This is a genomic window from Ciceribacter sp. RN22 (assembly GCF_024054295.1).
GTDB classification, from domain to species: domain Bacteria; phylum Pseudomonadota; class Alphaproteobacteria; order Rhizobiales; family Rhizobiaceae; genus Allorhizobium; species Allorhizobium lividum.
In genome coordinates, this window is sequence record NZ_JAMXLD010000002.1 from 309,726 (window position 1) to 424,482 (window position 114,757).

Here is a 114,757-nt window from a genome sequence, read left to right on the forward strand (position 1 = left end):
ACCGCTCGCTGATGGACGCGATCGCTCGGTGGTACGACTGGCAGATCGGCCGCGGCCTGCCGCCGCGCCAGGTCAACTCGTCTTCGCCGATGCTGGCGCTCAGCGTGCTGATCGACCATGTCGACCGTCCGGACTGGGAGGCGCTGGTCCGGGACTGGGCCGACTGGCTGATGACGAAGCTCGCGCGCACCGAGGATGACGGCTTCCAGCACGTCGTGAAGGAGCGGATGAACGACGGTGAACTCTGGGACGACACGCTGTTCATGACGTGCCTCTTTCTCGCCCGCGCCGGTCAGCGTTTCGGCCGGCAGGACTGGATCGAGGAGGCCTTCTACCAGTTTCTCGTGCACGAACGCTATCTCGCCGATCCGGTGACGGGCCTCTGGTATCACGGCTGGACCTTCAACGGCCGGCACAATTTCGCCAGGGCTTTCTGGGCGCGGGGCAACTCGTGGATCACCGTTGCGATCCCGGAGCTTTTCAGTCTCGTCTCCCACGTGCCGGACCATTTGCGGCGGCATCTCACTTTCGTGCTGCGGTCGCAGGTGAGGACGCTTGCCGCCCACCAGCGCGACAACGGCATGTTCTGCACCCTGGTCTGCGATCCGGGTTCGCCGGAGGAGACGTCTGCCACGGCGGCGATCGCCTACGGTATCCTGCGCGGCATTGATCTCGGCCTGCTGGACGCAGGACTGAAGCCGGTCGCCGACAAGGCGCTTGAGGCGGTGCTGGCGCGGATCGACGACGACGGGATCGTACTCGAGGTCTCCGACGGCACGCCGATGGGGCATACGCTCGATTTCTACCGGCAGATCCCCAATGTTCCGGCGCCCTACGGCCAGGCCCTCGTCATGCTGCTCCTTGTCCGGGCGATGGCGGAGAGGAAAGGGCCGGAAGCCGCAAGTGCGGATAGCCGGCGCACCGCGAGGCGATAGGCAGGTAGCGACACCGCCGTTGCCAATCGTGTGAACAGGTGACCGTTGCCGCCGGTCGGCCATTCGTTGCCGGCGGTCGAGCCCGACGAGCGGCGAACCTCCTGATGCAATCGCTACCTCGCTCGTGCGATTTTCCTCGTTGACAAGATTTGGAACGTTCCATATAGAAATTGGAACGATCTAAATTCGATCAGGGAGGACGGAGATGCGCTGGGCGCTGATCGGGGCGAGCACCATCGCCGCGCAGTATATGATCCGGGCTTTGTGGGCCGAGGGCGGCGAGATTGTCCGCGTGGTGAGCGCATCGGCCGAGCGCGGTGCATCGTTTGCGGCGATGCACGGCATTCCTCTTTCCGGCATCACCGTCGAGGAAGCGGTCGCCGATCCCGACGTCGATGCCGTCTACATCTCCACCACCAACGAGAAACATCTGCCTCAGGCCTTGGCTGCGATTGCGGCAGGCAAGCACGTTCTCTGCGAAAAGCCGCTGGCGATGTCGCTTGCCGATGCCGTCTCGATGGTGCGTGCGGCTGAAGAGAAAAGCGTTGTCTTCGCGACCAACCATCATCTCCGCTGCTCGGGTAGTCATCGTGCCGTCCAGTCCCTGATCCGCGACGGGCGGATCGGACGGGTGCTGTCGCTGCGGGTCCATCACGCCGTCCACCTGCCGGAGAACCTGCAGGGATGGCGCATCAATTCTCCCGCGGCCGGCGGCGGGGTGATCCCCGACATCACCGTGCATGATGCGGATGTCGTCCGCTTCCTCACGGGTGAGGATCCGAAGACCGTGGTCGCGCAGATGGCTGCGTCGGGGCTCGGGCAGGGTGTCGAGGATTCAGTCATGTCCGTCTGGACGATGCCCTCCGGCGTGATGGTGATGAGCCACGAGAGCTTCACCCATCCGTTCGCCGGAACCGGCCTCGAGGTACACGGCACCGAAGGCTCCATCTTCGCCAGGGGTGTGATGACGCAGAATCCGGTCGGCGAGATCGAACTCGTGACCGCGGCCGGCCGAGAACCGGTCGCCTACGATCCCCACGATCTTTACGGCGAGGCGGTTCGGCGCTTCCATGCGGCTGTCGCCGGCCATGGCGGGCCGGCCGCGACCGGCTGGGATGGCGTCAAGTCGCTTGCTGTCGCGCTTGCCGTTCGCGAGGCCGCGCTGACGGGTGCCGCTGTCGACGTCGACTATGGGGGAGCCAAATGAGCAAGCTCGTTTCGGCGGCAGAGGCCGTTGCGCGCATTCCCGACGGGGCGGTGGTCACCGTCTCGTCCTCCTCCGCCCTCGGCTGCCCCGATCTCGTTCTGGCAGCGCTCGGAAAACGCTTCGACGACGAGGGCCATCCGCGCGGCCTGACCATGCTGCATCCGATCGCTGCCGGCGACATGTACGGCGTCAAGGGCATCGACCACATCGCCAGGGATGGCCTGATCAGTCGCGTTCTCGCCGGCTCCTACCCGTCCGGCCCTTCGAGCCTGCCGATGCCCGAGATCTGGAAGATGATCGTCGAGGATCGCATCGAGGCCTACAACGTGCCCTCCGGCATCATGTTCGACATGCACCGCGAGGCGGCCGCCCGCAGGCCGGGTGTCCTCACCCGTATCGGTCTCGACACCTTCGTCGATCCGCGGCGCGAGGGTTGCGCCATGAACGCGAAGGCCGCCGCCCGACCGATCGTCGCGCGGGTGGAGTTCGCGGGCGAAACCTGGCTGCATTTTCCGAATATCGTGCCGGACGTCTGCATCCTGCGGGCGACGACGGCCGACGAGCGCGGCAACCTCACCTACGAGCACGAGGGCGCCTATCTCGGCGGCCTGGAACAGGCGATTGCCGTGCGCAACCACGGTGGCGTCGTGATCGCGCAGGTGCAGCGCATGACGGCTGCCGGCAGCCTCCGGCCGCACGACGTGCGGGTACCGGGTCACCTCGTCGACCTCGTGGTTATCGATCCAGACCAGAAGCAGACCTGCGAGACGCCCTACGATCCGGCGATCTCCGGCCAGATCATGCGGCCGTGGTCGAGCTTCAAACTCGCCGAGCACGGTGTCGAGAAGGTGATCGCGCGCCGGGCCGCATTCGAGCTGAAGCGTGGCATGACCGCCAATCTCGGCTTCGGCATCAGCGCGCAGGTGCCGCGCATCCTGCTCGAGGAGGGCCATCCTGACGCGGTGACCTGGGCGATCGAGCAGGGTGCCGTCGGCGGCATGCCGCTCACCGACTTCGCCTTCGGTTGCGCCTCCAACGCCGACGGTTTCGTACCCTCGCCGCAGCAGTTCATCTATTTCCAGGGCGGCGGTTTCGACGTGTCGTTCCTCTCCTTCCTCGAGGTCGATGTCGAGGGCAATGTCAACGTCTCCAAGCTCGGCAAGAAACCCTATCTCACGGCGGGCTGCGGCGGCTTCGTCGACATCACCGCGCAGGCCCGCAAGATCGTCTTTTCCGGCTGGTTCGAGGCGGGTGCGGAGGTACAGCTGACCGCGGAGGGTATCCGCGTGACCAAGCCGGGCAAGTTCACCAAGATGGTGGAGAAGGTCGAGCACGTGACCTTCTCCGGCCAGCGTGCGCGACTGCAAGGTCAGGACGTGCTCTATGTCACCGAGCGTTGCGTCATGCAGCTGACCGGGGACGGCCTCGTCGCCACCGAGATCATGCCCGGCATCGAGCCGGAGCGGGACATCGTCAATGCCTCGCAAGGACGTGTCCGGGTCGCGCCGGATGCGGTGACGATCGACCGCAGGCTGCTGTCCGAGGCACCGATGGGGTGGACGCCATGAGTACGGTTCATCTCGATATCCACGGCCGGCTCGCCGAGATCCGGCTCGACAATCCCGCCAAGCTCAACGCGTTCACTGTCGCGATGCTGCAGGACTTCGCCGGGCATCTCGACACCGTCGAGCGCCGGACGGACATCGCCTGCCTGATGGTGACGGCGGAAGGGGCGCGGGCCTTCTGCGCCGGTGCGGACATCAATGCCTGGGGCGACCTTTCGCCGGCGGAGTTCGCCCGCCACTGGGTCCGCGACGGCCACCGGATCTTCGACCGGCTTGCCCGGTTCTCAAGACCCGTCATCGGCGTGATTTCCGGCCACGCCTTCGGCGGCGGGCTGGAACTTGCGGCCGCCTGCGACATCCGCGTGATGGCGCCGAAGGCGACGCTCGCCCTTCCCGAGGCCCATGTCGGCATCGTGCCGGGCTGGTCGGGCACGCAGCGGCTTGCCCGTCTGCTGCCGGAAGCTGTCATCAAGGAAATGGCGCTCTTCGGGCGGCGCATCGGTGCCGAGCGCGCCCTGCAGCTCGGTTTCGTCGCGGAGATCGCCGATGATCCTCGCCAGGCGGCCGTCGAGATCGCGGCAAAGGTCGCGGAGCTCTCGCCGCGGGCCGTCGAGGTCGCCAAGTTCATGATCCATGCCGGCTGCGGCGAGGACCAGGCGGCAATGATCGAGGCGCTCGGAAGCGCTGCGATCGCGGCCAGCGCCGACCGCAACGAAGGTGTTGCGGCCTTCCGCGACAAACGCAAACCGGTTTTTTCGGGACAGTGACCATGAGCGACATGACCATGACCGCCGCCGTCGAGGCAGCCCTGCCGAAAGCCCCCTTCGAGGGCCGGCACCTGATCGACGGCATCTGGAGAGAGAGCCACGACGGCGAGACCTTCGACCGGACCTCGCCCTCGCACGGCATTCTCGTCAGCCGCTCCGCCCGCGCCGGCCGGGTAGAGACGGAAGCCGCGATCGAGGCGGCGCGCAAGGCCTTCGACGACGGGCGGTGGAGCCGCATCTCCGGCAAGGCACGCGCGATGTTTCTGCTGAAGGTCGCCGACCTGATCGAAGCCAATGTCGAGCGCATGGCGCTGCTCGAAACGCTCGAAAGCGGAAAGCCGATCAGCCAGGCGCGCGGCGAGATTGCCGGCGCGGCCGATCTCTGGCGCTATGCGGCGTCGCTTGCCCGCACGATGCACGGCGACAGTCATAATTCGCTCGGCGAAGACATGCTCGCCATGGTGCTGAAGGAGCCGATCGGGGTCGTTTCGATCATCACGCCGTGGAATTTTCCTTTCTGGATCCTGAGCCAGAAGCTGCCCTTCGCGCTTGCCGCCGGCTGTACCTGTGTCATCAAGCCGTCGGAGATGACGCCGTCGACGACGGTCATCCTCGGCGAACTCCTGCTTCAGGCCGGGCTGCCGGCGGGTGTCGTCAACATCGTGCTCGGCTTCGGCCAGCCGGTCGGCGCGCTGATGACCGAGCATCCGGATGTCGACATGGTGAGCTTCACCGGCTCGACCACGGTCGGCAAGGCGATCGCGGCGGCCGCCTCAACGACACTGAAAAAGGTGGCGCTCGAACTCGGTGGCAAGAACCCGCAGGTCGTCTTTCCCGATGCCGACCTCGAAAGTGCCGCCGACGCGATCACCTTCGGCGTCTATTTCAACGCCGGCGAATGCTGCAATTCCGGCAGCCGCATCATCGTCCACGAGGATATTGCCGAGGCGCTCGTCGAGAAGGTCGTGGCGCTTTCGAAGAAGGTCGCCTTCGGTGATCCGCTCAACCCCGAAACGCAGGTTGGCGCGATCATCTCGCAGGCCCACCAGGAGAAGATCGCCGGCTATGTTGCGGATGCGCTGGCGGCGGGGGCAAGCCTCAAGCTCGGGGGCGCGCCCGTTTCGCATCCCGGCCTGCCGGGCCGGTTCTTCGCGCCGACCGTGGTGACCGGCGTGACCGCCGACATGGCGATTGCGCGCGAGGAGGTCTTCGGGCCGGTGCTCTCGGTGCTCACCTTCCGCACGCTCGACGAGGCGATTGCGCTGACCAACGACGCCGCCTACGGTCTTTCGGCCGGCGTGTGGAGCGAGAACGTCCACACCTGCCTTGCCTTCGCGCGCCGCGCCGAGGCAGGCACGGTCTGGACCAACACCTGGATGGACGGTTTCCCCGAAGTCACCTTCGGCGGCTACAAGCAGAGCGGTCAGGGAAGAGAAAACGGCCGCTACGGTCTCGAGGAATTCCTCGAGGTCAAGTCGGTCGTCATGCGGGTCGGGCGCACGCGGGCGAACTGGGTCCGCGGCTGACAGATCTTTGGAATCGATGAAAGCAACGCATAACACAGGAGGAAAACATGCGTAGCCTTTTCAAGACCATGCTGATTACCGGTACCATGCTGGCGGGCACCGCCGGCATCTCTCATGCCACCGATGTCGAGGTGCTTCACTGGTGGACCTCGGGTGGCGAAGCCGCAGCCCTGAACGTTCTCAAGGAGGATTTGAACACGAAGGGCATCGGCTGGGTCGACATGCCGGTGGCCGGCGGCGGCGGCGAAGCGGCAATGACCGCCCTTCGTGCCCGTGTGACGGCCGGTGATCCACCGACCGCCGTGCAGATGCTCGGCTTCGACATTCTCGACTGGGCCGAACAGGGTGCTCTCGGCAATCTCGACGAGGTGGCGACCGCCGAAGGCTGGGACAAGGTCGTCCCGGAAGCCCTGCAGAAGTTCTCGAAGTATGACGGTCACTGGATCGCGGCCCCGGTCAACGTCCATTCGACCAACTGGGTCTGGATCAACAAGGCAGCACTCGATGCGGCCGGCGGCAAGGCGCCGGAAAGCTGGGACGAGCTGGTCGCCGTGCTCGACAAGATGAAGGCGAACGGCATCACCCCGCTCGCCCATGGCGGACAGCCCTGGCAGGATGCGACCGTCTTCGACGGTGTCGTTCTCTCGAAGGGCACCGATTTCTACAAGAAGGCCTTCGTCGACCTCGACGAGGAAACGCTCGGCGGCGCCGACATGGCCGATGCCTTCGACCGGCTGATGAAGCTCAGGACCTATGCCGACGACAACTTCTCCGGCCGCGACTGGAACCTTGCCTCCGCGATGGTGATCGACGGCAAGGCCGGCATGCAGATGATGGGCGACTGGGCCAAGGGCGAATTCCTGAAGGCCGGCAAGAAGCCGGGTGCCGATTTCGTCTGCATCCGCTTCCCGGGAACGCAAGGGTCGGTCACCTTCAACTCCGACCAGTTCGCGATGTTCAACGTTTCGGGCGACGACAAGGTCAGGGCCCAGATGGCGATGGCCTCCTCGATCGAGAGCCCGAAATTCCAGTCGGCCTTCAACGTCGTCAAGGGTTCGGTGCCGGCTCGCACCGACGTACCGGATGCTGATTTCGACGATTGCGGCAAGAGGGGCATGAAGGATCTGGCGGAGGCGAGCTCCGGCGGCACGCTGTTCGGCTCGATGGCCCACGGCCATGCGGCGCCGGCAGCGGTCAAGAACGCTGTCTACGACGTTGTCACCAAGGCCTTCAACGGTGGCTACAAGGACGGTGCGGAAGCGGCAAAGGCGCTCGCCGAGGCAGTTGCGGCGACCAAGTAACCGCAGATGCCGGGCGGTGGCTGCCGCCGCCCGGTCATTCGCCGGCGACGCAGAGAGGGCTCGCCCGGCATGGATCGACAGGGACAGGGAGGAGACCCATGACAAGCTCAACGCGGGCCGATATGCGCACGCGCCTACAGGACTGGCTGCCGAAGGTGGTGCTCGCACCCTCCCTCGCGGTGACGCTCGTCTTCGTTTACGGCTTCATCCTGTTCACCATCTTCCTCTCCTTCACCGGATCGAAGATGCTGCCGCTCTATACCTTCGTGGGTCTCAGCAACTACACGCGGCTCTGGGCGCTCGAAAACTGGCACATCGCGATCGTCAACATCGCGATCTTCGCGAGCCTCTACATCGTCATCTGCACGGCGCTCGGCCTCGGTCTTGCAATCTTCCTCGACCAGAAGATCCGCGGCGAGGGGTTTCTCAGGCCGATCTATCTCTACCCGATGGCGCTCTCCTTCATCGTCACCGGCACGGCATGGAAATGGTTCCTCGATCCCGGCATCGGGCTCGAGCGGATCATGCGGCTCTGGGGTTGGGAGAGTTTCACCTTCACCTGGATCAAGGACAATGACATGGCGATCTACACGATCGTGATCGCGGCGGTCTGGCAGACCAGCGGCTTCGTCATGGCCATGTTTCTCGCCGGGCTTCGCGGGATCGACAACGAAATCCTGAAGGCCGCCCAGATCGACGGCGCCTCCAGTCTGCAGCTCTATCGCCGCATCGTCATTCCGCTCCTGAGGCCCGCTTTCCTTTCGGCCTTCGTCATCCTCAGCCATCTGGCGATCAAGTCCTACGACCTCGTGATCGCGCTGACCGGCGGCGGTCCCGGCCGGGCGACCGAAATGCCGGCGACCTTCATGTATTCCTATACGTTCACCCGCAACCAGATGGGGGTCGGCGCGGCCTCGGCGGTCATCATGCTGATGACGATCGCCGCGATCATGGTTCCCTATCTCTATGCCGAGCTGAAGGAGAAGCACTGATGTCTGCCGTCAGCCAGGACACTGCGGTCAGGACCGGCCGCGTCGCCCGTACCTTCATCTACCTCGTGCTGCTTCTCTTTGCGCTCTTCTACCTGTTGCCGCTCTATGTCATGGGCATCAACTCGCTGAAGCCGCTCCCGGAGATCACCGGCGGCAACATGATGGCGCTGCCTCGGACCTGGACGCTGGAGGCCTGGAAATCCGCCTGGTCGACTGCGCAGATCGGCGTCTCGCCGACCGGCCTCAAGCCCTATTTCCTGAATTCCATCCTGATGGTGGTCCCCGCCGTCGCAATCTCCACCATCGTCGGTGCGCTGAACGGCTACGTGCTCACCAAGTGGCGCTTCAGATACGACACGATCATCTTCGGGCTGATGCTGTTTTCCTGCTTTATCCCGTTCCAGATCGTGCTGATCCCGATGGCGCTCGTGCTCGGCAAGCTGGGGCTCGCCGGCTCGGTGCCGGGTCTCATTCTCGTCCATGTGGTCTACGGCATCGGGTTCACGACGCTCTACTATCGCAACTACTACGCCACCTTCCCGACGGAACTCGTCAAGGCGGCCCAGATCGACGGCGCGGGCTTCTTCCGTATCTTCTGGCGCATCCTGTTGCCGGTTTCCGGGCCGATCACCGTGGTTTCCGTGATCTGGCAGTTCACCAACATCTGGAACGACTTCCTGTTCGGCGTTTCCTTCGGCGGCACCAGCCAGCCGATGACGGCGGCGCTCAACAATCTGGTGCAGTCGTCGACCGGCGTGAAGGAATACAACGTCCACTTCGCCGGCGCGATCCTCGCCGCGCTTCCCACCCTCTTCGTCTACATCGTCGCCGGCCGCTATTTCGTGCGCGGGCTGATGGCGGGCTCAGTCAAAGGATAAGAACATGGGCTTTCTCGACATCAACAACGTCACCAAGTCCTACGGACAGCTCGAGGTGCTCCATCGCGTCGACATTTCGGTCGAAGAAGGCGAATTCCTCGTGCTGGTCGGACCGTCCGGCTGCGGCAAGTCCACGCTTCTCGGCATGATCGCCGGCCTCGAGAACATCTCCTCGGGCGAGATCGCCATCAGGGGCCGGGTGGTCAACGGCGTGCATCCCTCCAGGCGCAACATCGCGATGGTGTTCCAGTCCTACGCGCTCTATCCCAACATGACGGTCGGCCAGAACATCACCTTCGGGCTGGAAATGCACGGCGTGCCGAAGCCCGAGCGGGAGAAGGCGCTCACCGAGGTTGCCAGGCTCCTGCAGATCGACCATCTGGTCGACCGCAAACCGGGCCAGCTCTCCGGCGGGCAGCGGCAGCGTGTCGCCATGGGCCGCGCACTGGTGCGCGACCCGGACGTCTTCCTGTTCGACGAGCCGCTTTCCAACCTCGACGCCAAGCTGCGCGTCGACATGCGCACCGAGATCAAGAAGCTGCACGAGAAGCTGAAGACGACGATCGTCTACGTCACTCACGACCAGATCGAGGCGATGACGCTTTCGACCCGGATCGCGGTGATGAACAAGGGCTATATCCAGCAGCTCGGAACGCCGAAGGAGATCTACGACACGCCGTCCAACGTCTTCGTCGCGACCTTCATGGGAAGCCCGGCAATGAACGTGCTGCCGGCCCGCGTCGTCGTCCGTGACGGAGCGCCGCATGCCGCAGTCACGGACGGCGAGGGCGGCGAGCAACACCTGCGTTTCAGCCAGCAGAACCTCGTTGCCTGGGATGGCAGGGAAATCCTCCTCGGCATCCGGCCGGAAGCGATCACCGACCCGGAGGGTGCGGACCGCAAGTCGACGAACATCGTCGCTCTCCAGAACCGGGTCGTCGTCACAGAGCCGGCCGGCTCCGACACCTTCGTCACCATGACGCTCGGCGGCAAGGATGTGATCGGCCGCATGCGTGCCGATACCGACATTCATGCCGGTCAGGTCTTCGACTTCGCCGTCAACATGGAAAAGGCCGTCGCCTTCGATCCGAAGACGGAAGAACGCATCCGGCCATGAACGCTCCCGATACAATCCCGGATATCGTCCCAGACATCATCATTGTCGGCTCGGGCATGGGCGGCGCCACACTCGCGGCCGCCCTGGCGCCGAGCGGCCGGCGGATCCTCATCATCGAGAAGGGAGAACGGCTGACGCCGTCTGCGGCCGACCGCGACCCGGAGGAAATCTTCGGGAGAGCGCGGTTCCGGCCGAAGGAAACCTGGCTGGACGGGGAGGGGCATCCCTTCAATCCGGGCAACTACTACTATGTCGGGGGCAATTCCAAGTTCTACGGCGCCGTTCTCATCCGCTATCGCCGCGAGGATTTTTCACCGCAGCGCCATATCGGTGGAACGACGCCGGGCTGGCCGATCGGCTACGACGAGCTCGAACCCTTCTATCAGCAGGCGGAGACGCTCTTTCAGGTGCGGGGTGCGCTCGGTGATGATCCGACGGAACCCTCTCACTCCGGCCAATACGCCTATCCCCCGGTTCCCGATGAACCCGCGATTGCCGATCTTCGCCGGCGGCTCGGCCGGGTCGGCCTGCATCCGGCCTCACTGCCGCTCGGGGTCGACATCGAGCGCTGGCTCGCCGGCGGCCGGACGACCTGGGATGCCTTCCCGGACACCTGCGGTGGCAAGATGGACGCCGAGACGGCCTGCCTGTCGAAGGCTCTTGCGCACCCGAATGTCACGCTGCTGACGGGTTGCGAGGCAAGGCGTCTGCTTGCGTCCGAAGACGGCCGCATCACCGGCGTCGAGGTCGAGGCGGGCGGCGAACGCGAGGTGATCACGGCGCCGCTCGTGGTTCTTGCGGCCGGCGCGGTCCGCTCGGCAGCGCTTCTCCTGGCGTCCGCCGACAGCCGCCATCCGAACGGGCTTGCGAACTCTTCCGACCAGGTCGGGCGCAACTTCATGAACCACAATTGCTCGGCGGTTCTGGCGCTCAATCCGCTCCGCCGCAACCCGTCGGTTTACCAGAAGACCCTGCTGGTCAACGATTTCTACCTCACCGGCGGGCCGCATGGCGAGCCGCTCGGCAACATCCAGCTGCTCGGCAAGATCACCGGTCCGATCCTTGCGGCGAGCTCGCCCCTGCCGCGGCGGCTCGCGCACTGGATCGCCGCCCGCTCGATCGATCTCTACGCGATGTCCGAGGATCTGCCCAATCCCGAAAGTCGGGTGAGCCTGAAGGACGGGCAAATCGTGCTCGACTGGAAGCGCTCCAATTGGGAAGCGCATCTGGCGCTCGTCGCGCGTCTCAAGGCGCTCTTGCGCAAGGCGGGCTATCCGGCGGTGCTGTCACGCGCCTTCGACCGGCGCACACCATCCCATCAGTGCGGGACGGCACGCATGGGAGCCGATCCGCGGACGAGTGTCGTCGACAGCTATGGCCGCAGCCACGATCACGGCAACCTCTTCGTCGTCGACGCGTCGGTCCTGCCCACCTCGGCGGCCGTCAATCCGGCGCTCACCGTCGCCGCACTTGCGCTCAGGGCTGCAAGGCACATCACCGAAACGGAGTTCCAGCAGTGACACGGCTCGCACTCATTACCGGCGGACAGCAGGGCATCGGCCTCGGCATCGCCGAAGCCCTGGTCGACGCCGGCTACCGCGTAGCGCTGGTATCGCGTTCGGAGGCGGACACCCCGCAGGTCGGGACCGCGCTCGAAAGGCTCGGGGGCAGGGCGCGCTATTTCCGGCACGACCTGCAGGAGATCGACAGGGTAGGTGCGCTGCTCGATCGGATCGAGAACGAGATGGGACCGGTAACAACGCTTGTCTCGAATGCCGGCGTGCCGGCGAAGGTGCGCGGCGACATGCTCGATCTTTCCCCGGAGAGCTTCGATTTCGTCCTCGGCGTCAATCTGCGCGGCGCCTTCTTCTTCGCCCAGGAGGTGGCCCGGCGCATGGTCGCCCGACCTTCCGACGTCTACCGTTCGCTGATCTTCGTTACCTCGGTCAGCGCCGCCATGGCGTCGATCGAACGGGCCGAATACTGCATCTCGAAGGCAGGAGCGGCGATGGTGGCGGAACTCTTCGCTGTTCGCCTGGCGCCGCACGGCATCGGCGTGTTCGAGCTTCGGCCCGGCATCATCGCAACCGAGATGACCGCCGGCGTGAAGGACAAGTACACCGCCCGGATCGAAGGGGGGCTCGTGCCCGCACAGCGCTGGGGGCAGCCGGAAGACATCGGCCGGGTGGTGGTTCCGATGGCCGAGGGAAACCTCGCCTTCGCCAGCGGCGCCGTCGTTCCCGTCGACGGCGGCCTCTCGATCCCGCGCCTGTAGGAGCATCGTATGAAGACGTCCTATGATTTCATCGTCGTCGGGGGAGGCTCGGCCGGTTCTGTGCTCGCCGCGCGGCTCTCGGAGAACCCGCAAACGCGCGTTCTGCTGCTCGAAGCCGGCGGTCGCGACTGGCATCCCTTCTATCACCTGCCGGCGGGCTTTGCCAAAATGACCAAGGGCATCGGCAGCTGGGGCTGGCAGACAGTGCCGCAGCGGCACATGAAGGACATGGTGATCCGTTATACCCAAGCGAAGGTGCTCGGCGGCGGGTCGACCATCAACGCGCAGATCTATACCCGCGGCAATGCGCTCGACTACGACGGCTGGCGGCAGGCGGGTTGCGAGGGGTGGGCCTACGATGACGTGTTGCCCTATTTCCGCAAGGCCGAGGACAACGACACCTACGACAACCGCTACCACGGCAAGGGCGGGCCTCTGGGGGTGAGCAAACCGGCCGCACCCCTGCCGATCTGCGAGGCCTATTTCAAGGCAGCGCGCGAACTCGGTATTCCCTTCAACCCCGACATGACCGGCGAAAAGCAGGACGGCGTCGGCTACTATCAGCTCACCCAGCGCAACGTCCGCCGTTCGTCCGCCTCGATCGCCTACCTCAACCCGGCGCGGGGCCGCAGGAACCTGACGATCCGGACCGGGGCGCAGGTCCTGAAGGTCGTCGTCGAGAAGGGGTGCGCCGTCGGCGTCGACCTTGCGGGCGAGGGCATCGTCCGCGCCGAGCGGGAGATCATCCTCTCCTCCGGCGCGATCGGTAGCCCGCGGCTGCTGATGCTGTCCGGCATCGGACCGGCCGACCATCTGAAATCCGTCGGCGTGCCCGTCGTCTTCGACCAGCCGGGCGTCGGATCCAATCTCCAGGATCACCTCGACCTCTTCGTGATCGCCGAGTGCACCGGACCCCACACCTACGACCGCTACGCCAAGCCGCACCTCTCGGTGCTGGCCGGGCTTCAGTACATCCTCTCGCGGACCGGGCCGGTGGCCTCGAGCCTCTTCGAGACCGGCGGGTTCTGGTATGCCGACCCGGAGGCACGCTCGCCGGACATCCAGTTCCATCTCGGCCTCGGCTCCGGCATCGAGGCCGGCGTGGCGGCTATGAAAAATGGCGGAGTGACGCTCAACTCCGCCTATCTGCGGCCGCGCTCCCGCGGGACGGTGCGGCTTGCCTCGGCCGATCCGCTCGCCGCACCGCTTATCGATCCGAACTACTGGGAAGACCCTTACGACCGCGAAATGTCGATCCGCGGCCTGAAGCTCGCCCGCGAGATCATGCGGCAGGATGCGTTGAAGCCTTTCGTCAAGGCGGAGCGTCTGCCGGGCCCCGAGGTTTCGACCGACGAGGACTATTTCAACTACGCCTGCGCGCACGCCAAAACCGATCATCATCCGGCGGGCACCTGCCGTATGGGCTCCGATCCCGCCGCCGTCGTCGATCCGCGCCTCAGGTTCAACGGCATCGAGGGCCTGCGCGTGGTCGACGCCTCGATCATGCCGGCCGTCGTCTCCTCGAACACCAACGCGCCGACGATCATGATTGCCGAAAAGGCCGCCGACATGATCCGCGCAGACCATGGAGTGTGACCGATGATCCGCCATATCGTGCTCGTCCGGTTTCGCGCGGATGTCGATGAAGCGACGATCCGCGCCCTTTTCGAGGAGCTTCACGCCATCGAAGGCAGGATCGACGGCCTGCTTTCCATCGCCTCCGGTCGCAGCGAGAGCCCGGAAAAGATCGAGCGGGGCTACATGCACGGTTTCGTTGCCGATTTCGCCGACTGGCAGGCGCTTGAGGCCTATCAGGCCCATCCCGATCACCAGCGCTTCGGCGCCCGGCTGGTTGCGCATGCAGAGGGCGGCCTCGACGGGATCCTCGTGTTCGACCTGCCGGTTCAAAACTGAAGGACATCACCATGATACGTTTGCCCACCGAGGATTGCCGGATAGAGGACTACACGCTCACCGGCACGCCGCTCACGCCACGCGCGCCTTCCCGCCCGTTGACCCGCACGGCCTTCGCCGCGGCGCATGTCGTGTCGGACCCGCTGCGGGAGCGCAATCCATGGGATACGAGGCCCGCAGTCGATTGGGAGGCGACGCTCGCCTTCCGTCAGGGGCTCTGGAACCAGGGGCTCGGCCTTGCCGAAGCCATGGATACCGCCCAGCGCGGCATGGGTGTCGACTGGCAGACGGCGCGCGAACTGATCGAGCGCACCATGGCCGCGGCCCGGTCGCATCCGATGAAACCGCGGGTCGCCTGCGGTGCGGGCACCGATCACGTGGCCCCGCAGGACCTGCGCGACGCGGGCGCGATCCTCGCTGCCTACGAACATCAGGCGGAGGCGATCGAGACCGTCGACGGACAGCTGATCCTGATGGCCTCGCGCGCCTTCCCGGCGATGGGTGCCGGGCCGGAGGTCTACCACTCGGTCTATCGCAAGCTGATCGACGGGGCGGCAGCGCCCGTCATCCTGCACTGGCTCGGCGACATGTTCGATCCCGCGCTGAAGGGCTATTGGGGCAGCGAGGACGTCGCGACCGCCAGCGACTTCGTCCTCGCGCTGATTTCCGAAAACCCGGCCAAGGTCGATGGCATCAAGATCTCCCTGCTCGACCGGGCGCACGAGGAGGCCTTCCGCGCCCGCCTGCCCGACGGCGTCCGGCTCTATACCGGCGACGACTTCAACTACGCCGACCTGATCGCGGGCGACGGCAAGCACTACTCCCACGCGCTGCTCGGGATCTTCGCGGCGATCGCGCCGGCGGCCTCGCAGGCCCTCGATGCGCTGGCCGGCGGCGACCTTCAGACCTACCATCGTCTGCTGGCACCGACGGTGCCCTTGAGCCGCGAGATCTTTCGCGCGCCGACGCGCTTCTACAAGGCGGGCATCGCCTTCCTCTCCTGGCTCAACGGCTACCAGAAGCACTTCATCATGCCGGCCGGTTTCCAGTCGAGCCGCGACATTGTCCACTACAGCGCGGTCTTTCGCCTCGCAGACCAGGCAAACCTGCTTGCCGATCCGGAGCTTGCCGTGAGAAGGATGCGTCTCCTGCTGGAAATCAACGGAGTCGAATGAGCGGCAATGGAGCGTAGGCCGACAATCGTGGATGTGGCGCGCGTCGCCGGCGTGTCGAAGTCGACCGTCAGCCTCGTGCTGCAGAACAGCCCGCTGGTCAAGGAGGAAACGCGCCACGCGGTACGCGAGGCCATGGACCGGATCGGCTATGTCTACAACCGCGCCGCCGCCAACCTGCGCACCTCGAATGTCGGCCTGATCGGCCTCGTCATCAACGATCTCCGCAACCCGTTCTTCACCGAGTTCGCGACCTCGCTGCAGATGGCGCTATCGGCCCGCGGTTATGCGACCGTGCTTGCCAATACCGACGAGGACCCGCGCATCCAGGCGCAGGTGGTCGCGGCGATGATCGAGCACGGGGTGTCGGCTCTCGTCGTCTCACCGGCCTATGACGACGACGCCTCGACCTTCGATGCGATCGCGCGGGCCGGCATCCCGACCATGCAGGTGCTGCGCAAGGTCAATCCGCGCGTCGATCTCTTTCCGTTTGCGGCACCGGACTACAGGAACGGAAGCCTGCTCGCGACGCGGCACCTGCTCGGCTTCTCGCCGCGCCGGATCGCCTTCGTCGGCGGCCTGCCGGACCGGACGGTCACGCAGGAGCGCATGGCCGGCTATCTCCAGGCACTGGACGAGGCCGGGATGGAACCGTTTGTCGTCTCGGGACGCGCGAGCCGCGCCTTCGGGCGCGAGGCCGCCGGCACGCTGACGCGCAACCACCCGGACGTGGACGCTGCGATCTGCTTCAACGACCTCGTCGCGCTCGGCATGCTGTCGGGCTTCGCCCAGATCGGCAGGAGCGTCGGCAGCGCATTTCGTATCGTCGGCTTCGACGATATCGAGGAATGCAGCCAGGTCTACCCGACGCTGTCGACCGTCCGGTGCGGGATCGCCGACTTCGGCCGGCAGATCGCCGAAACGGTCCTCGCATGGCTGGAGGAGAGCCACCCGCCTCAGCCGGAGCGGTTGACCCCCGTCGAGCTCGTCATCCGGGAGACAAGCGGGAAGGGGCCAGAGGCATGATCAACGATCCGGACCGCTTCCTGCGGCAGCTCTTCGACCGGGCGGTCGAAGTCGCAGACCCGATGCGTTCGCTCAAGGCTTTCCTGCCGCCGAAACCCGAAGGGCGGGTGATCGTCGTCGGCGCCGGCAAGGCGAGCGCGCGGATGGCGGAGGCCGTCGAGGCGGAATGGGGTCCTTGCGAGGGTCTCGTCATCACGCGCTATGGCTATGCGAGGCCGTGCCGGGGGATCGAAATCGTCGAGGCCGCCCATCCGGTACCGGACGAGGCGGGGCTCGTAGCAACCCGCCGCATGCTGGATCTGCTGGCGGCGGCAAAGGAGGGCGATTTCGTGCTGGCGCTGATTTCCGGCGGTGCGTCAGCCCTGCTGGTGCAGCCCGTCGAGGGTGTCTCGCTTGCCGACAAGCAGGCGGTCAACGCGGCCCTCCTCGCCTCCGGCGCGCCGATCGATCGGATGAATACGGTGCGCAAGCACTTAAGTCGGGTAAAGGGCGGCCAGCTCGCCGCGGCCGCCTATCCGGCGCGGATGCTGGCGCTCATGATCTCCGACGTACCGGGCGACAATCCGGCTTTCATCGGCTCGGGTCCGACGGTCGGCGACGCATCGACCCGCGAGGAGGCGCTCGATGTGCTCAGCCGATGGAAGATCGAGGTGCCGGAGAGTGTGCTGGCGGCGCTTCAGCGTCCGAGTGGGGTCGTCCCGCCGGGCGATCCGAGGCTCTCCAGAGTTGAGAACATCATCTATGCCGCCCCTCGGCAATCGCTGAGCGCGGCGGCGGCGCTCGCCGAACGGGCCGGCTGCGCCGTCCACATGCTGGGCGACCGCCTCGAGGGCGAGGCGCGCGAGGTGGCCGCCGCCCAGGCGGAGCAGGCTCTTGCCATAAAGGCGGGGATGAAGCCCGGCGATCCTCCGGCACTGTTGCTTTCCGGCGGCGAACTCACCGTGACGCGGCGAGGCAAGGGCATCGGCGGACCGAACGCTGAATTCTGCCTGGCACTGGTACTGGCGCTAAACGGCGCCAAAGCCATTCATGCGATCGCCTGCGATACCGACGGCGTCGACGGAGCAGCGGAGGTGGCAGGCGCGGTCGTCGATCCCGACACGCTTGCCCGCGCACAGTCTCTCGGTCTCGATCCTGAAAAGGCGCTGGCAGAGAATGACGCGCACAGCTTCTTCGGGGCGATCGACGGGCAGGTGGTGACCGGGCCGACGCTGACCAACGTCAATGATTTCCGTGCTGTCTTGATTCAGGCCTGATCCTAGAGCATTTCCGGCAAATTCGGGGTCGGTTCTGTTTCTCGATTGGCGTGTGCGATCCGGTGGTGACGCGGTCGCAGCGCGATGCCCGCCATCGGGCAAGACCGGATCGCCATCGGGCGCCCGCCAATCGGAAACCGCGCCCGCGTCGTTTGCCAAAGGCAAACGCGCAAACGGAGATCTCGCCGGTCGTCCTTTCTGCTTCGATGAAGTCGAAGCAGGGCGACCGGAGAGATGGGCGATTTTGCGTCAATACCGGCGCGGAGCCGCTCGACCATATCGATGGATATGCTCTTTGCGTCTTCGCTTGGTCTTGCCGCAAATTCGCTCCGTCAGAACGACTCCGAATTAGCCGGAAATGCTCTAGCCGCGCACGGCCTTCGGCGGGACGCCGAATTCACGCCTGAAGGCGGTGGAGAAATTCGCCGGGCTCGAATAACCGGCAAGATGAGCGGCGCGGGCGATCTGCAGACCGTCGTTCTCGATGGCGTGCCGCGCCTGCCTGAGCTTCGTCGTGCGCACGAAGCTGGCTGTGCCGACGGTGCGCCCGCGACGTATCAGGCGGTGCAGCGTGTTGACGCTGACCGACAGATGGGCGGCGATCTCCTCGGCGGACGGCATGCGGCCCGTGCAGTTGCGAATATAGTCTTCCGCTTCTGCGAGCTTCCTTTCTTCCGATGCTCTCAGCGCCGCGACCGGCGCTCCGGCGTCCGCATTGCCGCCGGCGATGAGCTTGAAGCACTCGTGAATGACGGCGAGGGTTTGGGCTTCAAGGAAGAGATGGCGGAGGCACGCCTCTTCCTCTGGGGGCGACATGATCCGGTTCGCCAGCTTCAGGAGGGCGGGCGTCGGTTGCCATGACAGTAGCTCGAACTCGGACCGGGCAAAGCGCTCGATCGCGCCGGCGGTGCGGTCCGCGAACATGTCGCCGGCCGCCAGCCATTCCGGTTCGATCCTGATCTTCAGCTTGCGGATGTGATTGCCGGCGCTGGTGTGATTGCGGAAGCGTTCCTCCTGGCGATTGGCGAGCATGCAGGCTGCCGGGATCCAGCGCGAGGAGGGCGGGATCTGCTGCGGGGAGGGCAGGCGCCGATTGCCAATCTCGGCATCGACCTTTCCCTCGAAGAAGAACTTGATCGACATGTGGGGCCTTATCTCGGTTTCGGCGGTCAAGTCGCAGAGACTGACGACGTCCGAGACGTGCACGCTCAGCCCCCGTCGGAGTTCGATGTCGCAGAACCGGCCGCGCATCAGAGAAGAATCGGTTCCGGGGTCGTGCTCGACCACCGAGACGGTCCGGTTCTGCCGCCGCAGGCGGTCGATGAAGTCGCCGGTCCGGATGATCTCGCCCATGGCGCGCTCCAGGAAGGATGGGTTTCGAATTCGCAAAAGAAATTTCGCGGTGCGCAAAAGACCTCGGCATTGGTCGGCACAGGTCCTTGCTATATAGCAAACATGAGTAAAACAATCATGTTAAATTGACATTCGCGGAGGCATTGTGAAAGTCCGGGTTATGCATTGGGGGTTCAGGGGATCGGTGAGCACGCTGGCGGTCCTGGCCGCGTTTTCCGCGGTGGCTCAGGATTCGACCGTTCTCGAGGAAATCGTGGTCACCCAGAAAGGCGACCAGGCCGACAGAAGCGGCAACACGTTCGTCGCCAAAAGCGCGCGCACGGCGACAAAGACGGGGACGCCCCTCATCAAGACGCCCCAGGCGGTCTCCGTGGTGACGAAGACGCAGTTCGAACAGCAGGGTGCTGCGACGGCGGCACAGGCCCTGCGCTACACGCCGGGCGTCACGCCCGACATCCGCAACAACGACCGCTACGACATCGTGCCCGTGCGCGGCATGGGCATGGCCAATTATCAGAACTTCATCGGCTATCTCGACGGCCTGCGCATGCAGCGCGGCCTTTCCTTCTCCCAGCCGACCGTGGACCTTTTCGATGTCGAGCGCATCGACGTCGTGCGGGGGCCGTCCTCCGTGCTCTACGGGCAGATGGCGCCGGGCGGCTTCGTCAATCTGGTCTCGAAGCACCCGACCGAGGACCCTTACCACGAGGCCGGGATGACGATCGGGACAGACCGATATGTCAAGGGAACAATCGACCTCGGCGGCCCGGTCGCCGGCAGCGATGTCTTCTTCTACCGGCTGGCGGCCTCCGGCCGCTACAACGAGACGAACATGGACGACGTGACCTCGAAGCGGTTTTCGGTTTCTCCCTCGCTGCTGATCAAGCCGGAGGAGGGCACCAGCCTCACTTTTCTGTTCAACTATACCGACGATCCGGCGAGCGCCTATCCGGCCGGCCTGCCGGCCGCCGGCACCGCCTATGCGAACGGCAGCTATCCGGACATTCCCTACGACTTCAATGTCGGTGATCCGGACTTCGACAGCTTCGAACGTCGCACGACGCGCGTCGGCTACGAGTTCGAACATGAACTGAACGACTACCTGACCTTCCGGCAGAACCTGCGCTACATGCATGTCGAGAGCGAGCACATCGGCCTCAGCGGGCGCTCGATGAGCGGAACCACGATCACCCGGCTGGCTTCCCATCTCCAGGAAGAGGTCGACACCTTCGTCGTCGACAATCAGTTGCAGGCCGACTTCGAGACCGGACCGCTGGCCCACACGCTGCTCTTCGGCCTCGACTATCAATATGCCGATGCCGACCGGCTGATGGGGACCGGGCCGGCACCGTCGATCGACTACCTCAACCCGGTCTATGGCGCCGCGATCGCCGTCCCGGCCTTCACCTCCGACACCCGGCAGCTGACGAGCCAGACCGGCCTCTACGCGCAGGACCAGATCGAGTTCGGCAAGCTCAATGTGACGCTCGGCGGACGCTACGACAGCTACGACATCCAGACCGACACGACGACGCTTGCAACTGACGTCACCACATCGACGGAGCAGGACAGCCATGCGTTTACCGGCAGGGTCGGAGCAGCCTATCTCTTCGATTCGGGCATTGCACCCTATGTGAGTTATGCCACCTCGTTCGAGCCGCCGACCGGACTCGGCTACAGCGCGGCCGGCGGCGTCGCCCTCGATCCCGTGGAGGGCCGGCAGATCGAAGCCGGCGTCAAGTACCAGCCGGAAGGCTCGGACAGCTACCTCGCGGCCTCGGTCTACCACCTCGTCCAGTCCAACATGACGACCTCGGATGCCGCCCATCCCGGCTATTACCTGCAGGTCGCGGAGGTGACCACGACGGGCGTGGAGCTCGAAGCCAAGCTGGCATTCGATGCCGGCTGGGATGTCACGGCGGCCTATACCCACATGGACGCCGAGATGACCGAGAACGCGACCGCGGCCTATGTCGGCAACCGGCCTTATGCCGTGCCGGAGGACGCTGCTTCGCTCTGGGTCCATTACAGCGTCCAGGACGGAGCGTTCGAAGGCCTCGGGCTCGGCGCAGGCGTGCGTTATGTCGGGTCGACTTACGGCGACGAGGCCAACAGCTTCAAGGTGTCGGCCTTCACGCTCTTCGACGCGGCCCTCGACTACGATTTCGGCAGACGCAATCCCGATCTTGCCGGGCTGAGCCTGAACGTCGCGGCGAGCAACATCTTCAACAAGGAATACGTGTCGAGCTGCAGTTCGACGACCGCCTGCTTCTACGGCAGCACCCGCACCGTCTACGCCACGCTGAAATACAAGTGGTGAGCGGCGAGCAAGAACGAAAATGGAGAGCAGAATGCCGAAGATCCCGGACCAGCAGATCCGCCAGTACGTCATCGATTGCGGCACGCGCCAGACGCCGCTCCTCAGAAGGTTGCGGGAGCAGACGCTGGCACTTGCCGAGGGTCACATGATGACCACCCCCGCCGCCGGTCAGTTGCTCGCGCTTCTGGCGCGGAGCATAGGAGCCAGACGCGTGCTCGAAATCGGCACCTTCACCGGATATAGCGCCCTTTGTGTCGCAGACGTCCTGCCGGAGGACGGCATCCTCGTCGCCTGCGACGCCAGCGAGGAATGGACGGCGGTCGCCAGATCCTACTGGAGGGAGGCCGGTCTCGACGACCGGATCGAGCTGCGTCTCGGGGATGCCACCCGCACCTTGGAGGGGATCCTGGCGGAGGAAGGCGGGGCCGGTTTCGACTTCGCCTTCATCGATGCCGACAAGGAAAGCTACGACACCTATTACGAGCTGTGCCTGAAGCTCGTGCGGCCGGGTGGCCTGATCTGCTTCGACAATATGTTCTGGGGGCGCTCCGTGGCCGACCCGGAGGACATGCGGCCGGAAACGGTGGCGCTTCGCAGCCTCAATCTCAAGATCCAGTCCGACGATCGGGTGGACATGTCGCTGGTGCCGCTCGGCGATGGAATGACCTTCATTCGTCCGCGGGCGCGTGCCGTCGAACGGGTGACGGTCGCCGGCGTCGCCGCCTGAGGGCCGTCGCGATGACCGGACCGAGACATGCTGTCATACGGCCGGGGGCGGTCTGCCGTCTGGCGGGGACGCTCGCAGCGATGCTCCTGACGCTGCTGTCGGCCTTCGCCGCAGAGGCCGAGATCATCACGACCGATCTCAAGGGTCGCGAGGTCCATCTGCGGGCGCCTGCCCGCAGGCTGGCCGTCGATGATGCCCGCATCATCATCGCCCTCTCGTTCGTGGGCAAGGAGGCTCCGGCGCTTGTCGCGGCCTGGCCGCACGACGTGGCACGGATCGGCGAAGATCTCTACCAGGCCTATCGCGCGCGCTTTCCGCAGATCGACGGGCTGCCGCAGATTGCGAGCAACCAGCAGAACCTCTCCGTGGAGGAGATCGCCGCGGCGGAGCCGGATCTGGTGCTGCTCTCACTCTATTCTCATGTCGCGCCCGAACAGATCGCGCAGCTCGAGGCGCTCGGCATTCCCGTCGCCTATGTCGATTTCACGCTCGATCCGCTCGCCCATACCGGGGAGAGTATTCGACTGCTCGGCCGGCTGACGGGAAACGAGGCGGCGGCCGATGCCTTTGCCGACTTCCGCGATGGGGAGATCGCCGGGCTGGTGGCGCGCGTAGACGCGGTCGCCGCGGCCGGATCGCCGACCGTCTTCATGGAGACGCATGCCTCGACGAGCGAGGCTTGCTGCAATTCTCCGGGAACGGAAAACTTCGGCAGGATACTCGCCCTCATCAAGGTGCGGAATATCGGCGACATCCTGAAGGGACGCCCGTTCGGGCAGGTGAGCACGGAACACGTGATCTCTTCCGGCCCGGAGGTCTACATCGCGACCGGTGGCCCCTACATGGAGAAACGTAACGGCCTGCTGATCGGCCCTTCCTATGACGCCGAAACGACCGAGGCCTCGCTTGTGCGGCTGCTTTCACGCCCCGGCTTTTCGAGCCTGCCGGCGGTCGCATCCGGCCGCGTCCACGGTATGTCGTCGCAATTGCTGGCGCCCGGCTTCGACCTCCTGGCGATGCAACTGATGGCGGCGTGGTGTTACCCGCAGGCCTTCACAGATTTCGACGCGGGACAGGCTCTCGAAGAGCTGAATGCCCGCACCGCCGTGCCGCTAGCGGGCACCTACTGGACGAAGTGATCCGCCGGACGCCACTGCGTTCGTCGGCAGAAAACCCAGACATAGGAGTTCACCATGGTCCATCCGTCGACCTTGAATGACGTACTGCCCGAAGATCGGGTCTTCCCGGCGAACCGCCCGTCCTACGTGCTCCGGTCCGGCGACGAGACCCTGCTTGCCTATGGCGTCGCGCGCGAGCTGCCGGGCGGTGCCATCGCCGATCTTGCAGACCGCGTCCGGCGTCATTTCGAAGAACACCCGACCGGTCCCGACATTCTGGTCGGCGCGATCCCCTATGCCCGCGAGGCTCCGGCCTATCTTCTTCGCCCGGAAAAGGCGCTGCGGGTCATGGGCCGCCACGAACTCGCCACACCGGCCGGCCGCCTCGCGCCCCAAGGCTTCGGCACGCAGGTGACGGCGGAGCCGCCGGCAGACGTCTTCTCGGCGGCCGTCGCTCGCGGGCTCGCGCGGCTCCGTGAGGAACCGGACAGCCTGCGCAAAATCGTCCTGTCTCGCAGCCTCATGATCACCGTCGGCAGCGACATCTCCATACCGGCCCTCATAGCGAGGCTCGCGGTCGATGATGCCGTCGTGACGTTTGCCACGCCGTTGTCGCCACGGGAGGCAAGTCTGCGCTTCCTTGTGGGCGCGACGCCCGAACTTCTGGTGGAGCGACGGGGATCGCGCGTCTTTTCCCATCCGCTCGCCGGCTCGGCGCGGCGGAGCCCGGATGCCGCGCGCGACCGCGAAGCGGCCGAGGCGTTGCTGAGCTCCGAAAAGGATCGGCGCGAGCATGCGCTGGTGGTCGAGCAGATCATGGACGTGCTTTCTCCACTCTGCACGGAGCTTCAAGCTCCGGACGGCGTGACGCTCAAGGCCACCCGCAGCATGTGGCATCTCGGCACGCGGATCAAAGGAGCGCTGAAGGATATCGGAACGTCGAGTGTCGAGCTCGCGGCGCTCCTGCACCCGACGCCGGCGGTCTGCGGCATGCCGCGCAGAGAGGCCGATGCGGTCATCCGCGATCTCGAAGGTTATGACCGCGGCTTCTACGCCGGCGCGGTCGGCTGGTGTGATTCCTCCGGCGACGGCCGCTGGTATGTCTCGATCCGCTGCGCCGAGATCGAGGGCCGGCACGCCCGCCTCTATGCCGGCGCGGGGATTGTCCCCGGCTCGACACCGGAAGGCGAGCTTGCCGAGACCGCCCACAAGTTTTCCGCCATGCTGGAAGCGTTCGGCCTTTCCGCCGCGCAGATCGGAGAGGCCTGAGATGCAGCCGCTTCGACAGACCTGGCCCCAACATCTTGCCGAACGCTACCGGGAAAAAGGCTACTGGCGCGGCGAAACCATGTTCGGCGTGTTGCGCAGAACGGTCGCCGCCTATCCGGACAACCTCGCGGTTGTCGGCACCGACGGACGCTGGACCTACCGCGAACTGCATGATCGAGCCGAACGGATCGCCCGCGGGCTGCTCTCTGCGGGCCTCACGCCCGGCGACCGCGTGGTGGTGCAGCTGCCGAACTGCACGGCCTTTCTTTCCGTCGTCTTCGGCCTCTTCCGCGCCGGCCTGATCCCGGTATTTTCGCTGCCGGCACACCGGGAGATGGAGATCGTTCACTTCCTCCACCGGGCCGAAGCGGTCGGCTACATCGTCGCAGACCGTCATGGCGGCTTCGACTACCGTGCGCTCGCCCGCAAGGTGAAGCAGGAGGTGCCGGCGCTGCGCCATGTCATCGTGGTCGGGGAGGCGGAGGAATTCCCGAGCCTTGATGACCTCCCGGCCGGCGACGCGCCACTTCCGGTGGACCCCGCGCCCGAAAGCGTAGCGTTTCTGCAGATTTCGGGCGGCAGCACCGGGCTCTCCAAGCTCATTCCGCGCACGCACGACGACTATATCTACAGTTTCCGGGCGAGCGCGGAAATCTGCGGGATGACACCCGACACCGTCTACATGGCCAGCCTGCCGGTCGCCCACAATTTTCCGATGAGCTCGCCGGGGATCTTCGGCGCGATATATGCCGGCGCACGTATCGTCATGTGCCCGTCGCCGAGCCCGGAGACGGCGTTTCACTGGATCGAGCAGGAGCGGGTGACGATGACCGGACTGGTGCCGCCGCTCGCACTCCTCTGGATGCAGGCGGCGGGGCGGTCGACGTTCGACATCTCGAGTCTCGAAGTCCTGCAGGTCGGCGGCGCAAAATTCGCGCCCGAGGCGGCGCGGCGGGTGTCCTCGACGCTCGGATGCAAGCTGCAGCAGGTCTTCGGCATGGCCGAGGGTCTCGTCAACTACACGCGGCTCGACGATCCGGACGAACTGGTCACAGAAACGCAGGGGCGGCCGATCAGCCCCGACGACGAGATCCTGATTGTCGACGACATGGGGCAACCGGTGCCGGCGGGGGAGCGGGGTCTCCTCCTCACCCGCGGACCCTATACGATCCGCGCCTACCACAATGACCCTGCCGCCAATCAGCGGGCTTTCACCGCCGACGGCTACTATAGGACCGGCGACATCGTGCGCATGACGCCCGAGGGATACCTAGTCGTCGAGGGCCGCGCCGGTGACCACATCAACCGCGCCGGCGAGAAGATCTCCGCCGAGGAGATCGAGGACCATCTGCTCGCCCATCCGGGGGTGTTCGATGCGGCGGTGGTGGCGATCCCCGACCCGTATCTCGGCGAACGCAGTTGCGCCTTCGTCATTCCGGACGGGCCGAAGCCCGCTACCGCCGAACTCAAGTCGTTCATCCGGGCGCGCGGGCTCGCGGAGTTCAAGGTGCCCGACCAGATCGTCTTTGCCGAGAGCTTCGAGACCACAGCAGTCGGAAAGGTGAGCCGCAAGGTGCTGCGCCAGCGGTTGCGGGACGCGCTCTTGAGCCGCGAGAAAGAGGAGGTATAGGATGGGACTGCCGAGGATTGCCGCCTACGACCTGCCCCGCGCCGACGAGCTTCCGACCGCGCGCGCACCGTGGCGGCTCGAGCCGAAGCGTGCCGCGCTGCTGATCCACGACATGCAGAACTACTTCATCGGCGCCTTTGCGGCCGATGCTGCACCGATCGCGCCGGTGGTCGAAAACATCCGGAGCCTCGCCAGAGCCTGCCGTGCCAAAGGCATTCCGGTCTTCTACACGGCGCAGAACGGCAATCAGGACCGGCGCGACCGAGGGCTTCAGGCCGATCTCTGGGGACCCGGCATGACGAGTGCACCGGAGCACCAGCACATCGACGCGCGCCTCGCCCCCGAGGTAGGGGACGTGGTTCTGGTCAAGCACCGCTACAGCGCCTTCCAGCACAGCAATCTTGCCCATCTGATGCGCGTCCGGGGCAGGGACCAGTTGCTCGTCTGCGGTGTCTACGCCCATATCGGCTGCACGCTGACCGCTGCCGATGCTTTCCAGCAGGACATAGAGCCCTTCCTCGTCGCCGACTGCCTCGCGGATTTCTCCCGCGAGAAGCACGACATGGCGCTCGCCTATGCCGCGAGCACCTTCGCTGTACCGCTCGGGCTCACCCGCGCGCTTCAAGAGATCGGGGGAGCGTGAGCGATGGCGGATTTCACGATCGAGACGCTCCGCCGGGACATCGCCCGGATGATCCATGTCGACCCTTCCGAGATCGGCACCGGCGACAATCTGATGGATCTCGGGCTCGACTCCATGAGGGCGATGGCGCTCGTGCTCTCCTGGGAACAGCAGGGCCTCAAGCTCGACTTCTCCGAACTTGCCGCCGACGTCACACTTGCCGGCTGGTGGGCCGTCATCGCGCGGCAGCAGGACATGGAAAGGACCTGACCCATGGCATCCTTGGCTGGCACCGTGCGTTCCGACAGCTCCGACCTCCTGGAGGTCCACCCGCTCGGAGAGGCTCAGCGCGGACTGTGGTTCGCCCAGGCGCTCGACCCGGTTAACCCGGTCTTCAACACCGGCCAGGTGATGGAGATCTGCGGCGCGCTCGATGTCGAGCGGTTCGCCCGTGCCGTCGCCAAGCTCCATAAGGAAGCCGACAGCCTGTCGCTTCGCATTCTCGACGACAACCGACAGGTCCGCGATCCCGGCGAGGAGCCGCCGCTTTCGATCGTCGACCTGTCGCAAGAGGCCGATCCCGCCGCCATCGCCCGCAGCGATATCCGGCGCGACATGGAAACGCCGCTCGATCTCGCCCGGCAGAGCCCGGCTCTCTTCCGGCTCTACCGGTTCGGCGATGACCGCTTCTGGTGGTACGTGCGGCTTCACCACGTCGTCGCCGACGGTTTTGCGACCCATCTCATCCTGTCGCGGACGGCAGAGCTCTATAATCGCGGCGCGGCGGACGCAGGGCCGGCGCTGTCTCCACTCGAGATCGCGCTCGAACAGGACCGGCTTTACGGGGGTTCGCCGCAACATGCCGAGGACCGTGCCTTCTGGGTCGACGCCCTGAAGGACATGCCGGAGGTGGCCGGCATCAAGCAGGGGCCGGCCCTGACCGCCCGCAGCTATCATCATGAGGTCCAGGCTGTTCCGGTGGCGCTGACCGAACGGCTTCGCGAACTTTCGATGGTGCTCAAACTGGGCTGGAGCGACATCGTGACGGCTCTCGTCGCGGCCTACTACGCGCGTTTCGTCGGGCAGCAGGACGTGACGGTCGGCGTCGCCTTCATGGGGCGTTTCGGTTCGCCCGCGGCGCGCGTGCCGCTGATGCTGATGAACATCCTGCCGGTGCGCCTGAGGATCGACGAGGACCAGCCCTTCTGTGACTGGCTCGTCGCGGCAGCCGCGACGCTCGCGGTGGCGCGTCGCCACGGACGCTATCGCCATGAGCATATCCGCCGCGATCTCGGTCTCGGCGGTGGCCAGCGGCGGCTGTTCGGGCCGCTGGTCAACGTGCTGCCCTACGAGGGGGATCTGAGACTCGAGGGTACCACGGTCACCACGGAGCGGCTCGGAACCGGCCCGGTCGACGACATTACCTTCTCCTTCCGCGGCGACCCGATGCGGACGAACCTGACGGTCGAGATCGACGCCAATCCGGGCCTCTACGGTACGGTGGAGCTCCGTGCGCACGCGGAACGCTTCCTGCACTTCCTCGATCGGTCGGTCGCGTCCGCGCTCGCCGACGGCACGCTCGCCGATGTCCCGACGGTGACGGATACAGAGGCCGCATGGCTGATCGGAACACTGAACGAGACCGGCCATGTGGTGGAGCCTGTGACGCTCGTGGAGGTGATCGACGAAGCCTTTGCCGACCACGCCGGGCGGGTGGCCGTTAGGTTCGGCGATGAGACCCTGAGCTATGCCGAGCTGGACCGCCGCTCGGCGGCGCTCGCCCGGCAACTGATCGCGGCCGGCGCCGGTCGCGACCGGCGCATCGCTGTGGCGCTGCCGCGCTCGACGGAGCTTCTGATCGGACTTGTCGCCATCTTGCGGAGCGGTGCCGCCTACATGCCCGTCGATCTCTCCCATCCGGCCGAGCGGATCGAACGCATGCTTGCCCGCGGCACACCAGTTCTGGCACTCGCGCCCGACGGCGTGCTGATCGGGGACGTGCCGGTCCTTGCCCCCTCCACCTGGGAAACCAAACCATCCGGCGACGCGCTGCCGGCCGTCGGCCCCCACGATGCAGCCTATGTGATCTTCACCTCTGGCTCGACCGGCGAGCCGAAGGGGGTGCTCGTCGAACACCGCGCGATCGTCAACCGGCTGGAATGGATGAAGACCCATTACGGCTTTTCGGCTGACGATGTCATCCTGCAGAAGACCCCGATGACCTTCGACGTCTCGGTCTGGGAATTCTTCCTCTCCTTCTTTGCGGGAGGGACCCTGGTGATGGCGCCGCCCGAGGCGCACAAGGATCCAGAATGGCTCGCGCGCCTCATCCGGGAGAATGGCGTGACGACCGCACACTTCGTGCCGTCGATGCTTTCGGCCTTCGTGTCGGAGCCGAAGGCGCGGGGCCTTTCGTTGCGGCGCGTCTTTGCAAGCGGCGAGGAACTGACGGCCGATCTGCGGGACCGCTTCCATCGCGAGATCTCCGCCGAACTGCACAATCTCTACGGCCCGACCGAGGCCGCGGTCGACGTCAGCTATTGGGCGGCGTCTCCCGACGATGGTTCCAATCCCGTTCCGATCGGCTTGCCCGTCTGGAACACTCGTCTTTACGTCCTCGACGGACGCCTGAGGCCGGTGCCGCCGGGGGTGGCAGGACGGCTCTATATCGCCGGCGTGCAGCTTGCCCGCGAATATGTCGGGCGGCCCGATCTCACCGCCGAGCGTTTTGTGATGGACCCTTTCCACAAGGGCGAGCGGATGTACGACACGGGCGATCTTGCGCGGCTGCGGCCGGACGGCGCGATCGACTATCTCGGCAGGCTGGACAACCAGATCAAGCTGCGCGGTCTCAGGATCGAACTCGGCGAGATCGAGGCTGCCATTCTCTCGTATCCGCACGTCACCCAGTCCGTCGTGATCCTGCACCAGGCGGGACCGGAGAAACGGATCGTTGGCTATTACGTTGCCTCGCCCGCAGTTGAGGAGCCGGCGTTGCGGCGGCACCTTGAGCGCCATCTGCCTGACTACATGGTCCCGTCGCTGCTCGTCTGCCTTCCAGCCATGCCGCTGTCTTCCAACGGCAAGCTCGACCGCAATGCCCTGCCGGCACCCCGGTTTTCGGCCGGGCGGGGCGAGCCGCCCCTTCCGGGAACCGAGCAGATCGTCGCTGATCTCTTCGCCAGCCTATTGGAACCCGGCGAACCCATCAGCCGCGACGATGACTTCTTCGCCCTCGGCGGCCATTCCCTGCTGGCGGTGCTCGCCGTGCAACAGCTCGGTCGCCTCTTCGGTCGCGATATCGGACTCGGTACCTTGTTCCGCTACCCGACGGTGAAGCGGCTTGCCGCGCATCTCGACGGCGAGGCGAGGGCGGACGACAACGGATTGCAGCCGGTGATCAAGCTCAATGCCACCGACAATGATGCGCCGCCGCTCTTCATGATCCACCCGGCCGGGGGCATTGGTTGGTGCTATGGTGGTTATGCGCGCGCTCTCGCCGGCGAACGTGCGGTCTGGAGCATCCAGGCCGAGGCGCTCGACCCCGGTCGTCCCGAGCCGGAAAGCCTGCAGGCCATGGCGCTCGCCTATGCCCGACGCATAGGGGAGGTGGCCGGCGCCCGACCGGTGCATCTTTGCGGCTGGTCGGTCGGGGGTATCATCGCGCATGCGGTTGCAAACGCGCTCGTCCGGTCGGGCCGGTCCGTTGGATGCCTCGTCATGCTCGATTCCTATCCGGCCGACTGCTGGCGCAACGAGCCGGACCCCGGCCCGGACGCCGGGCTGAAGGCGCTTCTCGCCATCGCAGGCCATGATCCAGACCGGCTCCTCGACCTGCCCATGACACGGGATGCGGTCAGGGATTTCCTCCGTCGCAAGGAAAGCCCGCTCGCGGCGCTGCCCGAGACTGCCTTTGAGGGCATCATGCGCGTCGTGTGCGGCAACAACCGACTGGTGCGCGAGCATGTTCACGAGTCCTATCCGGGCACAATTCTGCATGTGGCCGCGGCGCCTTCCGGGAACAGGCGGCTCTCGCCGGCGGATTGGCGCGCCTATGCGGGGGCGGTGAGGGAGCACCGGGTGCCGTTTATCCATGCAGAGCTGACTTCGCCGCCGGCGGTGGAGGCGATCGCACCGCTTCTCGCGGCAGAAATGGCGGCGCGGGAGGATCGGGGATGCAACTGACGGGACTGGCAGGAAAGGCGGCCTTCGTGACGGGGGCGGCAGGGGGCGTCGGCCGCGCTGTGGTCGACGGCTTGGTGGCTTCGGGCGTAAGGGTCTTCGCGACGGACAGGCAGGCCGACCCCACCTGGAGCGCTGCAGAAGGCCCGGTGTGGGGTACAGCGCTCGATATCAGCGACGAGGTAGCAGTGCAGCGTGTGATTGCCGAGGCAGATGCGGAGATGGGCGGCTTCGACTTCGGGGTGAACGTCGCCGGCATCCTGGATACGACGCCCGTGGCCGAGCTTTCAGGTGACGTCTGGCGCCGCGTTTTCGACGTCAACTGCCACGGCACCTTCTTCGTCTGCCGGGCGCTCGCCGCCCGCATGGCCGAACGCGGACAGGGCGCCATCGTCGTCGTCGGCTCGAATGCGGCCGGCATTCCGCGGAAAAACATGGCGGCCTATGCAGCCTCGAAGGCGGCGGCGACGATGTTCGTGCGCTGCCTCGGTCTGGAGGTGGCCGGGCACGGCGTTCGGTGCAACATCGTTGCGCCCGGTTCGACCCTGACGCCGATGCAGACCGGCATGTGGACGACACCGGCCGCGGAAGCGCAGGTCATCGAGGGTGACCTTGCGAGTTACCGAACGGGCATTCCGCTGAAGAAACTCGCCATGCCGGAGGATGTTGCAAACGCGGTGCTGTTTCTTCTCTCCGATCAGGCGGGACACATCACCATGGCCGACATTTACGTGGACGGAGGCGCGACCCTGCGTGGCTGACAACAAGACAAGGCGTTTTCATGCGTTCGATCGTGCCCGGCCGCCCGGCAGCAGCCTGATGGTTCCGGATTGCGAGCGCTTCCCGCTGCCCGGCGCCGACGGTCGAAGGCACGAGATCTTCGTCCATGTGCCGGCGGTGGAGGTTCCGCCCGGCGGCTTTCCCGTCCTCTACCTGCTGGATGCGAATGCCGATTTCCTGCTCGTCGTGGAGACACTGCGGCGCCTCTCACGTCGACCGAAGGCGAGCGGCATCCATCCGATGGTGGTGGTCGGCATCGGCTATTCCGAGGGTGGCGACTATGATCTCGACCGTCGATACGAGGACTTCACTCGCGGCCCTCCCGAAATCGACGATGCCGGATGGCAGGCGAGTGTCTGCTACGGCGGCCAGGCGGCCTTCATCGATTTCGTCGAAAACCGGCTGAAGCCCTTCATCCGGTCGACCTTTCCCGTCCGAGAGGATCAGTCTGCACTGCTTGGCCATTCGCTCGCCGGATACCTTGTGCTCGACTGGCTCTGTCAGCGGCCGCAGGACTTCCGTGCGTTCCTGGCGGTCAGCCCCTCCATCTGGTGGGGGCGTGAGACGATGCTCGGCCGGCTCGCCGAGCAAAAAGCGGCATTCGACGCCCCCCGTCGCGCCTACCTGACGGTCGGCCAGTGGGAGGAAGAACCGGCTCCATGGCAGGTCGATCTCGCGGCAAACGTCTCCTACGCGTCACTTCGCCGCCGCCGGGCCATGATCGGCAATGTTCAGACATTTTCTGAACAGCTCGCGAAAACCTATGGTGATGGGGTGGCGGTGCGCTGCGATATCGAGGAGGGCGGCGAGCATTCAAGCTCGCTCGTCACCTGTCTGCCACGCGCCTTGCGCTTCGCCTATTTCGACAGCGACTGAACTGCCGTTCGCGGAGGGGTGCCCGCGATGTCGGCACGGGAAGGAGAGGCAGGTGGCTTGCGCCGAACGGCAAGACACATCGTCGGAGACGGTCCGGCGTCGGCGGCTCCCCTTGTCCAGGAGAGCGTGCAGCTCCGGTGGCTGCGGATGGCGGATGCGGAAGCGCGACACCTGGACCGGTGGTTTGGTCTCCTGGACGCTTCGGAGCAGGGCCGTGCGATGCGTTTTCGCAATCGCGCCGACCGGGCCGCCTACGTCGCCGCCCATGCGCTCCTCCGGCATATGTTGAGCAAGGCGCTCGGTGGCGACCCGAAGGCCTGGGCATTCGAGGCCGGCCCGCTCGGCAAGCCGGCGCTTGCGGCCGTCCATCTCCGGCCGTGGCTCCACTTCAACATTTCGCACGCCCGTGGTCTGGTCGCCTGCGTGATCGCGGGCGTCCCGGTCGGTGTCGATGTCGAGGCGAGTGACGGCAACGTCCCGTCGGCAGTGGCCGAACGCTTCGCGCCGGGCGAACGTGCGATGCTTGCGAAGGCCGCAGGCGCCGAATACCGCTCGATATTCTTCCGGCTCTGGACGCTGAAGGAAGCCTATCTCAAGGCGACCGGCGAGGGATTGTCGGGAAGGCTGGATTCGCCCGCCTTCCAACTCGACCCGCTGCGCGTGACGCTCTGGCCGTCGGAAAACGGTCCTGCCGAGCCGAACAACCCCGACGCCTGGCGGTTCTTCGAGTGCCTGCCTTGCGACGGATATCGGCTTGCCCTTGCGGCACGGCGCCCGAACCGGACGCCGCTCGACCTTGTCGCAGGCGTAATCGATCCCGCCGACCTCGGATGAAGTCGGCGGGACCTTGGCGTGCCCAAATCGTGACGCCGGTACTGCGCAGCCTCAGGCCGGGACTGTCAGCCCCTTCTGGCTTGCGGGTTTCGCCATGCAGCGCTCGAACCATGCCATGACCGCGGGGAAGCGCTCGTATTCCAGCACCTCGCGTCCGCCATAGTAGAAATCGGCGCACCAGATCCATGGGAACGTGGTGATGTCGGCGATCGTGTAATCGTCGCCCATCAGATATTGCCGATCCTTGAGGCGAGCCTCCAGAACGCCGAGCAGCCGCTTGCCCTCGTCGCGGTAGCGTTCGACCGGATAGGAGTTGTTCGCAACCTTGTCGGCGGCGAATTTGTGGAAGTGTCCGAACTGCCCGAACATCGGGCCGACGCCCCCCATCTGGAACATGATCCAGCAGAGCATTTCGTAGCGCTCGCGCGCCGTCGCCGGCATGAGCCGGCCCGTCTTCTCGGCGAGATAGATGAGGATGGCGCCCGATTCGAAGAGACCGATCGGCTTTCCGTCCGGCCCGTCGGGATCGATGATCGCCGGGATGCGCCCGTTCGGGTTCAGCGACGTAAATTCCGGGCTCTTCTGGTCGTTCGTGGCGAAGCTCACCTTGTGCGCCTCGTATGGGAGGCCGAGCTCTTCGAGGGCGATCGAGATCTTGACGCCGTTCGGGGTCGGCAGCGAGTAGAGCTGGATGACGTCCGGATTGGCCGGCGGCCATTTCCGCGTGATGGGGAAGCTGGAAAGATCTGCCATGGGATGCGCCTCTTTTCTTCGAACCCCGGGTGCCCGGCGGTTCAATATGCCGCTCCCGTCTAGCAGACAGATGCCCCCGGACGATAGGGCAACTGAGCCACAACGCAGGGAGAACTTCTCCTCCCGCGAACGGGCTATCATTCCCTGTTATGGAGCAATCGAAGCGTCCTGGCGGGCGACTGCGGGTCGTCGTTCGCCGGACTGTTGTCGCTCAGGCGTATCCGGCGCCCTCGGGCCTGACGGTCCGGCCCTGGCCATAGTCGCGGAGGAAGGCGGCACGGGCGGTCTCGCCGCGGCGGTCTTTCGGATCGAACGACTGCAGGGGCAGGGCGCCGTCGGCATAGGTGCCGGTGTCCGGGGTGCAGATCTCGGGAGCAGTGGTCCAGGCGTCGGGCGTTTCCGCCAAGTGTTCGCGGATAGCCTTCAGAATCGCAAGCATGATCGATCCTCCCGTATTTTCTCGCCGGTAACGGCGAAGCAGTGATTCCGGTTTCATCGTAGGCAGCGAAATATTGACCGATCGTTAACCATGATTGGGGGCAGAACGTGGCGACGGCGCGACGCGTTATTGGGGCGCGCCTCGCGCGGCCGGCGGGGGCTGCCTCAGCCGTATCCGGTATCGATCGTCAGCGGCTGCGGTTAACGCTTTGTTAACCATGCCGGAGGTAGGCAAGGATAACCAATCATTAACGCAGATGACCAAAGTGCTAACAGACGCCCGCTCGATCCGCATCAAGGGCCGCTCCTTTCTGGCGGTCGTGCTCTCGCCCGATCTGCCGCTCGACGACTGGCTGAAAAGGCTCGACGATCTCGCCGCGCGCTCGGCGGGCTTCTTTCTCGGGCGACCGGTCGTGCTGGACGTCACCGAGCTTGCCATCAATCGTGCCGAGCTGAAGGCGCTCATTGCCGAGCTCGCGCAACGGAATGTCAGCATCATGGGTATCGAGGGCGGGCGTCCCTCGCTCGTCGAGCCCGGAATGCCGCCGATCCTGAAGGGTGGCCGGCCCGCCTCCGATTTCGAGGTGGCGGTCAGCGAAACGGCGACGGAGAAGCGCGGGGAGACCCCGCCGCCGGAGCCTGCCGCGACCCGCCAGGCGCTGCAGTCGCTCATCATTCGCGAGCCGGTGCGCTCGGGGCAATCGGTGATCTTCGCCGAGGGCGACGTGACGGTCATCGGTTCGGTCGCTTCCGGCGCCGAGGTGATCGCCGGAGGTTCGATCCACATCTACGGCGCCTTGCGCGGACGAGCGCTCGCGGGCTCCGTCGGCAATGCCTCCGCCCGGATCTTCTGCCGCAAGCTCGAAGCGGAGCTGGTGGCGATCGACGGCGTCTACAAGATGGCGGAAGACATGCCGGCCAGCCTGCGCGGGCAGCCCGCCCAGTGGTGGCTGGAAGGCGACACGATCATGGCAGAGAAACTCAGCTGAGCCGTAACCGGCCGAAAACAGGAGAGCAAGATGGGGAAGGTAGTCGTCGTCACATCAGGCAAGGGCGGGGTCGGCAAGACCACCTCGACGGCCGCACTGGGCGCTGCGCTCGCACAGCGCAACGAAAAGGTCGTCGTCGTCGATTTCGACGTCGGCCTTCGCAATCTGGATCTCGTCATGGGCGCCGAACGCCGCGTCGTCTACGACCTGATCAACGTCATCCAGGGCGACGCCAAGCTGCCGCAGGCGCTGATCCGCGACAAGCGGCTGGAGACGCTTTACCTGTTGCCCGCCTCTCAGACCCGCGACAAGGACAACCTGACGGCTGAAGGCGTGGAACAGGTCATCGGTGAACTGAAGCGCTATTTCGACTGGGTGATCTGCGACAGCCCGGCCGGCATCGAGCGCGGTGCGACACTTGCCATGCGCCACGCCGACATGGCGGTCGTCGTCACCAATCCGGAAGTCTCCTCCGTGCGCGATTCCGACCGCATCATCGGCCTTCTCGACGCCAAGACGGCCAAGGCCGAACGCGGCGAGCGGATCGAAAAGCACCTCCTGCTCACCCGATATGACGGCGCGCGCGCCCAGCGCGGCGACATGCTGAAGGTGGATGACGTGCTGGAAATCCTCTCGATCCCGCTTCTCGGCATCATCCCCGAGAGCATGGACGTGCTGCGGGCTTCCAACATCGGCGCGCCGGTCACGTTGGCCGACACCCGCAGCGGTGCGGCGCAGGCCTATTTCGCTGCGGCCCGCCGGCTTGCCGGCGAGGTTCTGCCGGTCGAAATTCCAGGCGAAAAGCGCGGCATCCTCGGCAAGATCTTCGCACGGAGGGCTGCATGAGCATCTTCAGTCTGTTCCGCAAGCAGAAGTCGGCGCCGATGGCGCGCGAGCGGCTGCAGGTGCTGCTCGCCCATGAACGCGCCTCGATGGGATCGGATCTGGTCGCCGTGCTGCGCGAGGAAATCCTCGCCGTGATCGCCAGGCACGTGCAGGTCGATGGCGACAAGGTGCAGGTCAAGATGGACCGTGACGAGCACGTCTCCATTCTCGAAATCGAGGTGGAAATCCCGCTCGACGCGGCGCGGTTGGCGGCGTAACCAGAATGACGACGGGGGCGGGCCGGTCGGCCTGCCGGCCGGTGCCGCCCTCCGTATCAGCCACCCGCGATGATGGTCATGAACTTCTCGCCGTAGCGAGCGAATTTTGTCGCTCCGACACCCGAGATCGAGAGCATCTCTTGCTCCGTCTTCGGACGGACGGTCGCGAAGGAAATAAGCGTCGTATCCGGAAACACGACATAAGGCGCGACACCCAGGGACCTGGAGATCGCCAGCCGCTCGGCGCGCAACGCCTGGAAAAGCTTCTCGTCCTCGTCAGCCAATCTGGCTCTCGTCGCCGTCACGACGGGTTTCCCTCGTTCCCTTTTGCGGACGGTGTCAACGGCGTCCCGACGAAGGATCACCGCCACTTCCTTTTTGAAAACACGATGAGCAGCCGGCTCCAGCTTCAGTGCGCCATATTCGTCGTGCGCAACCCGGATGTAGCCGAGAGCGAGGAGTTGTCTGAAAATCGATTGCCAGGCGTGGGCAGGAAGCTCTTTGCCAACGCCGAAGACGGCCAGCTGGTCATGCCCGAACTTCCTTGTCCGTTCCGTGTCCTTTCCAAGAAGGACGTCGATCACGTGTGCGGTCCCGAAGCGTTCTCCTGTGCGATAGACGGCCGCCAACGCCTTGATTGACGATTCGCTGCCATCCCAGGTCTCGACGGGATTGTTACATGTGTCGCAGTTGCCGCACCGGTCAGGCGCCGCTTCGCCGAAATGGGAAAGGATCGCCTTCCGGCGGCACCCGGCGGTCTCGCAGATTCCGAGGAGCGCGCTCAGTTTCGCCCGTTCGATGCGCTTTATCTCGTCTGACGCATCGCCCTCGTCGATCATCCGCTGACGTTGGACGATGTCCTGCATCCCATAGATCATGAAGGCTTCCGAGGGGAGGCCATCACGACCAGCACGTCCGGTTTCCTGGTAATAGCCTTCGACGGAAGAAGGCAGGTCCAGGTGGGCGACGTACCTGACGTTCGGCTTGTTGATGCCCATCCCGAATGCGACGGTTGCGACCAGGCAAAGGTCTTCCTCCATCCGGAACGCGTCCTGGTTCTCCGCCTTGACGGCCGGGTCCATGCCCGCATGGTACGGCCTCGCCTTGATGCCATGGTCATTGAGCCAGGTGGCGGTTTCCTCGACCTTGCGCCGCGAAAGGCAATAGACGATGCCGCTGGAGCCTTCGTGGCGCTGCAGGAAACGAACGAGCTGCGACCTGGCGTTGTCCCGCTCTGCAATGTGGTAGGTAATGTTGGGTCGGTCGAAGCTGTCTCCGAAGACGGCGGCGTCGTCGAGCTGGAGCTGGCGGATGATATCGTCACGTGTGTGGGGGTCGGCCGTGGCCGTGAGGGCAATGCGCGGAACACCGGGATAAAGTTCCTTCAGTTTCCCGAGCCCGAGATAGTCCTTGCGGAAGTTATGGCCCCAGCTGCTGACGCAGTGGCATTCGTCGATCGCAATCAGCGAGATCGGTACGTCTCCGAAGAGGCCGGCGAAGCCGGGAAGGACCACACGCTCCGGGGTGACGTAGATCAGCTTGATCTGCCCGGCGCGGAGCCTCGCCCTGACGGCGCGCGATTCCTCTTCGGACTGCTGGGACCAGAGGCACTCGGCTGCGATCCCAAGTGCCTTCAGTTCTTCGACCTGATCCCTCATCAGCGCCACCAGCGGCGAGATGACGACGGTGACGCCGGGCAGGCAAACGCCGGGAAGCTGGAAACAGAGCGACTTGCCCTTGCCGGTCGGGAAGAGCACGAGTGCGTCCTTCCCTGCCATGACATGGCGGATGACATCTGCCTGCTTTCCACGAAACGCCGGATAGCCCCAGACCCGGCGAAGGACGTCGACAGGATTTTCAGCCGAAACGGCGTCGAAAAGGGTTGTCGTGGCTGAACGTTGGTTCGATGCGTGCATGGCGTGTCGCTTGTCCATCCGGCTTGTTGTCGCCCTTTGGATGCCCCAGGCTCTATCGCGAGGTTGTGGCTGGACGGAACCCGTTGCGGGACGTCTATCACGATTCGCACCGATGCCGCAGTGATCGGGCGGGTCGGCGGGGGGCGGCCTGGGTCGTGTCCGCGCTGATGGTGTAGGAGGCCGCGCGCGGAGCGGTCGGCATAGCGCAGCGCGCAGCCGACAGTGACGCTGGCGGTCATCGCCGATCTTGGAAAAGGTTCGGGTTGCAACACCTGAAACCTGAAACGGAGACGACGATGACCGATGAGAGAATGGCGCTGATCGAGCTGATTGAGAAGCAGGCTGACAGCGACTTCGTCGTGACATGCTGGCCTTTGCCGCCGATCGCATCATGGAGATGGAGGTGGAAGCGCGCACGGGCGCGGCGAAGGGCGCGCGCTCTCCGCTGCGCGAGGTGCAACGGAACGGCTATCGCGATCGGGACTGGGATACGCGCGCCGGAAGGGTCGCGCTGGAGATCCCGAAGCTGCGCAAGGGCAGCTACTTCCCGAGTTTCCTGGAGCCGCGTCGAACGGCCGAGAAGGCCTTGGTGGCGGTGATCCAGGAAGCATATGTCCACGGCGTCTCGACACGCTCGGTCGACGATTTGGTCAAGGCGATGGGTGCGGGCGGCATGTCGAAGAGCCAGGTGAGTCGGCAAGCGGATCCGTCTCATGCCCTTTGCCAAAACGCTCAATGCGTAATCCTGACATCCCCGGCCGTGCGAGCGGCCGGGGATGGTGCCGCGCCAGATGACGCTTGGATTTGATCGGGCCAGACGACTTGGATTCCTGGTCCGCGGTTCTGATCCAATCAAGGCGTTCGAGTCTTTGACAAACTTTGCCAAAATCAGTTATGGTGCCTTCAAATGGAGGTGCCGATGGCCACGATGAATGTATCTCTTCCAGACCCGATGAAGGATTGGGTGGAGGCGCAGGCTAGGACCGGACGATATTCCAATGCCAGCGACTACGTGCGCGACCTGATCCGACGCGACCAGATGCGCAACGACAAGATCGCCGCCATGCAAAGCTTCGTCGATGCCGGGCTCCGAAGTGGTGTTGGCAAACGATCAAAGGACGAGCTCTTTGCTGAGGCGATGACTCGTGCCGGCGAGTCATGAGTTTTAGCCTTTCAGTTGAAGCGGAAGAGGACATTATCGCGATTGCCGAGCAAGGTGTCCGTATGTTCGGAGCAGGCCAAGCAAAGCGCTACCACGATGAACTTTTCGCATTACTTGATCTTATAGCTGCCAATCCACGCATCGCGCGCGAACGGGATGAGATCAATCCGCCCGTTAGAATTCATCCCTTCAAAGCGCATCTCGTTGTCTACCGAATCGAAGACGATGAGACAATTTTTGTAATACGAGTTCGCCACGGGCATGAAGATTGGGCAAGTAATTGAATTTACTGCACCGCACACATGGAGCGGTGGCGATTGGTGTGCCTCAGGTTCGGATCGGTTCAAAGCGCTCACAGTTCCATCATGCCCATAGGCATCTTTGAGATCCCGAACAAGAGTCTGTCTTGAGCGAACAAAACATGACGTTTGCAAAGTCACTGACGCCGGCGTTCCTCAACTGAAATCGTCGAACGCACCACGCTTGCGGCGCAAACGCGTGGGTCCGGGAGGGCCGTGATCTCCGCAGCTCAGTCAGCATGATGAGAGAGCTGATGCCGGCCCGGAGCGTTTGCGAATGGCAAACTAGAAATTTGGCATCCCCGGCGGACGGAGATGGCGTCTGAGCGCCGCAATGCGGAAGATGGCGTTGGCGGCCCCATAGCCCTGATAGCCGCGTCGCTCGACGATCTCGAAGAAGAAGCCTTCCCCGTAGGTCGGCGAATAGAGCTGGAAATACTCGCCCTGCTCGTCACGGTCGTAGAGAATGTTGGCTGCCTTCAGCTTTTCCACCAGCGCAGGCTCCAGGCCGAACCGGGCTTCCACGTCGTCGTAGTAGTTCGGCGAGATGTGAAGCGCCACGAATCCGTTCCGCTTCAGCGCCTCCGCCGTCGCAAAAATATCCTTTGTCTCGAAGGCGAGGTGTTGGATGCCCGAGCCGAAGGTCTCGGCTATGAAATGGCCGGCCAGCGTATTGCGGTTCTCCGCGCCGTTGAGCGTGATACGCAGCGAGCCGGTCGCATTCTCGACCACCTGGCTTCGCACGACGCCGGCCGGATCGATGATATCGACCATCGGCGTTTTCCTCACCTTTAGCTGCGAGGTATAGAAGAGCAGCCAGGACAGCATCTCGTCGTACTTCACCGTCTGGGCGACATGATCGATACGCGTTAGACCCGCATCGTTTCCCGCGCCGCTGCCCGGCAGAGGTTCGAAATCGATTTCCCAGATGCGTCCGAGATCGCCCTTGCGATCGAGGAAATAGATGAGGCCTCCGCCGACCCCGCGAATGGCTGGAATGGCCACTTCGCCCGGCTCCACCGGTTGTTCGAAGGCCTCTGCGCCGAGGGCCACGGCACGGTTCAGCGCTGCCTCGGCGTCGTCCACCATCAGCGCGATCGCGTAGGCATTGGCGCCATGCACCAGATAGGACGCATTGGCGAAACCGCGTTCGTCGCGGTTGAGAATCAGGTTCACCCCGCCCTGCTGGAACAGGGTCACCGCCTTGGACTTGTGCCGTGATGTCGGCCGGAAGCCCAGCACGCTCAGAAGACCTTCCAGCTGTCGCTCGTCATCACCCTCACTGACGGCAAACTCCACGAAGGCAATGTCCTCGACTTCGGCCCTGTCGGGCAAGGCCGGAACGCTCATGGCGACATCGGGTTCGGCACGCTTCACCTGATCCATCAAGTAGATCAGCGAGCGGTGCCCGTCGGCGGAAATCGCGCTCGGCGAACCGCCGCGAAACTGGTCGTTGAAGATCTCCAGCGAAATATAGCCGTCATAGCCCGTGGCGGCGACAGCCCGCATGAAATCGGTCACAGGCAAGTCGCCTTCGCCCGGCATGTTGCGAAAGTGACGTGACCAGTAGAGCAGATCCATCTCGATCTGCGGCGCATCGGCCAATTGCACGATGAAGATGCGGTCACCCGGAATGGAGCGAATGGAGTTGACGTCGATCTTGCGGGCCAGCGTGTGGAAACTGTCGAGGATGAGGCCGATATTCGGGTGGTCGGCCCGGCGTACGATTTCCCAGGCGTCGCGGTGATCGTTGATGTGCCGTCCCCAGGCCAGAGCCTCGTACCCGACACGGAGACCGCGCCGGGCCGCCCGTTCGCCCAGTTCGTGGAAATCGGCCGCTGCCCGATCTATGCCACCCAGCGAGACAGGGGATGTGTTCGAGCAGATCAGCATGAGGTCGGTACCGACTTCCGCCATCAGATCGAATTTCCGTTCCGCCCGGTCGAAGTTGCGACTGCGGAAGGGGTCCGGCATGCCCTCGAAGTCACGAAAGGGCTGGAACAGCGTCACCTCCAGCCCGTGATCACGAACCATACGCCCGACTTCGGCCGGCGAACGGTCGAAGGCCAGGAAGTCGTTCTCGAATATCTCGATTCCGTCAAAACCGGCTCGCGCAATAGCGATCAGTTTTTCCTCGAAATCACCGCTGATCGAAACCGTGGCGATCGACGTCTTCATCGTCAGGCCTCCATCTCCTCGCACCGGCGCAGTTCGCGGCGGAGCTTCGCGGTATCGACCTCGATACCCGTGAAGAGTCGGAACGCGTCCACGCCTTGATGGAAGAACAGTTCATAGCCGCTGACGACCTCGAGACCGGCGCGGCGGCACTCGTTGAGAAACTCGGTATCAACCGGCGTGTAGACCGCGTCGAAGGCCCAGCGCTGCTTTCCGATGATCGATGCAGGGATGGCGCTCCCCGGATAGCCGACCATGCCGAGAGGCGTGCAGTTCACCAGCCCGTCCGCCTCCTCGGCCGCTTCCTCGATGGAGCTTGCCATTCGCACCTCCAGGGAGAGCCCGGCCTGCCCGAGTGCGTCGAGAAGTGGCGTTACACGCTCGGGCGACGTGTCATAGACAACCAGTTCCTGGCATCCCAGCCCGGCCAAGCCGAAGGCCACCGCCTTGCCGACGCCGCCGCCGCCCGCCATCGCGACCTTTCCGGGAGGGGCATTGCCGAACGCAGCGCGAAACGCCGCCATGAAGCCGGTATAGTCGGTGTTGTAGCCAGTCGGCCCGCCCTTGCCGAAGAGTACGGTGTTGCAGGCACCGATCGCGGCGATGGCGCGGTCGGGCACCGTCAGGTAGTTCGTCACCTTTTCCTTGTAGGGGTAGGTGATGTTGATGCCGAGGAAGCCTTCGCCTCGGCAGATCTCGAAGACGGCTTCGAACGAACGGCCCATGTCGGCCGGCACGAGCCGTTCGTAGGTTACCTCGAGGCCACAAAGCCGGCCAGCCAGCTCATGCAGGCGCGGCGATTGCGATCGGGCGATATTGTCTCCGATGAGGCCGAGGCGAACGGCACCACTTGGCATGTCACTTTTCCTTATTACTCAGCTTCGTCCCGGCCGCCGCATCGGCTCGCTTGCCGAACGGTTTCGCGATGTATTTCCAAAGCGGGCTCTGACTGAGAAGGACGAAAACGATGGTCAGCAGCAGCGCGAGCGAGAGCGGGCTCGACACGACACCGAGGAGGAATGACGGAATGCTATCCCGCTCGGAAATGATTGCGCGGCGCCAGTTATCGTCCATCAGGCGGCTCAGGATGATGCCGAGCACGACCGGTCCGACCTGGTAACCGTAGAGCTTCAGCAGGTAGCCGAAGACACCAAAGCCGAGCATCCACCAGACATCTGCGATGGCGTTGTTGATGGAGAAGGCACCGACTACGCTAAGCAGGAGAATAAGCGGGAACAGGATGGCTTTCGGGCATTCGACGATGCGGGTGAAGATCTTGATACCCGTCAGCCCGAAAATGAGCATGAAGATGTTGGCGAGCACCAGGTTGCCGACCGTGAACCAGAACATGTCCGGCTTCTCGATCATCAGCAGCGGGCCGGGGTTCAGACCATGAATGAACAGCGCGCCGATGATGATGGCGGTGACCGCGTCGCCGGGAATACCGAGTGTCAGCATCGGAATGTAGGCGCCGCCAACGGCCGCGTTGTTGGCTGATTCGGGTCCGACCAGACCTTCCTTGGCACCTTGACCGAAGGGAACTTCCGGATTCTTTGTAACGCGCTTGGCATGGTCATAGGCCATCAGCGCCGCGATATCGCCTCCGGTCCCCGGAAGTGCGCCGATGATGACGCCGATGGCGGAGGTCTGGAGGCTGAGCGGCAGGTACTTCTTCACGTCGGACCAGGACGGAACGATTTTGTCGACCTTCTGCTTGACCGCTTCGGCATGGAGATTGTGGAGCTGCAGCAACGCCTCGGACACGCCGAACAGGCCGATCATGAGTGCGATCGGAGAGATGCCGTTCATCAGCTGCACGGAGCCGAACGTGAAGCGCTGCTCGGCCGTCATCGGGTCGAGGCCGACCGTACCGAGAAGCATGCCCAGCGCGCCCGCAAAGATGCCCTTGGCCATGCTCTCGCCGGACAGCGAGCCGACCAGCAGAATACCCATGACTGCGAGCAGCATATAGTCGCGCGGCTGGAACTTGATCGCGAATTCGCTGACGACGGGGGCGGCGAAGGCAAGTACGATGATGCCGACGAAGCCGCCAAAAAAGGACATGACGGTTGAAAGGCCGATTGCCTCACCCGCTTCACCTTTCTTGGCGAGGGGATAACCGTCGAGCGCGGTGGCGATCGCCGCCGGGGCGCCTGGGATATTCAGAAGGATGGCGGTGCGCGAGCCGCCGTATACGCCGCCCATGAAGATGCCGTTCATCAGGGCGAGCGCTGGGTTGACCTCCCAGCTGAAGGTGAATGAGATCAGGATCGACACCGCCATGGTAACAGAAAGACCCGGGATGGCGCCGATGTAGATGCCGGCGAAGGTGCCGATGGCGGTTAACAGCAGGAGGTTCGGCTGAAGCCAGGAGGAAAAGAGGTAGGAGAGTGCTTCCATGATCCTCAATTGCCTCCGACGAACAGACTGCCGATGGCGGCCATGATGCTGCGTTCGGGTATGATCCCCTCAGGCAAGACGACCTGGAAGATCAGGCGGAACACGATGTATACGCTGACGATGGATATGACCGAGAGCAGCAGCGCCCGCCTGAACTGCCCCGCCTGCAGGAACCAGGAGGAGACCAGCAGGAAGGTGAAGGAGGCGAGCACGAAGCCGAGTGGCTGCAGGAGCAGCGAATAGCCCAGGATCAGCAGCGCGAACGCGACGACGGTAGGCGGCAGAACCTCTTTGACGAAGAGCTGCATTCCACCCGATGGCGACGGCAGCCGCAAGGAGCGCAGCAACGAGATCATGGTCGTTACGACCATGATGGCCGCCATCGCCATCGGAAAGGCACCTGCGGAACTCAATGACGAAAAGCCGGAAATTTCGTAGGCTTGCCAGAGCATGAAAAGGCTGAAGATCAGCAGCATGGCGCCGAAGGCGATCTCGCCGGGGCGCCGTGTATTGGCGTTCGGTTGCATGAATATTCCTCCCATCACCCCAAGGGGTGAGCACGCTGACCGGCCCGCATCACGGGCCGGTTCGTGGTTCGACGATCAGGGTCTCGGAATGCCGAACTCTTCCGGCGACTTCTTCGACATGCCGGCGTCATGCACGACCCAGGCGGTGGTCGACTGCCACTTCTTCAGGAAGTCGTCGGCCTCGCCGCCCGAAATGTTCATAGAGACATAGCCGCGGTCCGAGATCAGCTTCTGGAACTCGGGTGCATTCGCGCCGGCCTTGAAGGCTTCGACCAGCTTTGCCTTGATGTCGTCGGGGGTGTCACGCTTGACGAAGACGCCGAAGAACGGACCCCACGGCATGAACTTCTTGAATTCCGGATAATCGGCGACGATCGGTTTGGCGTCCGGCAGGACGGGGCTTGCCTCGCTGTCGAAGATACCGAGAATTTTGATGCGGCCAGCCTTCACGTGCTCGACGGCGGCGCCAAGGACGGCCGGCATGAAGTCGACGGCACCACCCTGCATGGCAGTCAAAGCCGGGCCATCGCCGTCGAACGGAACAGCGGTGACCTTGAAATCGATCTGCGAGGACAGCATGCCTCCCACGACCGAGGGCAGGCCGCCCGGACCGGTCGAACCCATCTTGACCTGCCCCGGATTGGCCTGAACGTAATCGACCAGTTCCTTGATGGTGTTGAACGGTGCGTCGTTGTTGGCGACCAGCACCGGTATGCCGCGCGCCAGAACGTTGACCGGATAGAAGTCCGCGTAGTCGAGCTGGGACAGGCCCATGACCTTGTAGAGTTGCGGATTTTCAGCACTCATAAGCAGCGTATAGCCGTCCGACGGTTGCGTCGAGACGAACTGGGTGGCGATCACACCGACGCCGCCCGTCTTGTTGGACAGGACGATGCTGCGGCCCAGCACCTTCTCCGCGTGCGGAGCAACCGAACGCATGACGAGGTCGGTACTGCCGCCTGCACCCCACTGAATAATGCCCTGGATGTCCTGTTCCGGATAATCGCCAGCGGCTGCACCGCCGGCAAGAAGTACGAGAGCGGCCATCGCTCCCTGTATGCGCCTCAACATTTTTGCTCCTCCCTCAAAGGTTTTGCTTTGTTCTCCGTAGTAACCGGCGGATCCTCTTTCCGCTCGGCCGCAGTCGTCAGTGACGTCGTAAACGCCTAATGATTGTCAAGTTTTGATCCATAACGCAAATACTCTTTATTGCAGCATCAGTACCATTTTGTTATGGACTTGCGTGACATCTGCGCCCGATGGATGAGTTCGTCCATTTCACGGCGCAGGATCGCCACGAACCGTTCTGCGTAGCTGGAAAGGTCGGCATCCGCGCGATAAGCGACGTAGGTCTGGAAGACGGTATCCTCGCTGATCGGAATAATCGCGATCCCTTGGTTTTCCATGTCGCCCACCGTGAAAGCGTCTATGACCGCGACTCCCAGGTTGCGTTTGACCAATGCGCAAACGGTGGTGCCGAACCGGGCCCGGATCGGGATGTCGTATCGCAGTCCTTCGCGCTCGAATATCCCCGCCATGATCGCGCCATAGGGGTCGCGCGGGTCAATTCCGATCAGTGGGTATTCGGCGATCTCTCGCGCCGACACCATGGAGCGGCTGGCCAGCGGATGCTCCTTGGCTGTGATGCAGACCAGATGCCCCTTCGACAGCGGCTCAAAGGTGATCGAGGGGTGAGACAGCTTGTAGCTCATGGCGACCACTTCGCCCTTGCCGAGCAACAGATAATCGATGGCCTCCTCGATCTTGAGAATATCGAAATTGACCTTGATGTCGGGGCAGAAGCGCATGAGTTTCGCAACCGCCTCGGGCGCCATGACGGTGGCGATGCTAGGCACCGAACCGATTGCGAGTTCAACGCCCAATCCACGCTCCAGCCGCCCGATCGAGTACTGGAGGTCGTCCACCTTGCGATGCACTTCCTGCAATTGCGCGAAGATATCGCGTGCTTCGTCGGTCGGGACGTGGCGTCCGGCCTTCTTGACGAAGAGCTTGATGCCGAGCGAGCCTTCGATGTGTTTCATCGTCCGGCTGACGCCGGGCTGGGCAACGTTCATCAGGCGCGCAGCACCTGCGATTGTGCCGGCGATCATGACTGCGCGTATGACTTCGATCTGACGCAAGGTGAGCCCGGCTCTGACACCGGTTCGCGCGTCCGTTTCCGCTCGTGAGCGGATGGCGCCGCCGCTGCTATCCTTCATTGTTCCCCCCGACATGCGACACACAGAGCACGGTTCATCCGTGCAAACTCAAGGCATCTGCAATGAGAACATTATTTCGCGTGTATGTGCAAAGTCAGATCCGGTCGGCCCCAACGGCAAACGCATTTTGCGGCACCCTCGGTAAACGCACTGAAATCGCTGCAAGGAAAGCCGCCTACCTTAAGGGAGCGCGGCGCTTACCGAGCAACTGCCGGGCGGCGACGGGTGCGACGAGCAGCATTCCGATTACGGTCGCCGTCAGGTCGGGTGCCACAAGCAGGATCGCCGAAAAGACGAGGGCAATCCGCTCGAACCAGTAGAGCGGGGCGAAGAGCCAGTTGGAGACCGCAGCCGCAAGCACGACGATGCCGAGGACGGTGCCGCCGAAGGCGAGGAAAAAATTCGCCCATGTGAAGCCGTCGGTCACTAGCAGCAGGGCTGGCTGGAAGGCGAAGACGAAGGGAACGAGGGCCTTGCCCATGCTGAGCCGGAAAGCGGTGTTACCCGCCTTGAACGCGTTGGCCCCCGCAATCCCGGCGCCCGCATAGGCGGCCATGGCGACGGGCGGGGTCACGTCCGCAAGCACTCCGTAGTAGAAGACGAAGAAATGTGCGACCAGTTGCTGAACGCCGAGGAGGCTGAGGATCGGGGCGGCGACAGCGACCATGATGATGTAGTTGGCTGTCGTCGGAATGCCGCAACCCATGAGGATGCAGACGACCGCCGTCAGGATGAGCGTGAAGAGCAGCGTCAGGGTAGGGACCGTCATCATTTCGAAGGGCAGGAAGCCGAGTGTCGCGTGCACCGAGCCGGCCCAGTCCTGGGCGATGCTGGTCACCATGTAAGCAATTTTGAAGCCGACGCCGGTCAGGGTCACCACGCCAATTACCACCCCGACGAGGGCTGCCGCTGCGGTAACGGAGAGCGACTGCCGCGCGCCCAGGATGAAACCCTCCCAAAGGCCGCGGGCTGTCCCATGCAGACCGTTCATCACGCCGTGCACTCGCACCTGCTGGACGATCAGCACCCCGACGCAGGCGGTGATCGACCAGAACGCAGCCGCAAACGGTGTGCGGCCGGACAACAGAACCGCAATCAGGATGACGAGCGGCACCACTGTCAGCCAACCCTCCTTCAGGACCTTCCAGGCATTCGGCAGTTCGGCGGCGGAAAGGCCCCTGAGACCGAGCCGCCGTGCTTCAAGGTGTACCTGCACCAGCACGCCGAAGAAGTGCATGAAGGCGGGAACGAGGGCTGCCGTCAGGATCGTCGTCAGCGGCAGGCCGAGATATTCGATCATCAGGAACGCGACGGCTCCCATGACCGGCGGCGTGATCTGACCACCGGTCGAGGCGGCGGCCTCGACGGCGGCCGCGAAATGACGCGGATAGCCGATCCGGATCATGGCCGGGATCGTGAGAGCACCGGTCGTGACTGTGTTGGCGATGGACGATCCGGAGATCGACCCGAGCAGCGCGGACGAAACGACCGATACCTTGGCCGGCCCGCCGGCATAGCGGCCGGCAAGCGCCGAGGCCACGTCGATGAAGAGCTGCCCGAGGCCAATTCGCGTTGCCATCACCCCGAACAGGACGAAATGGAAGACATAGGTCGCGATCACGCCGAGCGCCGTCCCGTAAATGCCCTGCGACGTGAGATAGAGATGATTGACGATGTTCGACCAGCTTGCGCCCGGATGCACCAGGATGCCGGGCATCGACTTGCCGAAGTAGGCGTAGGCGATGAAGAGTATCGCGATCACCGGCAGCGGCCAGCCCATCGATCGACGAACCGCCTCAAGCAGCACGACGATCAGGATCGTACCCATGGCGACGTCGATGGGCAGCGGATTGCCGACTCGGAACGCCAGTTCGCTGTATATCCAGGGAACATAAAGGGCCGCCAGAAGTCCCGCGACGCCAAGGATCCAGTCCGCCACCGGGAGCCCGAACGGCGCCGTGACGCTCGGCCTGACCTCCTTCTTTCCGAAAGCCGAGAAACTCAGAAAGACAACGAGCAGCGTGACGCCGAGGTGCAGGCCGCGATGAACCGTCGCCTGCGGTATGCCGAAACCCGCGGTGTAGTAATGATAGCAGGAGAGCAGAAACAGGATCGTGGCGGCGATGATCGTCAGCGGCCATGCGAGCACACGGAAGCGAAGCTCCGGATCGTAAGTCTCTTCGATCGCCTGCAACTCGTCCGGTGTCAGATGCCGCACATCGTCCGTCGCGTCTGGTCTGTCCGTGTTTGCGGTCATGGCGGCTGTCTCCTCGGAAACCGCGGGCCGCGCATGGACTGCGCGGCCCGGTCGCATTGCTGTACTGAAGATACCAGGTTCGTGCCTTACTTCAGGAGCCCGGCTTCCTTGTAGAACCTCTCCGCGCCCGGATGCAGCGGAATGCCGACGCCCTTGAGGGCATTCTCCTTGACGATGGCCTTGCCCTTGGCATGTCCGGCGTCGAGCTGCTTGCGCGTATTGTCGTTCCAGAGTGCCTTGGTGATGCCGTAGACCAGGTCTTCCGGCTGATCGGCGCTGGTGATCCATTGCGCGCCGACGGCAAGGGTCTTCACGTCGTCCGGGTTGCCTTCATAGGTTCCGCCCGGCACAGTGTCGCCTCCAAAGAAGGTGTACTTCTCACAGATGATCGGCGCCTCATCGCAGGAGATTGGCACCAGCTTCACATCATGCTGGCTCGCGAGTTCGGCGATCGCCCCCGCCGGATAGCCGCCCACGAAGAAGAAGGCGTCCATAGCGCCGTCGCGCATGCGGTCCGCTGCCTGGTCCGGCTTCAGGAACTCGGCCGAGATATCCGATTCGGACAGGCCGTAGCCTTCGAGAATGAGGCGGGCGTCGACGAGCGTGCCGGAGCCCGGCTCATCGAGCGAGACGCGCTTTCCCTTGAGATCGGCCACGCTCTTGATGCCCGAACCGGCGCTCGCGATGAGGTGAATGCTTTCCGGATAGAGATCGGCGATTGCCCGGAGCTTCTCGACCGGGGGCTTGCCTTCCCAGATGCCCGTGCCGCTGTAGGCCCAGGTGGCGACGTCCGACTGGGCGAATCCGGACTCCAGAGAGCCGCCGGCGATCGCATTGATGTTGGCGACGGAGCCGTTCGACGAGAGCGCCGACGCAACGAGGCCCGGAACGCCGCAGGCGCCACCCTCCTCGCACGAGCGCGAACCGGGCGGGCTTGAGATGGCGTTCGCCAGCAGCCCGCCGATCGGATAGTAGGTGCCGGCGGTGCCGCCCGTGCCGATACGGAAGAAGGCCATCTGCTGTGATGCGGCCGTTGCGGCGAGACCCAGCGCCAGGACGGCGCCTGCGAGAATATTGACGTGTTTCATGGTCGTTTCTTCCCTCCTTCAATCGTTGCAGTCGCTTGCGCGAGCTTAGGGGGGCTTGGACGTTGGTGCAAGGCAGAGTTGCTTCGCGATAGACACTCTCGCGCCGATCGGCTTCGGCAGGCAGGGCACCTAGTCCGCCCGATTGCCACCGGCATCGAAGACGTGCAGGCGATCTTTCGGGAAGTCGGCGCGGACCCTCGACCCGGCACCGAGAACCGAGCGGTCGGTCGTGAAGATCTTGAACGGCAGGCCATGCAGCGAGAGGTGCATGATGATGCCGAAGCCGGTCGGCTCGACCAGTTCGAGCTCGGCCTCGATGGCGCCGGTCGGGGAGATGACGACGTGCTCGGGGCGAATGCCGAGGGTCACTTCGGTGCCGGTTTCGAGGCTGCCTCTCGGCTCGACGACAACGGGAGATCCGTCGGCAAGGATGACGGTCGCGGTGTCGCCGGCGCTCATGTAGCGTCCCTTCATGAAGTTCATCCCCGGGGAACCGATGAACCCGGCAACGAAGAGATTGGCCGGACGATCGTAGAGATCGAGGGGGGAGCCCACCTGCTGGACAGTGCCGCCATGCATGGCGACGATGCGGTCGGCAAGTGTCATGGCCTCGATCTGGTCGTGGGTCACGTAGATCGAGGTGGCGCCGAGTTCGCCGTGCAGCTTCTTGATTTCGGCGCGCATCTGTTCGCGCAGACGTGCGTCGAGGTTGGAGAGCGGTTCGTCGAACAGGAAGGCCTTCGGCTGGCGAACGATCGCCCGCCCCATGGCGACGCGCTGGCGCTGTCCGCCCGAGAGCGCCTTCGGGCGGCGCGCGAGCAGGGGATCGAGACCGAGCTTGGTGGCAGCGTCCGCGACGACGCGCGTGATCTTTTCCTTTGCCGTCTTCCGCAGCCTCAGACTGTAGCTCATGTTCTCGGCGACCGACATGTGGGGATAGAGCGCATAGGACTGGAACACCATCGCGATGTCCCGGTCCTTCGGCGCCAGCTCGTTCACCCGCCTGTCCGCGATGCGGATTTCCCCCGACGTTACCTCTTCCAGCCCGGCAATCATGCGCAGAAGCGTGGACTTGCCGCAGCCGGAGGGACCGACGAGAACGATGAATTCGCCATTCCGGATCGAGAGGTCCACACCGTGCAGAACGGGGAAGTGGCCGTAACTCTTCCGGACGCCGGATATATCGATGGAAGCCATGGGTAACCCTTTCAGCCTTTGACCGCGCCGGCCGTCAGGCCCTGCACGAGATAGCGCTGGATGAGGAGGAAGAAGAGGCAGGCCGGGATGAGAGCGAGCACGCCCGCCGCCATCATCTGCCCGAAGTCGACGGAGAATTTGGATACGAAGGACAGAAGTCCGACCGGGAACGTCGCCGCGTCGTTGCCGGAGATCAGCATCAGGGCGAAGAGCAGCTCACTCCAGGCGGCGGTGAAGACGAAGCCGAGCGTCGCCGCGATGCCGGGCAGCGTCAGCGGCAGGATGATCTGCCGGAAGGCGACGAACTGGGTGGCGCCGTCGATCATCGCGGCTTCCTCCAGGTCCTTCGGGATCCCGTCGAAGAAAGACTGCATCAGGAAGGTCGCGAAGGGGACGTTGAACGCGGAGTAGACGATGACGAGACCGGTGAGGCTGTTGGTCAGCCCGAGCGGCGAGAGTATCCTGAAAATCGGCGCGACCAGCATGACCAGCGGGAACATCTGGGTGAGCAGCATCAGCGCGACGATCCAGTACTTTGCCCGGAAGGAAAAGCGCGACAGCGCATAGCCGGAGAGGGAGGCGAGCACGGTGACGACGAGCGCGGTAGCGCCGGAAACGATCAGGCTGTTCTTGAAGAAGGTCGGGAAGGCGCTGTGGGCGATGACGAAGGTGAAGTGTTCGAGAGTCATCTCGGAGGGCCACATGCGCACGCCCTCACTGTAGAGCAGCCTGTTCGGCGTGACCGATACTTTCAAAAGCCAGAACAGCGGAAAGAGCGCGACGGCGACATAACAGAGGATCGCGAGACGATGGGCGACGGTGAGGAGAATGCGGGATGGCCTCATGGTCTCAGCCCTTGTTCAGAAGCGACTGGCGAAGCAGCACGATCAGCATGGAATAGGCAAGCAGCAGCACGAGCAGCACCAGCGCGATCGCCGAGGCATAACCGAAATCGAGCCGCTTGAAGGCCTGGGTGAAGATGTAGGAGGCGACGATCTGCGTCCGGTCGGCAGGCCCGCCATTGGTCATGACGATGATGAGGTCGGCGAAGTTCGAGACCCAGACGGTGCGCAGCAGGACCGTGATTGCGATGGTCGGCGCGAGGAAGGGCAGTGTGATCGACAGAAAGCGCTGGACGGGGCCGGCGCCGTCGATGGCGGCGGCCTCGTAGAGGTCGCGCGGGATCGCCTGAAGAGCGGCAAGAAGCGTGATGGCAAAGAAGGGTATGCCCCACCAGACATTGGCGGCGATCGGTCCCCACATGGCAAGCTCGGGATCGGCGAGGATGTTGTTCGGTTCGCCGAGAACGCCGAGCGCATAAAGCCAGTGGGGCAGGGGGCCGATCACCGGATTGAACAGCCACGCCCAGTTGAGGCCAGCGAGAAAGCTCGGTACGGCCCAGGGCAGGAAGACGAGCGCCTGCGCCAGCCCTCGGCCGTAGAAGGGCTTGTCGAGGAGGAGGGCGAGGATCAGGCCGAATATGAATTGCAGGGCGACGGATGCGCCCGTCCACCAGAGCGTGTTCTTCAGCGCCCGGTAGAAATCCTGGTCCCGGCCGAGCGCGCGGAAATGATCAAGGCCGATAAAGCCGCCCGAAAACGGGTTGAGCAGCTGGATGTCGCGGAAGGCGTAGGAAATGCCGAGCGCCAGCGGCACCAGCATGACGGCGACGATCAGGACGAGCGCCGGTGCGCTATAGAGATAGGGTTCCGACGCATCGGCCAATCGCTTCATCAGCGATCTCCGGTCATCGGCGCGGGCAGGCGAGGTCATCGGCGGCGTTCCGTTCGGGGTAGCTGGTCACAGGGAACAGGCAAAGCCCTGCCTGATCGCTTCTTCTTGGTGTTTATTCATCTCGGGAGACGGAGCAGGAGAATTCCCCCTCTGCCTGCCAGGCCATGACCTCCACCCGGCCATCGGGACGCGACGGTCCCGTGACCAAAGCCCCTCCCCCTTGTGGGGAGGGGTTGGGGAGAGGAGGCTGTTCAGCCACTACTTCGACTTCGCCAGATATTTCTGCTGGGCCTTTGTCAGGTAGTCGGCCCACTGGTCCGCCAGTTCCTGCGGGGTGATGTCGCCGAGGAGCGCCTGCTGCGAGGTCTTGATCACCAGCGAGTCCTTGAAGAAGGCGAACTCTTCCAGATGCGTCGGCATGACGGTCGGGACCGCGTCCTTGTCAGAGAGTTCCTCGAACCATCCCTTGAACTGCGGGCTCGAATAGAAGGGGTCGTTTTCAGCGGACTTCAGCGCCGGCAGAGCGCCGGTCCGCTTGTTCCACTCGATGTTGCCTTCCTTGCCTTCGAGTGTGGCGATCAGTTTCCAGGCGAGGTCCTTGTTTTCGCTCGCCGACATCATCGACCAGCCGGCATAGCCGATGGTCGGGAAAGTCTTGCCGTCCGGTCCCTTCGGCATCGTCATGACGCCGTAGTCGTCGGCATTCATGTGCTGGGCGATCGCAATGAGGGCATCCGGATCCTGGTCGAGGAAGGCGCAGGTGCCGCTGTAGAAGCCGGCGACGATCTCGTTGAAGCCCCAGTTGACGCTGTCCTTCGGCGCGTAGCCGTTCTTGTAGAGGTCGATGAGCCAGGTGAGGCCCTTGACCCAGCCTTCGGAATTGAAGGTCGAGGTGCCGTCCTCGGTGAAGAAGGCGTTGTTGCCGGCCATGGAGGCGCCGAACATCACCCAGCCGTTCAAGCCGCCCGGACCGCCGCGAAGGCAGTAACCGTACTTGCCGGGAAGGCCAGAGACCTTCTTCGCAGCGTCGGCGAACTCGTCCATGGTCTTCGGCGGTTCGGAGACGCCGGCCTCGGAGAGCAGCTTCTTGTTGTAGAACATGGCGCGCAGATAGAAGCCGTAGGGCAGCATGTAGGCCGCGTCGTTGACGTCACGACCGAGTTCCAGGGCCCGGTCCGAGAGGTCTGCGGTCTGGTTCCATTCCTTCAGATAGGGCTCGAGGCTCTCGATCATGCCGTTATTGGCGTAGAGCGAGAGCCAGGTGTCCGGCATTTCCATGACGTCCGGGATTTCGCCGGCCGAGACCATGGTGGCGAACTTCTGGAAGGCCTCGCCCCAGGGCAGCGAGATGATCTCGACCTTGGTGCCGGGATTGTCGGCCTCGAACGTCGAAACGATAGATTTCAAGGTGTCGGTGCGCTCGGGGCTCGTGATGACTTCCACGAGCTTCAGCGTCGTGTCGGCGAACGCCGTTCCCGCCATCAGGGCGCTCATCAGGGCAGCAGTCAGAAGTGTCTTCATGGTCATTCCCCCTCTTGTTCTTGGGTTGATAGGCACGTCAGGTCTTGCGGGCGGCGTTGATCGCCGTCTCCAGGTCACTCCACAGGGCCTCCGTCCCTTCAAGGCCGACATGGAGACGCACGGACCGCGGGTTCATGCCGAAAGCATGCGCGGAATTCGGTTGGGCCTTTTGCTGCAGCACGACCTCGCCCGGGACGATCAGGCTTTCGTGTCCGCCCCAGCTGACGCCGAGCTTGAAGAGTTCGAGACGGTCGGCGAAGGCGCGGATGTCGACGCCGTCACGGAAGACGAAGGAGAAGAGACCCGAGGTGCCGGTGAGCCCCGGCGGCAACTGGTTTGCAAGGCCCGGATGGTTGACCTGCTCGACCTCGGGACGCGCCTTCAATCGCCGTGCAATCTCGAGGCCGGCTGCCTCGTGCGCCTTCATGCGGATCGGCAGCGTCCGAAGCCCGCGGATCAGCAGCCAGGCATCGAAGGGAGACATCTTGCCGCCGAGATAGGGGAGGCTCTCGCCGCGGATACGGTCGACGAGCGCCTTCGGACCGGTAACGACACCGGCGACGACGTCGCTGTGACCGCCCAGATATTTGGAGGCCGAGTGCAGCACGAGATCGACGCCGAGCGACAGCGGGCGCTGGAAGACGGGGCTCGCCCAGCTGTTGTCGATGACGGTCAGGACGCCGTGTTTCCGGGCGATCGCCGCGAGTGCGGCGACGTCATGGGTCTCCATGATCCAGCTGGTCGGGCTTTCCATGTAGAAGAGCTTCGCCCCCGGCATCGATTTCTCGACGGCCTCCTCGTCGGCGCCGTCGACATAGGCGACCTCGATCTTCATGCGCTTCAGGAGCGTTCCGAAGAGGCGGAAGGCATCCGGGTAGAGATGCCTAACCGCGACGATGCGGTCACCCGGCTCCACGAAGGTGAGCACTGTGGAGGAGATCGCCGCCATTCCGCTTCCGAAGCCCAGCGCGTCCTCGCCGCCTTCGAGTTTTGCCAGCATTTCTTCGAAATGCCGTACGGTCGGGTTGAGCCCGCGCGAGTAGACCGGGCGGTTCTTTTCTCCGCGATAGGTCGCGATCATCTCGTCGACGGTCTCGAAGGTGAAGAGCGAGGTTTGCACGATCGGCGGCACGACGGCCTCGAAGGCATTGGTGTCGTCGTGCGCGACGACCAGAGAAGCATCGTCGAACGGATTCGGGCCGTCGATCATTTGGACATTTCCTTGATGTCTTCCTCGACGACGTCGAGGATCTTCAGCGTTTCGCGTCGCGCGGCTTCGGTGTCCTGGGCGACGATCGCGTTGAACAGCGTGCGGTGATAGGGAAAGGATCTCCGGGCGAAGTCCGGCCGGTCGAAAGGCTTTTCCCAGAAGCGCTCGAAGGCTTCGCGCATCTGTTCGAGCAGCTGCCGGAACAGCGGATTGTGGGTGGCATCGTAGATCGCGAGATGGAAGGCGAGGTCCTCCTCGCCCGCGGTTCCCTTCAGGAGGTGGACCCGCTCCATCTCGTCGAGTTTGGCTTCCATGTTGGCGATGTCGTCTGCCGTGCGGCGCCGGGCCGCCACCATGCAGGCCTCGCATTCGATGCCGCGGCGCACTTCGAGCGTTTGCAGGAGTGCATCGCGCACGTTCGCGGTTTCGACGGAGAGCGGCATGTGGATCGTGGCAGATGTGATCGGCTTCAGGAGATAGGTGCCGCTACCCTTGCGGGTCTCCATGACGCCGAGGGCCTGGAAATGGCGGATCACCTCGCGGATCGTCGAGCGGCCGACGCCAAGCGCCGCCATGAGCTCCCGCTCCGCGGGCAACCGGTCACCGGCAGCAAGACGCGCCTGGTCGATGTAGCGGGCGAGCGATTCGGTTACCTGCCGCGCGCGGTCCATCGGCGGAAGGGGGGCTATCAGCGGCTTGGTATTCGGTGTCGTCATCGATGTCGGCTTTAAATTGGTCTGACATCATAGCATTTCTCGTTCACGTCGATGAGTCAACCGGCAAGATGAAAGATGCGTGGGGACGGTGCGTGCAGCTCTCGTCAGCGACGGCTTTGCGGTCCGGTATCACTTCCAGGAAGGGAGACGAGTCCGGCGGCGAGCCAGAACACGGTGCGAAAACTCGTGGCGACGACGGTTTGCAGTTCATAGGGCCTGTCGGCGAGGATCCAGACACCAAGGCCGGCAGGAATAAGCACGTTCGCCGCCGCTATCGCGATTGCCAGGACGCGCGCCCGCCGGCGTTTCAGGATCAGGCCGATCCCGGCCGGCCCGCCGCGCGCTTACCGTCCGAGCGAAAGCCTCGGCGACAGCACGACCATCCGCTCGTGGTCCTCCCCGGTATCACTGAGGGCGCGCAAGGCAAGGCTTGCCGCCGTTCGGCCGATCTCCCGGCGCGGTGAGTAGGAGGTCGCGATTGCCGCGGGCAGGGCATCGGTCAACTCCAGCCCGTTGAAGCCGGCCAGCAGAATCGTGCCGGGCACGGAAATGCCGTGCTCGATGCAGGCGAAGAGGCCGCCCGCCGCCATGTCGTCGTTCGAATAGTAGATGCAGTCGAGGTCCCCCGCCTCGGCGAGCAGCGCCATCGTCAGCCGCTTGCCCAGAACCGCAGAGGAGACCTGGTCGCCCACCTTTTCCAGGGAAAACCGCAAACCGGCCTCGGCCAGTGCGCGCTCGAAACCCGCCTTGCGCCGGCTGGCACGTTGGTCCCGGTCGAGCCTGCTGCCGACATAGCCGAATTTTCGCCGCCCCTCCGCGAGGAGCGCCCGTCCCATCTCCTCTCCCGCCGCAGTGTGCGAGAGCCCGACGCAATAGTCGATCGGCGTGCCGTCGATATCCATGATCTGGATGACCGGAATGTCGGCCTGCTTCAGAAGCTTGACGGTCTCCTCCGGCTGGTCGAGGCCCGTGACGATCATTGCCGCCGGCCGCCAGGAGAGCATGTTGCGGATAACGTCGCGTTCCTTGCCGGGGTCATAGTCGGTCAGACCGAAGACGGCCTGCATGCCTGTCCCCTCCAGGGCCTCGCTGATGCCCGCAAGCACTTCCGGGAAGACGATGTTCGACATGCTGGGCACGACCACGCCGATGAGATTGGTTCGCCTCGAGGAAAGCGAAAGCGCCAGCCGGTTGCCGACATAGCCGACCCGTTCGGCCGCCTGCGTGACCCTGGTAATCGTCTCTTTCGAAACGTCGGCCGCGCCCCTGAGCGCGCGCGAGGCGGTCATCTTGGAAACGCCGGCCGCCGCGGCGACTTCTTCGAGAGTGGGTCTTCGCATACTGGATCCTAACGGTCGTTCCGCCGACCCGCGCTGATGTGAATATCGCCGTGGGCAAAGCAAACCGAACCCGCGTTGACAAGAGCGACTTGGTCGACCTAGGTTGGCGGTATCGATACCGGTACCGATAACGGTGCCAGCGAACGAGTGCAAGAGAGACGCTGCTGCGTGAGCGTAGCGTTCTCGCGATACGCAGTGAGAAGAGGAGGCGGGTCGACCGGACGAAGGTCCTTCGAGCCCGAGAGGAAGAACCGCAGCACATACGGGGAGGGGAGCCGCAGATGCATGTTCTCGTGATCGGTGCCGCCGGCATGATCGGACGCAAGCTCGTCGAACGACTAGCCGCTTCGCCCTCCGTCCTCGGCAGTGAGATCGGGCGCCTGACGCTGGCTGATGCGGTTGCGCCGATGGTTCCTGCCGCACTGCAGTCGGCTACGACCGCGCTGACCGTCGACCTTGCAGCGCCCGGCACGGCGCCGAGACTGATCGAGGGCCGCCCCGACATCATCTTCCATCTGGCGGCGATCGTCTCCGGCGAGGCGGAGGCCGATTTCGACAAGGGCTACGCGGTCAATCTCGACGGAACGCGCGCCCTCTTCGAGGCAATCCGCCGTGAGGGGCAACGGGAAGCCTATCGTCCGCGGGTTCTTTTCGCATCCTCGATCGCCGTCTTCGGCGCACCGTTTCCCGAAATCATCGGGCCGGATTTCTTCACGACGCCGCTCACCAGCTACGGGACCCAAAAGGCGATCGCCGAACTGCTGCTGGCCGACTATTCCCGCCGCGGGATCTTCGACGGCGTCGGCATACGCCTGCCGACCATCTGCATTCGCCCGGGGACGCCGAACAAGGCGGCATCCGGCTTCTTCTCCAACATCCTGCGCGAGCCGCTTACGGGCAAGGAAGCGGCTCTGCCGGTCGGCGAAGATGTCCGACACTGGTTTGCGAGCCCCCGCTCGGCGGTCGGCTTCTTCATCCATGCCGCGACGATGGACACCAGCCTCATCGGCCCGCGCCGCAACCTCACCATGCCCGGGCTTTCGGCAACCGTCGGCGAGGAGATCGAGGCTCTGCGGCGCGTCGCCGGCGACAAGGCCGTTTCTCTGATCCACCGCGAGCCGGACCCGCAGATCGCCGGGATCGTCGCCGGCTGGCCGACCAATTTCGACGCGAGCCGCGCGACGGCGCTGGGCTTCCGGGCGGAGACGGTCTTCGACGAGATCATCCGCATCCATGTCGAGGACGAGCTTGGAGGCCGGCTGCCGTGATCGCCGTACACCGTCGGCATGGTGCCGGCCGCTGAAAGCATGCCGCCCGTTCCGGTGGCGCAGGAGTTGAGGAGCTCCGCGTCCGACCGGGAAGGGCGAGAAACAAGAGATCTGACCGATTGCACTCTGGGAGGAGACGCATGGCCAATGTCCAGTTCGCCGACGTACGCAAGTCCTTCGGCGCCTTTCCCGTCATCAAGGGGGTGAATATCGACATCGAGGACGGCGAGTTCGTCATCCTCGTCGGCCCCTCCGGTTGCGGAAAATCGACCCTTCTGCGGATGCTCGCCGGGCTTGAGAACATATCCGGCGGCGAGATCCGCATCGGTGGCCGCACGGTCAACAGCCTGCCGCCGAAGGAGCGCGACATCGCCATGGTGTTCCAGAACTATGCGCTCTATCCGCACATGACGGTCGCCAAGAACATGGCGTTCTCGCTGATGCTGAACGCCGCGCCGAAGGAAGAGATCGACCGGCGCGTCAATTTTGCGGCCGGCATTCTCGGCCTGACGAACCTGCTCGATCGCTATCCGCGGCAGCTCTCGGGTGGTCAGCGCCAGCGCGTCGCCATGGGGCGCGCGATCGTGCGGGACCCGCAGGTCTTCCTGTTCGACGAACCGTTGTCGAACCTCGATGCCAAGCTGCGCGTCGCCATGCGCGCCGAGATCAAGGAACTGCACCACCGCCTGAAGACGACGACGGTCTACGTCACCCACGACCAGATCGAGGCGATGACCATGGCCGACAAGATTGTGGTCATGCATGACGGCCGCGTCGAGCAGATCGGCTCGCCGCTCGAACTCTACGACTACCCCGACAATCTCTTCGTCGCCGGCTTCATCGGCTCGCCCGCCATGAACATGATCAAGGGCAAGCTGGATCCGGAGAACCCGCAGGTTTTCGTGGCGAGCGATGGTACGTGCCTGCCCCTGGCGAAGCCCTTCGCCCAGGCCGTCGGCCGCAATCTCGTCTACGGCCTGCGCCCGGAATACATCCAGCTCGGCGGGGACAGGCTGAAGGCCGAGGTCGTCGTCACCGAGCCGACCGGCTACGAAACACAGATCATCGCCAATTTCGGCGGTGGAGAGATCACCTGCATTTTCCGTGAGCGCATCGACGTGCAGCCGGGTGAACCGATCGGCATCACCATCGATCCGGCGCATGTCCATATCTTCGATGAGGAGACAGGCATGCGGCTCGTCGGGTGAACTGGAATGACTGTGCCCGCAGAAAGGAGCTGCCGGCACGACGTGAAGCACGAAACCGTGGCATTCGCCGACGGGACAGGCGGTGTCGCGTGACCAGTGTCCCGTACTTGGAGGAGGAGCATTCATGACGATCAAGAGAAGAACATTCCTTGCCGGCACTGCCGGCCTCATCGGTGCCAGCGGTCTTCCGGCGTTCGGACTCCGGCCGGCCCTTGCGGCCGAACCCACCTATACGCCGGAGGCCGGTGCCAGCCTGCGCCTCCTGCGCTGGGCACCCTTCGTGCAGGGTGACGAGGAGGCATGGCTCGCCAACACGAAGAAGTTCACCGAGGCGACCGGCGTCGAAGTGCGTGTCGACAAGGAAAGCTGGGAGGACATCCGGCCGAAGGCTGCCGTCGCCGCCAATGTCGGCTCGGGTCCCGACCTCGTGATGTGCTGGTTCGACGATGCCCATCAGTATCCGGACAAGCTCGTGGACCTGACCGAGCTTGGCACCTATCTCGACGGCAAGTACGGCGGCTTCTACGACGGCCTGAAGGGTTATGCGACGCGCGACGGCAAGTTCATCGCCATGCCGCTGACGGCGATCGGCAACGCGGTCGTTTACCGCGACAGCCACATGAAGGCGGCGGGCTTCAGCGAGTTCCCGAAGGATACGGCAGACTTCCTCGAACTCTGCAAGGCGATGAAGGCCAAGGGAACGCCGGCCGGATTCCCGCACGGAAAGGCGGTCGGTGATGGCAACAACTACGCCCACTGGCTGCTCTGGAGCCATGGCGCGAAGATGGTGGACGAAAGCGGTCAGGTGACGATCAATTCGCCGGAAACGCTGGCAGCGCTGAACTACGCCAAGGAGCTCTATGCGACCTTCATTCCCGGCACGGAGAGCTGGCTCGACATCAACAACAACCGCGCCTTCCTCGCCGGCCAGATATCGCTGACGGCCAACGGGGTCTCGGTCTATTACGCCGCCAAGAAGGACCCCAACCTTGCCGCGATCATGGAGGACATGCGCAGCACCAACTTCCCGGTCGGTCCGGTGGGCAAGAGCGTGGAACTGCACCAGACGAGCTCGTTGCTCGTCTTCAACCACACGAAATATCCGGAAGCGGCCAAGGCCTACGTCAAGTTCATGATGGAAGCCGACCAGATGAATGCCTGGATCAAGGGTTCCAGCGCCTATTGCTGCCAGCCGCTGAAGGCCTTTGCCAACAATCCGGTCTGGACGGACAATCCGATCCATGCGCCCTATGCGAAGGCTTCCGAGACCTTGCGCCCGAACGGCTATGCCGGCCCGCTCGGCTACGCATCCGCCGCCGTGATGGCCGACTATGTGCTGGTCGACATGTTTGCCTCCGTCGTCACGGGTGCGGCCACGCCGGAGGATGCCATTGCGCAGGCTGAAAAGCGGGCGAACCGTTACTATCGCGTCTGATCGAACGTCGCTCGGGAGCGCGGGAAGGTCCGCGCTCCCGCATCCCGATCCTTTTCTGGAGTGAAACACCGATGACGATGACGACAACGGATCCCGGTCCTCCGCAGCGCTCGCTTTGGTCGCGGCTCGGCAACAATCGGGATGTGCTCGGCTTTCTCTTCATGCTGCCGGCCGCGGTCTTCCTGCTCTGTTTCCTCACCTATCCGCTGGGGCTCGGCGTGTGGCTCGGCTTCACCGATACGAGGATCGGCAGGGAAGGCGTCTTCATCGGCCTCGAAAACTACGAGTTTCTCTGGGACGACAGCGTCTTCTGGCTTTCGGTCTTCAATACCGTTCTCTATACGACGGTCGCATCGGCGCTGAAGTTCGCGCTCGGCCTCTGGCTGGCCCTGCTCCTCAACGAGCATCTGCCGTTCAAGTCGTTCTTCCGCGCGATCGTGCTGCTTCCCTGGGTGGTCCCGACGGTCCTGTCGGCGCTGGCGTTCTGGTGGATCTACGATTCCCAGTTCTCGATCATTTCCTGGTCGCTCATCAAGCTCGGTCTCATCGACCAGCCGATCAACTTCCTGGGCGATCCCACCAATGCGCGGATCTCCGTCATCGCCGCCAATGTCTGGCGCGGCATCCCCTTCGTCGCGATTTCACTGCTCGCGGGCCTGCAGACGATTCCGGCCTCCCTGCAGGAAGCCGCCTCGCTCGACGGCGCCACCAGCTGGCAGCGTTTCCGCTACGTCACGCTGCCGATGCTGACGCCGATCATTGCCGTCGTCATGACGTTCTCGGTTCTTTTCACCTTCACCGACTTCCAGCTGATCTATGTGCTGACCAAGGGCGGACCGGTCAATGCCACGCATCTGATGGCGACGCTCTCCTTTCAGCGTGCAATCCCCGGCGGGCAACTGGGCGAGGGGGCGGCGATCGCCGTCGCCATGATCCCCTTCCTGCTCGCCGCCATCATGTTTTCCTTCTTCGGGCTGCAGCGCCGCAAGTGGCAGCAGGGTGGAGGTGACTGACAATGGAGCCGACCATGAACACCAAGAGCTCTGTTCCCGAGGCCGTTCTGACAGACGACAGCCAGGGCATGTCCTATCTCAGCAGCCTGCCGCGGCGAGTGATGACGATCTACCTGCCGCTCGCCGTCTTCGTCTTCGTGCTGCTCTTTCCTTTCTACTGGATGGCGATCACGGCGGTGAAGCCGAATTCCCAGCTGACGGACTACAACAATTACAGTCCCTTCTGGGTGGTCGGTGCGACGCTCGACCACATCAAGTACCTGCTCTTCGAGACGTCCTATCCGGGATGGCTGTGGAACACGATGCTGGTCGCGGTCGCATCGACGGCGCTCTCGCTCTTTGCGGCGGTGCTCGGTGCCTATGCGATCGAGCGCATCCGATTCACCGGCTCTCGCTCCGTCGGCCTGATGATCTTCCTCGCCTATCTCGTGCCGCCGTCGATCCTGTTCATCCCGCTCGCCTTCATCGTCTTCAAGATCGGCATCTACGATACGCGCATGGCGCTGATCTTCACCTATCCGACCTTCCTCATTCCCTTCTGCACCTGGCTGCTGATGGGCTATTTTCGCTCGATCCCCTTCGAGCTCGAAGAGAGCGCGCTGGTCGACGGGGCGAGCCGTCTGCAGATCCTCACCAGGATCATTCTGCCGCTCGCGGTGCCGGGACTGATCTCGGCTGGCATCTTCGCCTTCACGCTGTCGTGGAACGAGTTCATCTACGCGCTGACCTTCATCCAGTCCTCCGAAAACAAGACCGTTCCGGTCGGCGTGCTGACGGAGCTCGTGCGCGGCGACATCTTCGAATGGGGATCGCTGATGGCAGGCGCGCTCTTCGGCTCGCTGCCGGTGGTCATCCTCTATTCCTTCTTCGTCGACTATTACGTCTCGTCGATGACCGGTGCGGTGAAGGAATGACGCAGGAACGAAGGTCCGGCCTGACGAAGCGCAGGCCGGACCTCGCAAGGATGTCGGTGGCAGTGTGCCGCCTCAGTTCTTGACTGTGTCCTCGAGGAAGAAGCGGCCGAGCGGGTTCTGGTCGAAGTGCTCGATCGTCTTGCGCGAGACGTTGATGTAGGGGCTGTAGTAGAGATCGATCCAGTGGACGTCGTCCTTGGCCATCTTCTGGATGTCGACATACATCTGTTCGCGCTTGGCCGGATCCATCTCGAGCCGGGCGGCGGCGACCAGATCCTTCACCTTGTCGTTCTTGTAGCGTGTCATGTAGTTCATGTTGGTGTCGTGGCCGAGAACGAAGGTCGTCTTCTGGTCGGGATCGAGGATGTCGTTGGTCCAGTACATGACGGAAAGGTCGTAGTCGCCGGCGACCAGCATGTCCCAAGTCTGGCTCGGGTCCATCTTCTGCAGATTGACGGTGATCCCGGCCTCGAGCAGCTGCTGCTGCAGGAGAACGGCGATCTGCTCGTCGACTTCGCTGCCGGCATTGACCAGATAGTTGAGCGTCAGGCCGCTGACACCGGCCGAAGCGAGCAGTTCCTTCGCTTTTCCCGGATCATGGGGCCGCTGAAGGTTGTCCGCATAGTGATAGAGGGCGCCCTCCGGGATGTAGGAGTTGGCGACCTTGCCGTAACCAAAGGTGACGGCGTCGACGACCGCCTTCTTGTCGATCGCGTAATCGAGGGCTTCACGGACTTCCTTTTTCCCGAGGTCGCCGTGCTCGTGGTTGATGAGGAGATGATCCTCGCGCGTCGAGGTGTCGAGGTGGACGGTGAGGTTCGGATCCTTCTGCAGCTCCGCCACCCGCGAGAAGGGCACGAAGATCGCAGCATCGAGCTGCCCGGCCTGGACGTTGAGCATGCGCGTGTTGTCGTCGGGCACCGAGATCCATTCCACGCCGTCGAGCGATACCCGGTCGGCCTGCCAGAAATACGGGTTCTTCTCCAGGATCACGCGGTCGCCGCGACGCCATTCCTTGACGATGAAGGCGCCCGACGACGCGGTCGGAAGCTCGCCGAAGGCCTCTTCGCCCGCTTCGACAGCCTTTTTCGAGAGGACCGAGACATTCGGCAGTGCCAGCGAGGACAGGAAGGGTGCCGACGGCGTCTTGAGCTTCACGACCAGGGTGTGCTCGTCTGCGGCCTCCGCCGTCTCGACGACCTTGTAGGAATCGCTCCAGAGCGAGCCTTCGTTGTCGCGGATGCGCAGAAGCGAGAAGGCGGCGTCCTCCGCGGTCACCGGCGAACCGTCCGAGAACTTCGCGTCGCGGATCTTGAATGTGTAGGTCAGGCCGTCATCGGAAATCGTCCAGCTCTCGGCCAGACCCGGCTCCAGCTTCGTTCCGGTCTTGTCGACCCGGATCAGGACGTCGAAAACGTTGGAAAACACCCAGTTGTCGACGTTCTGGGCGCTCTTGATAGGGTCGAAGGTGGTCGAATCCTCGCGTCGGCCGATGGTCAGCACGCCGGCGGCCTCCGCCAGGCTCACACCTGCCGAAATCGACGTCATGACGGCGACGAGGCCGACTTTCATCCAGTGTTTCGTTCTCATTCCGTGTTCCCCTTGTTGGTTGTTCATGCGGCTGGGTTTGTGATCGAGGCGCCGGGCGAAGACGGCGCCAGAAGCGTCTTGTCCGGATTGATGTCGGGAACCGCGCCGATCAGCGCGGCGGTATAGGGTTTTGCGGGGTGGGCGAAGACGTCGGCAGAGCGGCCTTCCTCGACGATTTCGCCGTGATACATGACGACGACCCTCTCACAGAGATTGCGCACGATCGCGAGGTCGTGGGCGATGAAGAGCAGCGTCAGCTTCATCCTGTCCTTGAGTTCCGCGAAGAGATCGACGATCTGCTTCTGGATGGTGACGTCGAGGGCGGCCACGCATTCGTCGGCGATGACGAGACGCGGGTTGACGGCGAGAGCCCGCGCGATCCCCACGCGCTGGCCCTGGCCGCCGCTCATGCTGCGCGGCTTGCGGTTCGCAAACGCCGGGCCGAGGTGCACGAGGTCGAGCAACTCGTCGATGCGTCGCGGAATGTCCGCCGGAGCCGTGCCGTGCACCTTCAGGACCTCGCCCAGTGTCTGGGCGACGGTCATCCGGGGATTGAGGGAGTTGAACGGGTCCTGGAAAACCATCGCCGTTTCGCGGCGCAGTCTTGCGATCGTCGGGCGAGGCTGCAGGGCGAGGTCCATTCCGTCGAAGGTGATGTGGCCGGATGAGATCGGAGCGAGTCCGAGGATCGCCCGCGCTAGCGTACTCTTGCCGCTGCCGGACTCGCCGACGATGCCGATGCTCTCGCCCGGCATCACCTGAAGGCTGACGCCCTTCACGGCACTGACGGTCCTCGCCCCGGCACGAAGGAAGGCGCTGCCCGTCGCGAAGCGTACGTGCAGGTCATCGATTTCCAGGATCGGACGCGGCTTGACCGGCGAGGGTGCTTCGGTCTTCGCGACGGCGACGTGCTCCTCGACCGGCAGCGAGGGGTGGCTTGCGATCAGTTCCTGCGTGTAGGCGTGCACCGGCCTCGACAGGATCGTCCGCTTCGGCCCCACCTCGAGCAGGCGGCCGTTCCGCATCACGGCGATACGGTCGCACGTCTGGGCGACGATGCCGAGATCATGGGTGATCAGAATGACGGAAAGGCCGAAGCGGTCGCGCAGGTCGAGAAGCAGCTGCAGGATCTGCGCCTGGATGGTGACGTCGAGTGCGGTGGTCGGCTCGTCGGCGATCAAAATCTTCGGCCGGCAGGAAAGGGCAGCGGCGATCATCGCGCGTTGGCGCATGCCGCCGGAGAACTCGTGCGGGTAGTTTTCGTACTGGCGCACGGGATCCGGAAAGCCGACCTGTGCCAGCAACTCGATTGCCGCCGCACGCGCCTGTGCGGCGTCGAGCCGCTGATGAAAGCGAATGCCTTCGGCAATCTGGTGTCCGATCTTCATGACCGGGTCGAGGTGGCTGGTCGGGTTCTGGAAGATCATCCCGATCTCACGGCCCCGAACCTGCAGCAGTTCGGGGACAGTGAGCTTCGTCAGGTCCCGGCCTTCGTAGATCACCGATCCACCGTCGATCGAGAGTTTGGTGGAGGGCAGCAGCCCCATGACGGCACGGCAGAGCAGGCTCTTGCCGGAGCCGCTTTCTCCGACGAGGCCGAGAATTTCGCCCCTGCCGAGATCAAGGGAGACCTTGTCGATGAGGGGTGTCGTGCCGGCCTCGCCGTGAAATCCGACGGCCAGATCGCGGATGGAAAGGAGAGGCCCGGTCATTCGTGCACTCCAAGGAGGTCGCCCAGGGCATCGCCGAGCAGGCTGAAGGCGAAGGCGAGCGTTACGATGGAGAGCCCGGGGAAGAGCGTGATCCACCAGGCGGTCGTGACGAAGGGCTGGCCTTCGGCGACCATGATGCCCCATTCGGCGGTCGGCGGCTGGACGCCGAGGCCGAGATAGCTGATGGCAGCGCCGCTCAGGAGGACGAGGACCGCGTCCGACATGACGAAGACCAGCGAGCCGGCGAGCGCATTCGGCAGAAGGTGACGGAACATGATGCGGAGCCGGCCGAAACCGAGGCTTACGGCCGCCATCGCATAGTCGCTGTGCTTCAGCACGAGGATCTGCGCCCGCACCAGCCGCGCGTAGGAAACCCAGCCGACGATCGCCATGGCGATGTAGAAGCTTCCGAGACCTGGCCCGAGAACGGCGATGATCGACAGCATCAGCACCAGGAACGGGAAGGCGAGGATGATGTCGACCAGACGCATGAAGATGCCGTCGACAAGACCACCCGCGAAGCCGGCGACGGTTCCGAGAAGCGTTCCGATGACGAATGGAAAGGCGACACCCAGGAAGGCGATCTGCAGGTCGATGCGCGTTCCCCAGACGATCCGCGAGAGGATATCGCGTCCGAAATTGTCGGTGCCGAGGGGATGGGCGAGCGACGGCGGCTGCAGGCGCTCACCGGCAGCCTGAAGAATGGGATCGTAGGGCGCAATGAGCGGGGCGAGCAGCGCAACGAGCAGGAACGATCCGAGAAGCGCCAGGCCGATCGTCAGCGACGGATGGCGGCGAACCAGGACGAACGGCGCGCGGGCGAGGAGGTTGTCTGAATGCGCGCTGCTCACAGTTTCACCCTCGGATCGGCGGCGACGGTCGCGATGTCCGCCAGGAAGTTGACGAGAACCGTCGCGCAGGCGAACACCATGGCGACGCCCTGCACGACCATGTAGTCTCGCGAGAAGATCGCCCGCACGAGCAACTGCCCCATGCCGGGAAGGGCAAAGACGCTCTCGACCACGACAGTTCCCCCGATCAGCCAGCCGGTGTTGACGGCAAGAAGATTGATCGTCGGGACGAGGGCGTTCGGCAGGACGTGTCTCCAGAAGACCACGTTCTCCGGCATGCCCCGGGCGCGGGCAGCGGTCGCGACGTCGGACTTCAGCCCTTCCACCATCGCGGCCCTGAGGCTTCGCGTGACAACGGCCGAGAGCGAGAGAGCCACGGTGAGGCTCGGCAGGGCAAGGTGGGCGAGCTTTTCGCCGAAGCCTTGCCCGTAGCCCGACACCGGCAGGAGATCGAGCTTCACGCTGAAGAGGATCATGAGCATCAGTCCCAGCCAGAAGGGAGGAAAGCCGATGCCCATCGTCGAGACCAGTCGTACGGCATGGTCGGGCAGCCGGCCCCGGCGCCTGGCGGCGATCGCGGCCATGGGGACCGCGATCAGGACCGACAGGACGACGCTGGTGACGACCAGCATCAGGGTCGGCTCGATCCGCGTGACGATCAGTTTCAGCACGTCGATCTTGTAGAGGATCGACTTGCCCATTTCCCCCTGGGCCAGGTTCCGCAGGAAGTAGAAATACTGCAGCCAGATCGGCTCATCGAGGCCGTATTGGGTGCGGATCTTCGCGATCGCCGCCGGTGTGGCCTTGGTGCCGAGGATCACCCGCGCGGGATCACCCGGGATCATCCGGACCAGAACGAAGGTGATGAGACTGATCCCGAACAGGACGGGCAGGAACTGGAGGGGACGGTAGAGAACAAATCTGTAGCGATGCATGGTCGGCCGATCGTCCTCTAGGCTGCGCTGTCTGTGTGAACGGGCATCAGTTGATCCTGTGGCGCGCCAGGAAGCCCGTCAGCGCGGGGTAATAGTCTGCTGGGTTTTCGTAGAAGGGCATGTGACTGGCGTTGCGCAAGACGTGGATCTCCGCATTCCGCAGCGCACCCTTCATCCGCATTGCGCAGGCGGGTGTCAGTTCGTCGTGTTCGCCGACCGTGATGAGGACCGGCACGTCGATCTTCGGCAGATCGGGTATCCTGTTCCAGTCTTTCAGATTGCCGGTGTAGAGAAACTCGTTCGGCCCCTGCATGGTGGTGTAGGGTCCCATGTTCCAGTCGGAGAGCGAGCGGCGGACGGGTGCGGGCCACTCGGGCAGTCGGCAGACGTGTCGATAGTTGAGGAGGGTGATCGCCGCCATGTATTCCGGGTGGTCGGTCGTGCCCTGCGCCTCGTGCTTCTGCATCATCGCGACCGTCTCTGGGCCGAGCGCACTTCGAAGCCTTTCCAGTTCCAGCGCCAGATGCGGCATGTCGGCGACGGTATCCTCGAGGATCAACGTCCTGATGTTCTGCGGGTGGGTCAGCGCGTAGTCGATCGCAAGCCAGCCGCCCCAGGAATGGCCGAGCAGATGCACCGCGCCGAGCCCCATGACGCGTCGGACCGTTTCCGTTTCTTCGACATAGCGCCCGATGGTCCAGAGGGCCGGGTCGGTCGGCCGGTCGGAGGCGCCGGTGCCGAGCTGGTCGAAGGCGACGACACGGTAGCCGTGATCGACGAGGCAGGAATGCGCCTCGCGGAGGTAATCGCAGGCGAGCCCCGGTCCACCGTTCAGGCAGAAGACCGTTTCATCGCCCCGCCCGAAGCTGTAGGCAACGACCCGGAAGCCGTCGACCTCGATTTCGACACGGTCGTCCGGGGCGATCTCACGCCACATTCACACTTCCTCCATCGGGATTCGCCTTGACCAAAAAATATGCATGGCTAATTTTTAGCGTATTGTCCCGTCGGCACCAGCTATAAGAAGTGATAGGGGTGCCGACGTCTTGCCGGAGGGTGTCATGCTCGAGGAAATCAACACGATCGGCCGACGTTTCGACGCCCGGGACACTCTGGACGGACGCATAGACGAGGCGTTCGTCACGATGCAGCGTCTCGGTTTCGACGCGCTGATCTACGACTACACGCCGGGCGCCCTCGATATCGGCGGGCAGATGATGCTGCCGTCGCTGCTGAAGCTGCGCAATGTCTGCGACGAGATGCATGACTGCTGGTACGGACAGCAGTATTTCCGCATTGATCCGGTTCAGCGGCTGGCCATGCAGACCTCTGTCCCCTTCTTCTGGAACTACGATCCCGACGCCGAAACGAAGATAAGGCGCTTCCTGACGGAAGAGACGAAGCCGGTGAGCGACTTCCTGCACGACCATGGCATGACGGCGGGCGTGACCGTTCCCATTCACATGCCGCGAGGCGATTACGCGACGGTGACGGGGATACGCCACGGCGCAAGACGGGATTTCGAACGAGACGCCATGCGTGCCATCGCGGATTTCAGCCTGCTGGCGCAGGTCTTTCACGAGGCTGCCTACACACTTTTCGATCGCGACGTGCTGAATGCATCCCGCATCCGGCTCACCGAGCGGGAACGCGAATGCCTGCGTTACTCCTCGTACGGTCTTTCCGCGAAGGAGATATCGAGGATCATCGACCGCTCCGTCCCGACGGTCGTCATGCACCTGAACGCAGCGGCGAAGAAGCTCGGCGCGAAGAACCGGACCCAGGCCGTCGTGCGCGCCGCGCAGTACCGGCTGCTCGACGGCGACGTGCCCTATAAGTTGTGATAGGTGCACCGGCGCCGATCCGGCCGATATGGTTGTCTCCTTGAATCTGACCCAAGGAGATCTTCATGCCTGACATCGCATCGCGCGAGGGCTTCTCGCCTTTCCGGGAGTATCGCACCTGGTATCGCGTCACGGGAACCCTGTCGTCCGGCAGGTTGCCTTTGGTCGTTGCGCATGGCGGACCCGGCTGCACCCACGACTACGTCGATTCCTTCAAGGGGATCACCGAGATCGACGGGCGCGCCGTGATACACTACGATCAGCTCGGCAACGGCAATTCCACGCGCCTGCCGGAGAAGGGCGAGGATTTCTGGACCGTGCCTCTCTTTCTGGAGGAGCTCGACTGCCTGCTGAAGCATCTCGGCATCCAGGATCGCTATGCCTTTCTCGGCCAGTCCTGGGGCGGCATGCTCGGCGCCGAGCATGCCGTACGCCGGCCTGGGGGATTGAAGGCGCTCGTTATCGCGAACTCGCCCGCCAACATGAAGACCTGGGTGGCGGAGGCGAACCGGCTCAGGGAGGAGCTGCCGGCCGAGGTGCAGGCGACGCTGCTGCGCCATGAGCAGGCCGGAACCATCACCGATCCGGAATATGTAGCAGCCTCGCGGGTGTTCTATGACCGTCACGTCTGCCGCGTTGTTCCCTGGCCGGAGGAGGTGGCGCGCACCTTCGCGATCATGGACGAGGACAATACCGTCTATCGCAACATGAACGGCCCGACCGAGTTCCATGTGATCGGAACCATGAAGGACTGGACGATCGAGGACAGGCTGCCGTCGATTGCCGCCCCGACATTGCTGATCTCGGGCCGTTTCGACGAGGCGACACCCGAGGTCGTCCGACCGTATGTCGAGCGAGTGCCGGGATGCCGCTGGGTCGTGTTCGAACAATCGAGCCACATGCCCCATGTGGAAGAGAAGGCGCTGTGCCTTACCGTCATTTCGGACTTCCTGAAGGAGCATGACTGACGGTCGGGGAGCCGGTCAGCTTCGCCGGCACGACCGCTTATTCGTCAGGCGCGCTTAGCGCGCCGCTTCCTGCCGTCATCTTCGGCGTTGCCGGCAGCAAACTGTAAGGCCGGTGCCGGGCGGCCGATATGGTATCCTTGTATCAGGGCGATGCCGAGGTCCCGTGCCAGCGTACCCTGATCCTCCGTTTCGACGCCCTCGATCAGGATGCCGGAACCGCGGTTGCGGATGAGCGTCACCATGTCTTCGAGCATCGCCCGCCCCTCGGCGTTATCCGCCGCATGCAGGAACGAGCGGTCGATCTTGACCGTGTGGAAGTCCACGGCGCGAAGCCAGGATAGGCCCGCATGTCCCGTTCCGAAGTCGTCCAGCCACAGCCTGACGCCGAGGGCCTTGAGTTCGGAGATGCTCGTGGTGACATAGGAATGGAGTTCCATCGCCAGCCCCTCCGTGACCTCGAGGGCGAGGCGATTGCCCGAGACGCCGCTGCGGGCGAGAATCTCGGCGACCGAGGCGGCGAAGCCCGGCGCCCGCAGCTGGACGGGCGAGACGTTGACGCTCACCAGATCGACCTTGTTCGGCGCAAGCATTTCCTCGCAAGCGGTGCGGATCGCCCAAAGGCCAAGGTCGTGTATCGCACCGGTCCGTTCCGCGATCGGAATGAAGGAGCTCGGCAGGATCGGCGTGCCGTTCAGCCCGTTGAGCCGCATCAGCGCCTCGGCGGCGACCAGTTCACCGGTCTCGGAATCCCTGATCGGCTGGTAGACGAGCGAGACAAGATTGCGACCGATGGCAATGTTCAGGAGGGCGGAAATGCCTTCGCTCTCGTCGCTGATCAGCGGGTCGTTGGGATCGAAGACCTTGGCGCAGTGACGTCCTCCGGCCTTTGCCCCGTAGAGCGCGCGGTCCGCTTCCCGGACGAGCATTTCGAGCTTCGTTGCGATGGTGGCGCCGGTGAACGTCGCGCCGACGCTCGCGGTGACGACCTCGATGCCGTCCGGTCGCTGATCGTGCTCTATCGCCAGTTCCTCGACCGTGCGGCAGATCGCATTCGAAAGCTCCTCGACACGAGCGATGCTGTTGGAGCGAACGATGGCAATGAACTCCTCGCCGCCGTATCGTCCGACGGTGCCGCCGAACGGTTCGACGAGATTGCGGAGGGCGTCTGCCACGAGACGGAGACTACCGTCGCCATTTTGGTGACCGTAGCGGTCGTTGTACAGCTTGAAGAAATCGACGTCGATCAGGAGAACGGCGAAGTCGTCGCCGTAGACCCGCCACATGTTCCAGTGTTTGCGCAATTGCAGGTCGACGGCACGCCGGTTGTCGAGCCCGGTGAGCGGATCGGTGTAGGAGAGCTTCAGCAGCGCCTCGCCGCGATCCGACGCCGACTTGTGCTGGATACGCGCCTCGAGCGCGTTGACGAAGACGTTGTAGCGCTCCTCGTTGAGCTTCCAGTTCACGTAGGACGTGAAGACGAAGCAGGACACGTAGAAGAGCGCAAAGGCAAAGGCGTAGGCGCCTTCGGGCCGGAAGCTTGCGAGCGACAACAGAAAAGCGACGAGAATGGCTCCGGAGGCCGCCAGCGACAGGCTGAAGCGAAAGCTGAAGAAGAGATTCTCTCCCATCATGAAGATCGCGCCGAAGATCATGTAATAGGAGATCGCTTCGGTATGGCTCGTCATGAGCGCCGGAAGCATCCAGCCGATATATCCGAGCACCACCGCGAAGGCGCAGGTGCGGTCGAGCCATTCGGTTGCGACATTCATCAGTCGCTGCACCTCGAAGAGGGCGAGCGCGCTGATCCCGACGGCGATGCGGGCGGCGATCGTATAGTCGGCAACGTCAGGGATCAGAATGATGTCGGGGACGGCAAAGGTGAGATACACGATGACTGCCACCCAGAAACCCTGCCTCACGGCGGTTCTGCGCGCTTCTTCGCCCTCGGTGCGATAGAGTTGCCGCAGTTCGGCCTCCGACGGCAGGCTTGGGGCGTCCTGCCGATCCTCTTCGATAGCACCAGTCCAGGTGTGCCTCATGCCCCTTCTCACAGTCTCCTGCAGCTTGTGCAGATCATGAGCGCGCGGCTGCGCATAGTCTCGTGAAGTGCGGTTTAATCACATTCTAATGCAAGGTGACAGGCTGTATTCCCCAAGTCATCACTACAGAGTAAAACGTATGCGTGAACATTGAGTTAAAATGTGTTCTTGTACCAAAACGGTACATGCCTTCCCCCTGGCTTTTTATGATTTCTCGCACTGTACAAGTTGTCGCAAATCAGGCCATTCTCCCGGACATCGTTAAACTTTTGTTAAGGAGCGGAGCCTGCATGAGTCAGTTAAAAATAGTGCTCGACGGCGAAAGCCTTATCACACCCGACGCAATGGCTGGAGGAACCGCGGCGGGAGACTATGAGCACTTCGACGAACAACTCGCGATCGGTCGCGGCGAGATTGCCTTGATGCTGGAGCTTGCAAGGCAGCGTTCGGAGAGAGCCGAGGATCCGCGGAGCATCATCGATTACGTCGCCGGCGCGCTTCACGACATCCGCTCCCGATTCCATCCGAACGTCTGGAAGGCACTCGTTCCGGTGGTGCAGCGCCATCCGGTGTCGGCGTTCTTCCTTCAGGACCCGTTCACACGCTGGTCCTACGAGAAGCCGCGCGGATATTCCGGCGACGCCCATCTTCTGGATTTCATCTACGGATATCCGGACGCCGCCGACGAAATCGCCGCCGCCACACCGACCGGCAAGGCTCTCTATGATTACACGAAGGATGCCTCGTCGTCGGTCGCCGTCCGCGAGCGCCGCGACCTGCTGACCCGACACGTCGATCAGGTCGCCGATGCGCGGGGCGCCGAAACGGAGATCCTGACCATAGCGTCCGGACATCTTCGCGAAGCCGACCGCTCGGTCGCGTTGCGGGAGCAGCGGCTCAAGCGATGGATCGCGCTCGATCAGGATCCGCTGAGTGTCGGATCGGTCGCCCGCGATTTCCAGGGAACCTGTGTCCAAGCGGTGAACGGCTCGGTCCGAAGCATTCTGAACGGCAAGCAGAAGCTCGGACGGTTCGATTTCATCTATGCAGCCGGTCTCTACGACTACCTCGCGGAAAACGTGGCGGTGAAGCTGACGCAGAAGTGCCTGCAGATGCTGAAGCCCGGCGGGCTCTTCCTGTTTGCCAATTTCGCCGAGGGTATCCGCGTCGAGGGTTACATGGAGACCTTCATGAACTGGGAACTCCTCTGGCGCAACGAGGCGGACATGTGGCGCATCGTCAACGCCAGCATCGACCGTAACACCGTCGAGCCGCAGGTCTGGTTTGGCGAAAATCGCAACATCGTCTACGGCACGCTGCAGCTCCGCACGTGAGGACATCCGAAACCCCGGCGCGACGGCTGCCGGGGTTTCTCCAGCCGCTCCGACCCGGAGGGCGGTGGGACCAGTTGCCGGGCGCATGACGATGGCGCGCGCTTCAAGGTGTGCGCCCGCGCTGACCGGCCTCACAAGCCGAGGGCGTGAGTTAGAAGTCCGCGACCTTACCCCACGAGCTCTTTCCGAAGCGGTCGGGATGATATGGCCTCGGGTCGACGATCGGTTCGTCACCGGTAACGATATCGGCGATCAAGTGGCCGGCCCCGGGGCCGATGCCGAAGCCATGGCCGCTGAAACCGGCCGCAAGGACGAAGCCGGGAAGCCCCGTCACTTCGCCGATGGCGGGCACGCCGTCCGGCGTCGAGTCGATGTAGCCGGCCCAGGCCGCCGTGACAGCGCGGCCTTCAAGGGCCGGCAGCAGTTCGACCGCGCGTCTGTGGGTGAGGCGGATCGTGCCCTCGTCGAACGCGGGGTCGAGGATACGCATTTTTTCCATCGGCGTCGGCCGATCGAGGTGCCAGCGTGCGAGGCTTTCGTGGCCTGATCGTATGCCTTCCAGTCCGCCGGGGGCGAGACTCTTCCAACGTCGCAGGAACATCGGCAGGAATTGCGGTGCGAAGCGGAGCTGCTGGGCAGTGGGGTCGACCCGCCCGCGGCCGCTGATCGCAAGGGTGTGGCCACCGTCGCCGCGGCGGGTGACGGAGATCGCGGCGGTGTGCAGCGCGTCCGGTATGGCACCTTCGCCCGGACCGACGGAGAGGATCGACGAACGGATCGATGCCTGCGGAAAGCGAATGCCGAGCTGACGGCAGAAGGCGGATGCCCAGGCGCCGCCCGCAAGAACGGCAAGCTTGGTGCGGATCGTTCCGCGTTCCGTGACGACGGCGCTGAGCTGACCGCCTTCCGTCTCGATGCCGCGCGCAGCACAGGACTGGTGGACCGTGCCGCCGAGCTTCAGGATGGCGCGGGCGACCGCCGGTGCGGCGCTTGCCGGATCGGCGACACCGTCGCTCGGCGAGAAGACACCGCCCTTCCAGACCCTTCCGGTCGACCCCGCCCTGGCGGTCGCGGCGGCCTGGTCGAGCATGTGGGTGGTGACGCCGACGGTGCGGGCGAAATCGCGCCAGCGCGCCCAGCCTGAGAGTTCCTCCTCGCTGTTGCTGAGATAAAGGAGGCCGCAGCGGCGAAAGCCGGTGTCCTCGCCGGTTTCGGCCGCAAACGCTTCCCACAGGTCGAGGCTTTTCGTTGCCATGGGGAGCTCGCGGGCGTCGCGGTTCTGCTGACGGCACCAGCCCCAGTTTCGACTCGATTGCTCGGCGCCGACGCGTCCCTTTTCGAGCAATGCGACTTTCAGTCCGCGTTTGGCGAGATGATAGGCGGCAAAGACCCCGACGATCCCCGCGCCGATCACCACGGCGTCGGCGGTTTCCGGCAGTTCTGGCGTCGTTTCGACGAGCATCAGGGGGGCGGGCATGGTCATCTCTCCTTATCGCCTCAGAGAATAGCGCCGGAATTCCGGCACCGTTGCCGCATATCGGTGGCCCGCAGCAGAAGATTCCGTTCTTTGAAGGATCAGCAGATCATTGTGCCTCGAGCGGCGCTGCCAAACGGAATAGACGCGCCAAGACAAAGTGTTAATGTGATTTCGAGGATGTCGCAGCATAAAATGCTACCGTCCGACTGAACCCGGACGCCGGAGGAAGCGCCATGAAACTCGATCGCATCGACATCAAGATTCTTCACGAACTGCAGAAGAACGGCCGCATCACCAATGTCGAGCTGGCCGAGCTCGTCCACCTCTCGCCGAGCCCGTGCCTGATGCGGGTGAAGAAGCTGCAGCAGGAAGGCTATATCGAGGGCTATTCGGCGCAGATCAATCTTGCCAAGCTGGGGCAGACCCTGACCGTCTTCACCGAGATCACCCTCAAGAACCACCGGCAGATCGACTTTGCCCGCTTCCTCGCGGCTGTCGAAAAGGTCGATCAGATCATCGAGTGCCATCTGGTGTCCGGTGGCTACGACTATCTCCTGAAATTCGTGACGGCAGGCATCGGTGAATACCAGACGATCATGGAACGACTGACCGATCTGGATATCGGTATCGATAAGTATTTCAGCTTCGTCGTCCTGAAGTCCCCGATCGTCAAGGCGCACCTGCCTCTGACGAGCCTCTTTCCCGTTTGATGTCCGAGGCAGCCGCGCCGTCAGGCGTGGCTGTAGGCCCTTACCTGCTCCGGATCGAGCTTCAGGTTGTCGAGCCAGGTTGGATCGAGCTTCGGCACCGACGAGAACAGCAGGCTGGAATAGGGATGTGTGGGCGCCTTGGCCTGTGCCGGCGTCAGTTCCTCGACTTTCTTGCCGCCATACATCACGACGATCCTGTCACAGATCGCCTCGACGACGGAGAGGTCGTGGCTGATGAAGACGTAGGAGAGCGAGAGCTCCCTTTGCAGCTCTTTCAGGAGGTCGATGATTGCGGCGGCGACCACGGTGTCGAGCGCCGAGGTGATCTCGTCGCAGAGGATGAGCTTCGGCTCGGCCGCAAGCGCGCGGGCGAAGTTGATGCGCTGCTTCTGCCCGCCCGAAAGCTCGGCAGGCCGGCGATGGCGCAGTGCCTTGGGCAGATGCACCATGTCGAGAAGTTCTTCGATTCGCGCGTCCCGGACCTTACCCCTCATGCCGTGGTAGAACGTCAGGGGACGCCCGAGGATGTCCTCGATCGACTTTGCCGGATTGAGGGCGGTGTCGGCATACTGGAAGACGATTTGCAGTTCGCGCACCTGGTCGCGCGTGCGTTGGCGGCTCGACGGGTTAAGCTCACGGCCGTCGAGAGTCATGGTCCCGGCGGAGATCGGCAGGATGCCGGCAATGGCGCGCGCCAGCGTCGATTTTCCGCAGCCCGATTCCCCGATGATGCCGAGATTGCGGCCCTTTTCGACGCCGAGGCTGACACCACTGACGGCGCGCACGAGCGGCAGTCCATCGGCCTGTATCGGGCCGTAGCCCGCTATCACGTTGTTGATCTCCAGGAGTGGCGCCCGCTTTTTCTCGGCGACCGCGGCGTCATCACGGGGTTTCGGCTCGAAGGCCGCGAGAAGCTCGCGCGTATAGGGGTGCGTTGCTCGATGCAGGATGTCATCCGTCGAGCCGGTTTCCTGAATCTCGCCGCCGCGCAAGACCATAATGCGGTCGGCAATCTGCGCGACGACGGCGAGGTCGTGCGAGACGTAGACGCCTGCGATCCTGCCGGCCTTCATCACAGATTTGAACGCCTTCAACACTTCGATCTGCGTCGTCACGTCGAGCGCGGTCGTCGGTTCGTCGAAGATGATCAGCTTCGGATCGCCGATCATCGCCATCGCGGCGGCGAGCCGCTGCAACTGCCCGCCGGAAACCTGGTGCGGATAGCGTTCGCCAATGTGCTCGGGGTCAGGAAGCGACAGTGCGCGGAACAGGTCGATCGCCTTGCTCCTGGCTTCTGCCGGCGACATCAAGCCGTGGATCTTCGTCACCTCGATCACCTGATCGATGATGCGGATCGCCGGATTGAAGGCGGCCGCGGCTGACTGCGGCACATCGGCGACCTCCGTGCCGCGCACGGATGCCAGTTCGCGCTCGCCGAGCTTCGCCATGTCCTTGCCGTCGACGAGGATAGTGCCGCCGGATATGCGGCAGCCGGTGCGCGCGTGCCCGAGCAGCGTGAGCGCGATGGTCGTCTTGCCCGATCCGCTTTCGCCGATGAGCGCGAGGATCTCACCGGGGGCGATGTCGAGGCTGACGCCCTTGATGATTTCGACGCGACGGCCGGAGTCGGTCCTGGCCTCGACCTTGAGATCACGAACTTCTACGAGATTCTTCATCAGGCGCTCCTGTCGCGGATCTTCTGAGGGAGGTTGTCGATCAGAAGATTGACGCTGATCGTCAGGCTGGCGATGGCAAGGCTCGGGACGATAACCGCCGGCGCCCCGAAGGGCAGTCCACCGATATTCTCGTGAACGAGCGCTCCCCAGTCGGCATAGGGCGGCTGCACGCCAAGCCCCAGGAAGGAGAGGCCGGAAAGCAGCAGCACGATGAAGACGAAACGCAGGCCGAGATCGGCGAGCACCGGCCCGAGGATGTTCGGCAGGATTTCCGAGCGGATCAGATAGAGGGTTCCCTCGCCGCGGGTGCGGGCGACTGTCACATAGTCCATCGTGTTGATGTTGACGGCGAGCGCGCGGGCGAAGCGGTAGGCGCCGGGCGTGTAAATGACCGCGAGCGTCGTGATCAGAACCGTGAGCGAGGAGCCGACGGCCGCGACGATGACGAGGCCCGAGAGCTTGCCGGGGATGGAGTTCAGCGCATCGAGGAAGCGGCTCAGTGCCGCATCGAACCAGCCGCCCGTGACCGCTGCCGTCATGCCGAGGACGACGCCGCTGAAGCAGGCGATGCAGACCGCCGCAAGCGAAATTCCCACCGTGTAGCGGGCGCCCATCAGCGCACGCGAGAGCATGTCGCGTCCAAGGTAGTCGGAGCCGAGCCAGAGCTTCCCGCTGATCCCTCCGAAGAAGTCCTCGTCGACGATTTCTCCGACGGGGTGGGGGATGATATGCGGCGCAGCGATCGCGACGATGCCCCAGAAGAGGATGACGGACAGGCCGATCATGCCGACCCAGTTGAAGCGGTAGCCGAATTTTCTCGACAGCACGGCGGGCAGGGTCATGGTCAGCGCAGCCTCGGGTTTGCAAGAATGGCAATGATGTCGGCAAGCGTGATCAAGAGCAGGTAGCCGAAGCAGAAGATCATCGCGCAGGACTGGATGAGCGGCAGGTCGCGGGTTTCGACGCCGTCGACCATCAGCTTGGCGACACCCGGATAGTTGAAAATCGTCTCGACGATGATGACGCCGCCGACGAGGTAGGAGAGGGACAGCGCGATCGCGTTGACGATCGGGCCGACCGCGTTCGGCAAGGCATGGCGCAGCACCATGCGGGGCCGCGACGCGCCCTTCAGCAGCGCCGCCTCGACATAGGGGGTGTCGATCGTTTCGACCACCGCGGCGCGCGTCATGCGGATCATCTGTGCGGAAACCACGAAGGTCAGCGTGATGACCGGCATGGCGTAGATCTTCAGCATCTCCCCGATGGATGTGACGTCGCCGGCTATCGAGAGCGCGGGAAGCCATTTGAGATAGACGGAGAAAATGAGGACGGCCGAGGTCGCGACCATGAATTCCGGGACGGAGATCACGCCGATGGTGCAGATCGTGACGATGCGGTCGTAGAGCGAGCCTCTGAACATGGCGGCCGTGATTCCGAGCATCAGGGCAAGCGGTACTGCGATGAGCGTGGTTACGCCGGCGAGCCGCATCGTGTTGACGAAGCGACCGCCGATCAGGTCGGCCACCGCAATGTTGTTGACGTAGGAGGTGCCCAGGTCTCCGGTCGCGAGACCGGCCAGCCAGCGCATGAAGCGGATGAACGCCGGCTCGTCGAGATGCATGGCGGTTCGCAGGCCCGCCACCGCTTCGGGCGTTGCGGCCTGGCCGAGCAGGATCGTCGCGGTGTCACCGGGAAGCATCGCCGTGGCGAAGAAGACCGCAAAGGAGACGATCAGCAAGGTCAGTGCGGCGATCAGAAGCCGCGCTCCGACGAGATTGAGTACATATGGGCTCATGAGAGGGCCCCTCTTCGGTTGAGCATCGATGCGACAAGCGATGCGATGCACGGGTCCGTGAAGACTACGGGCAAAAGACTGACACGTCATCGGTGAAGATGGCGGGAAGGCGACAGGCGCCTTCCCCGTTTTCTGCGGTTATCAGGCTTCGAGCCAGACATATTCGGCGAAGGCGTAACCCATCTGGCCGCCGAGCGGATTGGCCTCGAGGCCCTTCAGCTTGCCGGAGATCGCATCCACGTTCGAGATGTAGACGGGGATGACCGTGCCGGCTTCCTCGGCGACCATGACCTGCATCTCTCCATAGATCGTCTTGCGCTTGGCCTCGTCGAGCGAACCGCGGGCCTCGACCAGCATCTTGTCGAATTTCTCCGACTTGTACTGGCTTTCGTTCCACGGCGCATCGGAGGCGTAGAGCAGCGAGAAGAGGATGTCGGCCGTCGGACGCGGGTTGATGTTGCCGAAATGGACAGGCGCCTTCAGCCAGTAGTTCGACCAGTAGCCGTCGGACGGCACGCGCTGGATGTCGAACTTCATGCCGATTTCGCTGCCGGCCTGCTGGACGATCGTGGCCATGTCGACCGAGGCGGTGGCGGCATCCGATGCGACGATCGGAATGGACTGGCCGAGGAGACCGGACTTTTCGAAGTGGAACTTGGCCTTCTCGGGATCGTAGGCTTTGGCTTTGAGCTCGGCATTGTGGTAGATGTTTGCGGCGGAGATCGGCTGATCGTTCGCCACCTCGGCGAGTCCGCGCAGGACCGACTTACGGATCTGCTCGCGGTTGATCAGGTATTTCATGCCCTGGATGAAGTCCGCCTTGCTGCCCGGCTCCATGTCGAGGCGGATGTTGAGGTCGGTGTAGTTGCCCGATGTCGTCTGCGACAGCACGAAGCCCGGCTGGCTTTCGACGAGCTTCATCGAACGCGGTGTGATCGAAGCGGCGAGATGAACGTCGCCGGAGAGAAGTGCGTTGACCCGGGCCGTGTCGTCGCTGATGGCGAAATACTCGAAGGAGTCGATGTTGGCGCCGCCGGCTTTGAAGTAGTCCGGGTTTTTCACGAAGATGGACTTCACGCCCGGCTGGAAGCTCTCCACCTTGAACGCGCCGGTTCCGATGCCCTTGGAGAAGTCGGTGGTGCCGTCCTGAACGATCATGAAGTGATGCATTGCGAGGATCGTCGGAAGGTCGGCATTCGGGTTGGCGAGCGTGATCTCGACGGTCAGCGGGTCCACGGCCTTGATGCCGGTGATCTGCTTGGCGATCGAATTGACCTTCGAACCGACGTCCGGATCAAGGTGCCGCTTCAGCGAGAAGACGACGTCCGCGGAAGAGAGCGTCTTGCCGTCGTGGAAGGTCACGCCTGAGCGGAGCTTGACCGTCCAAACCTTCGCGTCGGCCGTCTTGATGCTCTCGGCGAGCTCCATCTCGGTGATGCCGTCCTTGTTGAGGAAGGTCAGGCGGTTGTAGAGGGCGCAGCAACGGACATAGTCCGTCGACAGCGACGCCTTGGCCGGATCGAGCGTATCGGCAGTCGAGGAAGACCAGCCGGCCGCCTTCAGGTGGCCACCCTTCGTCGGGGTGGCGGCGATGGCGTTGGATGCGCGGCCAAGGACGAGGCCGCCGGCCGACAGCGCGACGCCGCCCGCCAGCATCATGTGAAGAAGTTCGCGGCGTGTGGCACCGCGGCGGATGGCATCCTCGACCATCGCGTCGTCGTTTCTGGTCCAGTTGGTGATCTTGTCGCTCATGCTATTTCCCCTTTTTGTTGTCGGTTGAGGGCTGCCCGTCTGACGCGGGCTGGCTCCCGGTGTTGAAGACAGGTCAATTTCGGGCCGTTTCCACGGCGTCGGCGAGCTCGGCCATGGACGTGAAGTGATAGTCGGGCGTGGTGAATTCGGCCGGCTCGATCGTGCCGCCATAACCGTTCTGGGCGTGGCGCCGCTCGATCCAGCAATTGGTCATGCCGAGTTTCCGGGAAATCCCGATATCATGGTACTGGCTCTGGGCGACATGCAGGATGTCCTCCCTGGCGGCACCTTCCGAAGCGACGAAGTCGAAGACCTGTTCGAAGAAGGCCGGATCAGGTTTTTCCGTACCCGTATCGTCGGCGGTAAAGGCGGTATGGAACGGATTGCCGAGCTCTGCCGCAAAATGGTCGAAGGCCCAGCGCCGCGCATTCGTCATGGCGATCAGCCGGTAGTCGCGCGCGAGGCGGGCAAGCGCCTCGGCGCTGTCCGGAAACGCCTTCCAGCTTCTGGCGGAGTCACGCAGCCGCTCGCCGTAGCGTCTCTCTGCAGGAAGCCCGAGCGTCGGCGCAATTGCGAGATAAACCCGAACGAGATCGTCGGGAAAAAGGTCGGCACCGTCGGAATAGCGGGCCTGCCTGTAGAGCGTCAGGGCCTCTTCGCCGTCGACGGCTACGCCGACTTCCGCGGCGATCCCGGCCAGGCAGTCCTTGAGACCCGCCTCGAAATCGATGAGCGTGCCGACCACGTCGAAGGTCATGTACTTGAAATCAGGCAGTTGCGTGCTCAAGTCCGTTTCCCCAGTTTCGCCGCGCGCCGTTCGCGCTTGCGGCAGATTATTTCGTTCCCGGTTCGGGCGACTGTCTCGCCTTCATATCAAGCCCGCTATTTGGTTTTGCGGGCCTTCTCATTTATCAAGTGTGGCATCTGCACTGCACCGATTCCGCCGAAAAGACGCAGCGGTGCGGCACAAAATTGCGAATCTGCCGGCCCCCGCGACATTTGGGGGCTGGCTCCTCCCCGGGGCGCTCAGTCCTTCAGGACGCGGCGCACATCCGGATCATCGAGTGTCTGGTCCAGCGTCACAGCCGTGCGCTCGAGGATCGCATCAATGTCGGCATCGGTGCAGCAGAGCGGAGGGGCATAACCGAGGGCGCCGTTCGCGAAGGCGCGGATGACGAGACCGTTTTCCCAGGCACGGTCGAAGATACGTCGCGCCGCCTGTGCCTCGGCGGGGAGGGGGGTCTTGTTCTTCTTGTCGACGACCAGCTCGATGGCGGCGAGCATGCCGCGACCTCGAACTTCGCCGACCAGCGGGTGATCCTTCAGGGCTTCGAGGCCGGCCATCAGCCGGGCGCCGGCCTTTCTGCCGTTTTCGAGAAGGCCGTTCTCATAGAGCTTCAGGACTTCCAGGCCGACGGCTGCGCTGACCGGATGGGCCGAATAGGTGTAGCCGTGACCGACCGCCGAGGCGCCGGCGCCGTCGGCGATCACCTGGTAGACATGGTCCGCCATGAACACGGCGCCCATCGGGACATAACCGGAGGTGAGGCCCTTGGCGGTGGTGATGAAGTCCGGAACGATCCCCTCCTCGCTGCAGGCGAAAAGAGGCCCCGTTCGGCCGAAGCCGGTGATCACCTCGTCGGCGATGAAGAGGATGCCGAGCTCGCGGCAGAGATCGCGCATTGCCTTCAACCAGCCACGGGGCGGCACGATCACGCCGCCGGAGCCCTGGATCGGCTCGGCATAGAAGGCGGCCACCCGCTCCGGTCCGATCTCCTCGACCTTGGCCCGCAATGCCACAAGAGAAGCGGCGATGATCACCTGCGGATCCTCGCCGACGGGGTTCCGGTAGGGATAAGGGGACGGAATTTTGTGCTGCCAGTCGAAGGGAATGCCGAAGCCGGCATGGAACGCCGGCAGGGCCGTAAGCCCGGCGCCGACGGTGGAGGAGCCGTGATAACCCATCTCGATCGAGATGAACTGGTCGCGCCGGGGCTCTCCGCGCGCGTTCCAGTAGTAGCGGACGAAGCGGACCGTGCTGTCGACGGCATCCGATCCCCCGAGGGTGAAATAGACGTGGTCGAGATCGCCCGGCGCGCGTTCGGCGAGTTCGGCGGCGAGGCGGATCGCCGGCTCCGAGCCAAGCCCGAAATAGGTGGTCGCATAGGGAAGCTCGCGCATCTGGCGGGTAGCGGCCTCGACGATGCTCTCGTGCCCGTAACCGGCGTTGACGCACCAGAGGCCGGCGAAGCCGTCCACCAGTTGCCGCCCGCTCGCATCGGTCACCGTCGCACCCTTGGCGGAGGCGAGCACGCGCACGCCCTGTTGCTCGTGGCCGCGATAGGAGGCGACCGGATGGACGAGGTGGGCCCGGTCGAGTTCGATGAGGGAATTGCTGTACATGATCTTCTCCGGATCAGCCGAGGGCCTGGTTGGCGAGGGCGAAGGTGGTGGCCGCGGGCGTTGCCCGGTGCTCGACGGGGCGGGCCATGGTGATGCCGCCGCCCACATGGGCGAGGCCGTTTTCGGCAAGCCAGTCGGCAAGTCCGGCGTCGGCGCCCGTGTCGACACGCAGGAAACGACCCGGTCGCTTCGCGATGAAATGCGAGACGAGGGCCTTTGCGTCCCCGAGCGTCGACGCGACGACGGGGCCGATCACCTCGCCACGGCCGAAAGGCCGCAATGCGGCGAACGCGTCGACGTGTCCGTTGCGGCGAAGGACCGCAAATTCGCCGATCGTGGCGAGACAGACGATCATGCGTTCCCGGTCGGCTCCACACGCGGCGCGATCGAGCGCGATGATCGCCGGCAGGTCCGCAGGGGAGGCGGGCTCGACACCTGCGGGCGAGGGTATTTCGCCGACGACACCCTGATGCTGACGGATCGTGCCGGTCTGGCGGAAGCCGAGTTTTTCGTAGAGCGGCAAGCCTTCCAACGTGGCTATGAGGCGCAGCGGGCGGCTGCCGGCAAGCCGGAATGCCGCATCCATGAGCTTGCGCCCGAGACCCTGGCCACGCATCGCCTCATCGACGATCACCATGTTGATGGTGGCGGCGTCCGTCTTGAAGGGCGTGACGAACACCGTGCCGACGACCTCTCCGTCGCCGTCAATGGCGGCAACACCGTCGCTCAGCGAAAGCGCCATCCGCCAGTCCTCGAGGCGATGTGGCCATCCGGCCTGCCTAGAGAGGCGCAAGGCGCCTTCGAGGTGCTGCTCTCCGAAGCGCTCCAGCTGTGTCTGCAATGTTCGCATGGGCAGATCCTTCATGTCCTGCCCATAGTGTTAAGGGTTCGGGGGCCGGCAGATCGTCCGAAGGCGGTGCTGGCCTCGACATCTTCCGTCTTGGTGGCCGTCGCTCGCGGCATTTTATGCCGCAGGCTCTTACGGGCAACGACGCCCGTCGAGGCGGTCCGCCGTCGTTCAGGGGCGGCCAGTATGCGCTGATGCAGCCTCGTTCCTGAGCCAGGACGCGAAAGTCTCGGCGGCGGGGCTGAGCGGCCTCTGCTCGGGCGTGACGAGCCAATAGGCCGTCTTCTCCGATCGTACGATGGTCGCGAACGGCTGCACCAGTCGCCCCGTCGCCAGATGGTCGCCAATGAGGAGCAAGCGGCCGATCGCGACGCCCTGACCGTTGAGAGCCGCCTGCAGAGCGATGTTGTAATCGGTGAGTTGCAGGACACGGGCACGGCGAAAATCGACTCCGACTTCGCCGAACCAGAGCTCCCATCCCAGCGGGTTCATGGAATCGAGGAGCGTGTGCGACAGCAGGTCCGCAGGTTCGGCGAAACCGGAGCCATCTCCGAAGAGCGACGGGCTGACGACCGGGCTCAGTTCCTCGTTCATCAGCCGCTCCGCCCTGACATCTCCCCAGGGACCCGCGCCGAAACGGATGGCGAGATCCACGTCGTCCGATGCGAAGTTCGTCAGGCGCAGTGTCGGTTCGAGTTCGACGTCTATCTCGGGATGCTGCAGCATGAAATGCGGAAGGCGCGAAACCAGCCAGTTGGCGGCGAAGGAGGGCAAGACGCTGACGCGCACCGTCTGTCTCCCAGCCTGCCGTCGCGTCTCTGCCGTCGCACTGGCGATGATGGCGAAGGCTTCGGTCGTTCTCTCCAGATAGGCAGCGCCTTCGGGCGTCAGTTCGATGCTCTTCGCCTTGCGGACAAAGAGGCGCACGCCGAGCATCTCCTCGATCTGCCTGATGTGATGGCTGACCGCGCTCTGGGTGATGAGGAGTTCCTCTCCCGCGCGCCGGAAGCTCAGCAGACGCCCGACCGCCTCGAAGGCCCGCAAGGCCTGCAGCGGCGGCATGACGGCGGATGCGCGCATGAAATTCCCTCAAAGCGTGACATTAGTTCAATCGATCGCACGATAGCGAAGTTTGAATTGGAAGCAATCGGCGCCGCCGTGCATTTTGCCGCCAATTCTCAAGGGAGCCAGCCATGTCAGAGACCATTGCATCCAGACTTTCCGCCCTCGGTCATCGTTTGCCGGCCGCGTCGGCCCCGGCGGCCAACTACGTCTCCACGGTCCGAACCGGCAATCTTCTCGTCGTGTCCGGGCAGATCAGCACCAGGAACGGTGTTGTCCTGACCGGGGTGGTCGGCGCCGGCGTTTCGGTCGAGGAAGGCCGCGTCGCCGCGGAGTGCGCCGCGATCAGTGTTCTGTCTCAGATCGGTGCAGCGACCGGCGGCGCATTGACGGCCGTCCGGCGCGTGGTGCGTCTCGGTGTCTACATCGCCTCGGCGCCGGATTTCGCAAAGCAGTCGGAAGTCGCCAACGGCGCCTCGGATCTGGTCGTCGGTGTGTTCGGAGAGGCGGGGCGACACGCCCGTGCGGCGGTCGGCGTCGCGGCGCTGCCGGCGGGTGCCACTGTCGAGATCGAGGCGCTGGTGGAGCTGGAGCCCGAAGCATGAGTGATGTGCTGGACGTGGAGCAGCTCCGCTCGGAAACGCCGGGCTGCAAGGCCGGTGCGCATTTCAATCACTCCGGCGCCTCGCTGCCTTCCCGGCAGACCCTTGAGACGATCTGGGACTATCTGCGCGAGGAAGCGTCCGACGGCCCGATGGAGACAGCAACGAGGGCGGGTGAGCGTCTCGAAGCCGTCCGCACCGATGCCTCCTCCCTGATCGGCGCCAGCCCGGGCGAAATCGCATTCATGGGGAGCGGATCGGCCGCCTGGGGCGCCGCGTTTGCGGCGTTGCCGCCGCTCGCCGCAGGGGACCGCATTCTCGCCGGGCGCCAGGAATGGGGCGGGAATCTTGCAACCATGCAGGCCGCTGCACGACGTGCCGGTGCGCGCATCGAGGTCATTCCGGTTCGCGAGGATGGCAGCGTCGACGCTGCCGCACTTGCATCGATGATGGACGAACGGGTGCGCCTTGTGTCGCTGACATGGCTTCCGGCGAACGGTGGCCTGATCAATGACGCTGCGGCCGTCGGGCGCGTGGCGAGAGCGGCGGGCGTTCCCTATTTCATTGATGCCGGTCAGGCGCTCGGCCAGGTTCCGATCGATGTTGCGGCACTCGGATGCGACGTCCTGAAGGCGGCCGGGCGAAAGTTCCTCCGCGGTCCGCGCGGCACGGCACTGCTTTATGTCCGGCGAGGGTTCCTGTCGGAGCTCACGCCATCCTATCTGGATGTGTCTTCCGGACCGATCGTCGAAGGCAAGGTCGAGATCCGAGACGATGCGCGCCGATTCGAGGCCGCCGAAAACTCGCCGGCCTTGCTGCTTGGCCTCGGTGCGGCCATTCGTGAGGCCCGATCACTCGGCATCGAGGCTGTCCGTGACCGGATCGCTTCGCTGGCAAGCACCCTCCGCGACGATCTTCGCAGCATCCCCAAGGTCACGGTGCGGGATCTCGGATCACAACTCTCGGGAATCGTTTCCTTCACGGTCGAGGGCATCGCACCGACGCAAGTGCGTGCCGCGCTCGCCGAGAGAGGTATCGCGATCGGCGCGAACGGCGTTCCCTATACGCCGCTCGACATGGCGGCGCGCGGACTGGACCAGATTGCGCGTGCCTCGGTCAGCCATCTCAACACCATCTCGGAGATCGCGCTCCTCTCGGAAGCGGTCGCAGACATAGCGCGCAGCGCATGACGGCGCCGCCTTCATCAGGCGGGCAGTCAAGACCGGGCCGGCATTGCCCGACCTTCCAGATTCTCAACACGATGATCGGAGTAAGTTATGGACTTGGGCATCAAGGGCAAACGGGCACTGGTCTGTGCCGGTTCGAAAGGGCTGGGCCGAGGCGTTGCGGAGAAGCTCGCCGAGGCCGGCGTGATCCTGACGCTGAATGCCCGCGAACCGAAACAGTTGCGCGAGACGGCGCAGGCGATCAGCGAAGCCTACGGGACGCAAGTCGAGATCGTGGCTGCTGACGTGACGACGGAAGAAGGCCGCAACGCCCTTCTTCGCGCCGAGCCGCGGCCGGACATCCTCGTTACCAATGCCGGCGGCCCGCCGCCCGGCAACTGGTCGACGGTCTCCGAAGACGATTGGCTCGCAGCAGTCGGGGCGAACATGCTTGCGCCCATTCTGCTCATGAAGGCTGTGCTTCCAGGCATGATCGAGCGGAAGTGGGGACGGATCGTCAACATCACCTCGGCCTCGGTCAAGTCTCCGATCCCGGAGCTCTGCCTTTCCAACGGCGCCCGCACCGGCCTCACCGGTTTCGTCGCGGGGACCGCCCGGCAGGTCGCCCGCCATGGCGTCACCATCAACAATCTGCTGCCCGGATCGCACCAGACGGAGCGCATGGAGAAGCTTCTGGAGAAGTCCGCGCAGGCGAGAGGCATGTCGATCGAGGAGGCACGTGCGGAGGAACACGCGCAAAACCCGACGGGACGCGTCGGCACGCCGGGTGAGTTTGGCGCGGCCGCAGCATTCCTCTGCAGCCAGTATGCCGGCTATATCGTCGGACAGAACCTGCTGGTTGACGGCGGCGCGTTCAACTCGACGCTCTGACTGCGCCGTTTCCGGCCGTTCCGACCTGTCGCAACCATCTGCCAGCCGGCGCGCCGCATACAGAATATTCTGCTTTCATCTCGGGCAATTCAGTCGAACCCGGTGCGGGAATGCGCCTTATGATCGTCGCATCAGCCGATCCGGCTTCTCCGCGCCGTTTTCCAGAGGATGCCTCGCATGACGACCTTCCGCCCGAAATACATCACCTTCGACTGCTATGGCACGCTCACCAACTTCCAGATGGCGGAAGCGGCACGCGATCTTTACGGCGCGCGGCTCGACGAGCCGAAAATGCTGGAGTTCATCAGGAATTTCGCCGCCTACCGGCTCGACGAAATCCTCGGCGACTGGAAGCCCTATGCCGAGGTCGTGCACAATGCGCTCGAGCGGAGCTGCAAGCGCAACGGCGTTTCCTTCAAGGACGAAGACGCGCAGATGGTCTACGAGCGCGTTCCGACCTGGGGACCGCATGCCGACGTTCCGGCAGGGCTTGCGAAGGTGGCGAAGGAAATTCCGCTCGTCATCCTCTCCAACGCCATGAACGCGCAGATCATGTCGAATGTCGAAAAGCTCGGCGCGCCTTTCCACAAGGTCTATACGGCCGAACAGGCGCAGGCCTACAAGCCGCGCTTCCAGGCGTTCGAATATATGTTCGACATGCTCGGCTGTGGCCCGGAAGATATTCTCCATTGCTCGTCCTCGTTCCGCTACGACCTGATGTCGGCGCATGATCTCGGCATCAAGAACAAGGTCTGGGTCAATCGCGGTCATGAGCCGGCGAACCCCTATTACGGCTATACCGAGATCGCCGACATTTCCGGGCTACCGGGCGTTGTCGGGCTCTAAAGCAACCTCCAGCAGAAGTGCGTAAGCGGTTTTGCGTCCGGAGTTGCGCCAAACAAAAGAGCAAGAGGCACTTGCGATGAAATTCGTCTCCTATTGGCATGACACGGCACCGGCCTTTGCCGGTGCTGCACAAGGCCCGGTCAGTGGGCATTACGATGTTGCCGTGATCGGCGCGGGCTTTACCGGGCTCGCGGCGGCCCGGCAGCTGGCCAAGGTGGGGGCGAAGGTCGTCGTGCTGGAGGCGGAGCGCGTCGGGTTCGGCGCGTCGGGCCGCAATGGCGGCCATCTCAACAACGGACTGGCGCACAGTTATCTCGCCGCCAAGGCCGAACTCGGCAAGGAGCGTGCCATCGCGCTCTATCATGCGCTCGATGCCTCCATCGACACGATCGAGGCACTGATTGCCGAAGAGGGGATCGACTGCAATTTCCGCCGCGCCGGCAAGCTGAAGCTCGCCTCGAAACCGCAGCATTTCGATGCACTGGCGCGCAATTTCGATGCACTGAACAAGGAATGCGATCCCGACACGGCGCTGCTTTCGCCGGAGGACCTGAAGAGCGAAGTCGGCTCGCCCTTCCATGGCGCGATGCTGTCGAAGAAGAGCGCCATGATGCATATGGGTCGTTATGTCGTCGGGCTGGCTAAGGCCGCAGCGCGTCATGGCGCGACGATCTTCGAAGGAACGACCGTCACCGAGCATTGGGAGACGAACGGTCTGCACACGCTCAAGACATCGCGCGGCACGATCACCGCCGCCAACGTGATCGTGGCGACCGGAGCCTATACGACGAAGAACTTCACCTGGTTCCGCCGCCGCATCATCGCCGTCGGCAGCTTCCTGATTGCCACACGGCCCCTGACGGAAAGCGAAGTGCAGGCGGTCATGCCCGGCAACCGCACTTGCGTCAACACGATGAATATCGGCAATTACTGGCGGCTTGCGCCCGACAACCGCCTGATCTTCGGCGGCCGCGCGCGCTTCTCGGCAACATCCGACCAGCGCTCTGATTCCAAGAGTGGCGAGATACTGCGCGAGAGCATGGAGCGTATCTTCCCGCAGTTGAAGGGCATCGATATCGACTATTGCTGGGGCGGCCTCGTCGACATGACGGCCGACCGCTATCCGCGCGCCGGCTTCCATGACGGGCTCTGGTATGCCATGGGCTATTCCGGCCACGGCGCGCAGCTTTCGACCCATCTCGGCATGATGGTCGCCGACGCCATCCTCGGCCGCGCGGACCGCAACCCGTTGAAGGGCCTCGAGTGGCCCGCAGTGCCGGGACATTTCGGCAAACCGTGGTTCCTGCCGCTGGTCGGCATGTATTACAAGATGCTCGACAGGATCCGCTGAGGGGCGGGGCCTGCGGGTGGTTGTGTGTCCGCTTTTGCGTAATTGGTGGCCATTCGCCCTAGGTCGAGGAAGCGGTCTTTCGTACATATCTCTGGCGTACGACGCCATCCTTTTCCCACAGTTCTGTCGGCTCGAATCCGCAAGCGCGGTAAAGGCCACCCGCCGCATTCGCTCCGGGACTCCCTCCCGCAAATGTGTTGATCAGGACAGCGTTCCGCGGTGTTTTAAAAATCACAGTCGCCACAAGCAGCCTTCCGAGACCCTTGCGCCTGCTTTCGGCTGAAACGGCGAGCCATCTGATCCAGAACTCCTTATCGTTCTGTTCTGCTCGTTCAACTCGCATGGCATTTCCAATACCGAACGTGCTTCCGACGGATGTCCGCGAGCGCGAGGTCAATCTCCGCGACAGGCCGCGCCGCGTCACGACTGCGCCACCTCAAGCCCGTTCGGCAGCGAAATCCAGATGACGGTTTGTGCCTCCGGGGAATGACGTGACAGATGGCCCTTGCCGTGGGTGTCCTCCACCAGCACAAAGCTGCCGGCGGGAACGTGGCGGATCTCTCCATCGCTCGTTTCATATTCCACCGAGCCGTCCAGCCTGACCGTCAGCACGGGCTCCGTTACGGTGTGCCATGAAACTTCACGCATGCCTGCGGGGATGTGGGTGATACGGACCCGGGATGCCGGATAGCTGGCGGTGACGTCGAACGGCAGGGCGTCGGGATGAACTGACCGCTTCGTGGTGGGCAGTTCGATTTCATCGAAGTGAGACTCACCGTCCGGGGTTGCATAGATGCGCAGGCACTTCATCGCTGCGGTCTCCTTCGGCTTCGCGAACGGGGGCAACGCATGCGTATCATGCGGGCGGGGCCGACACTACCGGTCCAAGGCAAAAATCCGGTTTGGATCGGAATCAGGCGGCTCGCTTTCATGGCGGGCGGTTTTCTTGAAGGCCTGCATTCAGAGCATTCTCCGAAAAACCTACAGCGATCAAAACCGCCTGCAACGTTGCACTGCAAGCGGCTCAACATGCATATCCACTTCAGTTCCACATTTCAGCCCACGGGCCACTCGCACGGCCCCTTTGCTGTATTCGTCCACCCATCTACGGTCTCAGGCAAGCCCGCCGATGTGGAAGGTCTTCATCTCCAGATACTCCTCGATGCCGACCTGGGCGCCTTCGCGGCCGAGGCCGGATTGTTTCACGCCGCCGAAGGGGGCGACTTCCATGGAGATGAGGCCGGTGTTGAGTGCCACCATGCCGGCTTCCAGCGCCTCGCCGACGCGCCAGGCGCGCTTCATGTTCTCCGTGTAGAAATAGGAGGCAAGGCCGAAGGGCGTGCCGTTGGCAATCGCGATCGCCTCCTCCTCCGTCTCGAAGCGGAAGAGCGGTGCGACGGGTCCGAAGGTCTCCTCCCCAGCGAGCAGCATGGCGGTGGTTGCGCCGGTCAGCACGATCGGGGCCGTGTATTGGCGGCCGTTCGGCATGGCGGGCGTTTCGGTGATGATCTTTGCGCCCTTCGAAAGGGCGTCGGCGACGTGGCGCTCGATCTTGTCGATGGCCGCAGCGTTGATCATCGGGCCGATGGCAACGCCGGCATCCGTGCCGGGGCCGATCTTCATGGCATCGACGCGGGCCTTCAGCTTGGCGGCGAAGGCGTCGTAGACGCCGGACTGGACGAGGATGCGGTTGGCGCAGACGCAGGTCTGGCCGCCGTTGCGGAATTTCGAGGCGAGCACGCCTTCGATGGCGAGATCGAGATCGGCGTCGTCGAAGACGATGAAGGGCGCATTGCCGCCAAGCTCCAGGCTCAGCCGTTTGACGCTGTCGGCAGCCCCCCGCATCAGCAGCGAGCCGACGCGGGTCGAGCCGGTGAAGGAAATCTTGCGCACTGTCTCATTTGCCATGAGTTCGTTGCCGATCTCCGTCGGCATGCCGGTGACGATATTGATGACGCCCGCCGGAATGCCGGCCCGTTCGGCAAGCACACCGAGTGCCAGCGCCGAATAGGGGGTGAATTCGGAGGGCTTGATGACGACCGTGCAGCCGGCTGCAAGGGCAGGGGCGACCTTGCGGGTGATCATCGCATTGGGGAAGTTCCATGGCGTGATGATGCCGCAGACGCCGACCGCCTCCTTGAGCACCAGAATGCGGCGGTCGCGCGAGGGCGCGGGGATTGTGTGGCCGTTGATACGGCGAGATTCTTCCGCAAACCACTTGACGAAGGAGGCCCCATAGCGGATTTCGCCGCGCGCCTCGTCCAGCGGCTTGCCCTGTTCGGATGTCAGGATCAGTGCCAGATCGTCAAGGTTTTCGATCATCAGATCGAACCACTTCTCGATGAGTTGCGCGCGCTCGGCATTGGTCTTCGCCTTCCACGTCTTGAAGGCGGCCTCGGCTGCAACGATCGCCGCGCGGGTCTCCTCGCCGCCCATGTCGGGAATGGTGCCGATGGCGTTCTGTGTTGCTGGATCGATCACATCGACGGACTTGCCGGAGCGCGCGGCGACCCATTCGCCGTTGATGAGGCCAGCTTGGCGCAGCAGGCTCTTGTCCTTGAGGTTCAGCATGGATTTATCCTTCTTGGGCGGTAAGCGCTTTGATGACCGCGGCGGTGATGACATCGGTCGAGTCTTTCCCCGGCACCGTGCCGATGCCGGTGGCCGTCGTTCTTTCGATCGCTGTCATCACGGCGGCGGCCGCTTCCGCTTCGCCGAGATGCTCCAGCATCATCGCGCCCGACCGGATGGCGGCCATCGGGTTGGCAATGCCCCTGCCGGCAATGTCCGGTGCGGAGCCATGAACCGGCTCGAACATGGAAGGCGCAGAGCGGTCGGGATTGATATTGGCAGAGGCGGCAAAGCCGAGGCCGCCCTGGATGGCAGCACCGAGATCCGTCAGGATGTCGCCGAAGAGGTTGGAGGCGACGATGACGTCGAGGCTTTCCGGTGCCATGACCATGCGGGCGGCAAGCGCATCGACATGGTAGCTCGTGACCTCGACATCGGGGTACTCGGCGGCGAGTGCCTTCGTGATCTCGTCCCAGAAGACCATGGAATATTTCTGGGCGTTGGACTTGGTCACTGAGGCGAGCTTGCCCCGCCGCGCGCGCGCCTGCTCGAAGCCGAAGCGAATGATGCGCTCGACGCCCTCGCGGGTGAAGATCGAGGTTTCGACGGCGACTTCATTGTCCATGCCCTGATGGACGCGTCCGCCGGCCCCCGAATATTCGCCTTCCGTGTTCTCGCGGATGCAGAGAATGTCGAAGCCTTCCGCCTTCAGCGGGCCCAGTACACCGGGCAGAAGCCGGTGCGGGCGAATGTTGGCGTACTGGACGAAGGCCTTGCGGATCGGAAGGAGAAGGCCGTGAAGCGAGACCGAATCCGGCACCTCCGCCGGCCAGCCGACGGCGCCGAGCAGGATGGCGTCGAAACCGCGCAGCGTCTCGATCCCGTCTTCCGGCATCATCATGCCGGTTTCCTTGTAGAACTTGCAGGACCAGGGAAACTCGCGGCCTTCGAGCCTGAACCCGGCAGCGCTCGCCGCTTTCGTCAGGACGGCCCAGGCTGCGGCAGTAACGTCGCGTCCGATGCCGTCGCCGGGGATCTGCGCAATTTTGTAGACCTTCATGGATTTCCTCGGGCTGTTTCCTAGAGACTGATGAGGACGCTCTTCGTCCTGCGGTTCGCGTGATAGGCCTCGCGTCCGAGATCCTTGCCGATGCCGGAGCGCTTGTAGCCACCCGTCGGCAGGATATGGTCGCGCGAGCGGCTGTAGCGGTTGACCCAGACCGTGCCGGCCTGCAGCCGCCGCGTGAGGCGGAGGGCGCGTGACAGGTCACGGGTGAAGAGGCCGCTCGCCAGCCCATAGACTGGGTGATCGGCAAGCGAGAGCGCCTCGTCTTCGTCCCGGAAGGTCTGCAGCGTCAGCACCGGGCCGAAGATTTCCTCAGTGACGGCGGGCGAATCCTCGCCGACACCGGCAATCAGTGTCGGTTCATAGAAATAGCCGGGTGCGTCCATCGGAGCGCCGCCCGTCAGGCACTCGCCGCCAGCGCGGACGGCCGCGGAGACGATCGAATGGATGCGTTCTCGCTGCCGTTCGGAGATGATCGGCGAATACTGGCTGGCCGCGCTCCAGGTCGGGCCGGCGCTCGCAGCCTTCATGCGATCGATGATCGCCGCGACGAGGGGTTCGACGATTGCCTCCTCGACGATCAGCCGCGATCCGGCCACACAGGCTTGCCCGGCATTCGAAAGGATACTGCCCGCGATCGCTGCCGCGGCCTTGTCGAGATCGGCGTCGGCAAAGACGAGTTGCGGGCTCTTGCCGCCGAGCTCGAGCGTCATCGGCTTGACGCCGGTGCGGGCGATGTTCTCCATGATCGCGGCGCCGGCGCGGGTCGATCCGGTGAAGCTCACCTTGGCGATGTCCGGATGGCCGGTAATCGCATTGCCGGTGACCGACCCGTCGCCGAGCACGACGTTGACGAGCCCCGCCGGCACGCCGGCGCGAACGGCAAGCTCCGCGAGGCGGAGGGTGGTGAAGGGCGTCATTTCCGACGGCTTGATCACCACCGCATTGCCCGCGGCAAGCGCGGGACCGAGCTTCCATGCCGCCATCGAGATCGGGAAGTTCCAGGGCGTGATCGCGCCGACGACACCGTAGGGTTCGCTCATGACCATGCCGAGGCTGGCATCATCGGTCGGAACGAGATCGCTGCCCTCCTTGTCGGCGAATTCCGCGAAGAAACGGATCTGCTCGGCCGAAACGGCAATATCGCCCTCGACCAGATGGCCGACGGGCCGCGTCGAGGAGACGGCTTCGAGCCGTGCAAGCGTCCCGGCATCCTCTTCGATGAGATCGGCCCAGCGCTGCAACACGCGCGTACGTTCACGCGGGCGAAGGCCGCCCCAGTTGCTGTTCTTCAGGGCTTTCTTGGCCACCTGCACGGCCTCGTCGACCACATTGCCGTCGGCAACGGGACAGCCGGCATACGCATGCCCGTCGGAGGGGCGATGCATCTCGATGACGCCGTCTGCGGCGACCAGCCGGCCGCCGATGAAGTGTCCGACCGGAATGGACAGGCTGTCGGGATCAAAGCTCAGTGTCATGGGTACACCTTTCATCACTGGAAGGGATGGTAGGCGACCCGGCGGAGCAGCTTGATCCGAGCAGCAAGCCGGCGATGGCCGAAAAAGCCGTTTTGCCGGCTTGCCGCAGTGCATTCTACGGTAAGCGGACATTGCTCCCGGCCGAGGGCCGGGCTTAGTCGGTCAGTTTTTCGGGGTGACCGTGAGATAGATCTTGCGAACGGTTTCGATCGTCTTCCAGACGCCGACGAAACCCGGTTTCATAACGAAGCTGTCGCCCGCCTTGTAGATTACGGGTTCCCCGCTGTCGGGCGTGATTTCGACGACACCGGCGAGGATGTGGCAGAATTCGAAGGTCTCGCCCTTGATCGAGCGGGTTTCGCCCGGGGTCGCTTCCCATACACCGGTATGCACCAGGTCTCCGTGTGCGACGTCCTGCGCCCAGGTCTTGAAGTTGGGGCTTCCCGCAATCAGGCGGTCCGGCTGTGGCAGGCTTTCGCGCGGCGCAAAGGAGGGGTTCGGGTCTATGGTCTTGAGGAGCGACATGGGTTTCCTTTCAGGGTGAGAATGTCAGTAGCCGCGGTTGCGGTTGATGAGCCCGACGGGATCGAGGCCTTCGCGCAGGCGCCGGATGTTGTCGATCACGGCGCGGGCTGCCGTTTGCGGTTGGGTGACGCTTGCCACATGGGGCGTCAGCACGATCTTCGGATGGCTCCAGAAGGCATGCCCGGGAGGCAGCGGTTCCGGTTCGGTGACGTCGATCATCGCGCCCGACAGTTGCCCGCCATCCAGAGCCGCGATCAGGTCGTCATGGTTCAGCTGCGGTCCGCGGCCGACATGAACGAGCCCGGCGCCGCGCGGCAACCTGTTGAAGAGGTCGGCGTCGAGAAATCCTCTTGTCGCGTCCGTGAGCGGCAGGAGGCAGAGAAGGATGTCGGTTTCGGCGAGCATTGCGTCGAGACCGGTCTTGCCTGCAAAGCAGGTTACGCCGTCGATATCGTGTTGCGACCGGCTCCAGCCGGAAAGCGGAAAGCCGAAGGGTTTCAGCCGTTCGATGACCGCCCGGCCGAGCATGCCGAGCCCCAGCACGCCGACACGGCGTTCACGGGCCTGTGCTTGCGGCAGGGCTTGCCAGACCTCGTCGCGCTGCTGGCGGAGATAGGCGGGCAGGCCGCGGTGAAGAGCAAGGACCGCCAGCGCCGCATATTCCTGCATCATCCGGATGATGCCGTCCTCGACCATGCGGACGACCTTCACGGAGGCCGGGACCTCGGCAAGCCGGAACTGGTCGACGCCGGCGCCGATCGAGAAGAGCACTTCGAGATTGCGGTAGCGCGCCAGATCCCGAGGGACCGTCCAGGTGATCAGGTAACGGACGGCGTCCGCATCGACCCTCGCCGGATCCATGGAGAAGGGCAGGTCGGGCAGTTCGCGAGCAAAGATCTCTCGAAACACGGCACCGCGTTCGGCGTCGGAATAAAACAGGAAGGTCATGGCGTTCTTCCGCTCAGGCCAGGCACTGCCGCCCGAGCCGCTCAAGCAATGTCTCGCAGGCGGAAAGCTCCTCCATGCAGATATATTCGTCCGGCTTGTGGGCGCGGCCGATCTCGCCGGGGCCGCAGATGATCGCGTCGATGCCGGCCCGCTGGAAGAGCCCGGCTTCCGTCCCGTAACTCACCGCCGCAAGCGGTTCCCGGCCGGTAAGTTCGCGGAGCAGAACGGCAAGCGGCGCGGTGCGCGGAAGCGACAGGGCCGGATAGCTGCTGAGTTCCTCCCAGGTCACTCCATAGCCATCCGCGGTGAGCGCCTCGGCGGCTTCCCGCACGGGCGTCAGGAGACGTCGCGGGTCGACACCCGCGATCGCGCGCGCCTCCAGCTCCGCCTCGCAGAGATCAGGTATGATGTTGACCGCCCGCCCGCCGTTCAACCGGCCGACCTGCAGCGACGAATAGGGTGGCTCGAAGGTGGCATCGAACGGTCCTGCAGTGAGCGCGGTTGCGGCAGCGACTGCCTTGGTCAGCACCGTCGCCATCCCGTGGATCGCGTTCAGCCCGAGGTCGGGACGCGAGGAGTGGCCGGCACGACCCTCGACCGTGACTTTCGCCGCCGCTTTGCCCTTGTGGGCGAGGATCGCCTGCATCCCGCTCGGCTCCCCGATCACCGCCCCGAGGGGAGGTGCGCAAAGATCGGGAAGGCGTGCGAGCATGTGTGGAACGCCCCGGCAACCCGCCTCCTCGTCATAGGAGAAGGCGAGGTGGATCGGCCGCGCGAGCGTCAGCTCGGCGAATTTCGGGACGGTTGCGAGTGCGGCGGCAAGGAAGCCCTTCATGTCGGTCGTGCCGCGCCCGTAGAGACGGTTCGCCTCCTTGCGCAAGCGGAACGGGTCGCTGGTCCAGCCGGGTTCGGTGGCCGGAACGACGTCCATGTGGCCGGAGAGGACATAACCGGCCGTGTCGCGCGGGCCGAGCGTTGCGAAGAGGTTGACGCGGTCCCCCTCGGGCCCGGGCAGGACGTGGACGATCGCACCATGCGCCTCGAGATAGCTGCGAACCCAGTCGACGATCGCATCGTTCGGGGTGCCGACAACGGAGCGGAACGAAACGAGCTTTTCCAGGATGTCGATTGCTTGCATTCGTACCGCCACATCTGCTTTGGTTGCGACCGGGCCGGTCGCCCCTCGGGGAGGGGAGATTGGAACTTCTGGAGGAAGGGGTGAGAGCAAGACTAGTCCCGAGGGCGGCGAATGGATGCCGAAGGTGCGCGCCTTTCAGTCGAATCTTGCGCGCGGAGGTGGATGAGAAGCGGATTGTGTTGCCGGAAGCAGTCTAGCGTCGGGCGTATCGCGGTTCGCGAACACGCCGGATCGAGATCTGCAAGGATTGGAGGAAGAGAGAGGGATGACGGAGGCCGAAGTCTCGGATTGCCTGCTTGTCGACACGTTCCGCATGCGTCTCGCCGACATCGCGGACGTCGACCTGTCGCAACTGCACGCGCTCTCGATCGCAGTCGGCTGGCCGCATCGCGCCGAGGACTGGCGGTCCCTGCTTGAAGTCGGGCACGGATTTGCCGCGCTGGACGAGATCGACCGGGTGCTCGGCTCGGCGATGTGGTTTCCCCACGGTGACGACTTCGCGACCATCGGCATGGTCATCACATCGCCGCGGCTGCAGACCAACGGTGCGGCACAATGGCTGATGCGGAAGTTGATCGCCGAGGAATTCGGCAAGCGCCGACTGAGGCTCAACGCGACGCGCGCGGCATATCGGCTCTATCGTTCGCTGGGTTTCGTGCCGAGGGCAACCGTCCATCAGTGTCAGGGCGATGCACGTCCACTGCCGGACGCTCCACACATTCCGGCGGGGCTGACGCTTCGGCAGCTCTCTCCTGCCGATCTCGACCAGATGACGGCGCTCGATGCGCCGGCCTTCGGCGCCGCCCGACCGCTTCATCTCGCGCGCCTCTTGGAACAATCCGTCTCCTACGGGCTTTTCCGCGGACAGAGCCTCAGGGCTTTCTCCATGTGTCGCCGCTTCGGCCGCGGCCATGTCGTCGGGCCGGTGGTCGCCCACTCCGACGAGGAGGCGATTGCCGTTGTGCATCCGCATGTGATTGCCCATGCAGGGACCTTTCTCCGTCTCGATACGCACTTCAAGACGGGGGTATTCGCCAACTTCGTCCAGCAATGCGGACTGCCGGTGTTCGATACCGTCACGACGATGACACTCGGCGAGCATGCCGACTATGGCTCGGGTGAGGACGGAGAGGCCATGGTCTTTGCACTCACTTCCCAATCGATGGGGTGAAGCACTCGCCATCTGCCGGCCATGTCCGCTCTCACATTACTGAAGAGATTGCCGCGGACGGGGCGAGGTCTCCCCGACGTCGGTTGCTTCCTAGCGGGCCAGTGCGCTCACCGCCTCACCGTTCGCGGAACGGGCCAGGAATTCGAACAGCAACGCCACGGCCTCGGCGCCCGGATCGGCGTGCCCCAGGAGCTGCCGCGAGCTGAGATAGGCGGCACGGCCGGCATGGGCCTTGGCGAGCGTCGCGGTCCGGTCGGCGCCGGCGCGCGCCGCCTCCGCCGCCGCCTTCAGTCCACCTTCGAGCGCATCGAGAGCAGGGGCAAGCGCATCGACCATCGTACGGTCACCCACCTTCGCCCCGCCGATTTCCTGCATGCGCGCAAGCCCGGCCCTAAGAGCGTCCCGGATCGGCAGACCACTCGATGCACCGTCGCCGGCCGCGGCAAAGAAGATCGCCAGCAGGACGCCGGAAGAGCCGCCCATCGTCTGGCTGAGTTCGAGCCCGGTCGCCCGGAAGAGTTGCGTATGGTCGGAAAGCGGAAGCCTGTCCATCGCCTTGACGAGCGCGCGGGCGGCGCCGGCGAGCGTCGACCCGGTGTCGCCGTCACCGGACTTGGCGTCGAGCGCGTTGAGGCTCTCCTCGGCCGCGATCAGCACGTTGCAGCAGCCGGTGACGAAATCGCGGGTCGGCCTGTGGTCGGAGGGCAGCGGCATGATCGGGGTGAGCCCGTCCGGCAAGGCGACGACCGACACCGGCCGGACGGGAGAGAGACCCGGCCAGGCGGCAGGGCCGACCGGCTCGGCAAGTGCGGCTATCTCGTCGGCCTCGGCCGGGTAAAGCGAGATGGAGAACCCGCGCATGTCGAGCGAGGTCATCATGGCCGCCGGGCCGACGACGTGGCTGATCAGCCCGCCGATCTCGGACTGGATCAGCTCATGGGCGAGGATCGACATTTCGAGAACCGACGTCCCGCCGAGATTGTTGATCAACGCGACGTGCGGCTTGTCCCCGATTTCCGACCGCAGCTTGGCCACGACGGCGGTCATCGCCGACCGGGCGCCGGAGAAGTCGACCTGCTCCACCCCGGCCTCGCCATGGATGCCGAGGCCGAGCTCGGCCATGCCCACCGGGATGCGGTTTTCCTTCGGCGACCCCGGAACGGTGCAGGTGTCGAGCGACATGCCGATGCTCTTCGTCGCCGCAATGACCCTGCGCGCGGCAGCGGTCACCGTTTCGAGGTCGGCGCCGCTTTCGGCGAGCGCTCCGGCGATCTTGTGCACAAACAGCGTTCCGGCGACGCCGCGGGCCTGCGGCACATCGGGCAGGGCGATGTCGTCGTCGACGATCACCATGCCGACATTGAGCCCGAAAGCCCGGGCCCGCTCCGCCGCCAGTCCGAAATTCAGCCGGTCGCCTGTGTAGTTCTTGACGATCAGGAGGCAGCCGGCCGGACCGGTGACCGCGAGGATACCCGCGAGCACCGCATCGACGCTCGGCGAAGCGAAGACGTCGCCGCAGACGGCCGCAGTCAGCATGCCCGCGCCGACGAAGCCCGCATGCGCCGGCTCGTGGCCGGATCCTCCACCCGAGACGAGCGCGACTTTGGACTTGTCCCAGTCCGCCCGGACGATCACGCGGATATGCGGATAGCCGTCGAGGCGCGCCAGCGGCACGGCGCCCGTTGCCAGCAGGCCCTCCACGGCCTCGATGACGACGTCTTCTTTCTTGTTGATGAACTGAGCCATGGGAACCTTCCTTAAGCGAGCCGCATGCCGTCGGCATCGAAGTAGAGTGGATCAACGGGTTCGATCTTCACGATCTCTCCGTCACGCCGGGTCGTGTGGGGGTCGGTGACGGTAACGATGGTGTGTCCGCGGAAGGACAGGTGCAAGCGCGTCTGGTCGCCGAGCCTTTCGACCCGCGTGACCAGACTGTCCTCGCCGCTGCCCTGGCGGATGTGCTCCGGCCGAAGGCCGATGCTCGCCGCACGCGGAGGTGCCACCGGGAAGAGGTTCGCCGGCAGGACGTTGATGCGCGGCTGCCCGAGCCGCTGGGCGGCATAGAGGCTCACCGGACGTTCATAGACGTCCCGCGGCGAGCCGAACTGCACAAGCCGTCCGTGATGCAGGACACCGATATGGGTCGCCATGGTCATCGCCTCGACCTGGTCGTGCGTGACATAGAGCAGGGTCGCCCCGGAATTCGCCTGGATGCTCTTCAGCTCCACGCGCAGGTCGGCCCTCAGTTTCGCGTCGAGCGAACTCAGTGGCTCGTCCATCAGGTATATCTCGGGCGAGCGGACGAGCGCGCGGCCGATCGACACTCGCTGCATCTCGCCGCCCGAAAGCGCCGTCGCCTTGTTGTCGAGCTTGTGGGCGATGCGGAGCGTCTCGGCGACGGCGCGCACCTTGCGCTCGATTTCGCCGGCCGGGGTTTTCAGAAGCGGTGACTTCAGCGGGAAGGCGAGGTTCTCGCGAACGGTCAGGTGCGGGTAGAGCGAATATTGCTGGAAGACCATCGCGACGTTGCGCTCTGCGGGCGTGAGGCCCTTCATCGACCGGCCGCCGATGAACACATCGCCGCGGTCGGGATGATCGAGTCCGGAAATCATCCTGAGCGTGGTCGTCTTGCCTGCACCCGTCGGGCCGAGCAGCACGACGAAGGAGCCGTCGGGTACGGTCATCGACACGTCGTCGAGCGCCCTGTGGCCCGCGAAGTTTTTCGTGATGGACTGGAGAACGACCTCAGCCATGGCGCAGCACTCCTTCGTTGCCTTCGGAGATCAGGGCATGTCCGCGCTCACCGGCAAAGATGCTCAACGTGCGGTTGTCGAACTCCAGGCCGACCATCTCGCCCTCCCTGACGGTGTCGGCGGAGGAGACCCGCGCCTTGATGTTGCCGTTCGGCGTCGAGAGCGTGATGATCTGGGTCGTGCCGAGATACTCGGTCGCGAGCACCTTGCCGCGATAGGCGGATGCATCCGAAAAGCGGACATGCTCCGGCCGGACGCCGAGCGTCAGCCTTCCCTCGGCGCCCTGCCGCGACACCGGAACCGCAAAGCGATGCCCGTCGAGAACGACGTGGTCGCCGCCGATGCTGATCATGCCCTCGAACTCCAGGAAATTCATCGGCGGCGAACCGATGAAGTCGGCGACGAAACGGGTCGCCGGCCAGTCGTAGATCTGTTGCGGCTGGCCGAACTGCTCGACCACGCCATGGTTCATGACGACGATCTTGTCGCCCATCTGCATCGCCTCGAGCTGGTCGTGGGTCACATAGACGGTGGTTGCACCGATCCGGTCGTGGAGGGCCCGCAATTCTTCCGCCATGTGCTCGCGGAATTCCGCGTCGAGTGCGCCGAGCGGTTCGTCCATGAAGAAGGCCTTCGGCCGGCGCACGATCGCGCGGCCGAGCGCCACGCGCTGGCGGTCGCCGCCGGACAATCCGCCCACGGGCTTGTCGAGAATGTCTTCGATCCGGAGGATTTTCGCCACTTCCTCGACCCGCGTTCTGACTTCGGCCTTGGGAACGCCCTGGCTCAGCAGCGGATAGGAAATGTTCCGGCGCACGTTCATGTGTGGATAGAGTGCGAACATCTGGAAGACGAAGGCGATATCGCGCTGGCTGGCGGGTTTCATGCCGACCTCCTCGCCGTCGATATGGATCTCGCCGCTGCTCGGCAGCTCGAGGCCCGCCATCATCCGCAAGGTGGTCGTCTTTCCGCAGCCGGAGGGTCCGAGCAGCATGAAGAACTCGCCGTCCTCGATCGTGAAGCTCGATGACTGGACGGCGGTGAAGGCGCCGAACTCCTTGCGCAGGTTCTGTATTCTGATCTGCGCCATGTCTTACTCCGGGAAGTGGCTGACGATGACGAACATCACGGTGCCCACCAATGTCACGACGAAGGAATAGGTATAGAGCGACAGCGTGAAGGGCTGCATCATCATGAAGACGCCGAGAGCGATCAGCGCCGAGGCGACGAGCTCCCATTCGTTACGCCGCAACCGGCGCAACCTGTTGAGAAATTGGTTCATTTTCGAACGGCTCCGAAGGTGATGCCGCGCAGGAGATGCTTGCGCAGGACGATCGTGAAAACGACGACCGGAACGAGGAAGAGCGTGGCCCCGGCGGCGACGGCCGGCCAGTCCTGACCGCTAACGCCGATGATCGTCGGAATGAAGGGCGGCGCCGTCTGCGCCGTGCCCGAGGTCAGGAGGACTGCGAAGGCATACTCGTTCCAGGCGAAGATCAGGCAGAAGATCGCGGTCGAGGCGATGCCCGTCACGGCCTGCGGCAGCACGACCTTGTAGAAGGCCTGGAAGCGCGTGTAGCCGTCGATCAGCGCCGCCTCCTCGTATTCGACGGGGATCTCGTCGATGAAGCCCTTGAGCAGCCAGACCGAGAGCGAGAGATTGACCGCCGTATAGAGGAGGATCAGGCCCGCATGGGTGTCGCTCAGGCCGAGCGACCGGAACATCAGGAAGATCGGGATTGCGACGGCGATCGGCGGCATCATGCGGGTCGACAGGATGAAGAAGAGAAGGTCGTCCTTCAACGGCACCTTGAAGCGCGAGAAGGCATAGGCTGCCGCCGTCCCGAGCACGATGCAGAGCAGGGTCGAGCCGAAGCCGATCACGACGGAGTTGTAGAAACGCTCGCCGAAGCGGGAGGGGCCGGCGATCACCAGTCCGTCCTTCCGGACAAGCCTTTCATACCAGGTCTTCGGTTCGCCGAGGGCCTGGAGGTCCGCATCGGAGATGCGGGTCCTGGTCGTGAAGAGGTTCACGTAGCCCTCGAGCGTCGGCTCGAACAGCACCTTCGGCGGATAGGCAATCGCGTCGGAGGGGCTCTTGAAGCCGGTGGCGATGATCCAGACGAGCGGCATGATCGTCACGACGGCATAGAAGACGACGAGGATGCCGGCGAACCATTTCTGACGAGCCGATGGCTCGGTGACGGAGTAATTGCTCATCGTTCTTTCACCTTGTTCAGCGCCTTCACATAGATCGAGGCGAGGCCGAAGACCGTGACGAAGAGGATCACCGCATAGGCCGAGGCATAGCCGGTGCGCCATTTCTCGAAGGCCTCGCGCTTGAGGTTGATCGAGGTGAGTTCGGTCACCGAACCCGGCCCGCCACCGGTCAGCTGCACGACGAGGTCGAACATCTTGAAGTTCTCGATGCCCCGGAACAGGATCGCAAGCATCAGGAAGGGCAGTACCAGCGGAATGGTAATGGTCCAGAACTGCCGCCATTTGCTCGCCCGGTCGCATTCGGCAGCCTCGTAGATGCTGTCGGGGATCGACCGCAGTCCGGCGAGGCAGATCAGCATGACGAAGGGCGTCCACATCCAGGTGTCGACGATGACGATCGCCCAGGGTGCGAGCGAGACGTCGCCGATCATCGAGAAGCTCGAAGGGTCGACGCCGCTGAAGAAGCCGACCACGTAGTTGAAGAGGCCGATCTGCGGCTGGTAGAGGAAGGTCCAGAAGTTGCCAACGACGGCCGGGCTCAGCATCATCGGCAGCACGATGATCGTCGTCCAGAGATCGTTTCCGCGGAACTTCTTGTTGATCAGGTAGGCGAGCGTGAAGCCGATCAGCACCTGAAGCGCGATCGTCCAGAACAGGAAATGCGCCGTCGCCTGCATGGTGAGCCAGATGTCGCCATCGGTCAGGATGCGGGTGTAATTGCGCAATCCGACGAACTCGGGCGCCTCGCCGGGCCTGTTGACCCGGAAATTGGTGAAGCTCAGCCTGACGGTCCAGATCAGGGGAAAGATGTTGACCGCAAGGAGCAGAAGGATCGTCGGCGTCACGAAGATCCAGGCGATCGCCCGGTCGGACAGGCCTGAAATTCTTCTGGAGACTCCGGACGGCGTTGCGCGCGCGAGGCGGTCGATGGCGCTCTCGGACATGGGCTAACCCCCAACAAGAAAGGAATGAGCGGGCGGTGCCGGAACGATGCCGGCACCGCTTGGACGGATGGCCACCGGGTCGCGAGAGCCGGGGCAGGGGATCAGATCTTGCCTTCGTCCTCGAAGACCTCGGTCCAGTCCTTGACGAGGCCGTCGAGGGCTTCCTTGGCCGTACCCTGGCCGGCGATCACATAGTCGTGGAAGCGCTTCTGCGTCGCCTGCAGGAGCGAGGCATAGGACGGTTCCGCCCAGAAGTCCTTCACGATGGCCATGGAGTCGAGGAAGGTCTGGGCATAGGGCTGGCTGGTGGCAAAGCCCGGATCCTCCACGACCGAGCGGAGCGCGGAGTAGCCGCCGAGCGACCACCACTTCTGCTGGATCTCGGGCTGGGCGAACCACTTGATGTACTGGAGTGCCGCATCCTGCTTCGCGGAGGCCGCAACCACCGAGATGCCCTGGCCGCCGAGCTGGGCGAACTGCTTGCCGTCAGGGCCTGCAGGATTGGGGAAATAGCCGGACTTGTCGCCGCCGACATTCGGGTCGGCGTTGATCCCCGGCCAGATGAAGGCGAAGTTCATCTGCAACGCGACCTGGCCCGATTTGTAGGCGTCGATGTTCTCCGACATGTAGGCATCGGACGATCCGGGAGGCGTGCAGCAGTCGTAGAGCGACTTGTAGTATTCGAGACCTGCGATCGCCTGGGGCGAGTTGACGAAGCCCTCCATGTCATAGGGCTTGTCGGGGTTCTGGTATTCGAAGCCGAAGGAATAGAGGGCGTCCATCGCCCCCATGGTGATGCCTTCAGAGCCGCGCTCAGTATAGATCGCTGCGCCGTAGACGGTCTTGCCGTCGATGTTGCGCCCCTGGAAGAATTCGGCGATATCCTTGAGTTCCGCGAAGGTCTTCGGCACGGCGAGATCGCGGCCGTACTTCTTCTTGAATTCGTCCTGCAGCTCGGGACGGGAGAACCAGTCCTTGCGATAGGTCCAGCCGACCACGTCACCGAAGGCCGGAAGCGCCCAGTAGTTCGGCGAGTTCTTCGGCCATTCGGCATAACCGACGACGGTCGCAGGGATGAAGTTCTCCATCTTGATTCCTTCCTTGTCGAAGAAATCGTTGAGCTTCACATACTGGCCGTTCTCGGCGGCGCCGCCGATCCACTGGCTGTCGCCGATCATCAGGTCGCATAGCTTGCCGCCGGAATTCAGCTCGTTGAGCATGCGGTCGGCGAAGTTCGGCCACGGCACGAATTCGAACTTCATCTTGTGGCCGGACTTGGCTTCGAAATCCTTGCTGAGTTCGACCAGCGCGTTGGCCGGGTCCCAGGCCGCCCAGCACAATGTGAGTTCGTCGGCCTTGGCTGCGGTCGCGCCCGACAGGCTCGACCAGGCGAGCGCGCCCGCGGCGACTGTGGATTTCAGGAATGCTGATTTCATGACGTTCTCCTCCCTTGACCGATCCCGATCTCCATCGGGATGCGTTCGACGCCCCCTCCAGGGCAACCAATGCGTTTCTCAGTCCTCCGGGCCGGCAACTTTCCTCCGCCGGCCGCGATAGCGAATGCGCGCCGGACACAGTCCGCGTCCGGGTATTCGACCATGGATGAGTGTATAATTGAGGTGCGCACCTCAATGCAAGGAAATTTTGAGGTGCGCACCTCAATTTCTTGCTTTTCGCTTGAAATTGTTGGAGAAGTCTATGCCGACTCCGGTGTCGATATGTAGAAAGGCCTCATGAGACCCACAGCCAAGGACCTCGCGGAAGCCGCAGGTGTCAGTCTTGCCACGGTGGACCGTGTGCTGAACGATCGGCCGAATGTCAGCGCGAAGGCGGCGCGGAAGGTGAACGAGGCGATCGAGCGGATCGGCTTCGTGCGCAATCCGGCGGCCGTCAATCTCGCGCGCAACCGCATCTATCGCTTCCGCTTCGTCCTGCCGCTCGCGGGCGATCAGTATCTCCAACGGATCCTGCGAGAGGTGAGGGAGGCGCACGAGGCACTCCGCTCCGATCTCACCGACATCGATCTCGTGCAGATGCCGATGTCCGATCCGCATGCGGTCGCGAGGTATCTCTCCGGCCTCGAGCCGGGCGAACTCGACGGTGTCGCGATCATGGCGCCGGAATCGCCGCAGGTTCGCGACGCCATGGCCCGGCTGATCGAGCGCGGCATCAAGGTCGTTCAATTTCTTTCAGGCCACGAAAAGCTGCCGGCGGCGGATTTCGTCGGCGTGAACAATTTCGCCGCCGGCGCCACGGCGGGAAAGCTGGTCGGCCGGTTTCTCGCGAGCACGCCGGGAAAAATCATGGTCGTGGCAGAAACCATGATGGCGCAGGACAGCATCGAGCGCAGGCTGGGCTTCGACAGGATCATCCACGACCAGTTCCCGCACCTCGTCCCCTTGCCTTCGGTGGAAACCTATGGTGACGAGCGTCGCGCCGGCCTCGTGATCCGCAGGATGCTGGAGCACAACCCGGATATTGAAGCCGTCTACGTGCTGAGCGCCGAGGCAAGGGTCCCGGTCTCGGCCATCGAGGCGGTCACCGACCCGCGGCCGCTGACCGTGGTCGTCCACGAGCTCACGCCTTTCAGCGAGGAAGCGCTCCGCGACGACAGGATCGATGCCGTCATCGCCCAGGACCCGGGGCATGCCGTCCGAAGCGCGACCCGCATCATGCGCGCGCGCCTGGAACAGCGCGAACCCATTGTGTCGCAGGAAAGAATACGCATCGAGATCCTGCTGAAGGAAAATCTCTGAGACGCGCCGGAAGCAAGCGGGGTCGCTTCCGGCAGAGTGCGCAATCCTGAGCGAATAGAGCCTGGCGATCGTGGGTGTATGCCCGCGGCGGCGGATGGTTCGCCGGCCTATTTCGTCTCCAGCCCGTTGAGTCTCGCGATGAAGTCGGCGAGGTGCGGCACGTAGTCTTCCGGTCCGCCGCCGCCGCCGGCGACGGCGACCGCGTAGGAGTTCTTGGTCGCGCTGGCGAGCGGCGTCGCGACGGTCGCCGCATTCGCCATGGATTCCAGGTATTTCAGATCCTTGTAGGCGTTCGACAACGTGAATCGGTGCGCTTCCCTGTTGCCTTCGAGGACATAGCCCATGAAGGTCTGGTAGAAGCCGCTATCCATACGGCCTCCGCGGATCACGCTGTCGAACCGGTCGACCGAGATCCCCACCTTGCGCGACAGCGCTATCGCTTCCGCAAAAAGCGCGCCCATGCCGAGGGCGATGAAGTTGTTCAGCAGCTTCATCCGGTGGCCGTCGGCGATGCCGCCGATGTGAACGATCTTCCCGGCCCAGGTCGCAATCACCGGCCGGATTCGTGCGAAGATATCATCGTCGGCACCGACCATCGCATCGAGCGTGCCTTCCCAGGCCTCCTTCGGCGTTCGGCTCAAGGGGGCGTCGGCGAAATGGACACCGAGCGCCTTCAGTTCCTCCGCCAGCCGGGCGGTGACGCTGGGGTCTCCCGTCGAACAGTCGACGATGACCGCGCCGCGGCCAAGCTTCGGCTTCATGGCGTTGACGACGGCCTCGACCTCTCTCGAGCTGGTGAGGCAGAGAAAGACGATGGTGGACGCGGCTGCGAGCTCTTCGAGCGACTTCGCCTCCGTCGCGCCGCGGGCAACGAGGTCTTCGATCGGCTTGCGGTTCCGGTGGGCGATGACCGTCAAGGGATAGCCCTTTTCGACGATGTTCTTGGCCATGCCGTGGCCCATGAGGCCGACCCCGACGAAGCCCACCGTTTCATTTGCCGTCGTGTTCATAGTTTTCTCCTGCGAATCTATCGAAAATCGGGTTTGCTGATCGGCTCGGCCGGTCAGGGAAGGGCGAAGCGTCGGCGCAGGTCCGCGACCTGCTCGGGTGTGAGAATGCGCTTGGCGTGGTTCTGCAGCATCAGGAAGAGTTTTGCCGTCTCTTCCAGCTCTTCCGTTGCATACTGCGCGTTGGCGAGACTGGTCCCGGCGACGACCGGTCCGTGATTGGCGAGCAGCATGGCATGGTGCCGGCTGGCGAGGCTGCGCACCGCCTCGGCGAGTGCCTGATCGCCGGGCGCGTAATAGGGAACGAGTGGCAGGCGCCCGACGCGCATGACGTAATAGGCGGTCAGGGCCGGCAGCACGTCTTCCGGGTCGACATCGGCCATGATGCTGACAGCCGTCGAATGGGTCGAATGGAGGTGCACGACGGCACCGGCATCCGCACGCTCGCCGTACATCGAAAAATGCAGGAACGCTTCCTTCGTCGGCGCGTCTCCATCGATGAAACGGCCCTCCGCGTCGAACAGGGATAGGCGGGACGGGTCGAGATTGCCGAGCGAGGCATTGGTCGGCGTCATCAGCCAGCCGCCATCGGCCGTCCGGACCGAGATATTGCCGGTCGATCCTGAGGTCAGCCCCCTTTGAAACAGCGACTGTCCGACGCGGCACACTTCGTCACGCAGACGGTTGAGATCATGCATCTTCGGTCTCCGCTTCCAGCAATTCCCAGGCCTTCAGGAAGAAGTCCGTGGCCCCGAAATTTCCCGATTTGAGCGCCAGTGCGAGATCGGGACCCGAAATGCTGCGCGTCCACGGCACGCCCGGGTCGATCTCCGGCCCGATCAGCAGGACCTTGACACCGAGCGCCTCGACGATCGCGCCGGACGTCTCCCCGCCGGCGACGAGAAAGCGGGAGAAACCGGCGCCCGCGAGGCGACGCGCGACGTCCGCCAGGGTTCTTTCCACCAGGGCGCCGGACTCGTGGCGTCCCATCCGCGTCTGGATCTCGGCCAGCTCGTCGGGACCGGCGCTGGAGTAGATCAGCGGCGGTCGATCGGCCGGCGTGTTGATCGCCCACTGGGCTAGATCGGCGGCCGTCTGTCGCCCTTCCGCGACGGCGGCGATGTCGAGCCGCAGCGCGGGCAGCCCCGCCGCTTTCGCCGCCTCGATCTGGCCGCGCGTCGCCGCCGAGCACGAGCCGGCGAGAATGGCCGCGCGGCCGGCCGGCGCCGCCATCCGCGCTTCCCGCGGCGGCGGCACGAATCCGCGCGTCTGCCTGAAATTCTCCGGCAGTCCCATGGCGACGCCGGAACCGCCCGTCACGAGCTTCATCCCGGCACAGGCCTTGCCGATCGTCCTGAGATCGGCGTCACTCAGCGTGTCGACGATCAAAATGCGCTTGCCGGCGGCGTATTGCTCGGCGAAGGCGGCCTTCACGGCGTCGGGACCCTTCGCGATGGTCTCGGCCTGCACGAGACCCACCGGCCGGCTGCATTGCCGCTGCAGCACACGGACGAGGTCCGGATCGCGCATCGGGGTGAGAGGATGATCCTTGAGCGGGCTTTCCGAGAGCAGCCTGTCGCCGACGAAGAGATGCCCCTTGTAGACCGTGCGCCCGGCGGCCGGAAACGACGGACAGGCGATCGTCACCGGCGCGCCGGTCAGATCCTGCAGCGCTTCCGCGACCGGCCCGATATTGCCGGCGTCCGTGGAGTCGAATGTCGAACAGTATTTGAAGATGAGCTGTTCGGCGCCGGCGGCCAGAAGGGCACGGGCGGAGGTGCACGACATCTCGACCGCCTCTGCGGCCGGGATCGTGCGCGATTTCAGGGCAACGACGACGGCATCCGCATCGGAAAACGCGACATCATCAGTGGGCACGCCGATCACCTGGATCGTGCGCATGCCCTCGCGAGAGAGCATGAGGCACAGGTCCGTGGCCCCGGTGATGTCGTCGGCAACAGCGCCAATCAGCAATTCTTCCTCCCAGATATGGCCGCGGCCGGTCGGCCGCGGGCCGGCCCTCCGGAAACGCATCGAAGCCGTTGATCTTCTGGCGAAAATAAGGGCTTGCAATGGAATTCGCAGATGGGCTAACCATGTAGTGGCAACGCTATCATTACTTTTCCGGGAGAGGAAAAGCAAGCGCCTGCGGAGCGGCATGATGACGACGGATCGGAAGGTGTTTTCATAGATGAGCAATCAAACGGGTTTGAAAGTCTGCGTCGTCGGGCTCGGGTCCATGGGAATGGGGGTCGCCACCTCGCTGCTGCGCGCCGGCTTCGAGACGACCGGCTGCGACGTCAGCGAGGCTGCGATGACGCGCTTTGTCGAGGCCGGTGGAAAGGCGAACGGCGACCCGGCCGAGGCGGCCGACGGCGCGGATGTCGTCATCACCGTCGTCGTCAACGCGAACCAGACGGAAACCGTCCTCTTTGGCGACCACGGTGTGGTTGCGGCGATGGCGAAGGGCGGCGTCGTGCTCTCCTTCGCCACGATGGGGCCGGACATGGCACGCGGCTTCGAAGAGCGTGTGCAGGCGCAGGGGCGCGATTATATCGACGCGCCGATCAGCGGCGGCGCCGGCAAGGCCGCCGCGGGCCAGCTGACGATCATGGCATCGGGCCGGCCGGAGGCCTTCGACAAGGTTCGCCCGGTGCTCGACGCCATCGCGCAGAAGGTCTACGAACTGGGGGATCGGGCCGGAATCGGCGCTTCGTTCAAGATTGTCAATCAGTTGCTGGCCGGCGTTCACATAGCCGCTGCCTGCGAAGCCATCACTTTCGCCAAGGCTCTGGGCCTCGACATAGACAAGGTCTACGAAGTCATCACCGCGTCTGCCGGCAACTCCTGGATGTTCGAAAATCGCGTACCGCATATCCTCGAGGGCGATTACGCGCCGCGGAGCGCGATCGATATCTTCACGAAGGATCTGGGGATCGTTTCCGATATCGGGCGAGACCTGAAATTCCCGCTGGCGATCGCCTCGACGGCCCTGCAGATGTTCATCATGACGTCGGCGGCCGGCATGGGGCGTGACGACGACGCCTCGGTTGCCCGCCTGCTGGCGCAGGTCGCCGGACTGAAACTGCCCGAAGCGCCGGGGAGGCAGTGAGCATGCCACGCTTTGCCGCAAATCTGACCATGATGTTCAACGAGGCCGGATTTCTCGACCGGTTCGCCGCTGCTTCTGCCGCCGGTTTCGAGGCGGTCGAGTTTCTGTTCCCTTACGACTTCGAGCCGGACGTCATCCGCGCGCGGCTGGACGCCGCCGGCCTGACCCAGGCGCTGTTCAATCTCCCGCCCGGCAATTGGGCGGGCGGAGAACGTGGACTGGCTGCGCTGCCAGGAAGGGAAGGGGAGTTCCGCCAATCCGTGGAGACGGCATTGCGCTATGCGCGCGCGACCGGTGTCGGGCGGCTGCATGTGATGAGCGGGCTCGCCGATCGTTCGGATGCCAAGGCCCGCGCCACGTACCGTTCCTCGCTGGCGTTCGCCTGCGACAAAGCCGGGGAGGCGGGTCTCGACGTGCTGATCGAGCCGATCAACCCGCGCGACATGCCGGGCTATTTCCTCAATGATTTCAATTTTGCCGCCGACCTCATCGCCGATATGGCCCGTCCCAATCTCAAGCTGCAGTTCGACATCTATCATCGCCAGATCATCCATGGCGATGTGATCCGTGGGCTGCGCGAGTTGATGCCGATCATCGGCCACATCCAGATCGCCTCGGTGCCTGCACGCAACGAACCGGGAAGCGGAGAACTCAATGATTTCCGGGTTCTGCGGGAGCTCGATGCGCTCGGCT

Annotated in this window: 102 protein-coding genes and 1 pseudogene (2 of these 103 only partly in view); 51 read left to right on the forward strand and 52 right to left on the reverse strand. The window is 64.1% G+C overall.

What is annotated here, in order from left to right:
* The 16 genes from NHF53_RS16545 to NHF53_RS16620 form a co-directional block, all read left to right on the forward strand.
* On the forward strand, window positions 1–935 hold the 3' portion of the coding sequence (locus tag NHF53_RS16545) for a glycoside hydrolase family 105 protein (RefSeq protein ID WP_114363343.1). The gene continues 187 nt to the left of window position 1, outside the view; 935 of the gene's 1,122 nt are visible here — the last part of the coding sequence; the start codon falls outside the window, past its left edge; the stop codon is at window positions 933–935.
* Window positions 936–1,140: 205 nt separating this feature from the next.
* Window positions 1,141–2,142, forward strand: a complete 1,002-nt coding sequence (locus NHF53_RS16550; protein WP_252835231.1) for a Gfo/Idh/MocA family protein — start codon at window positions 1,141–1,143, stop codon at window positions 2,140–2,142.
* Complete coding sequence (locus NHF53_RS16555) at window positions 2,139–3,710, forward strand: acyl CoA:acetate/3-ketoacid CoA transferase (protein ID WP_252835232.1); 1,572 nt, start codon at window positions 2,139–2,141, stop codon at window positions 3,708–3,710. Before NHF53_RS16550 ends, NHF53_RS16555 begins: the two co-directional genes overlap by 4 nt.
* Window positions 3,707–4,474: an enoyl-CoA hydratase/isomerase family protein gene (locus NHF53_RS16560; protein ID WP_252835233.1), complete on the forward strand. Its 768-nt coding sequence runs from the start codon at window positions 3,707–3,709 to the stop codon at window positions 4,472–4,474. Before NHF53_RS16555 ends, NHF53_RS16560 begins: the two co-directional genes overlap by 4 nt.
* A gap of 11 nt (window positions 4,475–4,485) precedes the next feature.
* Window positions 4,486–6,000: an aldehyde dehydrogenase family protein gene (locus NHF53_RS16565; protein WP_374591255.1), complete on the forward strand. Its 1,515-nt coding sequence runs from the start codon at window positions 4,486–4,488 to the stop codon at window positions 5,998–6,000.
* A gap of 47 nt (window positions 6,001–6,047) precedes the next feature.
* Entirely contained in the window at window positions 6,048–7,301 is a 1,254-nt protein-coding gene (locus NHF53_RS16570; protein ID WP_252835235.1) for an ABC transporter substrate-binding protein, read from the forward strand.
* Between the two features lie 98 nt (window positions 7,302–7,399).
* Window positions 7,400–8,293 carry a carbohydrate ABC transporter permease gene (locus NHF53_RS16575; RefSeq protein ID WP_252835236.1) on the forward strand — a complete coding sequence of 298 codons (894 nt, stop codon included), beginning with the start codon at window positions 7,400–7,402 and terminating at the stop codon, window positions 8,291–8,293.
* Complete coding sequence (locus NHF53_RS16580) at window positions 8,293–9,171, forward strand: carbohydrate ABC transporter permease (protein WP_114363337.1); 879 nt, start codon at window positions 8,293–8,295, stop codon at window positions 9,169–9,171. The genes NHF53_RS16575 and NHF53_RS16580 overlap by 1 nt, the downstream gene beginning before the upstream one ends.
* A gap of 4 nt (window positions 9,172–9,175) precedes the next feature.
* Window positions 9,176–10,288 (forward strand): ABC transporter ATP-binding protein, encoded by a 1,113-nt coding sequence (locus NHF53_RS16585; RefSeq protein ID WP_252835237.1) that lies wholly within the window; start codon window positions 9,176–9,178, stop codon window positions 10,286–10,288.
* Window positions 10,285–11,808, forward strand: a complete 1,524-nt coding sequence (locus NHF53_RS16590) for an FAD-dependent oxidoreductase (RefSeq protein WP_252835238.1) — start codon at window positions 10,285–10,287, stop codon at window positions 11,806–11,808. The genes NHF53_RS16585 and NHF53_RS16590 overlap by 4 nt, the downstream gene beginning before the upstream one ends.
* Window positions 11,805–12,563, forward strand: a complete 759-nt coding sequence (locus NHF53_RS16595) for a 3-ketoacyl-ACP reductase (protein WP_252835239.1) — start codon at window positions 11,805–11,807, stop codon at window positions 12,561–12,563. The genes NHF53_RS16590 and NHF53_RS16595 overlap by 4 nt, the downstream gene beginning before the upstream one ends.
* A 9-nt stretch (window positions 12,564–12,572) precedes the next feature.
* Window positions 12,573–14,159, forward strand: coding sequence for a GMC family oxidoreductase (locus NHF53_RS16600; RefSeq protein WP_252835240.1), 1,587 nt, complete (start codon window positions 12,573–12,575; stop codon window positions 14,157–14,159).
* A 3-nt stretch (window positions 14,160–14,162) separates the two neighbouring features.
* A complete protein-coding gene (locus tag NHF53_RS16605; RefSeq protein ID WP_112690357.1) occupies window positions 14,163–14,477 on the forward strand; it encodes a Dabb family protein in 315 nt (104 codons plus the stop codon).
* 5 nt (window positions 14,478–14,482) lie between these two features.
* Window positions 14,483–15,652 carry a dihydrodipicolinate synthase family protein gene (locus NHF53_RS16610; protein ID WP_252835987.1) on the forward strand — a complete coding sequence of 390 codons (1,170 nt, stop codon included), beginning with the start codon at window positions 14,483–14,485 and terminating at the stop codon, window positions 15,650–15,652.
* Between the two features lie 6 nt (window positions 15,653–15,658).
* Window positions 15,659–16,675 (forward strand): LacI family DNA-binding transcriptional regulator, encoded by a 1,017-nt coding sequence (locus NHF53_RS16615; protein WP_252835241.1) that lies wholly within the window; start codon window positions 15,659–15,661, stop codon window positions 16,673–16,675.
* A complete protein-coding gene (locus NHF53_RS16620; protein ID WP_252835242.1) occupies window positions 16,672–17,931 on the forward strand; it encodes a glycerate kinase in 1,260 nt (419 codons plus the stop codon). Before NHF53_RS16615 ends, NHF53_RS16620 begins: the two co-directional genes overlap by 4 nt.
* A 363-nt stretch (window positions 17,932–18,294) precedes the next feature.
* Here NHF53_RS16620 and NHF53_RS16625 read toward each other — a convergent pair whose 3' ends face one another.
* Window positions 18,295–19,284, reverse strand: a complete 990-nt coding sequence (locus tag NHF53_RS16625; protein WP_252835243.1) for a helix-turn-helix transcriptional regulator — start codon at window positions 19,282–19,284, stop codon at window positions 18,295–18,297.
* 184 nt (window positions 19,285–19,468) lie between these two features.
* On the opposite strand from NHF53_RS16625, the gene NHF53_RS16630 reads away from it, so the two are divergent.
* From NHF53_RS16630 to NHF53_RS16680, 11 genes are all read left to right on the forward strand, one after another.
* Entirely contained in the window at window positions 19,469–21,604 is a 2,136-nt protein-coding gene (locus NHF53_RS16630) for a TonB-dependent siderophore receptor (protein ID WP_252835244.1), read from the forward strand.
* 31 nt (window positions 21,605–21,635) lie between these two features.
* Window positions 21,636–22,331, forward strand: a complete 696-nt coding sequence (locus tag NHF53_RS16635; RefSeq protein ID WP_252835245.1) for an O-methyltransferase — start codon at window positions 21,636–21,638, stop codon at window positions 22,329–22,331.
* An 11-nt stretch (window positions 22,332–22,342) separates the two neighbouring features.
* Window positions 22,343–23,470 carry an ABC transporter substrate-binding protein gene (locus tag NHF53_RS16640; protein WP_252835246.1) on the forward strand — a complete coding sequence of 376 codons (1,128 nt, stop codon included), beginning with the start codon at window positions 22,343–22,345 and terminating at the stop codon, window positions 23,468–23,470.
* A 54-nt stretch (window positions 23,471–23,524) separates the two neighbouring features.
* The gene (locus NHF53_RS16645; protein WP_252835247.1) at window positions 23,525–24,718 is read left to right on the forward strand and encodes an isochorismate synthase MenF; all 1,194 of its coding nucleotides are present in this window, start codon (window positions 23,525–23,527) and stop codon (window positions 24,716–24,718) included.
* A gap of 1 nt (window position 24,719) precedes the next feature.
* A complete protein-coding gene (locus NHF53_RS16650; RefSeq protein WP_252835248.1) occupies window positions 24,720–26,348 on the forward strand; it encodes a (2,3-dihydroxybenzoyl)adenylate synthase in 1,629 nt (542 codons plus the stop codon).
* 1 nt (window position 26,349) lies between these two features.
* Complete coding sequence (locus tag NHF53_RS16655; RefSeq protein WP_252835249.1) at window positions 26,350–26,991, forward strand: isochorismatase family protein; 642 nt, start codon at window positions 26,350–26,352, stop codon at window positions 26,989–26,991.
* Window positions 26,992–26,994: 3 nt separating this feature from the next.
* The gene (locus NHF53_RS16660; RefSeq protein WP_252835250.1) at window positions 26,995–27,240 is read left to right on the forward strand and encodes a phosphopantetheine-binding protein; all 246 of its coding nucleotides are present in this window, start codon (window positions 26,995–26,997) and stop codon (window positions 27,238–27,240) included.
* A 3-nt stretch (window positions 27,241–27,243) separates the two neighbouring features.
* Window positions 27,244–31,155, forward strand: a complete 3,912-nt coding sequence (locus NHF53_RS16665) for an amino acid adenylation domain-containing protein (protein ID WP_252835251.1) — start codon at window positions 27,244–27,246, stop codon at window positions 31,153–31,155.
* A complete protein-coding gene (dhbA, locus tag NHF53_RS16670; RefSeq protein WP_252835252.1) occupies window positions 31,146–31,913 on the forward strand; it encodes a 2,3-dihydro-2,3-dihydroxybenzoate dehydrogenase in 768 nt (255 codons plus the stop codon). Before NHF53_RS16665 ends, dhbA begins: the two co-directional genes overlap by 10 nt.
* Window positions 31,906–32,808 carry an alpha/beta hydrolase gene (locus NHF53_RS16675; RefSeq protein WP_252835253.1) on the forward strand — a complete coding sequence of 301 codons (903 nt, stop codon included), beginning with the start codon at window positions 31,906–31,908 and terminating at the stop codon, window positions 32,806–32,808. Before dhbA ends, NHF53_RS16675 begins: the two co-directional genes overlap by 8 nt.
* A gap of 147 nt (window positions 32,809–32,955) precedes the next feature.
* The gene (locus NHF53_RS16680) at window positions 32,956–33,642 is read left to right on the forward strand and encodes a 4'-phosphopantetheinyl transferase superfamily protein (protein WP_374591258.1); all 687 of its coding nucleotides are present in this window, start codon (window positions 32,956–32,958) and stop codon (window positions 33,640–33,642) included.
* Between the two features lie 51 nt (window positions 33,643–33,693).
* Here the strand turns inward: NHF53_RS16680 and NHF53_RS16685 are convergent, their stop codons facing one another.
* The gene (locus NHF53_RS16685; RefSeq protein WP_252835255.1) at window positions 33,694–34,395 is read right to left on the reverse strand and encodes a glutathione S-transferase family protein; all 702 of its coding nucleotides are present in this window, start codon (window positions 34,393–34,395) and stop codon (window positions 33,694–33,696) included.
* A gap of 211 nt (window positions 34,396–34,606) precedes the next feature.
* On the reverse strand, window positions 34,607–34,834 hold the full coding sequence (locus NHF53_RS16690; protein ID WP_114363315.1) for a hypothetical protein: 228 nt from the start codon (window positions 34,832–34,834) through the stop codon (window positions 34,607–34,609).
* A gap of 256 nt (window positions 34,835–35,090) precedes the next feature.
* Between NHF53_RS16690 and minC the strand changes: the two genes are divergently transcribed.
* The 3 genes from minC to minE are packed head-to-tail and all read left to right on the forward strand — an operon-like array spanning window position 35,091 to window position 36,925.
* The gene (gene minC, locus NHF53_RS16695) at window positions 35,091–35,822 is read left to right on the forward strand and encodes a septum site-determining protein MinC (RefSeq protein WP_252835256.1); all 732 of its coding nucleotides are present in this window, start codon (window positions 35,091–35,093) and stop codon (window positions 35,820–35,822) included.
* 30 nt (window positions 35,823–35,852) lie between these two features.
* Window positions 35,853–36,668, forward strand: a complete 816-nt coding sequence (gene minD / locus NHF53_RS16700; protein ID WP_112690328.1) for a septum site-determining protein MinD — start codon at window positions 35,853–35,855, stop codon at window positions 36,666–36,668.
* Complete coding sequence (minE, locus tag NHF53_RS16705; RefSeq protein WP_252835257.1) at window positions 36,665–36,925, forward strand: cell division topological specificity factor MinE; 261 nt, start codon at window positions 36,665–36,667, stop codon at window positions 36,923–36,925. Before minD ends, minE begins: the two co-directional genes overlap by 4 nt.
* A gap of 56 nt (window positions 36,926–36,981) precedes the next feature.
* Here the strand turns inward: minE and recQ are convergent, their stop codons facing one another.
* A complete protein-coding gene (recQ, locus tag NHF53_RS16710; protein WP_252835258.1) occupies window positions 36,982–38,841 on the reverse strand; it encodes a DNA helicase RecQ in 1,860 nt (619 codons plus the stop codon).
* Window positions 38,842–39,137: 296 nt separating this feature from the next.
* Here recQ and NHF53_RS16715 point away from each other — a divergent pair.
* The 3 genes and pseudogenes from NHF53_RS16715 to NHF53_RS16725 all read left to right on the forward strand — a co-directional run.
* Window positions 39,138–39,538: pseudogene (locus NHF53_RS16715) on the forward strand (transposase); the annotation flags it as partial.
* Between the two features lie 222 nt (window positions 39,539–39,760).
* Window positions 39,761–40,003 (forward strand): type II toxin-antitoxin system ParD family antitoxin, encoded by a 243-nt coding sequence (locus NHF53_RS16720; RefSeq protein WP_114365256.1) that lies wholly within the window; start codon window positions 39,761–39,763, stop codon window positions 40,001–40,003.
* Window positions 40,000–40,287, forward strand: coding sequence for a type II toxin-antitoxin system RelE/ParE family toxin (locus NHF53_RS16725; protein ID WP_252835259.1), 288 nt, complete (start codon window positions 40,000–40,002; stop codon window positions 40,285–40,287). Before NHF53_RS16720 ends, NHF53_RS16725 begins: the two co-directional genes overlap by 4 nt.
* 300 nt (window positions 40,288–40,587) lie before the next feature.
* On the opposite strand, the gene NHF53_RS16730 is transcribed toward NHF53_RS16725, so the two are convergent.
* The 15 genes from NHF53_RS16730 to NHF53_RS16800 form a co-directional block, all read right to left on the reverse strand.
* Window positions 40,588–42,480, reverse strand: a complete 1,893-nt coding sequence (locus NHF53_RS16730) for a bifunctional sugar phosphate isomerase/epimerase/4-hydroxyphenylpyruvate dioxygenase family protein (protein ID WP_252835260.1) — start codon at window positions 42,478–42,480, stop codon at window positions 40,588–40,590.
* Between the two features lie 2 nt (window positions 42,481–42,482).
* Window positions 42,483–43,334, reverse strand: coding sequence for a shikimate dehydrogenase (locus tag NHF53_RS16735; protein ID WP_252835261.1), 852 nt, complete (start codon window positions 43,332–43,334; stop codon window positions 42,483–42,485).
* Window position 43,335: 1 nt separating this feature from the next.
* The gene (locus tag NHF53_RS16740; RefSeq protein ID WP_252835262.1) at window positions 43,336–44,877 is read right to left on the reverse strand and encodes a tripartite tricarboxylate transporter permease; all 1,542 of its coding nucleotides are present in this window, start codon (window positions 44,875–44,877) and stop codon (window positions 43,336–43,338) included.
* A 5-nt stretch (window positions 44,878–44,882) separates the two neighbouring features.
* Window positions 44,883–45,404, reverse strand: a complete 522-nt coding sequence (locus NHF53_RS16745; protein ID WP_114365251.1) for a tripartite tricarboxylate transporter TctB family protein — start codon at window positions 45,402–45,404, stop codon at window positions 44,883–44,885.
* A 75-nt stretch (window positions 45,405–45,479) separates the two neighbouring features.
* Window positions 45,480–46,475 carry a tripartite tricarboxylate transporter substrate binding protein gene (locus NHF53_RS16750; protein ID WP_252835263.1) on the reverse strand — a complete coding sequence of 332 codons (996 nt, stop codon included), beginning with the start codon at window positions 46,473–46,475 and terminating at the stop codon, window positions 45,480–45,482.
* Window positions 46,476–46,621: 146 nt separating this feature from the next.
* On the reverse strand, window positions 46,622–47,623 hold the full coding sequence (locus tag NHF53_RS16755) for a LysR family transcriptional regulator (RefSeq protein WP_256481282.1): 1,002 nt from the start codon (window positions 47,621–47,623) through the stop codon (window positions 46,622–46,624).
* A gap of 175 nt (window positions 47,624–47,798) precedes the next feature.
* A complete protein-coding gene (locus NHF53_RS16760; protein WP_252835264.1) occupies window positions 47,799–49,880 on the reverse strand; it encodes a TRAP transporter permease in 2,082 nt (693 codons plus the stop codon).
* Window positions 49,881–49,966: 86 nt separating this feature from the next.
* A complete protein-coding gene (locus NHF53_RS16765) occupies window positions 49,967–50,968 on the reverse strand; it encodes a TAXI family TRAP transporter solute-binding subunit (RefSeq protein WP_252835265.1) in 1,002 nt (333 codons plus the stop codon).
* A gap of 129 nt (window positions 50,969–51,097) precedes the next feature.
* A complete protein-coding gene (locus tag NHF53_RS16770; RefSeq protein ID WP_252835266.1) occupies window positions 51,098–52,165 on the reverse strand; it encodes an ABC transporter ATP-binding protein in 1,068 nt (355 codons plus the stop codon).
* 11 nt (window positions 52,166–52,176) lie between these two features.
* A complete protein-coding gene (locus NHF53_RS16775) occupies window positions 52,177–53,010 on the reverse strand; it encodes a carbohydrate ABC transporter permease (RefSeq protein WP_114365245.1) in 834 nt (277 codons plus the stop codon).
* Window positions 53,011–53,014: 4 nt separating this feature from the next.
* Window positions 53,015–53,938, reverse strand: a complete 924-nt coding sequence (locus NHF53_RS16780) for a carbohydrate ABC transporter permease (RefSeq protein ID WP_252835267.1) — start codon at window positions 53,936–53,938, stop codon at window positions 53,015–53,017.
* A gap of 219 nt (window positions 53,939–54,157) precedes the next feature.
* The gene (locus NHF53_RS16785) at window positions 54,158–55,420 is read right to left on the reverse strand and encodes a sugar ABC transporter substrate-binding protein (protein WP_252835268.1); all 1,263 of its coding nucleotides are present in this window, start codon (window positions 55,418–55,420) and stop codon (window positions 54,158–54,160) included.
* 37 nt (window positions 55,421–55,457) lie between these two features.
* Window positions 55,458–56,630, reverse strand: a complete 1,173-nt coding sequence (locus tag NHF53_RS16790) for a PLP-dependent transferase (RefSeq protein WP_252835269.1) — start codon at window positions 56,628–56,630, stop codon at window positions 55,458–55,460.
* Window positions 56,627–57,346 (reverse strand): FadR/GntR family transcriptional regulator, encoded by a 720-nt coding sequence (locus NHF53_RS16795; protein WP_252835270.1) that lies wholly within the window; start codon window positions 57,344–57,346, stop codon window positions 56,627–56,629. Before NHF53_RS16795 ends, NHF53_RS16790 begins: the two co-directional genes overlap by 4 nt.
* Before the next feature lie 344 nt (window positions 57,347–57,690).
* On the reverse strand, window positions 57,691–58,686 hold the full coding sequence (locus NHF53_RS16800) for a LacI family DNA-binding transcriptional regulator (RefSeq protein ID WP_252835271.1): 996 nt from the start codon (window positions 58,684–58,686) through the stop codon (window positions 57,691–57,693).
* 281 nt (window positions 58,687–58,967) lie between these two features.
* Between NHF53_RS16800 and denD the strand changes: the two genes are divergently transcribed.
* The 5 genes from denD to NHF53_RS16825 all read left to right on the forward strand — a co-directional run bounded on the left by denD (window position 58,968) and on the right by NHF53_RS16825 (window position 64,524).
* Window positions 58,968–59,954 (forward strand): D-erythronate dehydrogenase, encoded by a 987-nt coding sequence (denD, locus tag NHF53_RS16805; protein WP_252835272.1) that lies wholly within the window; start codon window positions 58,968–58,970, stop codon window positions 59,952–59,954.
* Window positions 59,955–60,094: 140 nt separating this feature from the next.
* Complete coding sequence (locus tag NHF53_RS16810) at window positions 60,095–61,162, forward strand: ABC transporter ATP-binding protein (protein WP_252835273.1); 1,068 nt, start codon at window positions 60,095–60,097, stop codon at window positions 61,160–61,162.
* A gap of 124 nt (window positions 61,163–61,286) precedes the next feature.
* Window positions 61,287–62,597 (forward strand): ABC transporter substrate-binding protein, encoded by a 1,311-nt coding sequence (locus NHF53_RS16815; RefSeq protein WP_252835274.1) that lies wholly within the window; start codon window positions 61,287–61,289, stop codon window positions 62,595–62,597.
* Between the two features lie 77 nt (window positions 62,598–62,674).
* Window positions 62,675–63,610, forward strand: a complete 936-nt coding sequence (locus NHF53_RS16820; RefSeq protein WP_374591261.1) for a carbohydrate ABC transporter permease — start codon at window positions 62,675–62,677, stop codon at window positions 63,608–63,610.
* A gap of 14 nt (window positions 63,611–63,624) precedes the next feature.
* On the forward strand, window positions 63,625–64,524 hold the full coding sequence (locus NHF53_RS16825; protein ID WP_114365261.1) for a carbohydrate ABC transporter permease: 900 nt from the start codon (window positions 63,625–63,627) through the stop codon (window positions 64,522–64,524).
* A gap of 72 nt (window positions 64,525–64,596) precedes the next feature.
* Here NHF53_RS16825 and NHF53_RS16830 read toward each other — a convergent pair whose 3' ends face one another.
* Genes NHF53_RS16830 through NHF53_RS16850 form a run of 5 tightly spaced genes read right to left on the reverse strand, consistent with a single transcriptional unit; the run spans window position 64,597 to window position 70,549 of the window.
* Complete coding sequence (locus NHF53_RS16830) at window positions 64,597–66,096, reverse strand: ABC transporter substrate-binding protein (protein ID WP_252835989.1); 1,500 nt, start codon at window positions 66,094–66,096, stop codon at window positions 64,597–64,599.
* A gap of 41 nt (window positions 66,097–66,137) precedes the next feature.
* Window positions 66,138–67,826 (reverse strand): ABC transporter ATP-binding protein, encoded by a 1,689-nt coding sequence (locus NHF53_RS16835; protein WP_252835275.1) that lies wholly within the window; start codon window positions 67,824–67,826, stop codon window positions 66,138–66,140.
* On the reverse strand, window positions 67,823–68,629 hold the full coding sequence (locus NHF53_RS16840; RefSeq protein ID WP_252835990.1) for an ABC transporter permease: 807 nt from the start codon (window positions 68,627–68,629) through the stop codon (window positions 67,823–67,825). The genes NHF53_RS16835 and NHF53_RS16840 overlap by 4 nt, the downstream gene beginning before the upstream one ends.
* A 44-nt stretch (window positions 68,630–68,673) precedes the next feature.
* Window positions 68,674–69,612, reverse strand: coding sequence for an ABC transporter permease (locus NHF53_RS16845; protein ID WP_252835276.1), 939 nt, complete (start codon window positions 69,610–69,612; stop codon window positions 68,674–68,676).
* A gap of 46 nt (window positions 69,613–69,658) precedes the next feature.
* Complete coding sequence (locus NHF53_RS16850) at window positions 69,659–70,549, reverse strand: proline iminopeptidase-family hydrolase (RefSeq protein ID WP_252835277.1); 891 nt, start codon at window positions 70,547–70,549, stop codon at window positions 69,659–69,661.
* 124 nt (window positions 70,550–70,673) lie between these two features.
* Here NHF53_RS16850 and NHF53_RS16855 point away from each other — a divergent pair, with 124 nt between their 5' ends.
* Both NHF53_RS16855 and NHF53_RS16860 read left to right on the forward strand, forming a co-directional pair.
* Window positions 70,674–71,456 (forward strand): LuxR family transcriptional regulator, encoded by a 783-nt coding sequence (locus tag NHF53_RS16855; protein ID WP_114365234.1) that lies wholly within the window; start codon window positions 70,674–70,676, stop codon window positions 71,454–71,456.
* A 65-nt stretch (window positions 71,457–71,521) separates the two neighbouring features.
* Window positions 71,522–72,424 carry a proline iminopeptidase-family hydrolase gene (locus NHF53_RS16860; RefSeq protein ID WP_252835278.1) on the forward strand — a complete coding sequence of 301 codons (903 nt, stop codon included), beginning with the start codon at window positions 71,522–71,524 and terminating at the stop codon, window positions 72,422–72,424.
* A 44-nt stretch (window positions 72,425–72,468) separates the two neighbouring features.
* Here the strand turns inward: NHF53_RS16860 and NHF53_RS16865 are convergent, their stop codons facing one another.
* Complete coding sequence (locus NHF53_RS16865; protein WP_252835279.1) at window positions 72,469–74,463, reverse strand: bifunctional diguanylate cyclase/phosphodiesterase; 1,995 nt, start codon at window positions 74,461–74,463, stop codon at window positions 72,469–72,471.
* 290 nt (window positions 74,464–74,753) lie between these two features.
* Here NHF53_RS16865 and NHF53_RS16870 point away from each other — a divergent pair, with 290 nt between their 5' ends.
* Window positions 74,754–75,797, forward strand: coding sequence for a class I SAM-dependent methyltransferase (locus tag NHF53_RS16870; RefSeq protein WP_252835280.1), 1,044 nt, complete (start codon window positions 74,754–74,756; stop codon window positions 75,795–75,797).
* Between the two features lie 151 nt (window positions 75,798–75,948).
* Here NHF53_RS16870 and NHF53_RS16875 read toward each other — a convergent pair whose 3' ends face one another.
* Window positions 75,949–77,274, reverse strand: coding sequence for an FAD-binding oxidoreductase (locus NHF53_RS16875; protein WP_252835281.1), 1,326 nt, complete (start codon window positions 77,272–77,274; stop codon window positions 75,949–75,951).
* A 233-nt stretch (window positions 77,275–77,507) separates the two neighbouring features.
* On the opposite strand from NHF53_RS16875, the gene NHF53_RS16880 reads away from it, so the two are divergent.
* A complete protein-coding gene (locus tag NHF53_RS16880) occupies window positions 77,508–77,984 on the forward strand; it encodes an Lrp/AsnC family transcriptional regulator (RefSeq protein ID WP_112690283.1) in 477 nt (158 codons plus the stop codon).
* A 20-nt stretch (window positions 77,985–78,004) separates the two neighbouring features.
* Here the strand turns inward: NHF53_RS16880 and NHF53_RS16885 are convergent, their stop codons facing one another.
* The 8 genes from NHF53_RS16885 to gcvA all read right to left on the reverse strand — a co-directional run bounded on the left by NHF53_RS16885 (window position 78,005) and on the right by gcvA (window position 87,537).
* Window positions 78,005–79,660: an ABC transporter ATP-binding protein gene (locus NHF53_RS16885; RefSeq protein WP_252835282.1), complete on the reverse strand. Its 1,656-nt coding sequence runs from the start codon at window positions 79,658–79,660 to the stop codon at window positions 78,005–78,007.
* Window positions 79,660–80,502, reverse strand: a complete 843-nt coding sequence (locus tag NHF53_RS16890) for an ABC transporter permease (RefSeq protein ID WP_252835283.1) — start codon at window positions 80,500–80,502, stop codon at window positions 79,660–79,662. The genes NHF53_RS16885 and NHF53_RS16890 overlap by 1 nt, the downstream gene beginning before the upstream one ends.
* Before the next feature lie 2 nt (window positions 80,503–80,504).
* Window positions 80,505–81,455 carry an ABC transporter permease gene (locus NHF53_RS16895; protein ID WP_252835284.1) on the reverse strand — a complete coding sequence of 317 codons (951 nt, stop codon included), beginning with the start codon at window positions 81,453–81,455 and terminating at the stop codon, window positions 80,505–80,507.
* A 141-nt stretch (window positions 81,456–81,596) separates the two neighbouring features.
* Complete coding sequence (locus NHF53_RS16900) at window positions 81,597–83,207, reverse strand: ABC transporter substrate-binding protein (protein ID WP_252835285.1); 1,611 nt, start codon at window positions 83,205–83,207, stop codon at window positions 81,597–81,599.
* Window positions 83,208–83,280: 73 nt separating this feature from the next.
* Window positions 83,281–83,964, reverse strand: coding sequence for an HAD-IA family hydrolase (locus tag NHF53_RS16905; protein ID WP_252835991.1), 684 nt, complete (start codon window positions 83,962–83,964; stop codon window positions 83,281–83,283).
* A gap of 269 nt (window positions 83,965–84,233) precedes the next feature.
* Window positions 84,234–85,610, reverse strand: coding sequence for an aspartate aminotransferase family protein (locus tag NHF53_RS16910; protein WP_252835286.1), 1,377 nt, complete (start codon window positions 85,608–85,610; stop codon window positions 84,234–84,236).
* Window positions 85,611–85,623: 13 nt separating this feature from the next.
* Window positions 85,624–86,460, reverse strand: coding sequence for a GNAT family N-acetyltransferase (locus NHF53_RS16915; RefSeq protein ID WP_252835287.1), 837 nt, complete (start codon window positions 86,458–86,460; stop codon window positions 85,624–85,626).
* A 168-nt stretch (window positions 86,461–86,628) separates the two neighbouring features.
* Complete coding sequence (gcvA, locus tag NHF53_RS16920) at window positions 86,629–87,537, reverse strand: transcriptional regulator GcvA (protein WP_252835288.1); 909 nt, start codon at window positions 87,535–87,537, stop codon at window positions 86,629–86,631.
* 113 nt (window positions 87,538–87,650) lie between these two features.
* On the opposite strand from gcvA, the gene NHF53_RS16925 reads away from it, so the two are divergent.
* The 5 genes from NHF53_RS16925 to NHF53_RS16945 all read left to right on the forward strand — a co-directional run bounded on the left by NHF53_RS16925 (window position 87,651) and on the right by NHF53_RS16945 (window position 92,375).
* Window positions 87,651–88,124, forward strand: coding sequence for a RidA family protein (locus NHF53_RS16925; protein WP_252835289.1), 474 nt, complete (start codon window positions 87,651–87,653; stop codon window positions 88,122–88,124).
* Window positions 88,121–89,311 carry an aminotransferase class V-fold PLP-dependent enzyme gene (locus tag NHF53_RS16930; protein ID WP_252835290.1) on the forward strand — a complete coding sequence of 397 codons (1,191 nt, stop codon included), beginning with the start codon at window positions 88,121–88,123 and terminating at the stop codon, window positions 89,309–89,311. The genes NHF53_RS16925 and NHF53_RS16930 overlap by 4 nt, the downstream gene beginning before the upstream one ends.
* Window positions 89,312–89,398: 87 nt before the next feature.
* The gene (locus tag NHF53_RS16935) at window positions 89,399–90,178 is read left to right on the forward strand and encodes an SDR family oxidoreductase (RefSeq protein WP_252835291.1); all 780 of its coding nucleotides are present in this window, start codon (window positions 89,399–89,401) and stop codon (window positions 90,176–90,178) included.
* Window positions 90,179–90,355: 177 nt separating this feature from the next.
* Entirely contained in the window at window positions 90,356–91,024 is a 669-nt protein-coding gene (locus NHF53_RS16940; RefSeq protein WP_252835292.1) for a haloacid dehalogenase type II, read from the forward strand.
* 76 nt (window positions 91,025–91,100) lie between these two features.
* On the forward strand, window positions 91,101–92,375 hold the full coding sequence (locus NHF53_RS16945) for an FAD-binding oxidoreductase (protein WP_252835293.1): 1,275 nt from the start codon (window positions 91,101–91,103) through the stop codon (window positions 92,373–92,375).
* A 58-nt stretch (window positions 92,376–92,433) separates the two neighbouring features.
* Here the strand turns inward: NHF53_RS16945 and NHF53_RS24330 are convergent, their stop codons facing one another.
* From NHF53_RS24330 to argE, 8 genes are all read right to left on the reverse strand, one after another.
* Window positions 92,434–92,718, reverse strand: coding sequence for a GNAT family N-acetyltransferase (locus tag NHF53_RS24330; protein WP_374591220.1), 285 nt, complete (start codon window positions 92,716–92,718; stop codon window positions 92,434–92,436).
* Window positions 92,719–92,795: 77 nt separating this feature from the next.
* Window positions 92,796–93,185, reverse strand: coding sequence for a hypothetical protein (locus NHF53_RS16950; RefSeq protein WP_252835294.1), 390 nt, complete (start codon window positions 93,183–93,185; stop codon window positions 92,796–92,798).
* A 303-nt stretch (window positions 93,186–93,488) separates the two neighbouring features.
* The gene (locus NHF53_RS16955; RefSeq protein WP_114365216.1) at window positions 93,489–94,946 is read right to left on the reverse strand and encodes an NAD-dependent succinate-semialdehyde dehydrogenase; all 1,458 of its coding nucleotides are present in this window, start codon (window positions 94,944–94,946) and stop codon (window positions 93,489–93,491) included.
* Window positions 94,947–94,950: 4 nt separating this feature from the next.
* Window positions 94,951–96,006 (reverse strand): tartrate dehydrogenase, encoded by a 1,056-nt coding sequence (locus NHF53_RS16960; RefSeq protein ID WP_114365215.1) that lies wholly within the window; start codon window positions 96,004–96,006, stop codon window positions 94,951–94,953.
* A gap of 20 nt (window positions 96,007–96,026) precedes the next feature.
* Window positions 96,027–97,490, reverse strand: coding sequence for an aldehyde dehydrogenase (locus NHF53_RS16965; protein ID WP_252835295.1), 1,464 nt, complete (start codon window positions 97,488–97,490; stop codon window positions 96,027–96,029).
* 162 nt (window positions 97,491–97,652) lie between these two features.
* Window positions 97,653–98,015 carry a cupin domain-containing protein gene (locus NHF53_RS16970; RefSeq protein WP_114365213.1) on the reverse strand — a complete coding sequence of 121 codons (363 nt, stop codon included), beginning with the start codon at window positions 98,013–98,015 and terminating at the stop codon, window positions 97,653–97,655.
* A gap of 24 nt (window positions 98,016–98,039) precedes the next feature.
* Entirely contained in the window at window positions 98,040–98,963 is a 924-nt protein-coding gene (locus tag NHF53_RS16975) for a glyoxylate/hydroxypyruvate reductase A (protein WP_252835296.1), read from the reverse strand.
* A 13-nt stretch (window positions 98,964–98,976) separates the two neighbouring features.
* Window positions 98,977–100,101 (reverse strand): acetylornithine deacetylase, encoded by a 1,125-nt coding sequence (argE, locus tag NHF53_RS16980; protein WP_252835297.1) that lies wholly within the window; start codon window positions 100,099–100,101, stop codon window positions 98,977–98,979.
* A gap of 265 nt (window positions 100,102–100,366) precedes the next feature.
* On the opposite strand from argE, the gene NHF53_RS16985 reads away from it, so the two are divergent.
* On the forward strand, window positions 100,367–101,272 hold the full coding sequence (locus NHF53_RS16985; RefSeq protein WP_252835298.1) for a GNAT family N-acetyltransferase: 906 nt from the start codon (window positions 100,367–100,369) through the stop codon (window positions 101,270–101,272).
* A 90-nt stretch (window positions 101,273–101,362) separates the two neighbouring features.
* On the opposite strand, the gene NHF53_RS16990 is transcribed toward NHF53_RS16985, so the two are convergent.
* The 7 genes from NHF53_RS16990 to NHF53_RS17020 all read right to left on the reverse strand — a co-directional run bounded on the left by NHF53_RS16990 (window position 101,363) and on the right by NHF53_RS17020 (window position 108,625).
* Entirely contained in the window at window positions 101,363–103,018 is a 1,656-nt protein-coding gene (locus tag NHF53_RS16990) for a dihydroxyacetone kinase subunit DhaK (RefSeq protein WP_252835299.1), read from the reverse strand.
* An 11-nt stretch (window positions 103,019–103,029) separates the two neighbouring features.
* Window positions 103,030–104,025, reverse strand: a complete 996-nt coding sequence (locus tag NHF53_RS16995; RefSeq protein WP_252835300.1) for an ABC transporter ATP-binding protein — start codon at window positions 104,023–104,025, stop codon at window positions 103,030–103,032.
* Window positions 104,018–105,115, reverse strand: a complete 1,098-nt coding sequence (locus NHF53_RS17000) for an ABC transporter ATP-binding protein (RefSeq protein ID WP_252835301.1) — start codon at window positions 105,113–105,115, stop codon at window positions 104,018–104,020. Before NHF53_RS17000 ends, NHF53_RS16995 begins: the two co-directional genes overlap by 8 nt.
* Window positions 105,116–105,118: 3 nt before the next feature.
* The gene (locus tag NHF53_RS17005; protein WP_114365206.1) at window positions 105,119–105,307 is read right to left on the reverse strand and encodes a hypothetical protein; all 189 of its coding nucleotides are present in this window, start codon (window positions 105,305–105,307) and stop codon (window positions 105,119–105,121) included.
* Entirely contained in the window at window positions 105,304–106,245 is a 942-nt protein-coding gene (locus NHF53_RS17010) for a carbohydrate ABC transporter permease (protein ID WP_252835302.1), read from the reverse strand. The genes NHF53_RS17005 and NHF53_RS17010 overlap by 4 nt, the downstream gene beginning before the upstream one ends.
* Window positions 106,242–107,189 carry a carbohydrate ABC transporter permease gene (locus NHF53_RS17015; RefSeq protein WP_114365204.1) on the reverse strand — a complete coding sequence of 316 codons (948 nt, stop codon included), beginning with the start codon at window positions 107,187–107,189 and terminating at the stop codon, window positions 106,242–106,244. Before NHF53_RS17015 ends, NHF53_RS17010 begins: the two co-directional genes overlap by 4 nt.
* A gap of 101 nt (window positions 107,190–107,290) precedes the next feature.
* The gene (locus NHF53_RS17020) at window positions 107,291–108,625 is read right to left on the reverse strand and encodes an ABC transporter substrate-binding protein (RefSeq protein ID WP_252835303.1); all 1,335 of its coding nucleotides are present in this window, start codon (window positions 108,623–108,625) and stop codon (window positions 107,291–107,293) included.
* Between the two features lie 297 nt (window positions 108,626–108,922).
* Between NHF53_RS17020 and NHF53_RS17025 the strand changes: the two genes are divergently transcribed.
* Window positions 108,923–109,945 carry a LacI family DNA-binding transcriptional regulator gene (locus tag NHF53_RS17025; protein ID WP_114365202.1) on the forward strand — a complete coding sequence of 341 codons (1,023 nt, stop codon included), beginning with the start codon at window positions 108,923–108,925 and terminating at the stop codon, window positions 109,943–109,945.
* Window positions 109,946–110,052: 107 nt separating this feature from the next.
* Here NHF53_RS17025 and NHF53_RS17030 read toward each other — a convergent pair whose 3' ends face one another.
* Genes NHF53_RS17030 through otnK form a run of 3 tightly spaced genes read right to left on the reverse strand, consistent with a single transcriptional unit; the run spans window position 110,053 to window position 112,986 of the window.
* On the reverse strand, window positions 110,053–110,976 hold the full coding sequence (locus NHF53_RS17030) for an NAD(P)-dependent oxidoreductase (RefSeq protein ID WP_308218694.1): 924 nt from the start codon (window positions 110,974–110,976) through the stop codon (window positions 110,053–110,055).
* Between the two features lie 32 nt (window positions 110,977–111,008).
* Complete coding sequence (otnC, locus tag NHF53_RS17035; protein ID WP_252835304.1) at window positions 111,009–111,650, reverse strand: 3-oxo-tetronate 4-phosphate decarboxylase; 642 nt, start codon at window positions 111,648–111,650, stop codon at window positions 111,009–111,011.
* On the reverse strand, window positions 111,643–112,986 hold the full coding sequence (otnK, locus tag NHF53_RS17040; protein WP_252835305.1) for a 3-oxo-tetronate kinase: 1,344 nt from the start codon (window positions 112,984–112,986) through the stop codon (window positions 111,643–111,645). The genes otnC and otnK overlap by 8 nt, the downstream gene beginning before the upstream one ends.
* Window positions 112,987–113,143: 157 nt before the next feature.
* Between otnK and ltnD the strand changes: the two genes are divergently transcribed.
* Window positions 113,144–114,064, forward strand: a complete 921-nt coding sequence (gene ltnD, locus NHF53_RS17045) for an L-threonate dehydrogenase (protein WP_252835306.1) — start codon at window positions 113,144–113,146, stop codon at window positions 114,062–114,064.
* A gap of 2 nt (window positions 114,065–114,066) precedes the next feature.
* Window positions 114,067–114,757: the 5' portion of a 2-oxo-tetronate isomerase gene (gene otnI / locus NHF53_RS17050; protein ID WP_252835307.1), read on the forward strand. The gene runs 83 nt beyond the window's last position; only the first 691 of its 774 coding nucleotides appear in the window; its start codon is at window positions 114,067–114,069; its stop codon lies beyond the right edge, outside the window.

Coding starts and splice junctions, on each gene's coding strand:
- NHF53_RS16550 (WP_252835231.1), top strand. CDS start 1,141: ATGCGCTGGGCGCTGATCGGGGCGAGCACCATCGCCGCGCAGTATATG.
- NHF53_RS16555 (WP_252835232.1), top strand. CDS start 2,139: ATGAGCAAGCTCGTTTCGGCGGCAGAGGCCGTTGCGCGCATTCCCGAC.
- NHF53_RS16560 (WP_252835233.1), top strand. CDS start 3,707: ATGAGTACGGTTCATCTCGATATCCACGGCCGGCTCGCCGAGATCCGG.
- NHF53_RS16565 (WP_374591255.1), top strand. CDS start 4,486: ATGACCATGACCGCCGCCGTCGAGGCAGCCCTGCCGAAAGCCCCCTTC.
- NHF53_RS16570 (WP_252835235.1), top strand. CDS start 6,048: ATGCGTAGCCTTTTCAAGACCATGCTGATTACCGGTACCATGCTGGCG.
- NHF53_RS16575 (WP_252835236.1), top strand. CDS start 7,400: ATGACAAGCTCAACGCGGGCCGATATGCGCACGCGCCTACAGGACTGG.
- NHF53_RS16580 (WP_114363337.1), top strand. CDS start 8,293: ATGTCTGCCGTCAGCCAGGACACTGCGGTCAGGACCGGCCGCGTCGCC.
- NHF53_RS16585 (WP_252835237.1), top strand. CDS start 9,176: ATGGGCTTTCTCGACATCAACAACGTCACCAAGTCCTACGGACAGCTC.
- NHF53_RS16590 (WP_252835238.1), top strand. CDS start 10,285: ATGAACGCTCCCGATACAATCCCGGATATCGTCCCAGACATCATCATT.
- NHF53_RS16600 (WP_252835240.1), top strand. CDS start 12,573: ATGAAGACGTCCTATGATTTCATCGTCGTCGGGGGAGGCTCGGCCGGT.
- NHF53_RS16605 (WP_112690357.1), top strand. CDS start 14,163: ATGATCCGCCATATCGTGCTCGTCCGGTTTCGCGCGGATGTCGATGAA.
- NHF53_RS16615 (WP_252835241.1), top strand. CDS start 15,659: ATGGAGCGTAGGCCGACAATCGTGGATGTGGCGCGCGTCGCCGGCGTG.
- NHF53_RS16620 (WP_252835242.1), top strand. CDS start 16,672: ATGATCAACGATCCGGACCGCTTCCTGCGGCAGCTCTTCGACCGGGCG.
- NHF53_RS16625 (WP_252835243.1), bottom strand. CDS start 19,284: ATGGGCGAGATCATCCGGACCGGCGACTTCATCGACCGCCTGCGGCGG.
- NHF53_RS16635 (WP_252835245.1), top strand. CDS start 21,636: ATGCCGAAGATCCCGGACCAGCAGATCCGCCAGTACGTCATCGATTGC.
- NHF53_RS16640 (WP_252835246.1), top strand. CDS start 22,343: ATGACCGGACCGAGACATGCTGTCATACGGCCGGGGGCGGTCTGCCGT.
- NHF53_RS16645 (WP_252835247.1), top strand. CDS start 23,525: ATGGTCCATCCGTCGACCTTGAATGACGTACTGCCCGAAGATCGGGTC.
- NHF53_RS16650 (WP_252835248.1), top strand. CDS start 24,720: ATGCAGCCGCTTCGACAGACCTGGCCCCAACATCTTGCCGAACGCTAC.
- NHF53_RS16655 (WP_252835249.1), top strand. CDS start 26,350: ATGGGACTGCCGAGGATTGCCGCCTACGACCTGCCCCGCGCCGACGAG.
- NHF53_RS16660 (WP_252835250.1), top strand. CDS start 26,995: ATGGCGGATTTCACGATCGAGACGCTCCGCCGGGACATCGCCCGGATG.
- NHF53_RS16665 (WP_252835251.1), top strand. CDS start 27,244: ATGGCATCCTTGGCTGGCACCGTGCGTTCCGACAGCTCCGACCTCCTG.
- dhbA (WP_252835252.1), top strand. CDS start 31,146: ATGCAACTGACGGGACTGGCAGGAAAGGCGGCCTTCGTGACGGGGGCG.
- NHF53_RS16680 (WP_374591258.1), top strand. CDS start 32,956: ATGGCGGATGCGGAAGCGCGACACCTGGACCGGTGGTTTGGTCTCCTG.
- NHF53_RS16685 (WP_252835255.1), bottom strand. CDS start 34,395: ATGGCAGATCTTTCCAGCTTCCCCATCACGCGGAAATGGCCGCCGGCC.
- NHF53_RS16690 (WP_114363315.1), bottom strand. CDS start 34,834: ATGCTTGCGATTCTGAAGGCTATCCGCGAACACTTGGCGGAAACGCCC.
- minC (WP_252835256.1), top strand. CDS start 35,091: ATGACCAAAGTGCTAACAGACGCCCGCTCGATCCGCATCAAGGGCCGC.
- minD (WP_112690328.1), top strand. CDS start 35,853: ATGGGGAAGGTAGTCGTCGTCACATCAGGCAAGGGCGGGGTCGGCAAG.
- minE (WP_252835257.1), top strand. CDS start 36,665: ATGAGCATCTTCAGTCTGTTCCGCAAGCAGAAGTCGGCGCCGATGGCG.
- recQ (WP_252835258.1), bottom strand. CDS start 38,841: ATGCACGCATCGAACCAACGTTCAGCCACGACAACCCTTTTCGACGCC.
- NHF53_RS16720 (WP_114365256.1), top strand. CDS start 39,761: ATGGCCACGATGAATGTATCTCTTCCAGACCCGATGAAGGATTGGGTG.
- NHF53_RS16725 (WP_252835259.1), top strand. CDS start 40,000: ATGAGTTTTAGCCTTTCAGTTGAAGCGGAAGAGGACATTATCGCGATT.
- NHF53_RS16730 (WP_252835260.1), bottom strand. CDS start 42,480: ATGAAGACGTCGATCGCCACGGTTTCGATCAGCGGTGATTTCGAGGAA.
- NHF53_RS16735 (WP_252835261.1), bottom strand. CDS start 43,334: ATGCCAAGTGGTGCCGTTCGCCTCGGCCTCATCGGAGACAATATCGCC.
- NHF53_RS16740 (WP_252835262.1), bottom strand. CDS start 44,877: ATGGAAGCACTCTCCTACCTCTTTTCCTCCTGGCTTCAGCCGAACCTC.
- NHF53_RS16745 (WP_114365251.1), bottom strand. CDS start 45,404: ATGCAACCGAACGCCAATACACGGCGCCCCGGCGAGATCGCCTTCGGC.
- NHF53_RS16750 (WP_252835263.1), bottom strand. CDS start 46,475: ATGTTGAGGCGCATACAGGGAGCGATGGCCGCTCTCGTACTTCTTGCC.
- NHF53_RS16755 (WP_256481282.1), bottom strand. CDS start 47,623: ATGAAGGATAGCAGCGGCGGCGCCATCCGCTCACGAGCGGAAACGGAC.
- NHF53_RS16760 (WP_252835264.1), bottom strand. CDS start 49,880: ATGACCGCAAACACGGACAGACCAGACGCGACGGACGATGTGCGGCAT.
- NHF53_RS16765 (WP_252835265.1), bottom strand. CDS start 50,968: ATGAAACACGTCAATATTCTCGCAGGCGCCGTCCTGGCGCTGGGTCTC.
- NHF53_RS16770 (WP_252835266.1), bottom strand. CDS start 52,165: ATGGCTTCCATCGATATATCCGGCGTCCGGAAGAGTTACGGCCACTTC.
- NHF53_RS16775 (WP_114365245.1), bottom strand. CDS start 53,010: ATGAGGCCATCCCGCATTCTCCTCACCGTCGCCCATCGTCTCGCGATC.
- NHF53_RS16780 (WP_252835267.1), bottom strand. CDS start 53,938: ATGACCTCGCCTGCCCGCGCCGATGACCGGAGATCGCTGATGAAGCGA.
- NHF53_RS16785 (WP_252835268.1), bottom strand. CDS start 55,420: ATGAAGACACTTCTGACTGCTGCCCTGATGAGCGCCCTGATGGCGGGA.
- NHF53_RS16790 (WP_252835269.1), bottom strand. CDS start 56,630: ATGATCGACGGCCCGAATCCGTTCGACGATGCTTCTCTGGTCGTCGCG.
- NHF53_RS16795 (WP_252835270.1), bottom strand. CDS start 57,346: ATGACGACACCGAATACCAAGCCGCTGATAGCCCCCCTTCCGCCGATG.
- NHF53_RS16800 (WP_252835271.1), bottom strand. CDS start 58,686: ATGCGAAGACCCACTCTCGAAGAAGTCGCCGCGGCGGCCGGCGTTTCC.
- denD (WP_252835272.1), top strand. CDS start 58,968: ATGCATGTTCTCGTGATCGGTGCCGCCGGCATGATCGGACGCAAGCTC.
- NHF53_RS16810 (WP_252835273.1), top strand. CDS start 60,095: ATGGCCAATGTCCAGTTCGCCGACGTACGCAAGTCCTTCGGCGCCTTT.
- NHF53_RS16815 (WP_252835274.1), top strand. CDS start 61,287: ATGACGATCAAGAGAAGAACATTCCTTGCCGGCACTGCCGGCCTCATC.
- NHF53_RS16820 (WP_374591261.1), top strand. CDS start 62,675: ATGACGACAACGGATCCCGGTCCTCCGCAGCGCTCGCTTTGGTCGCGG.
- NHF53_RS16825 (WP_114365261.1), top strand. CDS start 63,625: ATGAACACCAAGAGCTCTGTTCCCGAGGCCGTTCTGACAGACGACAGC.
- NHF53_RS16830 (WP_252835989.1), bottom strand. CDS start 66,096: ATGAAAGTCGGCCTCGTCGCCGTCATGACGTCGATTTCGGCAGGTGTG.
- NHF53_RS16835 (WP_252835275.1), bottom strand. CDS start 67,826: ATGACCGGGCCTCTCCTTTCCATCCGCGATCTGGCCGTCGGATTTCAC.
- NHF53_RS16845 (WP_252835276.1), bottom strand. CDS start 69,612: ATGCATCGCTACAGATTTGTTCTCTACCGTCCCCTCCAGTTCCTGCCC.
- NHF53_RS16850 (WP_252835277.1), bottom strand. CDS start 70,549: ATGTGGCGTGAGATCGCCCCGGACGACCGTGTCGAAATCGAGGTCGAC.
- NHF53_RS16855 (WP_114365234.1), top strand. CDS start 70,674: ATGCTCGAGGAAATCAACACGATCGGCCGACGTTTCGACGCCCGGGAC.
- NHF53_RS16860 (WP_252835278.1), top strand. CDS start 71,522: ATGCCTGACATCGCATCGCGCGAGGGCTTCTCGCCTTTCCGGGAGTAT.
- NHF53_RS16865 (WP_252835279.1), bottom strand. CDS start 74,463: ATGAGGCACACCTGGACTGGTGCTATCGAAGAGGATCGGCAGGACGCC.
- NHF53_RS16870 (WP_252835280.1), top strand. CDS start 74,754: ATGAGTCAGTTAAAAATAGTGCTCGACGGCGAAAGCCTTATCACACCC.
- NHF53_RS16875 (WP_252835281.1), bottom strand. CDS start 77,274: ATGCCCGCCCCCCTGATGCTCGTCGAAACGACGCCAGAACTGCCGGAA.
- NHF53_RS16880 (WP_112690283.1), top strand. CDS start 77,508: ATGAAACTCGATCGCATCGACATCAAGATTCTTCACGAACTGCAGAAG.
- NHF53_RS16885 (WP_252835282.1), bottom strand. CDS start 79,660: ATGAAGAATCTCGTAGAAGTTCGTGATCTCAAGGTCGAGGCCAGGACC.
- NHF53_RS16890 (WP_252835283.1), bottom strand. CDS start 80,502: ATGACCCTGCCCGCCGTGCTGTCGAGAAAATTCGGCTACCGCTTCAAC.
- NHF53_RS16895 (WP_252835284.1), bottom strand. CDS start 81,455: ATGAGCCCATATGTACTCAATCTCGTCGGAGCGCGGCTTCTGATCGCC.
- NHF53_RS16900 (WP_252835285.1), bottom strand. CDS start 83,207: ATGAGCGACAAGATCACCAACTGGACCAGAAACGACGACGCGATGGTC.
- NHF53_RS16905 (WP_252835991.1), bottom strand. CDS start 83,964: ATGACCTTCGACGTGGTCGGCACGCTCATCGATTTCGAGGCGGGTCTC.
- NHF53_RS16910 (WP_252835286.1), bottom strand. CDS start 85,610: ATGTACAGCAATTCCCTCATCGAACTCGACCGGGCCCACCTCGTCCAT.
- NHF53_RS16915 (WP_252835287.1), bottom strand. CDS start 86,460: ATGCGAACATTGCAGACACAGCTGGAGCGCTTCGGAGAGCAGCACCTC.
- gcvA (WP_252835288.1), bottom strand. CDS start 87,537: ATGCGCGCATCCGCCGTCATGCCGCCGCTGCAGGCCTTGCGGGCCTTC.
- NHF53_RS16925 (WP_252835289.1), top strand. CDS start 87,651: ATGTCAGAGACCATTGCATCCAGACTTTCCGCCCTCGGTCATCGTTTG.
- NHF53_RS16930 (WP_252835290.1), top strand. CDS start 88,121: ATGAGTGATGTGCTGGACGTGGAGCAGCTCCGCTCGGAAACGCCGGGC.
- NHF53_RS16935 (WP_252835291.1), top strand. CDS start 89,399: ATGGACTTGGGCATCAAGGGCAAACGGGCACTGGTCTGTGCCGGTTCG.
- NHF53_RS16940 (WP_252835292.1), top strand. CDS start 90,356: ATGACGACCTTCCGCCCGAAATACATCACCTTCGACTGCTATGGCACG.
- NHF53_RS16945 (WP_252835293.1), top strand. CDS start 91,101: ATGAAATTCGTCTCCTATTGGCATGACACGGCACCGGCCTTTGCCGGT.
- NHF53_RS24330 (WP_374591220.1), bottom strand. CDS start 92,718: ATGCGAGTTGAACGAGCAGAACAGAACGATAAGGAGTTCTGGATCAGA.
- NHF53_RS16950 (WP_252835294.1), bottom strand. CDS start 93,185: ATGAAGTGCCTGCGCATCTATGCAACCCCGGACGGTGAGTCTCACTTC.
- NHF53_RS16955 (WP_114365216.1), bottom strand. CDS start 94,946: ATGCTGAACCTCAAGGACAAGAGCCTGCTGCGCCAAGCTGGCCTCATC.
- NHF53_RS16960 (WP_114365215.1), bottom strand. CDS start 96,006: ATGAAGGTCTACAAAATTGCGCAGATCCCCGGCGACGGCATCGGACGC.
- NHF53_RS16965 (WP_252835295.1), bottom strand. CDS start 97,490: ATGACACTGAGCTTTGATCCCGACAGCCTGTCCATTCCGGTCGGACAC.
- NHF53_RS16970 (WP_114365213.1), bottom strand. CDS start 98,015: ATGTCGCTCCTCAAGACCATAGACCCGAACCCCTCCTTTGCGCCGCGC.
- NHF53_RS16975 (WP_252835296.1), bottom strand. CDS start 98,963: ATGACCTTCCTGTTTTATTCCGACGCCGAACGCGGTGCCGTGTTTCGA.
- argE (WP_252835297.1), bottom strand. CDS start 100,101: ATGCAAGCAATCGACATCCTGGAAAAGCTCGTTTCGTTCCGCTCCGTT.
- NHF53_RS16985 (WP_252835298.1), top strand. CDS start 100,367: ATGACGGAGGCCGAAGTCTCGGATTGCCTGCTTGTCGACACGTTCCGC.
- NHF53_RS16990 (WP_252835299.1), bottom strand. CDS start 103,018: ATGGCTCAGTTCATCAACAAGAAAGAAGACGTCGTCATCGAGGCCGTG.
- NHF53_RS16995 (WP_252835300.1), bottom strand. CDS start 104,025: ATGGCTGAGGTCGTTCTCCAGTCCATCACGAAAAACTTCGCGGGCCAC.
- NHF53_RS17000 (WP_252835301.1), bottom strand. CDS start 105,115: ATGGCGCAGATCAGAATACAGAACCTGCGCAAGGAGTTCGGCGCCTTC.
- NHF53_RS17005 (WP_114365206.1), bottom strand. CDS start 105,307: ATGAACCAATTTCTCAACAGGTTGCGCCGGTTGCGGCGTAACGAATGG.
- NHF53_RS17010 (WP_252835302.1), bottom strand. CDS start 106,245: ATGAGCAATTACTCCGTCACCGAGCCATCGGCTCGTCAGAAATGGTTC.
- NHF53_RS17015 (WP_114365204.1), bottom strand. CDS start 107,189: ATGTCCGAGAGCGCCATCGACCGCCTCGCGCGCGCAACGCCGTCCGGA.
- NHF53_RS17020 (WP_252835303.1), bottom strand. CDS start 108,625: ATGAAATCAGCATTCCTGAAATCCACAGTCGCCGCGGGCGCGCTCGCC.
- NHF53_RS17025 (WP_114365202.1), top strand. CDS start 108,923: ATGAGACCCACAGCCAAGGACCTCGCGGAAGCCGCAGGTGTCAGTCTT.
- otnC (WP_252835304.1), bottom strand. CDS start 111,650: ATGCATGATCTCAACCGTCTGCGTGACGAAGTGTGCCGCGTCGGACAG.
- otnK (WP_252835305.1), bottom strand. CDS start 112,986: ATGCGTTTCCGGAGGGCCGGCCCGCGGCCGACCGGCCGCGGCCATATC.
- ltnD (WP_252835306.1), top strand. CDS start 113,144: ATGAGCAATCAAACGGGTTTGAAAGTCTGCGTCGTCGGGCTCGGGTCC.